Source organism: Bradyrhizobium sp. HKCCYLRH3059 (assembly GCF_051168035.1).
Classification (GTDB): domain Bacteria; phylum Pseudomonadota; class Alphaproteobacteria; order Rhizobiales; family Xanthobacteraceae; genus Bradyrhizobium.
The window spans coordinates 342,888-454,770 of sequence record NZ_JBNPUF010000006.1 but is presented as its reverse complement, the minus strand read 5'-3'; the positions used below and the strand labels follow the sequence as shown (position 1 = coordinate 454,770).

Sequence of the window (111,883 nt, the reverse complement as noted above, 5' to 3'; positions counted from 1 at the left end):
CGCCTACCTTTCCAATGAAGGACGCAGCGATCATGAGCGCGCCGTCCTTGATCACGAGGGGAAGCGCGGCGAGCCGCCGGGGCGCGGGGCCGAACACGACCTGCGCCCCGCGCCTCGGGTCGTACTCGGAATTGTGGCACATGCATTTGAAGACATCGTCGTTGCCCTCGGTCGCCTTGATCCAGGCCGTGACCGGGCATCCCGCATGCGAGCAGATGGCCGAATAGGCGACGATGCCTTCGGCCGCACGCCGACGCGTGTCTTCGTCGAGTTCGTTTGGATCGAGCCTGACGAGCAGCACCTCGTTCAATCGCGACCCGTCACGCACGATCGCATTCGCTGGATCCTTCGGCCACCCATGAACCGGTGGCTCGCCAATCTTCAAGTCATCAGGCGTGACCGTCTGCCCTTCGCGTTCCCCTTCCGAGAACACGATCAGGTCGCCTTTTTGCGGCCGCTTCTCCTTGCGCGGATCGTCGTCATCGGCCGCCGCGCTGGCAACCGTTGCGCATGCGGCAAGCGTGCCGAAAACCACCGAGCGGCGTGTCGGGTGATCATCCATGACAGATCTTTGCGTGTGAAGTTGTGTGCGAGTCGCAGGCGTGCTGTTTTAGGGAGCTCGACTCCCCGCAACGCACCCTGACATAGAATAATTAGAACGACACAACCTTACGAAATCAAGGCGTGTTGCGCGATTTCGCCGCGATGTCTTCAACTATCGTCGCTGCTGCGCGTCATCGCCGGTGCAGCGGTTCGGCGAAAGCTCCTCGTGATCGGAAGCGACGGTGTCGCCAGCTCCGTCTGGAATTGCGACCACGCGAGTTGTGGACCATGGTTCGCGATGAGGGCGGCGCGACAATCCCTCTATGCGCTGCCGTGCCCGATGCCGACCAGTTCGAAACGCGGCTGGGCGGATCGAAATTCCAGCTGGCCGAAGGCCCGGATCGACGACGTCGGCCTTCGCGACGAGAATGGTTGCCTAACCGAGAGATTGCCTATATTGCTCCGCCCACAGGGGCCACGTGGCGGAGTGGTTACGCAGCGGTCTGCAAAACCGTTTACACCAGTTCAATTCTGGTCGTGGCCTCCACTCGATCAAAATCAAGCGGTTGGACTACCCATTGGGGCCGCGAACCGGCGCTAGATGGGCAGATCGTCGATGCCGCCGGGATAGCTGACCTGCGCGCGCGGCCAAGTCAGAATTGCCCCTCGTTCACCGGCCGAGACGCCCGTCCGATCCGAGCCGGATCTGCCGGCCAGCCGGGGCGCGTAATCCCGGAACTGCACCACATTGGACTTTTCTGCTTCCGGCATGGCTCTCATCCTCGTTCCATGCGGCAATGCAAGAAGCGTACCTCCGGTTCCTAAACCCGCCGTTTACGGTTGCGCCAATCCGGCTTGCGGGCCTTTGAGCGGGGCGTGAGCTCCGGCTGCGCTTTTTCCACCTCCCGATACCGCGCCAGCATGCGCTCGAAGCTCGCGTCGAGGGCCGTGGCGATCTCCGGCCGCCGTTCCAGCGCGGCCATCAGCATCCCCGCAGCCTCGATGGTCGACAGCCCGTCGCGGCGCGGTTCGCGCCGCAGCCGGCCGTAGCGCGACGGCTGCCGCGGCCCGAGGATCACGCGCTGGCATTTCAGCATCCACGGATTGCGCCACCACAGCGCCTTGGCCTGGCTCCAGGTGCCGTCGAGCAGGATCACGCCCTCGATCGACTTGAGGATGGCGCGCTGGTTGTCGGCGACCTCACCCTTGCGGGTCACCGCGACCACCTCGCTCTCGGGATCGAGCTCGGCCGCCTTCGCCGAGCCGAGATAGAGAATGGCCCAGCGCGCGGGATCGGCGACCGGCCGTCCCAGTGCCTTGGCGAGGCTTGGCCAGGATAGCCCGACCTTGACCACCGCGTTCTTGAAATGCAGGGCGGCGAGCCGCGCGGTGCCGAGCGCGCGATCCTGCTCCTGCGGATGCTGCAGGATCAGGAGCCCCAGCCGGCTCTCCAGCGGTGTGACGCTGTCGCAGATGCACAACGGCAGCGGTTTCTGGCAACGCGGGCAATCGGGCGGCGCCTCGGTGGCGAGCGGCGGATGGTCGTGTGGTTCTGGCATGCGGCGGCTATACGCGCCCGCGGACAGGGCCACAACGGCTCATTCAGCGGGCGCGGCGAGCGGCTCCGGGGTCGAGCGGCGGCGCAGCCGGTCGATCAGCAGGTAGATCACCGGCGTGGTGTAGAGGGTGAGGATCTGCGACACCAGCAGCCCGCCGATGATGGTGATGCCGAGCGGGCGGCGCAGCTCGGTGCCCGGACCGGTCGCGATCACCAGCGGCAGGCCGGCGAACAGCGCGGCGAGGGTCGTCATCAGGATTGGGCGAAAGCGCACCCGGCAGGCCTCGAAGATCGCATCGGCCGAGGACATGCCGCGCTGGCGCTCGGCCTCGAGCGCGAAATCGACGAGCATGATGCCGTTCTTCTTGACGATGCCGATCAACAGGATGATGCCGACGAAGGCGATCACTGTCAGCGGTGTGTTGGTGACCTGCAAAGCGAGCAGCGCGCCGAGCCCGGCCGACGGCAGGGTCGAGATGATGGTCAGCGGATGCGCCAGGCTCTCATAGAGCACGCCGAGCACGATATACATCGCGGCCAGGGCGAACAGGATCAAGAGCGGCTGGCGGCCGCTGCTCTTGTTGAAGTCCCCGGCATTGCCGTCGAAGCTGCCGCGGATGCCCTCCGGCATGTGCAGCTCGTCGACGGCGCGCTGGATGTTGGCGGTCGCGGTCTGCAAGGGCACGTCCGGCAGCAGGTTGAACGACACGGTGGTCGAAGGGAACGATTGCGAGTGATACACCGCCAGCGGTGACAGGCCACGCTCGGCCTTGACCAGCGCCGACAACGGCACCTGCGCGTCCCCTGCCCCGGCCACATAGATGCGGTCGAGATTGGAGGGATCGGTCTGGAATTTCGGGTCGATCTCCAGCACGACCATGTACTGGTTGCGCTGGCTGTAGACGATCGATATCTGGCGTTGCGCGAAGGCGTTGTTGAGCGCGTTGTCGATATCCTGGACGCGGACGCCGAGGCTCGCCGCCTTTTGTCGGTCGATCCGCAGCGCGAGCTGCAGGCCACCGGGATCGCGGTCGCTGGAAATGTCGGTGATGCCGTCAACCGTCTCCAGGCGCTTGGCGACAATCGGCGCCCATTTCTGCAGAAGGTCGAGATCTGGGCTGCTCAATGTGTACTGATAGTCGGAATCGCTCTGACGGCCGCCGGTGCGCACGTCCTGCGCGGCGAACATGAAGAGCCGAATGCCGGGGACCGTCGCGAGGCTCCGCCTGAGGCGGTTGATCACGAGCTCAGTGGAGACGCCCTCGCGCTCCGCCGGGGGCTTGAGATTGATGAACATGGTGCCGCGGTTGGACGTCGCGCCACCCGGCCCGCCGCCGCCCCCGATCGTCGAGCCGATACCGGCCACGGCGGGATCGGCCATCACGATGTCAGCGAGCCGCTGCTGCAGACCAAGCATGGACTGGAACGAAATGTCGGCCGAGGCGCGCGTCGCACCGATGACGAAGCCGGAATCGTCGGTCGGGAAATAGCCCTTGGGCACCTTGATGTAGAGCGTCACCGTGAGCGCGATGGTGGCGAAGAACACGATCAGGGTGAGAAACGGATAAACCAGCACGCCGCGCAGCGTCCAGGCATAGAAGCGGACCATGCCGGACAGCGCGCCTTCGACGATACGGTCGAACCAGGTGGCACGATCGGACAGCGTCTCCTTGATGTAATGCGCGCAGATCATCGGCGTCACCGTCAGCGACACCAATGTCGACACGACGATTGCGAAGGTCAGCGTCAGCGAGAACTCACGCAGGAGACGGCCAACGACGCCGTCCATGAAGATCAACGGCACGAAGGCCGCAATCAAGGAAAGGCTGATCGACAACACGGTAAAGCCGATCTGGCGGGCGCCATCGAGCGCGGCGCGCATCGGCGACAGGCCATGCTCGAGATTGCGGTACATGTTCTCGATCATGACGATGGCGTCGTCGACGACGAAGCCGACGGAGATCGCGAGCGCCATCAGTGACAGATTGTCGATCGAGAAGCCTGCGAGCCACATCGCCGCGCAGGTACCGGCGAGCGCCAGCGGCACCGAGACGCCGGCCGCGACCGTCGGCACCAAGCGGCGAAGGAACAGGAATACGACGACCATCACCAGCACGGCGGTCGCGAGCAAGGTCCACTGCATGTCGTCGACCGAGGCGCGAATGGTCCCGGTGCGGTCGACCAGAGTGGAGATCTCGATGCCCGCCGGCAGCCATTGCTTGAGCTCCGGGATCAGCGCCTTCACACGGTCGACCGTCTCGATCACGTTGGCATCGCCCTGCTTGGCGATCTGGATCAGCACCGCTGGCTGCTTGTTGAACCAGGCGATCGAACGCACGTTGCGTACGGAATCCTCGACGTCGGCGACATCCGACAGCCGCACGAAGCTGCCATTGCTGCTCTTGATCAGGATGTCGCGGAATTCGGCCGCGCTGCGCATCTGCCGGTTGATGGCGATGGTCTCGCTCTGGCGGCCGCCCTCGAAGATGCCGACAGGCCCGATCGGATTGGCATTGATGATCGCCGTCCGGACATCGTCGGTCGAAATGCCGGCATTGGCGAGCGAGACCGGATTGAGCGCGATGCGCACGGCGGGTTGATCGGCGCCGCTGACAGTGACGTTACCGACGCCGGGCACCTGGAACAGCCGCTGCGCCAGCACGGTGTCGGCGACGTCGTACATCGCGCTCGTCGTCATCGTCTTCGAGGTCAGCGCGAGAACGAATACGGGAGCCGCGGCCGTGTTCGCCTTGCGGAACCGCGGCAGCGCCGGAAGGTCGCTCGGAAGGTCCGACAGCGAGGCATTGATGGCTGCCTGCACGTCGCGCGCCGCCTTGTCGATGTCGCGGCCGATCGAGAATTGGATCTGGATGTTGGTGGTGCCGAGCGAGCTCGTCGAGGTGATCTGGTTGACGCCAGCAATCTCGCCGAGTCGCCGCTCCAGCGGCGCCGCGACCGTCCCCGCCATGACGGACGGGTCCGCACCCGGGCGCGACGCGCTGACGAAGATCGCGGGGAAGTCGACGTTCGGCACCGGTGCGACGGGAAGGAAGATATAGGCGACGATCCCGACCAGGAACAGGCCGATCGAGAGCAGCGTGGTGCCGACCGGCCGGCGAATGAACGGCTCGGAGATCGAGGCCATCACTGGATGCCTTCGGTCGCACCTGCGATCGGCGGCGACGGCAGGTCCGGCGCCGACGGCAGCGCGCGCTCGAAGCGACGATTGATGCGGTCGAGCGCGAGATAGATGACCGGCGTCGTGTACAACGTCAGCAATTGGCTGAGCAGCAGGCCGCCGATGATGGAGATGCCGAGCGGAAAGCGCAGCTCCGAGCCGGTGCCGCTCTCGATCGCCAGCGGCAGCGCGCCGAACAGCGCGGCCAGGGTCGTCATCATGATCGGGCGGAAGCGCAGGAGACACGCCTGCACGATGGCGTCGTAGGGGGTGCGGTTCTCGTGACGCTCCGCCTCGAGCGCGAAGTCGATCATCATGATCGCGTTCTTCTTGACGATGCCCATCAGGAGGATGATGCCGATCAGGCCGATCACCGAGAGATCCTGGCCGAACAGCATCAAGGCCAGGATGGCGCCGACGCCCGCCGACGGCAGCGTCGACAGGATCGTGATCGGATGGATGTAGCTCTCATAGAGCACGCCGAGCACGATGTAGATCGTAACCACGGCCGCGAGCAGCAGCCAGGGTTGGCCGGCCAGCGACTTGGCGAACTCGGCGGCATCGCCCGAATAGACGCCGATGATGCTGCCGGGCATGCCGATGCGGTTCTCGGTCGCATGAAGCGCGTCGACCGCCTCGCTGAGCGCCGCGCCGGGCGCGAGGTTGAAGCTCAGCGACACCGCCGGAAACTGCGCCTGATGCGAGATCGCCAGCGGCGCCGTGGTGCGCTTGAGGCTTGCCACCGCAGAGAGCGGCACCTGGCCGCCGGCGCCGGGCAGATAGAGCTTCGACAGGACCGACGGGTCGCGCTGATACATCGGCAGCGCCTCCAGCACCACGCGGTACTGGTTGGCCTGGCCGTAGATCGTCGAGATCTGCCGCTGCGCGAAGGCGTCATTGAGCGTGTCGGTGACGCCCTGCAGGCTGACGCCGAGCTGGCCGGCGCGCTGGCGGTCGATGGTCAGCTCCGCGCGCAGGCCGCCCTCCTGGGCTTCGGAGGAGACGTCGCGGAATAGAGGGTCGCGGCGCATTTCTCCGACAAGCTGCCTCGCCCATTTCGACACCTCGGCGGCATCGGCACCGGTCAGCGTGTACTGGTACTGCGAGCGGCTCGCCTGGGTCGAGATCTGGACGTCCTGGACCGGCTGGAAGTACACGGTCATGCCGGGCACGCCCGAGGTCTTCTGCTTCAGCCGGTCGATCACCTCGGCGACCCCGTCCTGCCGCTCGCCGAGTGGCTTCAAGGTCATGACGAGACGGCCGACATTGGTGGTCGGATTGACCGATCCGGCGCCGATCACCGAGACGACGCCGACGACGTCGGGGTCAGCCTGGATCGCGGCGGCGACGTCCGCCTGGCGCTTCTTCATTTCGGCGAACGACACGTCAGGGCCGGCTTCGGTCACCGCCGTGATCGAGCCGGTATCCTGCAGCGGCAGGAAGCCCTTGGGCGCGACGACGTAGAGCGCCAAGGTCGCCGCCAAGGTCGCGAAGGTCACGACGAGCGTCTCGGTCTGGCGGTCGAGCACCCAGAGCAGGCTGCGGTGATAGACCGCCACCGTGCGGTCGATGAAGCGGCTGATGGCGTTCAGCCCCGGCAGCACCCATTCCTCGCTGGCATGCTTCAACAGCCGCGAGCACATCATCGGCGTCAGGGTCAGCGAGACCACCGCCGACGTCACGACTGCGATCGTCAAGGTCAACGCGAACTCGCGGAACATGCGACCGACAAGCCCGGACATGAACAGCAGCGGAATGAACACCGCGATCAGCGATACGGTCAGCGAGATCACGGTGAAGCCGATCTCGCGCGCGCCGCGCAGCGAGGCGTTCATCGCACTCTCGCCATTTTCCATGTGGCGCACGATGTTCTCGATCATCACGATGGCGTCGTCGACGACGAAGCCGGTGCCGATGGTGAGTGCCATCAACGAGAGATTGTCGAGACTGAAACCGGCGAAGTACATCACGCCGAAGCTCGTGATCAGCGACAGCGGCAGCGCAACGCCGGCGATGATCGTGGCGCGCAGCGAGCGCAGAAACAGCAGCACAACCAGCGTCACCAGCACCACGCTGAGCACCAGCGTGAACTGCACGTCGTGCACCGAGGCGCGGATGGTCACGGTGCGATCGCTGACGATGGCGAGCTTCACGCCGGCGGGAAGCGTGCGCTGCAGCTTCGGGATCTCGGCACGGATCTGCTTGACGACCTCGATGACGTTGGCACCCGGCTGGCGCTGGATGTCGAGGATGACCGCAGGGACACCCTGGTACCAGCCGCCGGTCCGATCGTTCTCCAGACCATCGATAATCGTTGCGACATCGCCGATCGTGACCGGCGAGCCGTTGCGGTAGGCGATGATGATCGGCTTGTAGGCGTCGGCGGCTCCGATCTGGTCGTTGGCCGTGATCAGATAGGCCTGCTGGGCACCGTCGAGCGATCCCTTGGGACCGGAGACGTTGGCGCCTGCGATGGCGGCGCGCAGGTCCTCCATCGAGATGCCATAGGCGGCGAGCCGCGCCAGGTCGGCCTGCACGCGCACCGCGGGCTTGAGTCCGCCGAGCACCGAGACGCGGCCGACGCCGGAGACCTGGCTCAGCCGCTGCGCCAGGATCGTGTCGGCCATGTCGCTCATCGCGCGCAAAGAGATCGTGTCCGAGGTCAGCGCGAGCGTCATGACCGGTGCGTCGGCCGGATTGACCTTGGCGTAGGTCGGCGGATAGGGCAGCGACTTCGGCAAGACGCCGGCGGCGGCATTGATCGCCGCCTGGACGTCCTGCGTGGCGCCATCGATGTCGCGTCCGAGATCGAACTGCAGCGAGATCTGGCTGACGCCGAACGAGCTCGTCGAGTTCATCGCCGAGAGCGACGGGATCTGGCCAAGCTGGCGCTCCAGCGGCGCCGTGATCAGCGAGGCGATCACATCGGGGCTGGCGCCCGGCAGTTGCGTCGTCACCTGGACGGTCGGGAAGTCGACCTGCGGCAGCGCCGAGACCGGCAGCGCGAGATAGCCGAGCAGGCCGCCGATCAGCAGCGCGACGCCGAGCAGCGAGGTCGCGATAGGACGGCGGATGAAGGGTTCGGAGACGCTCATCGCGACTGCTCGTCACTCTTGCGGTCGCGTCATGGCTGCGCCTTCGCGCCGCGACCTGCTTCACTCCCTCCCTGGGGCGCTGCACCGGCATCGGTCTGGCCCGCGGCCTGAGGCCTGCGACGCGGCTCGCCGTCCTTCGCGCCGTCAGGCGGAGCTCCGCCCTCCTTGGCCTGGTCCTTGCCTTGATCCTTTGCTTGCGGATTGCGGCCGCGTTTGCGTGGCGCCAGATCGGCCTGCGGCGTCTGCTCGGCGCGCCCGACCACCACTTTGACGCCCTCGGCGAGGTTGGCAAAGCCTGTCGTCACCACACGGTCCGAGGGGCTCAAGCCGCTCGCGATCACGGCCTCGCTCTCATTCTGCTGCACGACCGCCACCGGATGCGCAGAGACGATGTCGCCCTCGCCGATCACGTAGCTGAACGTACCTGCCGGCCCGCGCTGCACGGCCGACGTCGGCACCGTGATCGCCTGCGACAGGGTCTCGACCTTGAGGCGGACATTGACGAACTGTCCCGGCCAGAGCTGAAATCTGCCGTTGGGGAATTCTGCTTTCAGCTTCAGCGTGCCCGTCGTCTGATCGACCTGGTTGTCGATGCCCCGCAACGTGCCGGTGTCAATGACGGTGACGCCGTCATTGCCGAACACGTCGACGGCGAGCGGTCCCTTGGCGGCGGCCGCATTGACGCGCATGATCTGCTGCTGGGGCAGGCTGAACTGAACCGCAATCGGCTGCAGCTGCGTGATGACGACGAGGCCGGTCGCGTCAGAGGCATGAACGATGTTGCCCTGGTCGACCTGGCGCAGGCCGGCGCGGCCGGAGAGCGGCGCCACGATCTTGGTGTAGCTCAAGGTCGTCGCCGCATTGTCGATCGCGGCCTGATCCGCCTTGATCAGCGCCTGCTGCTGCGCCACCACCGCGCGCTGCGTGTCGGCCTGCTGCTTGGAGCCGGCATTGCTGGCGGCGAGCTGCTCGTAGCGGGCGAGGTCGAGCTTCTGGTTGGCGAGTTGCGCCTCGTCCTGCGCCTTCTTGGCAACGGCCTGATCGTACTGCGCCTGATAGATCGCCGGATCGATCTCCGCGAGCACGTCGCCCTTCTTGACGTCCTGCCCTTCGACGAAATTGACCGCGATCAGCTTGCCGTCGACCTGCGAGCGCACCGTGACCGTGTTCAGCGCGCGCACCGCGCCGACGCCGTCGAGATAGACCGGCACGTCCTTGATGGCAGGCGAGGCAGCCAGGACCGGAACGGGAAGGTCGGGCCGCGCGAAGCGGTTATTGGCCTGCTGCTTCTGCTGCATCGCCGACCAGCCGATATAGCCGAGGCCGCCGAGGATCAGCAGCGTGATCGCGATCGACACCAGTCGCCGTGCCACGCTGGACCGCGCGCGCTTCACTGCCGCTGCTCCCTTCTCGTCCGGTTTAAAGAGCATCGGCCGACTTCTCCATGCGCGGCTCCCAGCCGCCGCCGAGCGCCTGGTAGAGGCTCACAAACGCCTGCAGGCGCGCCAGTTGCGCCTGCGATAGCGCGTCCTCGGCCTGGAACAGCGTCAATTGCGTATTCAAGACGGTCACGATGTCGGCAGTTCCCGCGCGCAACTGCTGCTCCGACAATTCGAACGCACGCCGCGAGGCGGCGACGACCTGGCGCTGCAATTGCAGTCGGATCGTGGTCTGCTTGATCGAGAACAGCGCATTGTCGACGTCGGTGAAGGCCTGGATCACGGTCTTGCGGTAGGTCTGCAGCAGTTCATCCTGCCGCGCCTTGGCGTTCTCGAAGTTGCCCAGAATCCGGCCGCCGTCGAAGATCGGCTGGGTCAGGCTGCCGGCGAGGCTGAAGAACGCCGCATGCGGCTGAAACAGCGACACCAGTGCCGCGCTCTGGTAGCCGCCGTTGCCCGTGAGCTGGATGCTCGGAAAGAACTGCGCCCGCGCGCTGCCGACATTGGCCGTTGCCGATGCCAATTGGGCCTCCTGCCGGCGGATGTCCGGACGCTGCGTCAGGATCTCCGACGGCAGACCAGGCGTGACCCGCGGAGTCCTGATCTGATCGAGCGAGCCGCCAATGACCCGAATGCCTTCGGGCGATCGCGCGACCAGCACGGCCAGGGCATTGACGTTCTGATCGAGCGTCTGGCGCAGCGGCGGCACCGCCGCCTTCTGATTGGCGAGCACGCTCTCCTGCTGCGCGACGTCGAGATCGTTGCCGGTGCCAGCCTTCTGCCGCTCGCGGATGGCATCGAGCACACGCGTGGCGCTGGCGATGTTGCGCTCAGCCGTCCGAATCCGATCCTGCGCGGCCAGCACCTGGAAATAGGCATTGGCGACGGTGGCAAGCGTCGTCAACTGCGTGACGTCGCGGTCGAAGCGGTTGGCTACCGCGGTTTCCTCGGCCGCCTGCAGCGCGTCGCGATTCTGGCCGAAGAAGTCGAGCTGGTAGCTCGCAGAGAGCGAGGCTTGGTAATTGACGACCTCGCGGCCGCCATTGGTGAGCCCGCTGGAGCTCGACCCGGACGTGCGCGAATAGGTCTCCTGCCCCGTGCTCGACAGGCTTGGCAGCAGCGCCGCGCCGGCCTGCCGCGCCAGCGCATCGGCCTGCCGGAACCTTGCCACAGCAGCGGCAATGTCGAGGTTGACGCTCTGCGCCTCCTCCATCAGCTGGGTCAGCTCGCGTGATCCGAAGCCGCGCCACCAATCCAGCGGCGGCGGCGCCGCCATATCGGAACCGGACGCCGCCTTGTAGCGCTGGGGCAAGTCGAGGGCCGGATCGGGAATATCCTGGGTCAGCAGGCAGCCGGCCGAGTTCGCCGCCAATCCGATCGCCGCCAGCCAGTGGACAAATCGCCGCAGGGTAGCCGGCACACGGCGCTCCCGCATCCCGGCGACGATCCGCGGGTCAGCGGACGCGCGGCAAGGCTCGTCGACGGCGATCGGCACGATGGACACTGGCGTGATGCTTCCCTGTAGTCTTGGGAATCATTCTAGCCGCAGCCCACGGCGGCGGACAGCCCTGCAGCCCCCCCGTCGCCCCAGCAGCGATGGTGCCGATAAAGTCCACCGAATCGACGAATCTCCCGTAAATCAGCGGAGTTTCGTGAAGGCAGAGCCACGGGCCCCCGGCTGCCGCCTTACCAAGATTTCATCTGTCGAATGCCGTTTTGGCCGGGGCGTGACGCGGCGAGCGCGCCCGTGAAACCCTTTGGCTGGGACTCCGTAACTTGCACGTGAACTTCAGGGGGCATTCATGCGAGTTGCGGTGGTCGGAACGGGTATTGCGGGTAACGCCGCGGCCTGGTCCCTGGCGAAACGTTATCCGATCACCGTCTACGAGCGTGATCTCCGTCCGGGCGGCCACAGCCATACCGTGACGATCGACTATGACGGCGCTCCGGTCTCGGTCGACATCGGCTTCATCGTCTACAACGAGCTGAACTATCCTGAGCTCACCGCCTTGTTCGACCATCTGGGGGTCGAGACGGTCGACAGCAGCATGAGCTTTGCCGTCACCGCGGATGCCGGCCGCTTCGAATGGAAAGGTGGCGGAAACACCTGGCTCGACACCGCCAAGGGGCTGTTCGCGCAGCCGAGCAACCTGCTGTCGACATCCTATCTCTGGATGCTCAGGGACATCCTGACCTTCAACGAGCAGAGTACAGCCGACTTCAAGGCCGGCCGCCTGCATGGCCTTACGCTCGGTGATTATTTCCGGCGCAACCATTTCGCCCCGCGACTGCTCACCGACTATCTGGCGCCAATGGGGGCCGCGATCTGGTCAGCCCCGGCGTCCGAGATGCTGGACTTCCCGGCCGAGAACTTCGTCGCGTTCTTCAGCAACCACAGGTTGCTGCAATATGACCGTCCGGTCTGGCGCACCGTCAAGGGCGGCAGCCGGCGCTATGTGGAGAAACTGACGTCGAGCTTCCGCAACCAGATCAGGCTCGGCAGCGCCGTGACCAGCATCGAACGCACCGCCCACGGCGTCGTCGTTCAAGACAGCAGCGGGCGTCGGGACACCTATGATCACGTGGTGATTGCCGCACACAGCGACCAGGCCTTGTCGATGCTCACCGACGCGGACGAGCGGGAGCGCGGCATCCTCGGTGCGATCAAATATTCGCCCAACACGATCTATCTGCACCGTGACAGCAGGCTGATGCCGAAGCGCCGCCGCGCCTGGGCCTCGTGGAATTTCCTGCGCTGGCAGCGTGAGGGCGTTCCCATGAACGACGTCGCCGTCACCTATTGGATGAACAACCTGCAGGACATCGACGACGCCAAGCCGCTGTTCGTCAGCCTCAACCCACCCTTCGCTCCGGCCCCGGAGCTGACCTTTGGCAAATACATCTGTGAGCACCCACAATATACGGCTGCGGCCTTTGCGGCGCAGAAGCGCCTGGCAGCGATTCAGGGGCAGCGCCATACTTGGTTCTGCGGGGCCTGGACCGGCTACGGCTTCCATGAGGACGGGCTGCGCTCGGGTCTCGCCGTGGCGGAGGCGCTCGGCGCGAGCGTGCCATGGCGCGGGTTTCCCACCGAGCTCGCCGAGGCTGCGGAATAGGCGCGATATGGACATGGATCACTCGGGACAGGATGACCGAACGGAAGCGGCCGCGCTCTATGTCGGAGAGGTCATGCATGCCCGCATGCGGCCGACCACGCACCGCTTCCGGTATCGCGTTATGAGCCTGCTGATCGATCTCGGCCGGCTCGACCAGGTGGACCGGCAGGCCTCGCTGTTCGGGGTCAATCGGCGAGCGCTCTACAGCTTCCACGAGGCCGACCACGGTCCGCGCGACGGCTCGTCGCTGCTGGCCTATGCGCAGACCTGCGCGGCGGATCAGGGGATCGATCTCGGCGGCGGACGCGTGCTGTTGCTGTGCTATCCGCGGCTGCTCGGCTACGTGTTCAATCCGCTGTCGGTCTATTTCTGCTATCGCAGCGACGGCACCCTGGCGCTGATGATCTACGAGGTCCGCAACACCTTCGGCGAGATCAAGCCCTATGTGCTGCCGGTCAGATCCAATGAGCTGTCCGCGGCAGGGCTGCGCCAGACGCAGGACAAGACCTTCTACGTCTCGCCGTTCATCGACATGGCGATGCGCTACCATTTCCGGGTCATGCCGCCGGGCGACAAGGTCAAGTTGCGGATTCTGGAAACTGGCCCCGACGGGCCCCTGCTCGCTGCAACCTTCTCTGGCCGCCGTCGCGGGCTGACGTCTGGCTCCCTGCTCGCAGCCTTCGTCTCGCTCCCGCTGGTGACTGTCAAAATCTTCGCCGCGATCCATTGGGAGGCACTGCGGCTGTGGGCCAAAGGCGTCCGCCTCGTCCCGCGTGGCGAAATCAGTGCAAGCCCTGGAACCAATACCGGCTTGGCGGGGAACGGCAGCCACGCTTATATGTCACGACGCTGACCGGAAACGGCCGGCTCGCTCTGCGTCCGTGATCCCTGCCCGCACAGGTGCCGCACCGGCCAGCCGACGGGGACGTGGGCTGGAGCCGTTTGCGTGAGTGGACCTGCCATGCCGGACGTCATCCCAGTCACCCCTGATACCATCGACAAGGTGCTTGCCGATCTTCCCCGCCTGCCCCGCCTTGCCCTCGGCTTCGGCTCGCGGTTGCGAAAAGGCACGCTCGACGTGACCCTGCCGGACGGACGGGTGATCCGGCTTGGCGGCGTTGAGCCCGGGCCGGCCGCCGCAATGATCCTGGCCAATTACGGCTTCGCATCGCGTCTTCTCAATGGCGGCGACATCGGCATCGCCGAGGCCTATCTGAACGGCGACTGGGATACGCCGGACCTGACGCAGTTTCTCTATCTGTTCTGCGTCAACCAGCACCTGCTGCAGTCGATGCTGGAAGACAAGCCGCTGATCCGGTTTGCCCAGCTGGTCCGGCACTGGTTCAACCGCAACACCAAGCGTCAGGCGAAGCGCAACATCTATGCCCATTACGACATCGGAAATTCGTTCTACTCGGCCTGGCTGGATCCGAGCATGACCTATTCCTCGGCCTTGTTCGAGGAGCACACCACCGACCTCACTGCAGCGCAGACCAACAAGTACAAGCGGCTGGCCGAGGCGATCGATCTCAAGCCCGGGCAGAAGCTGCTCGAGATCGGCTGCGGCTGGGGCGGCTTTGCCGAATATGCCGCCAAGACGTTCGGCGCCAAGGTCGTTGGGTTGACGATCAGTCAACAGCAGCGCGACTTCGCGCAGCGCCGCATCCAGGAGGCCGGGCTCGCCGAGAAGGTCGAAATCCGCCTGCAGGATTACCGGGACGAGCGTGACCACTACGATCGCATCGCCTCGATCGAGATGATCGAGGCGGTCGGCGAACAATTCTGGCCGAAATATTTCTCGCAACTGCGAGACCGCCTGCTGCCGGGCGGACTGGCCGGTGTCCAGGCAATCACCATCCAGGACAGCCTGTTCCAGCACTACCGCCGCGAGGTCGACTTCATCCAGCGCTACGTCTTTCCCGGCGGCATGTTGCCGACACCGCAGATTCTGAAGTCGCTCGGCGACCGCTTTGGCATACCCGTCATCCGCGAGCGGATCTTCGGGGAAGATTATGCCAGGACGCTTGCGATCTGGCGAAATAACTTCCGAGAGGCTTGGCCGGACCTCACGCCCGCCGGATTCGACGAGCGCTTCAGGCGGCTCTGGGAATATTATCTGTCCTACTGCGAAGCGGGTTTCCTCTCCGGGAATATCGATGTTCGCCAGGTCGTCTTTGCGAAATCGGGGGGCTGATCCAGCCGGCTTACGCTCCCCTGGATATCAGGCTAGGGTCCTCTTAAGTGTGCTCGAGGAAACTCCTACGGTATCTGCAAAATGACCATTCATAACGACGTCGTCGCGGCGATCGGCAACACACCGCTGATCAAGCTCAAGCGCGCCTCGGAGGCGACGGGCTGCACCATTCTCGGCAAGGCCGAGTTCATGAACCCGGGCCAGTCGGTCAAGGACCGCGCCGGCAAGTGGATGATCCTGGAGGCCGAGAGGCGTGGCGATCTCAAGCCCGGCGGCCTCGTGGTGGAGGCCACTGCCGGCAACACCGGCATCGGTCTGGCCGTGGTCGCCAGCGCGCGCGGCTATCGCACGCTGATCGTGATTCCGGAGACGCAGAGCCAGGAAAAGAAGGACATGCTGCGGCTGTGCGGCGCGGAGCTGGTCGAGGTGCCGGCGTTGCCGTTCAGCAATCCCAACAACTATCAGCATGTCGGCCGCAGGCTCGCCGACGAACTGCGCATGACCGAGCCCAACGGCGTGCTGTTCGCCGACCAGTGGAACAACCTCGACAACGCCAAGGCGCATTATGAGTCCACGGGACCCGAGATCTGGGAGCAGACCGACGGCAAGGTCGACGGCTTCATCTGCGCGGTCGGCACCGGCGGCACGATCGCCGGCACGAGCCGCTATTTGAAGGACAGGAACAAGGACATTGTCACCGCCTGTGCCGACCCGCACGGCTTCGCGATGTACGAATGGTTCAAGAACGGGGTCGTCAAATCGACGCCCGGCGATTCCATCACCGAAGGCATCGGCATCGGTCGTGTGACGCCCGTGATCGAGACCGCCAAGGTCGACGACGCGTTCCTGGTGTCCGACGAGGACGCCGTCAACACGATCTACGACCTCGTGCAGCATGAAGGCCTGTGCCTGGGAGGCTCGACCGGCGTCAACGTCGCTGGCGCGGTGCAACTCGCCAGGAAGCTCGGCCCCGGCCACACCATCGTGACCATCCTGTGCGACTCCGGTGCGCGCTATCAGTCGAAGCTGTACAATCCGGAGTTCATGCGTTCGAAGAACCTGCCGGTGCCGGCCTGGCTGGAGCGGCGCAGCGGGATCAAGCCGCCTTTCGTTTGAGGGCGAGTAGCGAGTAGCGAGTAGAATTTCTCGCCCTATTCGCAAGTCCCGATTCGCTTCCTCATCAATGCCGCAGAATCTGGCTCAGGAACAGCTTGCTGCGCGCATGCTGCGGGTTGGCGAAGAATTCCTGCGGCGTGTTCGATTCGATGATCTGGCCGGCGTCCATGAACACGACGCGGTTGGCGACCTCGCGTGCAAAGCCCATCTCGTGGGTCACGACCAGCATGGTCATGCCCTCCTTGGCGAGATCGACCATGGTGTCGAGCACCTCCTTCACCATCTCGGGATCGAGCGCCGAGGTCGGCTCGTCGAACAGCATGACCTTCGGGTTCATCGCCAGCGCGCGCGCGATGGCAACGCGCTGCTGCTGACCGCCCGACATCTGGCCCGGATATTTCTGCGCCTGATGCGGGATCTTGACCCGCTCCAGGAACTTCATCGCAGTCGCCTCGGCTTCCTTCTGCGGGATGTTGCGCACCCAGATCGGAGCCAGGGTGCAGTTCTCCAGCACGGTCAGATGCGGAAACAGGTTGAAGCTCTGGAACACCATGCCGACCTCACGGCGGACTTCGTCCACCCGCTTGAGATTCGGACCCAGATCGATGCCGTCGACATTGATCTCGCCCTCCTGGAATTCCTCCAGCGCGTTGATGCAGCGGATCAAGGTCGACTTGCCCGAGCCCGAGGGCCCGCAGATCACGATGCGCTCACCCTTTCCGACGGAGAGGTTGATGTCGCGCAGGACGTGGAATTCGCCGTACCATTTGTTGAGGGCGGAAATGCTGACGATCGAATTTGCAGTCATGGATCTCTCGACGATATCTGGGTCAATGGCGCCGGTGCGCGTTGAGGCGGCGCTCGACCAGCATGGAGTAGCGTGACATGCCGAAACAGAAGGCGAAGTAGATCATTCCTGTGAAGGCAAAGCCGGTGAAAGCCGTGGTCGGTGTCGCCCAGACCGGATCGGCCAACGAAGCCTTGAGGCTGCCGAGCAAGTCGAACAGCGCCACGATCGAGACCAGCGAGGTATCCTTGAACAGCGAGATGAAGCTGTTGACGATACCGGGGATGACGTGGCGCAGCGCCTGCGGCAGCACGATGAAGCTCGTCGTCTTCCACCAGGACAGGCCGAGCGCGCTCGACGCCTCCGCCTGGCCGCGCGGAATGGCCTGCAGGCCGCCGCGGATCACCTCGGCCATGTAGGCGCCGGAGAACAGCGCAACGCCGATCAGCGCCCGTACCAGGCCGTCGACCCTGACATTGCCGGGCAGGAACAGCGGCAGCATGTAGGTGGCGAAGAACAGCACCGTGATCAGCGGCACGCCGCGCACCAGCTCGATGAAGGCGATCGAAAAGACGCGGATCAGCGGAATGGTCGAGCGGCGGCCGAGCGCAAGCGCAATGCCGATCGGCATCGACGCGACGATGCCGATCACCGAGACGACCAGCGTCACCAGCATGCCGCCCCACAGCCTTGTGTCGACGATGGGAAGGCCGCCGCGATCGAGGCCCATGATCGCAATGACGATGGCGATGCCGGCGAAGGTCGCGGCCGTGGCGATGACGCTGCGCAGCGCCCTGCTCCCGCCGCCGATGATGAACACCAGCGCGGTGACAATGATCGCGGAGAGCGCGAGATCATTCCACACGGGCTGGTGAGATTGCTGCAGTTCATTGCGGATCCAGACCAGCGGCCAGATCACGAGCGATGCGAGCGTTCCGATCAGCACGACCAGCTTGCCGAGCAGCCACAGCAGCATGCCGACCACCGGCACGTTATCGCCGGCGCGCACCAGCGCGTTACCGGCCGTATCGATGCTCTCGACGAACAGCTGGAGGGTGCCTGTGGTCCAGCTCACGCCGAAGCCCTCCAGCCCACCGCCATAGAGCAGGAAGAACGCGACCACCGGCAGCGCGAAGAAGAACAGACCCGCATTAAGGCCTTTGGCCGGCAGGCGCGGAATCAGCAGCGGCACGAGCAGCACCACCGCCAGCACATAGGTCAGATTGACGCGCCAGCGGTCGGCCTCCGGGTAGAAGCCGTACATGAACTGGCTGAACTTCGCCGAAATGTAGGGCCAACAGGCGCCGACCGGATGGCCGGCGTTCTGCGCCAGGCATGCATCGCGGTCCTTGCCGACCCACACCGCGTCGACCAGCAGGAACTTGACGGCCGGGATCACGGTGAACCAGATCAACAGCGCGCTCACCAGGGTGAGCAGGATATTGGTCGGCGAGTTCAACAGCCTCGTGCGGACGAAGCCGACGAAACCGGTCGTCTTGATGGGCGCCGGGCGTTCTCCGGCCATGTCCTGACGGATGAAGGTTGAGGCCGTGATGTCGGTCATGCGCCAAGTCTCTTCCCAAGCCGCCAGCTATAGAAGCTCATCATCGCGCTCGTAATCAGCGACAGCGCCAGATAGACGCCCATCGTGATTCCGATGATCTCGATGGCCTGCCCCGTCTGGCTCATCGTCGTGCCCGCGAACACCGACACGAGATCGGGATAACCGATAGCGACCGCGAGCGAGGAATTCTTGGTCAGGTTCAAATACTGGTTCGTCAGCGGCGGCAGGATGACGCGGAGCGCCTGTGGCACGACGATCAGGCGCAGCACGGTGCCGCGGCTCAGTCCAAGCGAGAGCCCCGCTTCCATCTGTCCCTTGTGGACCGAGAGGATTCCCGCCCGTACCACCTCGGCGATGAAAGACGCCGTGTACATGGTGAGCGCCAGGGTCAGCGCAACGAGCTCTGGAATGATGCGGGAGCCGCCGGCGAAGTTGAATCCCTTGAGCGCCGGCACCTCGAACGAAATCGGCACGCCGAACACGAGCATTGCAATTAGCGGCAGGCCGATCAGCAGCCCCAGCACGTAGGGCCAAATCCGGATCACATGGCCGCGCAAGAACAGCTCACGCCGCGCGTAATAGTGCAGACCGATCGAGACCACGATCGCCACACCGAGCACGATCGCGAACGGCGTGAAGCCGGGCTCCTCGATCGGGCGCGGAACGATGAAGCCGCGGTTGTTGAGAAAGAAGGTCGAGAAAAGAGAGATGCTCTGCCGCGGTCCGGGCAGAGCCGCCAACACCGCGAGATACCAGAACAGGATCTGGAACAGGAGAGGCAGGTTCCGGATCAGCTCGACATAGGCGCCGGAGACCCGCGAGAGCAATACGTTCGGTGACAAGCGGCCAAGCGCAACCAGAAAGCCAAGGATGGTCGCCAGCACGATACCGATGACGGAGACCAGCAGCGTGTTCAGCACGCCGACGATCAGCACGCGGCTGTAGCTGTCGGAGCCGGAGTAGCTGATCAGGGTCTGGTTGACGTCGAAGCCGGCCGTATTGTTGAGAAAGCCGAAGCCCGACGTGATCCGCTGGGTGGCGAGGTTGCTGCGTGCGTTGGCCACGATCTCGTAGCCAACCCACACCAGCACTGCGACGAACAGGATCTGGAGGATGATGCCGTTCCATCCTGCCTTGCCACCCAGCATACGCTTCAGCCGAAGCCCATATTGCGTAGGCGGTAACCTTGCTTCGATGCTCATTCGCCGCAGCCCCGCTATCGCGCAGTGATCAGCGGATCGGCGGCGCGTATTGCAGGCCGCCCTTGTTCCAGAGCTGGTTCAGACCGCGCGCGATCTGCAGCTTGGAGCCGGCGCCGACGTTGCGATCATACATCTCGCCGTAGTTTCCGACCGCTTTCACGATCCGGTAGAACCAGTCCTTGGTGAGGCCGAGCTGCTCGCCGAGATTGCCGTCGGTGCCGAAGGCGCGCTTGAACTCCGGCTTGTCCGACTTGGCCATTTCATCGACGTTCGCCTGCGTCACGCCGAGCTCCTCGGCCGTCACCAGCCCGAACAAGGTCCACTTGACGATGTCGAACCACTGGTCGTCGCCATGGCGGACCATCGGGCCCAACGGCTCCTTCGAGATCACTTCCGGCAGCACCACGTGATCGGCCGGATTGGCGAGCTTCAGCCGCTCGGCGTAGAGGCCGGAAACGTCGGTCGTGAAGACGTCGCAACGGCCAGATTCGTACGCCTTGATGGTCTCGTCTTGGCCGGCGAATGCGATCACCTCGTACTTCATCTTGTTGGCCTTGAAGTAGTCGGCGAGGTTCTGCTCAGTCGTCGTGCCGGTCTGCACGCAGATCGAGGCGCTGTTGAGCTCGAGCGCCGAATTGACCTTCAGGGCCTTCTTCACCATGAAGCCCTGGCCGTCGTAATAGGTCACGCCGGCGAAATTGGCGCCCAGCGAGGTGTCACGCGACAGGGTCCAAGTGGTGTTGCGCGACAGCACGTCGATCTCGCCCGACTGCAGTGCAGTAAAGCGATCCTTGGCGGACAGTGGAACGAACTTGACCTTGGTCGGATCGTTGAAGATCGCGGCGGCAATGGCGCGGCAAACGTCGACGTCGAGCCCGGTCCAGTTGCCCTTGTCGTCGGGCGCCGAGAAGCCAGGAAGGCCCTGGCTGACGCCGCAGGCGAGCATGCCGCGATCCTTGACGGTCTTGAGCGTTTCGGCCTGGGCGCCGACGCTCGCCAGCACCGGGGCGAGAGCAAGAGTAAGAGCCAGAGTGACGCGTTTCATAAATACAGCCTTTCGCGGGTCGTCCTTGGGGAGCGATGAATCTCAGCGCGTAGGAGGGGCCGACCTGAATCCGCCTCTGCAAACGCCATACCAAGAATATGGCGCGCGCCATGCACGACGGAGCCGTGCATGCGAGATGAAGCGGAAATCGCGGCAAGCCCCTCAACGTGCAGCGATCGAATTGCGCCGGCATCACAGAACGACTGGCGGTCCGGGTCAAGGGGTTGACGGGCCTGTTCTGCATTCTGTTATTAACGACCGCAGTGCGGCCTGATTTCCAGCTATCCCGGCAGGTTTAAAGAGAAAAGACACGCGAATGGCATCATCGAACGACCCCGCTGCGGCGGTGCGACAAAACGTCGAGACACGGCTGGTCACGGCGGGGCGGGACACGAAAGCGCAGCACGGATTCGTGAATCCTCCTGTCGTTCATGGTTCAACGGTCCTGTATCCAACGGCTGAAGATCTGCATGCACACCGCGGTGAATTCCAGTACGGCCGCCACGGCACCCCGACCACGAAGGCGCTGCAGCAAGTGCTGATGGCGCTCGAGGGGCCGCAATGCGCCGGCGTCGGCATCGCGCCGTCAGGCCTCGGCGCCATCTCGACCACCCTGCTGTCGGTGCTCAAGGCCGGCGACCACGTTCTGGTGTGCGATAGCATCTATCGTCCAACCCGAAATTTCTGCAACGGCATGCTGGCACGCTATGGCGTCGAGACGACCTATTTCGACCCCTTGATCGGCGCAGGAATTGAGCAACTGCTCAAACCGAATACACGCGCGGTGGTTGTCGAGGCGCCGGGCTCGCAGTCCTTCGAAATGCCGGACATCCCCGTCATTGCCGCGGTTGCGCATGCGCACGGCGCGCTGGTCATCGACGACAACACCTGGGCGACGCCGCTCTACCATCGCTCCCTCGATCAGGGCGTCGACATCAGCATGCAGGCGGCCACCAAATATATCGGCGGCCACTCCGACATCATGTTCGGGACGATTTCGGCCAATGCGAAGGCGTGGCCGCTGATCTCCGAGGGCATCCGCCTGCTCGGCGTCTGCGCCGGACCGGACGACGTGTTCCTGGCCTTGCGCGGCGTACGGACGCTTGGCGTGCGCCTGGCGCAGCATCACCGGTCAGGCCTGGAGATGGCGCGCTGGCTCGCCGCGCGTCCCGAGGTGATCGAGGTGCTGCATCCCGCGCTGGAAAGCCATCCGGGGCACGCGATCTGGAAGCGCGATTTCACCGGCGCCTCCGGCCTGTTCAGCATCGTGCTGCAACCAAAGGCGCAGGCCGCCGTCGACGCCATGCTCGACACGCTCACGCTGTTCGGCATGGGCTATTCCTGGGGCGGCTTCGAGAGCCTGGCGATCCCGTTCGACTGCGCGAGCTACCGTACGGCGACCACATGGGCACCCGGCGGTCCGACATTGCGGCTGCACATCGGTCTCGAGAATACCGAGGATCTCAAGGCCGATCTCGATCGCGGCTTTGCCGCGTTCAACGCCGCTTGACCACGCCTGCAGGGGCGGAGCGCCGCGCGATCGGGCAACCGGGGCCGCCAAATTGGCGTTGATCCCCGGCCGATTGGGCGTAGCCTTGGTCTGAAGACAAGCGGGAACGAACGGGAATCATGGTTCTGCTCGATCTGATGGGTGGCGTGGCGCTGCTGCTGTGGGGCCTTCACATGGTCCACAGCGGCATCCTGCGCGCCTTCGGCCCGGATCTCAGGCTGCTGCTGTCGCGAGCGCTGCGGAACCGTTTCAGCGCCCTCGCGGCCGGACTCGGCCTCACCGCGCTTCTCCAGAGCAGCACGGCAACGGCGCTCATCACCACCTCCTTTGCTGCGGAAGGCCTCGTCGGCCTGATCCCCGCGATGGCGATCATGCTGGGCGCCAATATCGGCACCACGCTGATCGTCCAGGTGCTGTCGTTCAACGTCGCGGCCGTCGCGCCGATCCTGTTCGTGCTCGGCCTGGTGGCGTTCCGCAGCGGGCCGCGATCGCGCATCAAGGATCTCGGCCGGGTGTCGATCGGCCTCGGCCTGATGCTGCTGTCGCTCCATATCCTGATCGACACGCTCGCGCCGGCCGAGGAGGCGCCGGCGATGCGCGTGTTCATGCAGGCGATCACCGCCGACGTCACGCTGTGCATCATCTTCGGCGCCGCCGTCACCTGGATCGTGCATTCCAGCGTCGCGAGCGTGCTGCTGGTGATGTCGCTGGCCTATGCGCATTTCATCACGGCCGATGCGGCCATGGCACTGGTGCTCGGGGCCAATCTCGGCAGCGCCGTCAACCCGGTGTTCGAGGGCGCCCGGCGCGACAATCCCGCGAGCTATCGCCTGCCCGTCGGCAATCTCCTCAACCGCATCATCGGCGTCGCGCTGATCGCACCCTTCCTGCATCCGCTCGCGGCTCAGCTGCAGCAATGGCAGCCGGATCTGTCGAAGCTGACCGCGCAGTTTCACATGGCATTCAACCTCGGCACGGCGCTGGTCTTCATCGGTCTGCTCGGCAGCATCGAGAAGCTGCTCGTCAGACTGTTCCCCGACCGCCCGGCCGAAGTCGATCCCGCCAAGCCGCGCTACCTCGACGAGACCGCGCTGGAGACACCGTCGCTGGCGCTTGCGGACGCGGCGCGCGAGGCGCTGCGCATGGGCGATCTGGTCGAGACCATGTTGCGCAATGTCATGACCGCGATGATGACCAACGACCGTGGCCTCGTGGATCAGGTGTCACGCGCGGACAATGTCGTCGACCGGCTCGACGAAGCCATCAAGCTTTACATCACCAAGCTGACGCGGGGCAGCCTGGACGATCGCGAGGGCAAGCGGGCGATGGAGATCATCTCCTTCGCGATCAACCTCGAACACATCGGCGACATCATCGACAAGAACCTGAGCGAGCTCGCGACCAAGAAGATCAAGCGCAGGTTCCAGTTCTCCGCGGAGGGCGCCGACGAGTTGCAGGCCTTTCACCGCCAGATCATGGAGGCGCTCCGCGTCGCGTTCGGCATCTTCATGTCCGGCGATGCGCAGCAGGCGCACCAATTGCTCGATCAGAAAGCCGAGCTCCGCAACGCCGAGCTCGGCGCGACCGAGCGGCACCTCGAACGTCTGCGCGACGGCCGCTCGGAGACGCTCGAAACCACCTCACTGCATCTCGACGTGCTGCGTGACCTCAGGCGGATCCACTCGCACATCTGCTCGGTCGCCTATCCCGTGCTGGATGCCGCCGGCGAGATTGCGACGCGCCGCGGCGAGGCAGCTGACAGCGTGGCGACGACCGTGCCCGTGCCCGTGCCCCTGCCCCCGTCCTCGGCCCGGCCGCTGCCGCGCTGAGGCGCAGGACGGCCCCACGAACGGGCGACGGCACATCCGCCTTGTGAACCTGAAGCCCGCTCCGGTCAATTGCTCAGCGTTTGCGACTCGCGCTGACGGTTCTTGAAGATCAGCATCACGTTGCGGACGTAGATGATGTTCGACAGCAACTGGCCGAAGATGATGACCGGCTCGCGCTTGACGAGACCATAGATCAGCGTCATGAGGCCGCCGCCGATCGAGAAGAACCAGAAGGCAAGGGGCACCACGCTCTTGCCCGCGCGCTCGCTGGCGATCCACTGCACAAGGAAGCGCGCGGCGAAGGCCAGTTGGGCGGCGAGGCCGAACACCAGCCAGAAATCAAATTTGGCGATGAAGATGTCGTAGAGATAGTTGCTGAACGCCTGCCCGAATTGAATCAGCATTACTTTACCTCGATCACAACCGGCGTCGGCTTCTTGCGGCGGATCAGCCACCACACGCCGGCGAGATCCATGATCCCGATCCAGAGCCGGTCGAAGAACCCGTAGTTCGAGACACCGGAGTGCCGGGGTCGATCTGTCACGTCGATGTAGGCGATGTCGTAGCCCTCACGCCGCACCAGGGCGGGAAGGAAGCGGTGCAGACCATCGAAATACGGCATCATCAGGAAGACGTCGCGGCGGACCGCCTTGAGGCCGCAGCCGGTATCGCGGGTGCCGTCATGCAGCACCGCATTGCGGATCTTGTTGGCAAGCCGCGATTGCAGTTTCTTGAAGCCGGTGTCCTTGCGACCGACGCGCTGGCCTGCGACGAGGCCGACACCCGCCCCGCCCTTTTCGAGCGCAGCGATGAGGTCGGGCAGGAAAGCGGGATTGTTCTGCCCGTCGCCGTCCAGCGTCGCAACCATCGCGCCGTGGGCCGCGCGGATGCCGCTTCTCACGGCCGCCGATTGCCCGGACGACTTCTCATGGCGCAGCACGCGCAGGTTCGGCCGCCGCGCCATCTCCTCGGCGAGCCGTTGCGCGGTGTCATCGGTCGAGCCGTCGTTGACGTAGATGATCTCATAGGCCCAGAGACCGTCGAGCGCGGCCGCGATCTCGGTGATCAGGGGCGTGATGTTGCCGGCCTCGTTGCGCACGGGAACGACGATGGAGACGGCAACGGGGGTTTCGGTCGACAAGATGAGACTCGCGATGGCGTGACTGGACCGGTTCCTGCCCCGGGCGATGCGGCGGAGGCTTATTATGGGGCTTGGGGCCGCCTATCAACCCCTTTAGCGCGGTACGATTTGGCCGTCCTTGCCCAGGCGGAAGCCCAGCCGTCGTGCTGCGAACCAGTAGCGGACCAGCATGGCGCAGGCCAATCCGACCACGGCGCCGGCGACCACATCGCTTGGATGATGCGCCAGCAGCACCAGCCGACTCAGGGCAATCACGACGGCATAGATGAACATTGGTATCCGCAGCCGCGACCAGACGGCCGCAATGGCGAATGCGAGCGCGAAGGCGGTCACCGCATGCGCCGACGGCATGCTGAAATAGGCCGGCGTGCCGTTGAAGGGTTCGAAATTGAACGCATTGGCCTTGCCGCCGACGAAGGGACGGCCGCGCCCGATGATGTATTTCAACACCTGGGCCGATAGCACGGAGAGCAGAACCGCGAAGAAGAAAAACTGAACATGCGTCGCAAAGTTCAGAAGCCGGCTGCGCGAAGCCTCAGGCCACAACGGCGCGATCAGGATCGTCGCGACGACCCCCACTGCCAGCAGTCCCAGCACGTATTCGTCCTGGCCGAATTCGGTGATGATGCGCACCGGCCACAGGCTCGGTGTTCCACGCGCTGGCATCAGCCCGATTTCGTAGGCATCGAAGGTGAACATCAGCATCAAGACTACACTCAGGCCGATGGCACCGAGCAGGAGAAGCTCGCGTCGCAGGCGTTGCCGGCCCGCAGCGTCCGGCGCGGTCTGCGGCCGCCGAACCAGCCGGCCGAACGAGAATTTGCCGACCAGCGCGAGCTGGGCGAGATAGCCTGACGACAGCGAGGGCGTGTCTGGCGCCGACATCTACTCGGTGCCTTCCGAACGATAGATCGCAATCGAGACCGGGCGGCCTTGCGAGATGTTGTAGCCGTCGATGCGCTTGGCGACGTTGTAGCGCAGCCCGATGGCCTCGGCGCGCTGCACGAACGCCCGTTCGGTGCGCTGCTCGACAAGCGCGAAGCGGCACGTGCCATGGTTGAGGAAGTCGGCCGCCCCCGAGCCGTCGGTGAGCTGTGTCGAGGTTCCTGTCATGAACACGAGGCTAGGTTCGTGGAAACCTGCCGCTGCCGCCTTCGGCCCGACGCAGACCACGTTGCGCAGCGCGCGCGCAATCTCCGCGCTGGGAAACAGCGGTGTCAGCGCCGGCAGCACGGCGCCATACACCACGAACGCCAGGAACATCGCCGCCACGCCGGCATTCAAGAGCGAGCGCTCGGCACGGCCGTCGTCATAGAGCCACCAGGCGAACAGGCCGAAAATCAGCGACGCCGCCACGAACGGCCAGGCCAGGAACACCGGCTGGTGCGTGACGATGATGGCGCCGATCACGGCCACCACCGATGTGATGGCGGGAATCGCGAACCACCAGGCGGCGCCGCGCCGCAGCCAGTTGCGCGCCAGCACCCGCCGCTCCAGCGCGCCCACGGTGAGGATGGCGATTGCCGGATAGAGCGGCAGCACATAATGCGGCAGCTTGGTCAGGACGGCCTCGAACACGACCCAGGACGGCAGCAGCCAGGCCAGCAGGAACTGCGCCCCCGGCTCGCGCCGCGCGCGCCAGACGGCGGGGGCTGCCATGGCGGCCAGCGGCGCGCCGGGCCAGAAGGTGATGAACAACAGCAGCAGATAGAGGCCCGGCGGTGCGCCGTGCGACTCCTGGGCGCCGATCTTGCTCAGCATGTCGCCGCCGACGGAATCGGCGAAGAAGGTGTCGCCGGCGCGCAGGAAGATCAGCACGAACCAGGGCAGCACCAGCACCAGCATCCACATCAGTCCCCATAGAGGGCGCAGACGCGATAGCCAGCCAGCACCGCGATCCATGATCGCCAGCGCCGCGATCGTCAGTCCCGCGAACATCAGGATCAGCGGGCCCTTGATCAGGATGCCGCCGGCGAGCGCCGTCCAGAAGATCGCAGGCGGTCCCCACGGTGGATGCACCGGATCCTCGCCGCGCTGCCACGACAGATAGACGCGGGCCAGCGCACCCATCGCAGCCACCACGGTGAATAGCAGCATCGCGTCGGTCTTGGCGAGCCGGGCTTCCGCCCCGAGCAGCACCGAGCAGCACATCAGCAGGGCGGCGAACACGGCGCCGCGCCGTGTCACGAAGGAGAGCGCGGTCCAATAGGTCAGCAGCACCGCGCCGATCGCACCGATCAGCGAGGGAATGCGGTAGACCCAGATGCGCAGCTGCGCACGCGGCAGACCGATCGCCGACGCCGTCTCGACCGCAGCCGATTGCAACCAGTAGATGCCGACCGGCTTCTTGTAGCGCACGTCGTCCTGGAAGCGGATATCGACGTAATCGCCGCTCTCGACCATCTGTTTGGTCGCCTGGGCGAAGCGCGCCTCGTCGCGATCGATCGGCGGGATGGTGAAGAAGCCCGGCAGGAACAACAGCAGCCCGCAGACGAGCAGGAACGCCACCGCCCTGGTGTGGCTCACGGTGACGACATCGATCATCCGCACCAGCCGATTGCCTGGATTGACCAGGTTCTTCGGCTCGCGCGGCTCTCCAAAACGGGGGCGGGCAAAGGTCTCGACCATGGGGTTCCGAATACGCTGAAACCGCTATGTCGACAACCGCTTAGCGAACCCTCACTGGATTCTGACCACAACTGTGTCCGCAGCGCCCGTGGCATCGATCACGGTGAGGCGGGCAAAGCCCGGCCCGGGCGGATCGATCAGGCGCTGGCGCCGGCTGTCGATCTCGCCGACGGCTAGTCCATTGACCAGCATGGTCAGCGGCAGCACGCCCCCGGACACTTTCACCGGCATCACCGACGCCTCGGGACCGGCGGACCGGTCGACATCGATGCGGGAGCCGTTCAGCGGGAACTGAATGTGCGGCGCCTGCTCCGCGCCGGTCCGCACCAGTTCTCCGACCGGCCGGAACCGGCGCAGGGGCAGCGGCAACTTTGAATTGCTGGCGACAAGCGCACCCTTGGGCGGCTTTGGCAGTGTCACCGGCAGCTTGCCGCTGCGGGCAAAAGCGTCGAACAGGATCGGCGCCGCGGCGACGCGGCCGATCAGGCCGGGCACCGGCGCGCCGTCGGGCCTGCCGACCCAGACACCGATCGTCACGCGGCCGTCGAAACCGACCGACCAGGCGTCGCGATAGCCGTAGCTGGTACCGGTCTTGAAGGCGATCCGGTTGCGGGCTGCGTTTTCCGGCGGCGGGGTCCCCAGCAGCACGTTGCCGACCTGCCAGGCGGCCGCCGAATCCATCAGCCGCAACGGCTCGCGGGCATCGTCGGTGCCCTCCCCGGTCATGATCTCACGCAGCGGCCTGGTGGTGCCCAGGCGCGGGAATCCGGCATAGAGCTGGGCGAGGTCCTGCAGGGTCACGCCGACGCCGCCGAGGCCCATGGCAAGGCCTGGGGCTTCGTCCTTCGGCAGCACCAAATTGCCGCCGGCCTGTTTCAGTCGCGACGACAGCCGGCTGGCGCCGACACGATCGAGCAGCACGATGGCGGGAACGTTCAGGGACAGTTGCAGCGCCTTGCGCACCGGCACCGTGCCCTGGAACGTCATGTCGAAATTTTCCGGCGCGTAGGAGCCGAAGCGCACCGGGCGGTCCTCGATGAGGCTCTCCGGGTGCACGAAGCCGTCCTCGAAGGCGAGCCCATATATGAACGGCTTCAGGGTCGATCCTGGCGAACGCACCGCGCGGGTCATGTCGACCTGCCCTGCCCGCTTCTCGTCGAAATAGTCGGCCGATCCGACATGGGCGAGCACGTCGCCGCTGTCATTGTCGACCACGATGATGCCGACCGAGACGTTCGGTCCCAATGCGATGGCGCGATCGCGCGCCAGCGCCTCCAGCACCTTCTGCAGCGAGGCGTCCAGCGTAAGGCGGATGATCGGCTGATCCTTGACGGTCGCCGAGGCCTGGTCGGCAGCATGCGGCGCCAGGATCGGCATCGGCTGGCGGAAGGCCGGCACGGCTTGCGCCTTCGCCTGCGCCGCGTCCTCGGCGGAGATCACGTTCTCCGACACCATGCGGTCGAGAACGCGGTCGCGGCCGCGTCGAGCGGCCTCGGGATGCCGGTCGAGCCGCCGCGTCTCCGGTGACTGCGGCAGCGCCACCAAGAGTGCCGCTTCCGCCAGTGACAGCCGCTTCGGCTCCTTGCCGAAATACGCGATCGAGGCGGCGCGGATGCCTTCGAGATTGCCGCCATAGGGCGCGAGCGTCAGGTAGAGATCGAGGATCTCGTCCTTGCTCAGCTCATGCTCGAGCTCGAGCGCGCGCACGATCTGCCTGAGCTTGGCGTGCAGCGAGCGCTGCCGCCTGGGCTCGAGCAGCCGCGCCAGCTGCATCGTGATGGTCGAGCCGCCCGACACGATGTGGCCGTGCGCGCCGAGCTGGATCGTGGCGCGCGCCAGCGCGCGGGGGTCGACGCCGTGATGGTCGTAGAAGCGCTGGTCCTCATAGGCGAACAGCAGTTTCAAATAGGTCGGATCGACGTCCTTCTTCGCGCTGACCGGCAGCCGCCAGCGCCCATCCGCCATCGCATAGGCGCGCAGCAGCTTGCCGTGGCGGTCGACGACGGTGGTGGACACGGCTTTGGCCTCGCGCAGCGGCAGGGGGCCGAGGGAGATGGTGTAGGCGGTGAAGGCAAGGACGACTGCGACGAACAAGAACAGCGCGCCCGCAAGCAGCCGTTTGACGCTCCGCCCTCTCCTCGGGTCATGGCCGGGCTTGTCCCGGCCATCCGCGCCTTCGTCGCCGCGAGCGATGGATGCCCGGGTCAAGCCTGGGCATGACGGAGTGTGCGGCTCCGTCCGGCCACCCAACTCACGATCGCTCGTTCCACCCTCGCTCATTTCGCCGCGCGGACCTCCACGGAGCCCGTACCGGTCCGACCATAGCGTGAGGGATTGTACATGTCCTCGACATAGGCCTGCGGCAGCACGTATTTGCCAGGCGACACCGCGCGTACCACGTAGGCGACCGTGAACACGGACTTGGAATCCGCGGCGCGGTCGAGCGCGGCGGTGAAGCGGTCGTCGCGGAACTCGGTATTGACCGGCTCCTGGCCGTCCTCGATCCAGTCCAGCGTGCCGCTGTCGCCCGACGACACCAGATGCGGATTGTCGATCTCCAGCCCCGCCGGTAGATAGTCGGACACCATGATGTGCCCGTATTCCGGCTTGGCCTCGGTGACCTTCAGCACGACAGCGAAACGGTCGTTCTGCTTCGCGGTTCTGATATCGGCCGGCTTGCCGTCGAGCGTGTAGTAGCCACGCTCGATCTTGAAGCCGTTCGATGCCGCCGGCTCCGGCGTCAGCGGCGAGCCGGAGACGGAGACCACCGCCTGCACCGGCGCATCACCGGTGTTGGTGATCTTCAGCGGCTGGCCCGAGAGCTCAGCCGCCTTGTAGCTGCGGTACAGCGCCTGCTTCACCGCCTGCCCGTTGACATCGAGCGTCAGTGTCTCCTTGGCGAGCGCACGCGCCGCCAGCACCATCCACGCATTCTCCTGCGTCGAGGTGTACGACGTCAGGCCACGCGCTGCCTCGACGCGGGTCACCGCCTGCGTCAGCGTCGCGCGCGGCGCATTGCCTTCGCCGGCCAGTGACACCAATGCCGCCGCATCACGCAGGTCGGAGCCGTAATCGGTGCGGCCGAACACCAGCACCGGCTTCGGCGCGAGGCTGTCGGCGGCTGCCGCATAGACCCGCTCGGCGCGGGCGCGGTCGCCGACCAGCGCGAGCGCCGCGGCGAGCTGCGCCTTGGCAATTGGAGTTGCGAGATTGCCGAGCTTGGTGTCGGCGAGATAGCGCAGGTCGCCGATCGGCGCCGCGCCGTTGCGCGCGAGCACGTAGAGGCCGTAGGCGAGATCGCGGCCGCCGCTCTTCTCTGGCTCCTCGGCATTGACCACCGAGTTCCTGACGCGGTCGAGCGCGCTCTTGAACAGCACGTCCGGCACGGCAAAGCCCTTTTCGCGGGCGCGGGTCAGGAAATCCGTCACGTAGGCATCGAGCCAGGGATCGTCGCCGCCGGCCGACCACAGGCCGAACGAGCCGTTGGAGCCCTGACGCGCCAGCAAGCGGTCGATCGAGTCGCGGATGCGCTGGTCGACCTCGGTGTCCATCGCGAGATGCGCGCCGGCTGCGAGCTCGTTGACATAGAGCAGCGGCATCGCGCGGCTGGTGATCTGCTCCGAGCAGCCATGCGGATAGCGGTCGAGCGCCTTGAGGATGGTTGCCGCATCGAGCGCGGTCGACAGTCCCGCCGACAGCGACACCGTACCGGTGCCCGCCACGAGATCATTGAACATGTCCGATGTCAGCGTCAGGCTCTCGCCCTTCGCGAGCGTGCGGATCGAGCGCCGCGCCAGCACCTGGGTCGCCGGCTTGACGTCGAGCTGATAGTGCCGCGCCAGCGCCAGCCCGTTGGGGCCCTTGATATCGACGTCGAGCTGCGCCGTACCGGTGCCGCTGGCATCCAGCGGCAGCGTCGACGACGCCCGCTGCTTGGCGGCGAGCTTCAGCGTGACGTTGGCATTGCCGGAGACCTTGACCGGGCCGCTGGCCTTGACGCCGACGACATAGTCGCCGGGCGCGCCCTCGACGTTATCGAGGTCGAACGACAGCGTGCCGCGGTCGCCGCTCAGCAAAAAGCGCGGCAAGGTCGCGGTCAACACCACCGGATCGCGCACGGTGACGTCGACATTCGCCCGGCCGACTTTCGTGGCGCTCCATGCGACCGCCATCACCCGCGCAGTTCCTGCGAACTCCGGAATATCGAAGCTGACCTCGACGGTGCCATCGGGCCCGACGGTCACGATGCCCGAATACAGCGCCAGCGGCTTCTGCGTCGGCGGCGAGCCTTGCAGCTCGGCTCCGCCACTGTCACCGCCCGAGCGGATCTGGCCGCGCGTGCCCTGCATGCCGTCGATCAGCTGGCCATAGAGGTCGCGGATCTCCGCGGAGAGCTGGCGCTGGCCGAGATAGTAATCGTCGGGCGCCGGCGGCTTGTAGTTGGTGAGGTTGAGAATGCCGACATCGACCGCCGCGATCACGATCTTGGCGTCCTCGCCGGGATTGAGCCCACCGACCTTGACCGGAATCTTCAACGCCGAGCCCGGACGTACCAGCGCAGGCGGCGTCAGAGCCACGTTGAGCGTGCGCGCTGATTTGTCGATGCCGAACCAGGCGACGCCGAGCGCGCGGCCCGGCATGCGCTGCGCGGCCGCATCGAGCGGACGGCGCAGCGTCGTGACGACGTAGGCGCCGGTGCCCCAATCCTTGCCGACCGCAAGCTTGACTTGGTTGGTACCTTCCTTGACCTCGGTGGTCTGCGTCGTCAGTAGCCGGTCGCCGAGCACGTTGACCGTCAGCTTGCCGGCAGTGCGCGCATTGACCGTCACGATCATGCTCTCGCCGGACTGGTATTGCGGCTTGTCGAGCGAGGTCTCCAAGAGATCCGGCGTGTCGGCGCTGCCGTCGGTGTACCAGCCGACATCGAACTGCAGCGACGTCACCGGGCCGTCGGCATCCGCCGACTTGACGTCGAGGCGATAGCGCCCGGCCTCCGGCTGGAAGCTCAGCCGCGCCGGCTTGTTGGCTGATATCGTGACGTCGCCGTCGCCGACGCGCCGCGTCGATTTCACCGGCTCATACTCCCAATAGGAGTTCTGCCGGTACCACTGGTAGCGCGACTCGATCTTCAGCAGCTCATAGCGCAGCCCGCTTCGCGCCAGCGTCTTGCCCTCCGGCGAGACGAACACGACGTCGAACTCGGCCTTGTCGCCCTCGCCGACGCTCTTGCCGGAGAACGACGGCTTGATGCCGATCTGCGCCGCCTTGGGCGCCACGGGGAGCACCAGCTTGCGCTCGACGGCGCGGCCGCCGGTCTCAGCCAGGCGCACATAGATCTGCGCCTCCTGCGGCCGGCTGGAGGACGGCGGCTTGGGCAGGCTCACCGGGAACGTCGCCGCCCCCTTCTCGTCCGTTTCCGGCATGCCTTCGATCGGGGTGCGCTCGTTGGAGGCGCTCTCCTCGTCGGCGACGCCGAACTGGTAGCCCGGGAACCCCGGCCGCTCGGGCGCGGTCGTCACCAGCAGGTCGCCCTCGAGCTGCAGGCCGGAGGCCGGCGCACCGTAGAGGAAATGGCCGTCGACCTTCACCTCCACCGGAGTCTCAGCCTTGATCTGCTTGTCCTTGGAGCTCAAATCGAATTCCAGCCGCTCGGGGACGTAATCCTCGACCATGAAGGTGGTCTCGCCGACCGCCGTCCCCTTTGGGTCGGTGAAGGCGCGCACGCGGTAGGTGCCGGTCGGCACCGCCGAGTTCAGCGCCACGCTGAACGAACGGCCGCCGGCGCCCTGGTCCGGCAGCACCGCGCGGCGAAACTCGACGCCGTCGGGACGCTCGACGACCAGCGTCAGCGGCGTGCCGGTCATGGCATTGCCCTTGCCGTCGCGCAGCAGCGCGGTGAGGTAGACCGTCTCGTTGGAGCGGTAGACGCCGCGCTCGGAATAGACGAAAGCGTCCGGCCCCGTGGGCGCTTCGCGCCCGGCGACGCCGCGATCGGACAGGTCGAAGGCTGACGTCTTCAGGCTGAGGAAGGCATAGTCGGTCTTCTCGCCCGACACGGTCAGCATCGCCGGCGACAGCCCGCCCTCGCCACGCGCCAGGCCCGTCTCGAACAGCACGTGGCCGGCGTCGTCGGTCTTGCGCGTCGCGAGGATCTCGTTGTTGCGCGCCACCAGCCGCACCTCGGCGCGCGCGACCGGATCAGTCGAGGCCAGCGAATTGACGAACACGTGAATGCCGTCATTGCCGGAGAACGCGGCGACTCCGAGATCGGAGACGATGAACCATTGCGTCGCTAGTTGGCCGCCGTCCTCGTCATTGCCGCTCGTCGGCCCCTTCGGCGCCGCCGTCATCACATACACGCCGGGCTGCATGTCGCTCAGCGCCTGATCGACCGGGAAGGCCGTGGTGACGTCCTGGTTCAGGGTCATCGCGGTCGACAGCTCGCCGCTCCACACCTTCATGCCGCGCTCATTGCCGAGATCGGTGAGCTGATAGCTCGACAGCGGCCGCTGGAAGTCGCTGTCGATGACGGTGTTGATCAGGTTGCGGTCGCCGATCCGGAACACGTTGACGGTGACCGCCGGCGTGTTGACGCTGACCAGCGGAATGCCCTTCTGCCCGGTGCGCGGCAGCACATAGGCCTTGCCGGTGAAGCGCACGAACGGCTTGCGGTCGCGAACATAGATGTTGAACTCGGCCGATTTCGGCAGGCTCTCCTTGACGCCCGACGGCAGCCCGGCGCGCAGATTGATGTTGTAGCGCTCGCCGTGCTTGAGACCCTCGACGCAGAGCTGCTTGTCCTCCGAGGTCAGCGCCGGCTTGTCATTGCCGGCCTGGGCCACGAACGGCGAGAAGTCGGTGCGCTTGGCGAGATCCTCGGAGAACTGGAAGCAGGCGCGCGGGCTCGCCGAGTCCGAATCCACGGTGTAGTCGAGCAGCTTGAAGCCGTGCTCGTCGCGCATCCGCTCATACTGCCCACGGACATCGGCCACCTCACGCAGCTCGAGCGACATCCTGAGCGTATCCAGCGCTGGCCGCCACAGCTTGCGCTCGGCCATGGTCTTGCCGAGCACGGCCAGCGCATCCGCCTCCTCGCCGGCATTTCCGGCGCGCTGATAGGCGATGTAGGCCGCCGTCGAGGCCCGCTCCAGGAGGAAGGTCTGCTCCGACGGATTGATCGGCTTGATCTGGTTGAGCACGGTGCGCGCCAGCCGCAGCCAGTTACCGGAATCATCCGGCGCAGCGGTCGCGATCTGCCCGAGGATCTGCAGGCCGGTCCGTAGGTCGTTCCGCCGCAGCGCCGCGTCGGCATCGGTGCGAAGCGTCGCCAGCGGCTTGTTCACCGCCCCCGCCTCGCTCTTGATCTGCGCCTCCAGCTTGATCGCGGCATCGGCGAGGTCGTCGCGCTTGAACGCCTTGTCGGCGGCAAGGGCAGAAGCAAGACCGAGCGCCATGATGGCGCAGAGGACGGCGGCGCGAACCAGACCGATCATGGGGCAGCTCCTTGGACGGCGATTGGGGCGGCTGTTCCGGACACGCGGAGAGATGTCCGTGTTTGGCCGATTCGTGGCGAGAATGGACGCGAAATGGTGACGGACTGATGGCAAAGGTTGCAGCGGACCGGCGAGCGGCCCGTCCCAGGCGCGACCATCGGCACGCACATGCGACAGGAAAATCTGTTCATCAACGGGCAATTCACAGGACATGGCATACAGACAAGCCGCGGCGGCCGTCGATCCGGCGCCGCTGACGCGCAAATGGGGCGATAGACCCACCTCCGCCTCCGCTTGGTCTCGCCGGGCCTCCGTCGGGTTCGGCCGCTCTTGGCGAAACGGAAGATTTTTCATATGACCCGTGCTATGGAAAGCGCGCCGGCCGGGCTTTGCCCTCGGCACCCATCCCATGACGCTCATCCTCCGGACGTTCATCTTGGGATGGTCACCGGGCGATAGTCGTCTCGCGACGCCGGTCCCATAGCTCAACTGGATAGAGTAGCGGATTTCTACTCCGCGGGTTGCAGGTTCGAGTCCTGCTGGGATCGCCAGTCCACTTTCGCAAATTCCCTACGAAAATAGGAACTTTCGCGCGCCTTAGCGCCGACGCCTCGGCGAGGTGCCGCGAAACAAATGGGGATCAAACGGGACATTCCGGGACGGATCGAGACAAGAAATCCCGGAAGAAGTCCCGGACTGAATCAGACCGGGAAGCGGCAGCGCTTGAAAGTTATGATGGCGCTAAGGCACCGGGGCCAAGTGGATGTAAAAGCAGCCTTTTATGGCCTTACCAGCGTTTTACCTCCGGTATCTGAGAAGATGTCATCTGGAGCCCACACGCTTGGCAGTGGGCGAGGGGCGACTACAACTCGTATAGTTCCCGCCGGCACTCTAGAATCGATGCCGGTTTCAGCCCGCCCCGGCGTGGCGTGGAACGCCTTTAAGAGCGCGTCGTACGGGGTGCCCGGTTTAAGGTCATTGTCCTCGTGCACCACCAGCGAAATGCCGGTCTCACGCGCTACCACGGACCAAGTAGCAGGCTTATCCTGATACGGCGAATTAATAGCCGCTGGCGGAATCGGTTTTTCAACTTCGCAGTCCCAGCCCGCATGCATTAGATACCAGAATATTTGTAGTGAAAGCTGATATGAATCTGGGTCCTCTTTCACGTACAAAAGCTCGACCTTGGCCTTGGGGCCATCACGCAGCAACCTTACAAACGTTTCACCATCCAACTTTCTCGGTTCCAATTGCTGGCGCAGTTTGGCGGTTTCGTTGTTGAGTTCCGCGATGCGCTCGTTAGCTCTTGCAGTGCCCTCTTTGGCAATATCCGAATCTGCAATAGCACGGCGGGTTTCCTTCTCATTAGCTAAGATTCGTTCGTCCGCGAACCTCTCCTTGGCTGATCCCATCTTGATTGAACCGTATGTTCCCACGGCGACGGCAAATGCGCCTATGAATAGCAATACGTTGAATGCGTCAAACCAGAAATTGGCGGACTCTGGCGTCACATCGAACATTAGCACCCTCACCGTTGTAGTCTTGGAGCTCGCGGGTGTTCGGTTGATTTGGATCATTGCAGCGTGCCCCCAGGGCGCAGTCTTCACATGCAGTTCGTGAAACGCCCCGTAGTGGTGCAATGCACCGGCGGGCGTGGGGGATATGAGGCTTCCGGAATCGGTGCTGGACCGGGTGGCGGAGGCGCCGCAGCCGAGATGGCATCGGCTGTCTCGTGAGCTGACGCGCGCGTGGTGCGGCATTGCACATAGGCGTCGGTGCCGGGCTGGGCACCGTAGCTCCGGCACTCCTGATCATCCTTGGCCGCGATCTCGGCCTTGATTTCGGCTGACGATCTGAAGCAGCCCGCCAATGGCAGAGCCAGCAGCAAAACCAATAAGTAACGCATCAACCCAGCCCCCCCAGCGCCACTGAACCGCAACCGCGGCGAGAGATCAAGGTATGACTTGCAGGGCGCGTTGTAGGCAAGTCCGGTTCCGGCCACCAGACGTAGCGGCTTCACTTAGCGCGGGGAGATTGGAATCATGTCGCATGAGCACTCTCACCCGTCGTCGCTTTGCCGAAGCCCAGGTCGAGACCTGGCACATCTATTTTGGTGACGTTCAGGCCGGCATCATCGCAAGGCGGACCGGCAATCCAAGCGATACCGCGGCATGGCAATGGTCTTGCGGGTTCTATCCGGGCAGTCGGCCTGGCGAGCAGACCATCGGTACCTCGGACAACTTTGCGGAGGCGCGCGCCGCGTTTGAAGCGGCATGGACGATCTTCCTGACGAACCGCTCGGCCGACGATTTCGCGTGCTGGCGACGGCACCACGCCTTCACCGCCTGGAAATATACGATGTGGGACGCCGGCTGCCGCCTGCCGACCCAAAACACCTCAGGCCGATCGCGCTGCTTCTGCGGTGCAGAGATCGAACTGGCGACGGTCGAAAGCCACATCTATTCCGTTCACATGGCCGCGCTGGAGGCCTGACCATGTCCCCGCGCATCATGCAGATCCCACTGTCCGGAGGCGACCGCAAGGCCCAGGCCAAGCGTGTGCGTAACGACCACGGTCTGCACGACAGCTATCTTTCGAGGTCGCAGGCGATCCGTAGCGCAGCCGACGAGAAGCTGCGCCAAGCTGACCGGCCCGAGTGCGAAGCCTGGAACGCGATCATGTGGGCCGGCGGCCCGGCGATGCCCGCTCCCGGCGAGCCGCAAGCCAATCCTACGATCGATCTTCGCAGCATTACGCCCGGCGATGATCCCCAAGGCCTTGCGGATAAGAACGATCGCCTCGTCCTTCACCGCCCGCTGTTCCGCCGGCGACATCGTGGCGGTCATCAAGGCCACGGAACCGAACCCGCAGCAACGACTCGAATCCCAATGAGGTTCTGCCTGCGTTGCGACGACACCGGCTTCGTGTGTGAAGCCCACCCGGCCCTCCCCTGGATGGATAGCGCGCGCGGCTGCCGCTGCGGCGCGCCCGGCGACCCCTGCCCGGTCTGCGCCGGCGATCTGCTCGAATCCGAACCTCCGGCAATCGATCCGCACGAGCGCGACGACCTCGCCGATGCGCTGACCGAGCTGGCGCTGCGGCGGCGGCGGAGGCACTGATGCCACGGCCGCCGCTCGATCTCCCGCCGAAGGTGGCACGCGCCTTCATGGCGGACCTCAAGGCCTACATCGCGGCAACTACAGCCCTCGCCAAGGAGGAAATCGCCGCACGCCAGCTGCGGGCGCTGCGCGAGTATCTGCGGCCGTCCGACGGCAAGCTGCGGCTGACCGACGTTCGCGCGCTGATGGACTCTATGGCGGAGGCCTCCGGCGGCCGCCCATCAAAGCGATAGCAGATCGCGGACCACGGGCAGCGGCTCGGATGACGGTCCCGTCACCAGGATCTCAGCGACATCCATCCATTTGCCGGAGATCGTGTAGCGCGTCGACACCGGCTCGATGCCAAAGCGCGCGAACGCCTGGCGCGTCTCCGGCACGTCGTTGACCGACAACATGAACCGACCGGCGATCGACGACAGTCGTTGCGCGATGAGCCCGAAATCTGACGGGCCAAAGACCCCTGTGCCGTAGTCGGCCTCCGAGCCCCAATATGGCGGGTCCAGATAGAACAGCGTGCCCGGGCCATCATAGCGATCGATGAAATCCGACCATTGCAGACACTCGATCACGACGCTGGAGAGACGCTCGTGGATAGCCTCGAGCTGCGGACCGAGCTTGGTTACATCGAAGCGCGCGCCGCCTGTCGGTTCGACTCCAAAAGCGCGCCCCGACACCTTGCCACCAAACGCCATGCGCTGCAGGTAGAGAAAACGCGCCGCGCGCTCCAGATCGGTCAACGTTTCGACGTTGCACGCCGCCAGCCGCTCGAACTCCGCCCGTGACGCGATCTGGAATTTCAGCGTCTCCATGAACTGCGGATAGTGCCGCTGCAGGATCCGAAACAAGGTTGCGACGTCTCGGGAGACATCGTTGATCACTTCTCGCCGCGGCGCCCATCGCCGGCGCAGGAACACGCCGCCCATGCCGACGAACGGCTCGGCATAGGTCTCATGAGGCACCGCCTCGATGCGGCGGGCGAGCATCTCGCCCAGCCGCCGCTTGCCGCCGATATAGGCGGCCGCAGGACGCACCGGCGCAACTTCTCGTCTCTCCTCGAACATTCGAAAACAGCTCAACGTTTCTGCAAGCCTTGCCGCGCCATAGTGGCGATCGGCGGGCCGGCGCTGAGCGATTGGTCGTCGGACGGGCCCTGTCGCAAAACCTGGTCCCGTGGTCTGGAGCGCGCCAACGCTCCTGCCCCCGCCACAAAAAAACGCCCGGCGTGATGCGGGCACGCACCGGCCGGGCGAGATGATGAGCAACTCGGTTCGTAAGAGCCCTAGAGGCCTCTACCCCTTACAGGGACTGCGGCCGGGCCAAGGGGAGCATTATTCTCTGGGTACCCACCGGCCCCCGGTGCTACTATGAATAGCGCCGGAGCTTTTCCGCTCGGCGGGGGGGCCCGCCTATGATCAGAATCTCATTGCCTTACGTCTTCAATTTGTGCGCTCAGCTTGAGCCGATCGAATCGCTTACGCCCCAACAGACGCGAAACGACGTCGTCTTCGAAGTATGGAGCGCTCAGATAGCAGTAGAGCAATTGATTTCGAGCAGCGTCTTTTCAGCAAATCTCCGCAGTTGTCGTCAACTAGCGGAGGCTTTAGCAAATTCGCTCAAGCTCATTGTCTCTGCGGAAAAGGATTGGAGCGAGCAGCTCGGCTATTCCGCGGCCGCGCTTAAGACCCAGTATCAGCAATTCAAGATCGCTTTGATGGCGGAGATTGGCACGTTCCCAGCTTATTTTGTCAGCCAAAAAGGAAGCTTTGACACGCTCTCCCTCTTGGATGAGCCATGGAAGCTTTTCCCAATGGAACTATGGATTAAAGTTCCAGAAGCCAGGTTCGATGTGATCGAGGCTGGCAAGGCTCTTTGCTATGAACTACCGACGGCCTGTGGCATGCACGTGTTTAGGGCGCTAGAGACGGTACTGAGGCGCTACTATACGGAAGCAACCGGCGGCAAGCCCCAACCCAAAGTCAGGAATATCGCGGTATACATCAATGCGATGCGTCAAGCAGGAAAAGGCGACCCCAAAGTCCTAGGTGTACTCGACCACTTGAGCAACTTGCATCGCAATCCGCTGATGCATCCCGACGCGGCTCTCACGATTGACGAGGCGATCTCAATCGTCGGAATGGCCCATAGCGCGATGACGGCAATGTTGCGACACTTACCGGAGCCGCCACAAACGACCACTAGCGTACCGAGGGCTTGATGTTGCGCAATGGCTTGGCCGATGTTTCCAAGTCGGCTTCGGCGCAGCGACGTCAGGCCCTGCCGTCGATCTTCTCGGTGAGCCGCTCCAGGCGTTTGTCGATCTTGTCGCCGAGCGTCTCCAGGCTCTTTTCCATTCGGGCGATGACCAGCTCGAAGGAGTTCTTCCGCACGAACTCATCGCGCGCCCATGTCTCGATCTCGTGCACCTTGGTCCTGACGGCGGCGACCGCCTCGCCGATCTCGCGCCTTGCGACGTCGAGATCGACGAGGTTCTGCTTTTCGACGGCGGCGAGCCGACCCGTCAGCGCGGCGATCTTGTCCTCGAGCGCCCGCGTCTCATCGGCGATGCTCTTGCGGATGTTGGTCTCGACGCGGGTGAGGCGCCAGACCACGCCGGCACCTCCGCCCGCGATCATGATGATCAGTGTGATCAGTTGATAGTCGAGCGCCGGCACCTGTCATTCCCATCTGTTGGCCCGCCCATCAGGCGCGCGTTGCCTTCGACGACGCACGACACAACACGCACTCTCAGCCGCCTTCGCCCTTCTGTTTGATCGTCGCCGCCCTCAAGTCGGCCACGATCGAACCCTTGCCGGGGCCGGTGCGGAGGATGATGGGGCCGCCGCCGAGCTGGAAGGCGATCAGCAGATACGCCCATTGCACCAGCTCACCGTTCGACGGATAGACGCCGCCATAGGTCCAGATCAGGAACGGCATCGCCCATTGCGCCCAGGACAGTACGAACACCTGGCTCAGCAGCGTGATCAGCCAGCCTGCTTGCAGGATCTTCGAGGTCCGCATCAGGTCGTAGAAGCTGAGCAGGACCTTCGTCAGCGCGTCGGCGTGCGACACCTCGATGTCGCGCGCCGCCTGCTGCATGGCGGCCAGCAGCTTGTCGACCGCCTCCTCCTTGCTGACCTGCTTGTTGTTGTAGGAGACGAAGATGCTGGCGGCGGTGTCAAAGAACTTGTTGATGAAGGGCAGGCCGATCGCGCCGATGATCGAGGAGAGCATCAGACGTCTCCCCGCTTCTCCGCCAGCGAGCGGAAGTAGTTGAGCAGCAGCAGCAGCAGGACCACGCCGATGCCCCAGTACTTCTCCGGCACGTAGCCCGCGATCACGCTGGTTATCGGCGTGGTGTCGACGCCGACCAGCATCGGCGCCAGCATGTCGTGCATGTAGACGACCCCGACCGCCATGGTCACGACCGCCGCCGTCAGTTTCTGCTTGAGGCCGGCGAGCTTCTCGGACACGGCGGCCAGCATGCCGGCTTCGCGGGTCCACAGCCAGGTCAGTGCCGGCGTGCGCTTCAGCAGGGGCCCGATCCAGACCACATAGACGAATGCGATCACGGCGCCGTTAAGCAGCCAGAACGCCACCCACTTCAAGACATCCTTCTGCATGGTCAGTTCCTTTCAGGAGTCGGGAGCACGGAGATGAATTCGGCGCGGTCGACGACCGCGCGCAGCAGCCAGGCGCCGGCGCCGAGACAGGCGGCGGCGATGCCGACGCACAGCAGCAGGCCGAGCGCGAGCTCGCCGCGGCTCATCGGTCCGGAGCCGCGTCGCCGCGGCGGCGGGGGCGGCAGGCCGAAATGGCGGGGCATGCCGGGGCCCTCCGCGGCGGTCAGAACCAGTTGGCGATGACGGCGGCGCGCTTGCGCGCCAGCAGGATCGCGGCGGCGATCGCCAGCGCGACGGCGAGGCCGGCGACGGCCGCCACGGCCGCCGGCGGCAGCGGCGTCGGCGCGTCCGTGCCCTGCCGCGCGCCCTCGTGGCCGGCGCCGGCGGCGACGGCGGTGCCGGCCGCCCCGGTCGCGACGGTGCGCAGGCGGCGCTCCCTCGCCGTGGCAGCATCGACGACATCCTGCGGCGGCTTCGCGCTCGGCGGCGCGCCCGGCATGCTCTTCGCCACCGGCAGGATGCGATCGACCGAGGCCATGCGGGCGATGACCGGATCGTTGCCGGCCAGCAGGTGCAGCCGGTCGGCCAGGCCGTTGCTACCGCCATTCCAGAGCCTGACGCAGCCCTTGAAGTCGCCGGCGTCCGCCTTGGCGTTGAGGCCCTTCCAATCCCAGAACGCGGCGCAGATCTCCGGCTGCCGCTCGAGCTGCGACACCGCCTCGGGAATATTGACCGCCGGCACGCCGGTGCGCGCCTCGCATTCCCGGTAGCCGTCGCGGCCGGTCCATTGCGGACCACCGCGGCCGATATAGGTCGAGCCGTCATGGGTGCCGGGCCGGTTGCCCATGCGGCCGCCGTAGATCTCGTCGAACGCCTTGAGCTGCCAGCCCGGCGCGGTGCCGAACCGCGCCCGCACCGCCGCGGCGCCACTCGGGAAGCGGTTGGGCCAGACCTGCGCCATCCGCTCCGGCGTGTACGCCAGGCTCTCGGTGAGGCCCTTCAGCGCGAAGCCTGCGCATTCGTGCTCGATGTTGGCGAAGAAGTACGACAGCCGCGTCCGCGTCGCATTGACGCCGACCCGGGTCAGCACCTCCTGCCTGGCGACGAACGCCTCGATCACGGCCTCAGGCGCGCGCGGGAACACCGCGCGCAGGCTCTCGCGCGTCAGCTCGATCATGTCGGGGGCTCCGATGTTGCGAAAACGAGGTAGGTCGCCGGTTCCAATCCAGGATCGGTCGACTTCCCAGGGGTTGTGGTGTTAAGAGAGATCGCCTACCCGGCGATTGCCGGAGGCCGGGGCAAGGGGGCATCCGAGGTGCACGGGACGGACAAACACTCCGGCATCGATGGCCGGATCATCGATCACGCAACTCACTATCGTGCTGATATCGACGGGCTCCGCGCTATCGCGGTGCTGTCCGTCGTCACGTTCCACGCCTTTCCAAATCTGCTCCGCAGCGGCTTCGTCGGCGTCGACATCTTCTTCGTGATCTCAGGCTACCTGATCACGTCCATCATCCTCACCGACCTCGCCGCCAAACGCTTCACGCTGACGAACTTCTATGCGCGGCGCGTGCGCCGCATCTTCCCGTCGCTGATCGTCGTGCTGACCTGCTGCCTGGTCGCCGGCGGCCTCCTGTTCTGGGCGGATGATTTCGCCCGGCTCGGAAAGCACACCGCCGCAGGTGCGGGATTCGTTGCCAACCTCGCCCTCTGGCAAGAGGCCAACTATTTCGACGTCGCATCTGACACCAAGGTCCTGCTGCATCTGTGGTCGCTCGGTGTCGAGGAGCAGTTCTATCTGGTCTGGCCGGCTCTCATGTTGCTCGCCTGGCGCAGCCGTCTCAATCGCTTCGTCCTGATCGCGGCCATTCTGGCGTTGTCCCTGGCCTACGGCATCAAGGCGACGTCGACGGACCCGGTCGCCGCGTTCTACTCGCCGGCATCGCGCCTCTGGGAGCTCGCGGCCGGCGCAAGCCTCGCGAACCTGACCCTTTTCCCGTCCAGAGCCGCGACCTGGATCGAGCGCACGATCGGCATCGCGCTGACAACGATCTTCTTCGAACGCGACGCCAACACCGACCCCGATCGCGCCTACCGTCATGTCATTTCAACGCTGGGCATGGCTCTCGTTCTGTCGTCGGTCGTCGTGATCACACGGCGACATGAGTTCCCCGGCTGGTGGGCTCTGCTGCCGGTGACCGGCGCCTATCTTCTCATTCTCGCCGGCCCCGAGGCGTGGCTCAATCGCTGGGTGCTCTCCAGCAGGATCCTGGTCTGGTTCGGGCTGATCAGTTACCCGCTCTATCTCTGGCATTGGCCGCTGCTGACCTTCGCACGAATACAGTTCGGCAGCGTTGCGCCACCGCCGCAGGTTCTGGCCGCCCTGGTCGCTGGCTCGATTGCCCTGGCCTGGCTCACCTATCGATACGTCGAAAGGCCGATCCGTTTTGGCAAGAGCAAGGCAAGGTTTGTCCCTGCCCTCGTAACCGCGATGGTCGCAATCGGCGCGTTCGGAGCCGCGGATGTTGCGTCCAAGGGCTTTCCAGGCCGCCTGCAGCAAGACAAAGCCGCTTATGCGGCCTATTTCGATGTCGGCTCGCCGAGGCTGCAGGCAGAATACATCAACTACATTTCCCAGAACCAATGCAACTTCTACGCCTGGGACTCCGCCATTCCGACGATCGCGCCTCGTAGCGCGATCGATCCAAGCTGCTACACTCGGCACTCCGAGCAGAGCGTCATGATCATCGGAGACTCCAATGCCTCCGACCTCTACCATGGTCTTCATGAGGTTCTGCCGAAGACCGCATCGCTGCTCCTGATCTGGAGCTCGGGATGCCAGGTCAGCGAGGTGATCGAGCGCATCATCGATACCAATCACTGCCACATGGCGAACTACTTCGCGATGCAGCGCATCAAGGCCGATCCACCCAAGGTCCTGCTGCTATCATCGAACAACTCGTTCGATATCGCCTATATTCGGCAGTTTGCGAGGATCGTGAAGAGCTACGGCGTCAAGCATGTGCTTGTGCTGGGACAGCGGCCACATTGGAAGCCATTCCTCTATAAGGTGGTCCTCGACAACTATTGGCCCAACGTTCCCCGCTACATCCAAGGCCACCTCGACGATGAGTTGATGTCCTTCACAAAGACGTTTCAGTCGCACTTGCAGCCTGACGAGCCATTCGAGTTCGTCGATGAGATGAAACCGTTCTGCAACGCGGAGGGTTGCTTAACCTATCTCGGAAGCGACCCAAAAGAAGGTCTGATCACCGCGGACACAGTCCACCTCAGGCCGTTCGCATCCGTCTGGCTCGCTCGCCAGCAACTTGCTCCGTTGATCATGGAGCGTATCGACAGGTGAACCGATCTAATAGGCATACGCGCCATGAGCGCCCGTCGCCGTGATACCAGCCGGCAATGCTGTTCCGTTATACTTGAAGGTATGACCGTCATCGACCAGGATATTGCCAGGTGTACCCCAGGCCGCTGCATTGCCTGTGATTGCTGTTCCGACTGTCGTGAGGCCCGGGCCATACAACTCCATGAAATTCGTGATGGCCATTGCGCCGGTCGGCTGTATGCCTGGGCCAAGCGAGATCTGACCGCCACGATCCGCCCGGATGATGTTTTTGAACGTATTGTTGAACGTCATGATGTTGAAGATAGCGAAGATGCAGGCGCCGTTATCGAGGTATACGCCGACATCGTTTGCTCCGCCGCCGCCATTGATGCGAACATTGGCAAAAACATCGACGACGCCATTTCCGTGCAGTTTGATGGCGGCCTTACCGAAGACGTTGTTCTGCGAATTCAGCGTGATGTCCTGCATGATCAGCTCGGCATTGTCGCCGACCGACACAAGGTCCACGCCACTGCTCGGCGATTGGATCGTAGCAGTACCGCCATTTCCCTTCAGGTTGATGACGTTTGATCCAAGGCCCTGGCCGCCGAGGCTAAGCGTCTGCAGGAAGGTCTGGCCCGCCGTCAGCGCGATGGTGGATGACGACCCCTGCATGTCCGAATCGTAGTAGATGACCGAAGCCGCGTCCTGAATATTGACGAAGGCGCTCGCGCCCGACGCCAGGCCATCCACCGTTCCGCGTACACCAGTGCTACCAGTGTCGCAGCAGAATGTGACGTTCCCCTGTGCCCACTTCTGCTTTTTCGGAAACCAATCCCAGGCCGGTCCGCTCCCATCGTCGACCGCGAACACCATCACGTTTTGGCCGGGATAAAGGATAAATGTCGTGCCGTTCAAATTGATGCGCTTGCCGCGCCCCGTGCCGATTCCAGAATAGGAATCGGTGTTTCGGATCAAAACAGAAAAGTCCGGCGGATAGCTCGACGCGGTGCCGAATGTCAGTTCGAAAAAGGCGTTGTTGCCGGCGTGCAGGGTCTGCCCGGCGTCACCGGTGACAACCGGATATGTGGTCGTCTTCGCCGCAGACTGCTTGTTGCGCCATCCGGCCATTGGACTTAGGGCGGCGACATCGACCGAAATCACCCGCCATACCCCGTCGCCGAGCGGTAGCGCCCAGCAGGAATCTCCAGGCGAGAAGGTGTAGTTCCGCCCACCGGGCATCAGCAGCTTCGAGGAGCTCACGAAGGTCAGGCTGCCGACGAGATAAAGATGGATCGGAGGTCCCTTGGGCCAGCCCGGCAGGCCGAACACAGTGCCGGCGCCCTCGACCCAATAGGCATCGCCGAGCGCATGAATCGCAAGTTCCGACGACGATGCCAGCTTGCCGCCATAGCGGTGCAGCGGTGGGATCTGCGGCGTCGCCGGAAACGAGCAGGCGTGATTGGTCATGTTAGAGATCTCCGCCCTGGGCGAACACCTTGAAGGCCTCACCGTTGTGGGTGGCAGCCATCAGCGACCAACCGGTCGGCAGCACCAGCCCGTTGGCGAAGCTGACATCGTCCTCGAACACGGCGATCGTCGCCGACGGCGTAATCGCGGTCACCAGCCGCTCCTTGAGGAGATACTTGTTAGTGCCATCGTTCAGGAAATACCGGATGACGCCGGCCGTCGTGGTGCTCGAAGCGACGGCGCGCAGGCTGTCGATGCGCGAGCCCGAGGTGCCGGCGCTGACCACCGTCACCAGCGGGCCGGTACCGTCGCGATTGGTGTTGGCGGCCGAGAGCGCGGCCTGCCAGGTCTTGGGGGTACCGACGAAGACGGGAGCCGATGCCATGGTGGGAGTGTCCTTGATGAGTGATGGATGGCCGGATCAAGCCCGGCCATGACGGCGGAGGAGGATTTGGACGCAGCTACGTGCACGTAGACCATTGCAGATAGGCGTTGGCGCCAGCGCTGACGCTGGCGATGGCGGCGGTGACGAACGCTTCGCTGGCCATCGCGACCTTGTTGCCAGCTCCGGTGCCGAGCATCACGACAACCCGCTGATTGTCGGTGTCGTAGACTGGCTCGAACTGCAAGCCGTTGTAGGCGCCGATCTGCGCCGCCGTGCCATAACCGAAACCGAATTGCGTATGCGTCGTCATGCGATGGGTCCACAGCTGAAGGTTGCGATCACGGCGTCGGCGACCGAGCCCATGCTCAGGACCGGAACGCTGGCGCCGATCGGCGTCGGCCCGGCCCAGTCGGCCGAGGTATTGGTGGCCTTCACCCAGAACCGAAACGGCGCGACATCGGTCTGCAGGAAGGCAAAGCCGGTGGTCTGGCCGTCATAGGCGGCCCGCTCTGCCAGCGTCCCGGATGCATCGTAGCTAAGCCCCTGCCCCTGCGGTCCCTGGATGCCCTGGGTGCCCTGCGCCCCCTGCGGGATGCCGAAGGCGAGGCTGGCCGCCGAGGACGTGCCGAGATTGGTGACGGTCGCGTTCGAGCCGGCCGGCAGGGTCGTGGTCGAGCTGATCGTGATCGTGGCGGCCGTGCCTGGCAGGCCCTGGGGCCCCTGGCTGCCTGGGTCGCCCTTGGCAGCGACCAGGTCCCAGAACGACGGGTTGCTCTCCGGCGGCTTGTTGGTACTCGGCGCTTTGGCGATGTAGCTCGAGCCGAGGCGCGAGACCATGTCGGAGGCGATGTAGTCAGTGACGCTGTCCCAGGCTCCACGGTTGGTCGACGTACCCGCGGGATTGCCCTGGGCCACCCAGACGCCCGCCACCTTCAGCCACAGCTTCCACAGGCCGGTGTTGGTCTTCAGCGCATACTGCCCATCCTCGCCGATCGACGGATCCGGCGCGTTGCCCGACACCGCGTAGATCGTGCCCATCTGGTTGAGGATCGCGACTAGGCTGGAGACGTCGGCCATGGCCTGGCCGCCGACGAAGCGCAATGGCGAGCGCTGCACGATCTTGTAGGCCGTGCCGGCCGTGACCGTGGTGTACGGCCAGGCGTCGATTGCCAGATGCGTCTCGTCGGTGACGTCCTGGACGATGACGGTGTGGCCGGCGATGACGATGTCGTCGCCAGGGCGCACATTGACGCCGCTCCAGATCGTGCCGGTGCCGTCGATGACGGTCGCGCCGTTGGCGACCGCCACCGTGCCGGTCGCGTAGCTCGGAAATGCCATGCTGATCTACCTGCGGAAATCGGTGATGTAGACCTGGCCGCCGGCCAGCGAGAACCGCGCGCCGGTCGAGACCACCCGCATCCGGAAATTATGCGCGCCGTTGGCAAGGCTCTCGACAGACCAGCGGATCCCGACCGGGGCATACAGCTCGAACACCGGCGAGCCGCCGCCGAATGGGTTGAGCATGTGGATCCAGCTCCACGACTTCACGACGACATTGTCGACCAGCAGGTCGATCTGCGAGAACGGCCGCGAGCCGCCATAGTTGAACGAGCCGTTCGCCCATTGCGACTCATAGGCCACGGTCGCCTTGCCCGACTTGATGACCGTGGTGATATTGAGGAAGTCGGAGAAGTCGTCGGTCTTGGCCGGCGTCGCGAACACCTGGGTCGAGGACACCGCGCCGTCGATGATGTTCGGCAGGTCGACGCCGTTGACGGCCAGTTGCGTCGTCGAGATCGAGCCAGCCTGGATGTGCACGGCCTGGACGGCGCCGGCCTGGATCATCGGCGCCGTGATCGTGCCGTTGGCCAACAGGTTGCCGTTGATGACGACCGAGGGCGTCGCGCCGACCACGCCGGTCGTGAACAGGCTGTAGGGCACGCCGCCATTGACCGAGGGCAGCGAGATCTGGACGCGGTCGGCGAGGAAGTTGAGGACACTGCCCGAGTTGCTGCCGTTGACCAGCCGGATGCCGGAGATGGCGCCGTTGACGGTGAGCGTCACGCCCCACGACGCCGCGGCGTAGCCGTCGAGCTGCGCGATCGCCGTCGACACCGTGCTCGCGGACGAGAATGCCGGGCCGAACGTCGCCGAGACCTCCGCCTGATAGCTGGCAAACGCCAGCTCCTGATCGACCATCGCCTGCTGCAAGGTCTCGATCTGGGCCTTGGCGTCGCCGGCCATCGCGAACAGCTGGGTGCGGATCTGCTTCTTGTCGACCCAGTTGCGCGCATCCTGGTTGGAGCTGATCGCCGCGATCCGCTGCGTCACGTCGTCGACCGCCGCCTTGATCTCGTCCTGCAGGGTCGTGACCTGGAATTGCAGGCCCGCGATCAGCGAGGTCAGCGCCACCGATTGCGGGATCGCCGCGATGGTCGGCGCCACCACGTCGACGGTCGAGTACGGCCCGCGCACAGCGGTATTGACCGCCTGCACCCGCAGCTTCACCGCGGCGAGCGAGACCACCGCCGAGAACTGGTTGTCCTGGCCCTCATAGACCTGCTGCCAGTGCACGCCGTCGTCATAGGAGACGTCGGCGATGTAGTAGAGCGCGCCGGCCGCCGGAAACCACGACGCCGACAGCTTCGGCTCGATCGCGCCCTGGCCGAAATTGGCATTGAGGCCGACGATCAGCGGCACCTTGTCGTTGGCCGGGAACTGCCCGACCGGCAGCAGCGGCGGGCTGCCGAGGTCGGTCGCATGCACGCGCTCGTCGTCCACGACCAGCGAGAGCGTGGCATATTCGCCCGAGGGCGTGCCGTTGAGCACAACGCAGAGCTTCGACGACGACGTGCCGTTGCCGAACTCGAACGACGGATCCTCGGCCCCATCGGCGCGCGCCAGCACGGCCGACAAGGTCGTCGACTGCGCCGTCTCCGCGCTCGCCAGGCTCGCCGCGTCGAGCACGGCAAGGCTCGCGTCCGCGCCCTGCGTCGCCACCACCGGGCCGAACCATGTGCCGTTCGGACGGCGCAGGCGGATATAGTACGGCCCGGTGCCCCAGACGGGCGCCGGGTCGAGCGTCAAGGTGCGGACCGCGACCGAGGTCACGGCGCCGCCCTGGCCGTAGGCCTCCGGCAGCTCGGACTGCAGCCGCAGCACCGAGCCGAGCGTGATCGCGCGGCCCTCATACTCGACACGGACGCTCGGCGTCTCCCGCCGATAGATCGAGGCGAGGTAGTAGAACGCGGCCTCGCGAAACGCCTGCGCGCGGGTCACGATGCCGTCGATGCGGCGCACCTCCGGAAACGTCGCCGTGAAGGTGAGATCGTCCGGCGGATACTGCACCGAGGCCGGCAGCCAGGTCTGCTCGTCGACATACTCGATGGTGACAGCGTCGGGATCCTCGTCGCCGAGCATCTGGAAGCCGATCGAGGTGGAATCCCGGACCACCTCCCGGTCGGTCAGGAGCAGCGACGGCACGTCGCGCCATTCGTCGCGCACGATCGAGACGGTGTCGCCGAGCCAGAAATGGCGGGCGCGCGCCGGCGTCAGGATCTTGTCGAGCGCCTCGGGCACCGCGACCGCGGTGTCGAAGCGGTAGTCGAACTGGTCGCCGCGGCTGGCGCAGCCGGCGGCAAAGGCGACCACGGCGTTGAAGTCGACCTTGGAGATTGATAGCCCCGAGCCGTAGGTCGCGTTGACGACAGCGTCGAGGAACGCCCAGCCGGGGTTGCGCGTCGCCTGGGTGGCGAAGGTAGCGCCCGTCCACACCGGGAGCTTGCGCGTGCCGAGCACGCCGAACTTGTAGCTGCCTTGCGTCGACTGCGAGGCCTTGATGCGCAGCGCCACCGTCGAGACGTCGGCGAAGGAATTGGCGCCGGCGAGGAAGGTGCGCAGGCCGGCCCAGATCACGGCATTGTTGCCGTCCTGGCCGGAGAGCTCGGCATCCTCGCGGCGGAAGCGGACGAGATAGCGGCCGGGCGTGACGTTGACCTTGACGCTGTCGCGGATCGGCGACTGCGCGGCATAGGAGCGCTCGATCGCGAACAGCGTGACGTAAGGACCGGTCGCGATGCCCAGATCGTCGCAGGGGGCATATTCAGCGGTGAGGCCCACGGTCGAATAGCCGATGTTGCCGTCGTCCTTGTTGTAGGTGTAGCAGCCGGACGGAAACACGAAGTCGATCGCGATCGCCTGTGCGTCCGTGCCGGCCGGGTTGGCCGCGAAGCCGCCGAGCCAGGCGCCGGGCGAGCGGCCGAACGGCGGGAAATGGACGCCGGCCGGGCCGTAGAAGCCGCCTGACGTGCCCGAGCCCGATGGGAGCTGCTGGCCGGAGACCTCCGCCGACTGGTCGACATTGACCGGAAACAAGGTGACGGTCTGGCCGGGCTCATAGAACGCGAGCTGGCAGTCGAAGCCGGGCTCGATGCCGGTGCCGGCATGCCAGAGCAGCGTGTCGTCGATATAGAGCGCTTCCGGCTCGAGGCTGCCCATCGTCGTCGCCAGCAGCACATTCAAATATTGATCGTTGGCGACGAACTCGCCCCAGGGCGTCGCGGCGAACTCCGGATAGCGCTTGAGCCGGCCGTACCACACCGGCAGCGGCTGGCCGAGCCGGGCGGTGTTGCCCTGCGCGGCGACCGAATAGATCTGGTCCTGCGTCGCCTGTGGCGTGTTGGTGGCGCCGGCCTTCGGCGCCGTCAGCGCGTTGATCAGCAGCGAGCCGCCGAGGCCGATCGCAGCCCCCAGCGCCGCCGCACCAAACGTCCCGGCGCCGAACGAGGCGCCAAGCAGCGCCGCGGCGCCGCCGCCGGTGATGAAGGTCGCGAACGCCGCGACCGCGATCAGCGCGACCAGGCCGATGACGCTCTTGCCCTGATTGCGGCCGCCGCCGCCACCGCCGCGCGGGAACGACAGGAAGCGCACGGCATCGGCCGCGCCGATGCGGCGCCGGCGCCAATCGGCGCGCAGCACCGCCTCGCCATTGACCTCGAGGATGGTCGGCAGGCCGCGCGCGAACTGCCAGCCGTGCCGGCTGTCGCGGCGCGCCCAGCCGGTGCGGCGCAGGAAGGCCGCCACGGTCTCACGCGGGCGCGGCACGGCGCTGGCGACCTCGAGGCCCGGCATCACCAAATGCACGACGGGTCGCATCACTGCCGCCGGCGCGCGCGACCGCCTATCGCGTGACCGCGCGCGGCCGCGCGCCGGCCCGCGGCTGACGTCGCGAACATAGGCGGCGCAGGCTGCGCCTTCGCTGATCTTCGTGCGCCTTGCCATCAGCCTTTCGGTTCCCAGAACGAGATGCTGATCCAGCCCTGAGACCTCAGTGACTGGACGTCCTCGCAGCACACGCCGTTGCGGCGGTCGCAGTGGATCACCTTGCGCTCGGCCGCGAGCCAGACGCCGATGTGCCCGGCGCCGGCGAACCGCCCCATCAGCACCAACGCGCCGTCGGCGGCCGTGATCAGGCCATGCGGCCCCTGCTCCATTTCGCGCCACCTGGCGCGCTCCGGATTGCGGCCGATCTCGGCAATCATCCAGCGCCATTTCGGCTCGTCCGGGACAGCGACGCTGGGCAGCGCACGGCCGAACAGCTCGCGCTGGACATGCGCCGCGAATTCCCAGCAGTTGCGGGTCTGCCAGGACCAGGGCTCGCCAATCAGGGGGCTGAGGAATTCAGCGCGGCGTGCGGCTGAGCTCATGGCAGCAGGCTCGGAAACTGCTGATAGTCGTAGTTCTTGTCGCGCTTCGGAAAGCGCCTGTTCATCAGGTTCTTGACCATGACCGTGCCGGTCAGCTTGGTCCCGGTCATCTCGACGGTGCGCAGCTCGAACTCGACAGGGCCATAGGCCGGCTCGGTCAGGTCGGAACCGAGATACTCGCGATAGATCACCGTGATGTACTCGCGCACGGCCTGCGCGGCGCGGATCTTCGGCGCCAGCTCGCGCGCGACGTTGTCGATCGTGATCTGACTCGACGGCGGCTGTCCTTCGCGCTGCTCGGGATATTCAGCCGTGAACGGACAGGCGATGAAGGCCACGGTCTCCCCGGCATTGTGTGCCGCGCCAGGCTCGATACCGAACGTCATGTCGTCAGCGACATTGGCGACAACGCGCGCCGGCGCGTCGAACGACGATTGCCAGATCTCCAAGGTAATGTAGACGCGCGCCGACGGCGGACACGACGCATAGGCCTCGAGCAGCGCTTCGCTGTGGGTCGGCATTGATCAAAGACCGTAGATGCGCAGGGACATGGTGACGGCGACGGAGCGCGTGCCGGTCGGCTTCTCGGTCAGCCCCCCCTTGGTGAATTGGCAGACTTTCACCTCAAAGCCGTTTCCCAACCAGACCGGCATGGAGAAGCGCGACGTGCCGTTGTTGAGTGTGGTTTTCACCCAATCGACGAAGATCGCGAACTCGGCACGCGGCATGACGATGGTCTGTGAGATCGCGCCGACATTGTCGCCGGGGCGCGCCCGCCGGCGTGTGTTGCCGCCGCCCATCTCCGTCTCCAGCGGCGGCAGAAACCTGCTGATCTCTGGGACGGAGTTGAGGTCGGGTGCATACCGCACGCCGTCAGGCCACGCGGGAACGGTCATGCCTATTGTCCAGTGAACGGCTTCACGCCGTAATTGCCGGCCAGCACACGCCGGCCAGACCCCGATGCCAGGGACTCGCCGATGGCCTGGTCGACCACCTTGCGGATCGTGATCGTGGTATCGCCACCCGGCTCCTGCCGCGCTGAAACTCGCGCTTCCGAGTAGTTGTTGATGGTGATGCCGCCGCTGGTGCCAGATCCCGCGCGCATGCCCACGTTCGGGATCACCTGCGATCCCTTGGGCAGGTTGACCAGCTCCGGTCCGTTCTCGCCCACCATCGCAAGGCCACCCGGCGCATCGTCGGTGCCGCTGGCAAAGCCAGGAATGATGCCCTTCAGCAGCGAAGCGAACGGAGATAATCCGCCGGATGCCGGAGCGTTGAACATCGAGCTGAACGTCGAATTGATGATGGACTTCTCCAAGGTCTTGATCAGGCTCGACAACACATCGTTCAAGCTCTTGCCCTCGACGATCGCATCGGCAAAGGCACTCGATAGAGCCGAGCCGACCTGCGACGACGCGCTGTTCATCGCGCGGAGCTTCTCGGCAGCGGCATCATACGCGCTGGTTGCACCTGCGATGGCCTGCGACGAGGCCAGGAACGCGTCCTTGTGTTCCTTCGTCAGCATGATGCCGGAGGCCTCCAGCGCCTGCTGCGCCGACATCGACCCGCGCAGCGCCTCATACTTGTCGATCTGCTCCTGCGTGACCTCACCGTGGTCGCGCATGATCGCGGTCAGCTCCTGAAACTCCGCCCGGAACTGCGCCTGGGCAGCATTGTTCTGGAACACCGCGGCCGTATCCGCTTTCAGCGTGGCCGTGCGCTTGGTGATCTGGTCGACCGTGATATCGAACTGATCGCGGCCGGTGCTTTCCGTCTTGCGCGATGGAATGACGCCTGTCCCGGTCTTCTCGTTCGCTGCGGCAGGCCGCGCCTGCGGCGTCGGGACGCCTTCGGGGAAGGCTGCCGCCGACTTCAGCAACTCGACGCCGCGCAGTGCGTTGGCCGCCTGCTGCGCCTTGTCGCGCATCTCCTCAAGGCCGGCGAGCAGGGCAGGATCCTGCTTTTCGGCGCTCAACGACTTGTAGTGCTCGATCACGCGGTTGAGCTGCTCGAAGTCCTGCGGCAGGCCTGCGGCATCCTTGCGCAGGATGTCGAGGGAATCCGCGACCGCGTCGAAGGTGCCCTGTCCCGACCCGGGCTGGATGTTGCTGGCGCGATTGATGCCGTCCATCAGCTTGGCCGCACGGTCGACGAGATCGTCCAGCCAGGACGCGACGTCGGCTGTCACCGCCTTGAACTGCAGGCCGAGCTGATCGGCCGACTTCTTCCAGGCCTCGTCGAAATTTCGTGCCTTGGCGATGGTCTGGCCGTCGATGACGACGCCGGCCGCGTTAGCGCTCGACGCGATGGCCTCGAACGCCGCCGGCCCCCCCTTCAGCGCATCAACCCACCCCGCGGACAGGCCGAGCATCTGGGCTGCCTTGGTCTTGTCGGGGATGGAATCGAAGCGGCCGATCAGCTCGCCTGCGGCCTTGAGAAAACCGTTCATGTCCATGATCGCACCGTTGCGATCGCGATACCTGATGTTGTTGGCGTCAAGGATCTTGGTCAGCGAGTTTTCGTTGTTCTTCGCATCGGCCAAGAGGTCGGCAACGTGCTTGAGGTCGGTGCTCGCATCCGACGACGACACGCCGCCTTGCGTGGCGCCGAACTTGATCTGCTGGAAACGCTCGGTCGTCTGCCCGACGTAGTCGGCTTCCTTGCCGATGTTGGCGAGCTCGGAATTGACCGCCTTCAGCCCGGCCAGCATGGCGCCGAGAGAGCCCGTTGCGCCGGCAATCACCGTGCCGAGCGAAGCCAGCCCGCCGAGCCCGGGATTGAGGCTCGAGAACGCGCCTTCGATGCGGCTGATGGCACCGTCGGCTAGGTCGCCGGCCTTGTTCATGTCGGCCGCGAACTGGTCGAGCCTGGCGCCGAGCTGGACGACGAGATCGGTCATGCGCTTTCCAGGAGAGCGTCGAATTCGGCGTCGGTCGGAGGCTCGATCTTGTCCTCGCCGCCATTCGCCTTGTTGAAGCCGTCGACACACACGCCGAGCTGCCAGAACGAGCAGCGGTCGACCTGATCGGGCGCGAAGCCTAGGGCTGCGCCGGTGCCGTAGATGCGTCCGAAGTCGATGGCGGCGCCGGGGTCGCCGTCGTCATCCCCTCCGCGCTTTTTTTTTGCGCATCGTCACTCTTGGCCTCGATCGGACCCGTAAACCCGGCCGTGAGGATCAGGAACGCCGGCCGCATATGTGTCAGCGGCGGATAGCGGTCGACGTCGTCGAAGTAGATCCTGAGCAGCCGATGCGCATCCTTCGGCGCCATGCCGCCGCCGACCAGGCCGAGCCGGAGGATGTCGCGGACATCATCCGGCCAGGCGTCGGAGGTGCGCAAGGCATTGAGCAGGCTCATCGGCCCGACGATGCCGGCGCCGATCTTGAGCCGGCGCAAGTTGATGCATTCCTGCAGCTCCCGGAATTCGCCGATCGCGAGCCGGAAACGATGCTCGTCGTCGCCCCAGAACAGGGTGATGCCACCATCTGCGCTCATGTGACCTGCCTGCCCTCGTACGTCGTCTGCACCTTGGCAGCGCCGCGGTGCCCGACCGAAACAACGACCTCGTTGTGCCGGCCGGGGCTCATGATGTAGTTGTTGTTCTGCATCGTCCGGCGCACGATCTCGTTTTCCTTGATCGTCTCTTCCAGCGTCTCGCGGTACTGCGGCAGGCCGCCCATGCGGTAGAACCGGGCGGTGTGATAGAAGAACGGCTTCGGCGCCTGCCGGGTGGTGCCGAACTCCTCCGCCAGCGCGTAGTCGAAACCGTCCTTCATCGTGGTCGGGCCGCCGGCCATCACCAGCACGGTCACGCGGCTGCCATCAGCATTGGTCCGGTCCTCGAACCGCACGCTGGCCTGCAGCGTGCCGGTCACATTGTGCTCGATCGCGCCCCGGATGTCGCCGACGAGCTCCGCCCCCTGCGCAAGCGCCAGCTCATGGAAGTTCTTGCGCACGTTCTTGACCAGATCGGCATTGGCAGCCTTGAAGTTGCGCAAGGATGCGTTGTTGGAGCCCATAGCCGTCGTCCTCTCCATTCGTCATGCCCGGGCTTGACCCGGGCATCCATCCGTCGCGAAGATGATGGATCGCCGGGTCAAGCCCGGCGATGAGGGCCAATGCTACGGCGTTGCCAGCGGCGCGATCTCGCCGTCGCTGTCGAGAGTGACGTCGAAGGTCGTGCGGCTGCCGCGCTGTCCAGTGATGTTGAGCTTGGTGCACTTGTAGGGCCCGACAGACACCCGGGTGCCGAGCTGCACCTTGATGTTCTTGGTCGCCCCCGAATTGAACCACAATTCCCAGGTGTCGAAGTCCTCGTCGGCGACGACGCCGGCGCCGGAGATCGCAGCCGACATCGAGACGATGTCGCGATCGAGCCAAGACGGCGCGTCGGGATCGTCGCAATCCGGGACGTTGGTCTCGTTGGTCGCCGCAGTGCGGTTGTAGCTGCGCGAGTTCAGCCCGCACGGCGCCGAGAATACCTCCGGCGAGTTGCCATCGCCGAGCGAGACCAGAAACTTGGAGAACGGAAGCGTTTGAGCCTTGGCCATGGACGATAGCTCCGAAGTGAAAGGGAGTCAGGAACGGCGACGGCGCCCGATCAGGACGACGACATCACCAGCGTGATGCGATAGACGGCGGAGCCCTGCGCGCCGCAGGCGACCTTGAGGATGTCCCCGGTCGCCGCCGTTACCGGCCAGCCGGTACGGCTCACGAACACAGCGCGGTCACCAGGCTTGATGTCGATCGACGACGTGGCGCCAGAGAACGGACCGTTGAAGGTATTGGTCGCCGCGGCGCCGACGGTCAGCGTGCCCGACGATGCCTCCTGATTGTCGATCAGGATCGCCTTGACCTTGCCGGCATTGATGGTCTGACCGAAGGCGTCGAGCAACGCGCCGTAGAGATCGAGATTCTCGGAGGTCGAGACCGACAGCGCGCGATCGTCCGAGAACGACATATCAGCCTTGCCGTAGCCGGCCCCATAGGACAGCACGATGTCGGCCAGGTCCGGAATGCGATCGACGGCGTCGCGGCCATCGAGCGCCTTCTTGCTGACGACGTTGATCGAGGCCTTGATGACGGAGGTCATGGTCGTCGACATGGTCGAGGAGTCCTTCTGCAGCGTGAGGGGAGATCAGTCGGTGAGGAGTTGAAACGTCAGGACCGCATGGGCGGTCTTGCCGTCGGGATCGTCGAGATGGAGCGCGTTTTCGAACATGCAGCTGTTGAGCTGGAGATCCGGCCCCGTGAGCACGCCTTCGGCGCCATCGAGCGCAGCGACGATCTGCGCTGCCAGGGTCCGGGCCTCGACGCGGCTTTCGCTGCGCGACCAGGCGTGCAGCGTGAGATGGATCAACGCGCCTTCGAGCCCTTCAAAACGCTCGTTGATCACCTGGATCTGCCCGATCGAGACATAAGGAAACTCCGCTCCCATCGGCACCGGGCAGAAGATGCTGCTACCTGCCGCTGTCGCGGCGCTTCGCAGCACGCGCACCACGGCTGCCTGGACCGCAAGCGTCGGATCGGCCATCGTCGTCATGGCGCCTTGCCGGTCTGCATGAGGAATTCCAGATAGCGGTTCTTGCCCTCGATATCGATCGGGCCGGACAGGATCGCGAACACGGTCTGCGCATCGGGATCTGCGGCGCTGCGGACATCGCGGGCGCGCCAATCGGTGCCAACGGCGCGCGTGTCGCGGCACGAGCGCACCACGACGGTGAAGGTCGACTGCCCTTGCAGCCGCGCCTGCTGCACGGCTTCGCCGGCAAAGCGCGGCTGCAGCTCCGCCTGTATCTGGAACTGCTCGACGAACTCGCTTTCGACCGCGCCGGCCCCATCGTCGACGCCGCGGCGGCGGTCGAAAGCCAGGAGATAGCGCAGCGCACCGCCGGACATCCGCCCTACTCCCAGGTCTCGCTCAACAGCAGCGCCTGCGCGCCTTGCGGCAGCTCGATTGCGGCTGCACGGGCCGAGGCGACGACGCTCTCGCGGTTCTCGTAGAGATGGCCAACAATCATCTTGATGGCGGCCTTGACGTTGGCCGCGACCTTGTCGACCGCCTCGCCTGCCCGAAATTCGATGACGATCGGCTCTGCCGCGCGTGGATTGACGATCGGCCAGATCACGCCGAGCGGCGGGACGATACGGACCGTCGGCCCCTTGGTCTGCACCACGTACTGATCGGCCGCGAGCGTTGCCGCGACGTTGTCGAGGCCGGTATAGGTGATGCTGATGACATCACCCTTGGCCACGGGCGCGATCGGCAGGCCGTCGACCAGGCGGTGCCAGGACAGCACCGGCCATTCCAGCGTCTGCATCACGAAACGCCGCTGCACCACGCTTTGCGCCATCAGGGTGGCGGCGGCGATGAAGCCCGTGATCAGGTCGTTGTCATCCTCGAAGTCGACGCGCAGATGCGCCTTCGCTTCCTCAAGCGAGACCGGATCGGATTGTGGTGCTGCCGTGATGCGGAGCATGAGCGTCTATCGCCCTTCAATCTCTTGCTCGGCGGGCTGACCCGCCGAGCTGGCCTGTCAGGTCTCAGACGTTCTGCACCACGGTCGCCAAATCGTTGTCCGTTCCGAAGCCGAACCGCGGATCGAAGCCAAGCACGGTCGCATCGACCAGCGACGCTGCGGTACCGACCGTTACCGACACGCGAAACCACTTGAAGCCGTTGTTGAAGTCGGTGTCTTCCTGCTTAAGGTCGATCGTCAGCTGATTGTTGTCGTTCGACGCCTTCACCAGCTGCGTGATCGCCTTGCCGGTGATGTCCTTGGCGCCGGTGCCGGCATTGTCGGTTGCCTGTTGCAGCTTGGCATCGACGGTCGCCGCCGCGCCGAGTACGCCGGATTTGAGAATGACCATGTAATTGTGGAAGGTCGTGACATCCATCCACGCCGAGGTGACGGTGCCCGCGGCTTGCGACACTGGGCTGATGAATCCGACGATGCCGGCACGCTGCGACGGCTTCAATGCGGGTCCGGACATTGCGGTCTGCTCCTGGTTTCAGTGTGAGAGGGATTTTCGGCCGTTGGCCGGCGCCGGATATTGATCTGAGCGCCGGCCACGAACTAGCGGCTGGCGAGCGCCACGAAGTGCGACTTGGTGTTGTTGCCCTTGGCCGGCGCGACCGGCGCCGACAGATACGGTTGGCCGCCGGCGCGAATGATCCAGCGGAACGCGGTCAGGTTCTGGTCGAAGAACAGATGGATCGAAGCCGCAAAGTCGATGCCGCCGCCTTGCTTCGTCGCCAGCGCGTAGCCGGAGAGATCGGCCAGCACGATGTCGCCGGTGGTGCCGACGGTCTGGCAGTGCTCGTTGAACAGCAACGGATCGCCGGCCAGGATGTTCTTGAACGGCGAGCCGGTCAGCGCCTGGTTGATCGGCAGATAGGCTGCATTGTTTCCGATCGTCATGGTGCCGAGCTGGGGGATGGTGTCGCGGTTGGCCAGCCACATCGGGTTGCCGCCGGGCATTTCGAACAGACGCGCCATCATCTTGAGGATGTTGGCGGTCACGATCGTTCCCGCCGACTGGCCGCCTTCCGCCGCCACGGTCACCAGCGCGTTCGACTTCATGAAGCCGAGCGGCTTGCCGTTGCCGTCACCGAAGCACACGGCTTCGAACAGCTTCCAGCGCAGCGCGCGTGCGGCCTGCACGGTGATGCGGTTCTGCAGCCGCGGCGCGTCGTCGAGCACCTCGTTGGTCGCGAGCACGAACGCATACAGCTCGTGCAGCTGCAGGATGGTGGGCGTCAGCGCAGCCTTGCTGGCGATCATCTGCGTGCCTTCCGAGCGCCAGGCCGCCTGGACGCCGGCCGCCCCCCAGGGCGTGGTCTCATCCTTGACGATGCCGACCGTGTTGCCCTGCGTCGGCTCCGGATTGCAGAAGCCGAGCAGGTCGTTGTCGGCAAACACCAGCGCCCAGATCTGCTCGCGCCATTCGGTCGGGACCAGGACACCCTCACCCGACGATCCCTGGTTCTGCTGATAGCCGGAAGCAGCGCCCGTGATGCGCGGATCGGCAACGCCCGAGACTTGGAAATTGCGCACGGCCACCGCAAACTCAGCGAGGTTCCGGAAACCGCCGGTTCGCGCCGGATCGCTGTCGTTGACGACCGTCGCGAGCGCGGGTCCGCCGGCCGCCTGGGCACCGAACAGACGAGCGCGCTGGGCCTTCTTTTCCTCGGCCGCGATCTCGGCATCGAGCTGCTTGACCTCGATTTCCAGCGCGTCGACCTCGCCCTCAAGCTTGGTCAGCTCGGCCTGCTCGGCCTCGGTCAGATCGGACTTGTCGAGCAGAACATTGAGGCGATCGACCTTGCCTTTTCCGAGCTTTGCCTTGTCGGCACGGGACGCGCGCAGTTTCTTGAGATCCTTCATGGGACCGCAACTCCTGTTGTGAGGGATGTAAGAGCGCCCGGACAGAGACAGAGGCCCTTGGTCCCGCTGTCCGGGCGGACGCGGGCGGAGCAACCAAACTGGGGGAAAGAGCAGGACTCGAACCTGCTCACCTGATGCTGGCTGGACGCAGACCTGCTATTATCGACCGTCTCGCCTTACCACCGAGGCAGCGGAGGCTCGTTTGGTCGCGCCGGTGAGCGGTCATTTTGATGACAGTCAGTCGCCCGACGACGTTTGGACCGTCGCCGGGTATGTCGGCTATGCGAACCAGTGGGATTTTTTCAACGAGCTTTGGACGGATGCGCTGGTACGGCACAAGGTTCCGTATTTCCACATGAAGGAGATGGCGAGCCCAACCGGGCCGTTTGCGAAATGGTTGCCCGCCAACGAGCACGAAGAAGAGCGAGCGGCCTTCTTCAAGGACCTTGTCGCCGCGATCCGAAGGGCTGGACTGTACAAGGTCTCGTCCACCGTCTGGTTGAAGGATCTTGAGCGATTCAACGAGGAGACAGGCGCAGGCTTGGAGCCGTACCCGCTTGCCGCCCACGCATGCCTGGCGAATGTTGCTCTGAAATACGACACCGTGCCAATCACGGTGGTTTTCGACCGGATCGAAAAGGTCGAATCCAAACTGGCCGTGGCCCGCTCGTATTTGCAGGGGCATACCATTGCGGAACTCGGTTTGTGCGATCGCATCACAGCAACTTGGCTACCCCCTCCAGCCACCTCGCGAGACGTGCCTGCGCTTCAGGCCGCGGACTTGGCGGCGTGGGAAGTCCGAAAAGCAATCCTTCGGATGAAGCCGTGGCAAAATGCTCGTGGCAACGACCACAGCGACCGATGGTCTCAATGGCAAGATTACGTCGCCTTCACGCGCGAGGAGACTGGAGAAGACCCAAAGGTCAGAAAATCCTTGGCCGGCCTGATTGAAGGCGATCCAGGCAACATGATCTCAATCGTTTGGGACTACATCCAATTGATGGACCAGCACAAGTTCAGGCAGGCGGCGTGGAGAAAGGGCTAGCCCCCGCACTCCGCGCCAGAGCTATCATGAACCATCAGTCAAAAACGAGCGCCGAGCGGCGCCGCGATGCCGACCTCACTGGAACGCGCGAGACCATGCCGGTGATGACCTGGTCGAGCGTGGCGACACGATCGGCCATGCCTCGCGCCACGGCATCGCGCGCGCCGAACATGCGGCCCTGGCCGAACTCATCCTTCACCTTAGCCTGCGTCACCCGTCGCCCTGATGCGACGGATCGGATGAACTCGGCGCCGGCATCGTTGACGCGCGACTGCAGATTCGCCCGCGCCTCATCCGACAACGGTCCGAACGGATGGGCCTCGTTTTTCTTCGGGGACTGTTCCGACCGGATCATCGTCACCGTGATGCCGGCCTCCTCCAGCGCCTTTGAGTAGTCGACATGCATCACCATCGCCCCGATCGAGCCGACGTCGGCCGAAGGCATCATCACGATCTCGGAGGCTTGCGAGGCGATCCAATAGGCCGCCGAGGCCGCCAGCGTGTTGACGCAGGCAATGCACGGCTTCTTTTGCGCGGCCTCGGCAACCGCTGCCGCCGCCTCCGCCGTACCGGCAACCGTGCCGCCTGGGCTGTCGACGTCGAGGATAATGCCCGCGACGTCGGAATCGGCAGCTGCGCGCGAGACCTGCGCCGCGATCTGCGCCAGCGAGGAGCCGTACCAGCTGCCACGCGGCGTCAGCGGACCAGAAACGGAAATCAACGCGATCTTGCTCGGCTGTGTCGGGACGCTCGCGGTGGCTGCCGCACGCTGCTCCTCACGGGCAACGGCCCGCGCGAGGCAGCCGGTCAGCGCCTCCAGGTCGAGCGCCACGACCGGGTCGATCGCCGAGATCTGCGCAATGACCTTCTGCAGGTGCTTGTCCTTGGCCATGGGGCTCAATCCTTGCTGGGCTTCTCTTCGTTGTCGGAGCCGTCGCCGTCGTTGCCATCGGCCCCGTCGCCCTCGCCGGGCTTGCCACTCTTGGTCATCGGATTCTTGTAGTCGTCTCCGCCCTCGTCGGCTCGCGGCGACATGTTCTCGAAACGGCGGATGTCGTTGGCGGACAGCCATTCTCCCTGGCGGCCGATCAGATAGGCGCGATAGCGATTCAGTAGGTCGCCGCGCAGTAGTCCGGCGAAGTTGAATTCGATGAACAGCTCATCGTTCGAGTTCGCGTCGAGAAAGTCGCGTTCGGCGCCCTGCTCGATCGCGATAGCCAGCGGGGCCAGGCAGTAGACGACGAAATTGAGCGACTGCTGCTCAATGTTCGAGAAGGTCGCGCGATCGAGGCGGCCGCCAAGATGCGGAGGATAGGACCACAGCCCGAACACGTCGATGTCGCTGGCCTTCTCGGTCTCGAGAAGTTGCGCCTCGGCATTGGTGACCTTGATCGGCGTGTAATCGACGCCATGGGTCAGCAGCCGGTCGCGATGCCGGTTACGGCCGGTGCCCATCGAGCGCCAATTGTCGAGGAACTGATCGCGATCGGCCTTGTCCTTGAAGGTGCCCGGGTGCTTGATCAGGCCGCCCGACTGGCCGTTATTGGCGAACCAGATGTCGCCATACTCATGCACCGCGATGGCGCGGGCGAACACCTGCCTGGCTGTTGCCCAGATCGGTTCACCGAGCAGCCCTTCCTCCTGCAGCGGATTGCCTCTGATGTGCCAGATCTCGTCATCGCGATAGGTCTCGGTCGCGATCTGGGCTCCCTGCACGATCGTGCGCGGCGGATTGAACGTGTAGTAGAGGTGCCCGTCGGCTCCGCGCTCCAGCTTGGCGAAGCGGCGCGGATGCAGGATCTCCAGCGCGCCGGCTGCATAGTCATCGCCGCCGGGATCTCCAGGGATGATCCGGCAATAGCCGTTGCGGTAGTAGGACACATGCCAGGCCAGTTCGCCGATGAATTCGGCCGGCGTTTGCCGGGCATTCGGCCGGCAACCGAGCAGCCTGGAGATAGGATGCTGCGGAAGTGCCTCTCGCGCACCGTTCGCACCCTTGCGGAACACCGACACCGGCAGCGATGACATTGCCGAGGACAGCCCCTGCCGCACGGACTGCACGGAAGCGAGCTGCGATACACGCTCATCGTTGACGATGACGCCTGCGATCGTCGGATAGCCGCCGCCCCACCAATTCTCACCCCAGACATCGCGATGATCCATCGCGCCATCGACAGCACTGGCCATGCCGCGCAGCGCCCACCCGAGGCCGGACAAAATCCCCACTACACCATCTCCGCGACGTCGGAGCCAGTCACCAGCAGACCGGCTTGAGGATTCCAGCTCATCAGGATCGTGGCCTGCAGCAACGCGATCAGCGGATCGATCTTGGCCCGGCCAGCAACCTGCTTGGTGATCATGTCGGCGTTGCCGCGCTGCTCGACCTTGGCATTGCCCACCACCCACGTCATGAGCGCCTGGTCGGCATGAAAATAGGTCGCATCGGAGAGCTTCAGGTCGAGGCCGTAGACCGCAGGCGCCAATGCTGGCCCCTGCAGCAGCCGGCGGACCATGTCCTCAGTGATGCCGCCGGCAAACAGCGCTTCGAACAGCGCCGCGGCGCGGTTCGGATCGATGCCAACGGCGTTCTTCTGCGGCAGCAGGCCGGACGCCTGGACGCGCGCGACCAGACTGGTCAGCTCGGCAAGCGCCTCGGCGACCGCGACGATCTGGAACGAGCCTTCCTTCACGAAGTCGTCGAGATACGCGGCGATATCCTTGCGCCGCTCCAGCACGATCGGATCCGCCCAGCCGTAGCACCACGATAGCCAGTGGCGCGTACCGGTCTCGCGGCCGAGCACCGCCAGGCCGAGCAGATCGTCACGGCCGCCACCGTCGACGCCAATGGTGACCACCTCGCAGCGCGCCAGCAGCGCCTCGAGGTCGAGCGTCTCGTCGCCCTGCGCGTCCCAGAGATCGGCACCGCTCCAGCCGTCGTCGTTGGTGCCCGTGCCGATCTCGATATTGAGATGCTGCGAGGCCCAGACGCTGACGGCGTCCGGGCCCTTCTCGCGCTCGCTGGCGAAATCAGCCAGCATCGACGCCACCGTGATCGGGCGATTGATGTTCGGCATCACCATCGGCCAGACGGCGGGGTCCATCCAGCGCGGCACGACGCCGTGCTTGCGCTCCTCGCGCGTCAATGTCGCGATGTCGCGGGGCAGCTCGTAGAGCAGCGGCAGTGTCGGACGGATGATCTTGCCTCGGTAAAGACCGTCGCGGACGTTCCGAACGAATTTCAGCTCGCTCTTAAATGCGCCGGCGGGCGCCTCGTCGCTCTGAGTCGTGGTGATGACCAAAACGCCCTCCTCCGTCTTGTCGAGGCCGCCGCGGATCTGGCGCAGCACACGCGAGGTGTGGGCTCGCTTGCCAAGCAGATGCAGCTCATCGAGTAACACGAAGATCAGCGCCATCGCGCCGGTGAGGATCTTCAGGTCGAAGCTCGCAATCATGATCTCGGACTTGGTGACGAGATCCTCGATCGTTTTGTCGTAGTCGCGCGGCTTGAAGCGGCGCCGCAGGTCCGGCGATTCCTCGATCATGCCGACCGCCTGCTCATAGGCGCGATCGGCAACGGCCTGTGTCTCGCCAAGAAACAGCGCGGTCCCGCGGGGCCGGAAGTTCATCAGCATCGCGACCAGCATCAGCGCCGCCGAATAAGTCGTCTTCGACGAACCTTTCGGGACGAGCGCGAAGAAGTCGCGGATCATGCGGACCCGGTTGACGGGATCCCAGGAGCCGAACACAGCGCGGACCAGATCGCGAAACCACTGCCCCGCCGCATCGCCGAGCCGCGGATTGCCCTTCACGTCCGGCAGCCGCAGTTCATCGAAGAACGCCAAGCCCATTGCCGCCTCGTCGGCGAATAGCGGCAGACTCGGCATCAGAGAACGGCCGTTCCGGATACGATCTTCCCAGTCCGGGCAGGATGTGTCCCACATGGCGGAGTTCTGTTACTCTGGCAGCTTACATTTGGGGAGATTGAAACGAAATGGCGCTGACGATCATTTGCCTATGCGGGCCCGCAAACACCGGCAAGAGCACCTCGATCCGAGAGTTTACAGCTCGACACCTCGAATACCGAAGAGAACCGGAAGCCCGCGATGTTTTGGGCATCTTTCGATTGCCCATTCGCAAATACGCTGTGGGCGTGTCCAGTCGCGGCGACACCCCCGAGCAGATCAAGCAAGGCGGAGATTTCCTGTTGAAATACGCTGGACTCAGAGTGATGATCGTTGCTTGCCATCCGAGCGGCGCCACTCGGCGCGCGATAGATCGGCTTGCCACTAGGCAAGGGGTATCGCCGACCTTTATCGAAACGAAGAAGCTTGGGATTGAGCGAGATCGGGACCGCGCTATTGAAGCAAACATCGCGGAGATGTGGGACCTCATGCCTCGCTCTCGAAGTTAGTTCATGCTCTGCTGGCGACGGGCCATCAGTTCGCCCATGGGCGTGCCGACGTCCGGCTGCTGCGCGGCCAGCAGAGCTTCCTCTTTCTTGCCGAGTTTGGCCGGCTTGGACGATTTCTCCGACTTTTCGACCCGCGCTGGCCGCAGCGACTGGCCGAACTGCATCAGGTCGTTCCGCTCAACCAAGTGCAGGAAGAGCCGGATTGCGGTCGCATTGCCCTTCTGCACGCCCTCGAAGCCCTTCATCAGCAACACGGCGTTCAGCCGGTCGCGCGCGACCTCACGGCTCTTGAGCTCCGAAAAATAATGCTTCCGCAGCGTCGGCTCCGTAATGCGCATCGCGCCGGCAATCCGTTCATTGCTCCAACCGCACGCGAGCAACATGTTGACCCGATTCCGGTTTTCCGTCGTCGGGATATGAGGCGGCCTCCCCTTTCCACCGTGATTGGCCGGGATGGGATCACCAAATAGGTCGAAATTATCGGCCACGACGAAAAAAAACCTGCGGATGAGAGAACGGCCGGTCCGGGACGGGAGAGGGTTTAGAGATTGCACCCCCCCCTTCTGTTCGGCTCGCACTGGTGGTCAGTGCCAGATGCCGCGCGTGTGGAGGGATGATTGCTCGGCCTGCTGCTTGCGCTTGTCGTGGCAGGGCTTGAGCAGCGTCTGCAGGTTAGTCTCATCCCAGAACAGGCGCTCGTCACCACGGTGCGGGATCTTGTGGTCGCACACGAGGAGCGAGGTGTTGCCTTTGATCCGGCCGCAGCCGCACTGGCAGGTGTAGTGATCACGCAGGAACGTCTGCAGGCGCAGGCGCTGCCAGCGTGCGGTCTTGTACCAGGACTTCCAGGGTGGTTGCGGTGACATCTGCCTAAAGACAAATCGGCCGGCTGCATCACTGCAGCCGGCGGAACCGATTGCTCTTTGCCTTCCTCCGCAGACTACCGACTAGGCGGAAGATCGAGTTCTTCCCGCAGGATTTCGGCAGCCGACTGATCGACCTGCAGCGACAAGCCGCGGGTCTCTGCTACGGCGGCGAACTGGATAAGCGTTCTCTGCCCAGCCTCTTGCAGATACGCGACTTGTTCCAAATTGACGTGGTACTTGACGGCGCCCTGAGAGACCTGTCTCCAAGCCATCGCTACACCCTCCGAGTTGGACGGCTGCATCCTAATGCAGACCGTTCGCGAAAGGAACGGGCAGGCTGAGGCCCACGGGGCGGCGATCTGCGTGAATTCCAACCGCGCGGCGAAACTACCCATCAATTGAAAAGCCCAGCGCTTCGGCTGGGCTCATGACATAGTCCACCTTTTTACCGCGAACCAGCTTTTCTGGTGGCGGATGCGCCGGAGCGGTTTAGCTCCGTTCGAAGCGTCCTGATGACCTTGGCCATCTGGCACCAAGCGCGCTCAGATCATGCGCACTCAGCTTCAACCGCTTCGATGTCACTTTCCTCGATCTCCAAGGGAGTGATGCGCCTGAATATTTCGACACCGACACTGAGTCGGCCCCTTGAGTCAATTCTCTCAACCCGCGCCGAGAAGCCGCGGAACGGTCCGTTCAGGACCCTGACAAGCTGACCAACCTCGAAAGCGCGCTGCCGCTTGCTTTTCGGCGTGTTGGCGATGTCCTCGATATTCCTGATGTCCTGAAACAGCTTAGGCGTCAGGTGAGGCGTCCACTCGCCGAACCGCAGAAGGCCGATAGCGCCATCGATGCCACGCCAGCATTCCCAGCGCTCCTCGAAATCCGGGATCAGCACGGCACCGAGGATCAAGGGCGATACGACGTTCCGACGCTCGATCCATTCGAAGCCGCGCCTGATGCGCTGGAATTCCTTCATCACCGTCATGACCGGCAGATAGGCGCTGATGTTGCGCAGCCGGAAGGCCTTCATCACCTTCGCCTCGCAGTTCGGATGGGTGCGCAGGATGTACCAGCACTGCGGCACTGGCGCGGCCTCCGGCGCGTGCAACTTGGCGAGGTCGACGTAGCCCGCGAAGTCCCCAATCTGATAACCCATGTTCATGCCCTCTCCCCTGCTGCTGGTGACCACGTGCCGTCGCGGCGCGGCGGAAAGGACCGCGGGACGCGAAAGCCGTTGATGGATTTGCGGACACGGAAATTCGGGTGCATCGGCGAGAGGCCATGCACCGATGGATCGTGCGGCTCGAGCCAGATGCGTTCGGCCTTCGGCTCGGCGCCAAGCCACAGCTTGAGCCGGGCGCGCCAAGCCGCGAAGCGCTCCGAGCCCTCGGCGACGATCTCCCAGCTGTCCCGCCCGGCGTCGTCGACGAAGGCCGCGAGCGCCAGCAGATCCGGCTGCACGGGCATCGTGCGCCAGACGCCGCGGCCGAGCTGCTGATCGGCCACCAGCACGGGATCGCGCCGCTCGGCGATGCGCAAGGCGACCGTGAAGCCGGCGAGCTCTTCGCCCTGGATCAGCCGCCGTTCCGGAGGTGGCGGCCGCTCGCCGGGTAGCTTCGCGTTCGGGAATTCCCGAAAACCGCCGGAGCGAACCCAGAGGTGGAACGCCCGCGGCTTCCATTTCAGCTTGCGGATCTGCGCCGCGTAGTCCGGCACGGCCGCCCTGCAGAGCTTCTGGTCGTCAGCCGCGAGCACCTGGAATTCGGCGAGCGCGAGATCGCGCCGCATCGCCTCGTGCTCCGGATAGCACGCCCATGCTGGCCCGAAATGCTCCGGCTCAGCTTCGCCTTCCTGCAAAGCGACAGCAGCCTCCCGCCCCCCGGAGGGGGGTAAGGGGGGAGATTCAGGTTCAGGTTCAGAGTTTAGGTGGTCGCAGCACTGCGAGGGCTGGCCGAGGGCTACGCCAGGGCTAACGGTTTCGGCCGGCGAATTTAGCCCTTGCTGCCTGCCAGGGCTAATCGTCGTTGATTTATCGTCGGTTTCGACACGGCCGAGCGCATGGGCCTCGATCATATCCGGATCGGCCTCGACATGCAGGCGGATCAGGTCGGTGGTGCGCTTGCCGCGGCCATCGCCGTTGCGCACGCCCTTCTCGTCGATCCACTGCGCGATGCGCGAGATCGCGCCAATCTCCTCGAGCCACACCAGCCGCCGCCTGACGGTGTCGACCGACAGATCGGTGTCCTTCGCGAGCTGGTCGAGCCCGACGAAGCAGCAGGCCTCGCCGTTGACGTAGAGCGCCGCCGAGCGCAGCACGCTCTTGGCCGGCGGGTTTCTGAGGTCGAGCGAGCGCGCCCATGCGTGCGCCTCATCGGAGGCGACGTGTCTGGCTCGGCGCTTCTCGCGAAACGCAGTCATGTTGGCAGTCTCACATTCGAAGGGCAGGGAAAGCAGTTCACGCAACACACGGCAGGGTCACCCCTGCAGAAGGATCATCACGACGCGCTCCGGCCCCATCCGGTCCAGCGCACCGCGCTCGATCGCCACGCGAGGCCGAGCGCGGCGATCGCTCGCGCGAGCCCCGTCGAGGTACCGCCGGCGCCGCAGAATAGGTCAGCGACCAGAAGCTTCATGCTACCACCACTCGACAAAGGTCTCTGTTCCAGGCACGCTGGCTCCCATGAGACAAAGAGCATCTACGAACGCAGCTATCTTGATCGCCGTTTTCTGCGCGGGCACATCCGTCTCGTTCTTCACACTTCCGCTGTGGGTTACCTTCGCGATCGCGGTGGCGCGCGAAGGTCAACGTTCGGACTGGATCGGGCTGTTTGGGACGATGGCCGGTAGCGTAGTGACGGGGGTGGTAGCAGCCGCTGCGATCTACTTCGCGACGCGCGGCATACGGGATCAGATCTCTGCCGCCCTTTACAGCAGGGAGGAGGATCGACTTGAGGCGGAATTGCCAGGGCTCTTGCAGGTTCAAAGTCTCCTCATTCCCTATCTTTGGGAGCACAAGGAATTGCGAAGGTCGCTTGAGAGCGGGCGCGGATTGTCGCAGCGATACCTGCAGCTCGAAAGCCTTGACGCCATCGCGGCACGGCTCCCGAACGTGAAGGACGAAACCCGACGGACCGTTGCGCACCTGCTGTTCCAAGCTATCGACAATGCGCGGGTTCTGGAACAGGCAGTCGGAATCTACGTAAAAGCAAAAGCCACTGCTCGTTCGCGCAGCGAATTCGAGATAGATGAGCGAACCGTTGACACTGCCGAAGAATGTTTCGAAACATCTTCTCAGATGCTCGAACGCTACACGCTTAGCGTAAATCGACGTATCCAAGAGATTGAGGATCTTCGACTCGCTTACCGCAAAGCTATCTCGCGTCTTTTGCCGGATCACGACTGACCTTCCTATTCATCGCTAAACCACGACGCATGATGGCGTCCGACGATCGCAAGTGTCGATCCGCTCCTCGTCGCGCCAAAACTCGATCCAATAGAGATCGTGGCCGCCCTGCCGCTCGCGCCTGGAGACCTTCACCATCTCGCAGCGGCTGCACTGCTGCTCGGTCTTGTTGACGAAGCGGACCTTGTCACCCCAGCGATGGCGCGTGGAGATCATCGGCGCGCCCGGGTCTTGATGTCGGGGGTCTGGCCGCTGCCGTTACACTTGACCTCGAACATCATCTCATTGTCGTAGCGGTCACGCTCCCAGATCGAGAAGGTCTCGCCAGGCTTGGCATCTGACGGCATGAGCCAGTCGCCGAGCGCCTTCCTTGCGCTCCGCTCGTTGTTGAGCGCCTCAGTTCCCTCATGACGTGCTCGCGTCTCGCGATCGACGGCGTCCTGCCAAACCTTGATGAGGTCCCTTCCCTTCCGCGTCGCCCCGGTCTCGCTCATGATCCCTCCAGAAGATCAGCCTGCTGCTCGACATTATGAGGACCCGCGTACCCCATCGCGACCAGCGCCTGGGCAACGAGGTGCCAGACGTGCACGCGCAGCCGCGGATACTTCGTGACCTCGGCGGTCCGATGTCGCACGAGGCGCGCCAGCTGCTGCGCCGAACGGCCGCGGAAGGTCTCGGCGCGATAGTCGCCATGCTCGCGCGTCCCGCCGATGTTGCAGATCCGCATGCGGGCGATCTCGGTAACCTGGCGCGTAACAGCGGAATGGAGCTCGACGCGGATGATGATCATTGGCCACCTCGCGCGCGAGCCTCGAAGCCCTCCGCCCAATCGCGCCGAAGCTGTTCAAGCTCCGGAGCTGCCAACAGCCCATCGCATTGGATGAACGTCTCGCCGCCAACGCAGCGCACGGCCCAGCGGCTGCTCGGCGAATACCCGCGATGCCGCCAACCGAGCCAATAGCCCAGGAACCAGCAGAGGCAGCAGGCGGCGAAGAATCCGGCGAGAACGGCTTGATTGATCATCGGCGATACCCCGCGAGGTAGTCCGCGCCGCCGACCTGATAGGTGATGCCGCTGCGATACTCGATCGGCACGCCGTTGAATCGGGCCATGCTGATGCCGGCTTCCATCCCGCGCGAGACGCCGCGATCGGTACACACGACGATCGCATCGGCCAGGTGCATCCAGGCGTGTCCAGCATTGATTCCGTGTGCGCGCTCGCGCTCATTGTCATCGTCAAGGATGCCCGGCTGCGTATAGAGCAGGTGTGACACCAACGGCGCCTCGCCGCGCAGCAGCGCGTCTTTCACGCAGGCGCGCGCATAGGCGACGTTGGCGACGATGTCGCCGGCATAGGGCGACTCCAGGATGACTCGCCGCATTTGCCGCGGCGTCAGCGTCCGACAGCTGAGGATCTCAGCCATTGCCCGTCCCCCCCTTGATGCGCGCCTCGTTGGCCTGCAGCCATTCCAGCGTCGCGGCGGCCGCTTCGAGCCGCGAGATGTGGTATTCCGCCTGCGACCGGCTCATCCCCGGCTTGACCTTGCGCTCGCGGATCTCGACGTTGATGGCGCCGATTTGCTGGCGCAGGGGGATCTTGTCGCTCATGGCCGCAACTCAGCAGTTGGCGCGAGCGCGGGACGCACGAGCTGCGCGAGGAAAGCGCGGCCGTCGTCGGTCACCATGATCCGCTTCGTCGTCGCATGCGCGAAGCCGGCGCCGATCAGGTGCCGCACCATCCCGCCGTCGATCGCCTCGCCCGCGTCGATCGCGCGCAGCGCCGCCTGCAACTCCAGCTCATCCGACGTCAGCGGCAGCCGCGTCTGCAGATGCCCGTCGACGACCTCGCCGGGCAGCCGGTCGCTGCGCGCAAGATCCATCTCGGCTTGCTCAACCGCAATCGCTGACGACGTCCGGCGCAGGAACGGCGGGATCTCGAGATCAGGAAAGCCAGGGCCAGGTCTGCCCGCCGGCGGAACGGCGGTTTCGGCTCCGTTGTCCTGGTCGACTGGAGCCGGTTCGACTATCCCATCTTCCGACGCTGGAGGTAGCGCGGGCGGGGCTGGCAGATCTGCGGCACGCAGTGACTCGCCGCTGTCCGCAAACTGAACGTTTTCGTCGGGCGCATCAAAGCCCCAGGCTTCCCAGCCAGGCCGGCGACTACGCGCGTTGAATTCCACCTTCGGCACGTTGGGCCAGTGGAATTCGATCATCCTGTGAATGTTGTCCGGCTTCTCGCTATGCGCGCCGACCGGCTCGGTGAACACGCTGCGGAAATGCGCCGTCGCCGGAGGCACGACCTTGCCACGCACACCGACCAGCACGATCTCATGCTCGCCGGTGAACCAGTAGCCCATCCCGCGCGCCTCACCCATCCGCCGCTTGTCCCAGACCAGATGCGTGACGTAGGTGAAGCCCTGCAGCTCCATCACCTTGATGGCGACCGAGAGGTGCGGAATCGTCGTCCACTTGAACAGGATGCAGTCGTCGGCGAGGCAAGCGAACCGCTCGGCACAACGCGCTACAATTTCCTCAGGCGTTCGCGCCTCCGCGGCCGTCTCATAGTGCATCGACGGATGCCGCTCGGTGCCGGTCGCGGCAGACCATGTCTCATGGTCCCATTCGAAATCCTCGATCGCGACGCCGAACATTTTGTCGGGCAGCGCCTGGATCTTGCGACCGAACTCCGCCTCGCGCTCCTCGCGCCGTTCCTTCTTCGCCGCGATCTTGTCCCTGCGGATTTCCTTGATGACCGGCGCCAGCATCTTCTTGGCATCGGCGGTCAGCTTCCCCTCGGCGTCGCGCGGCAGCGAAGCCACGATCTGGGCCTGGCGCTCGATCGGCTGGGCTGCGATCTCGGCTGCAGCAGCAACCGAGATCTTGCCGCGGCTGGCCGCCTCGACGATCTCCGGCGCGGCATGCGCAATGACCGACCTGGCGCGGTCGATGCCGGCAACGTCAGCCTGCGTGATCTTGGCCGCCTGCTCGCGGCTAATGTTCGCAGATTGCGAAGTTTGTTCGGGGCGCCCCTGCCTCAGCGTGACCAGCCGCGCGCCGACCATGCGCCGCTCGTCGGCGGACATCTGGCGCCGATGTAGGTTGCGCGATAGCACGAAATCGAGCGGGTCCCCGTCGACCGCCTGCGCGAATTGCCGGAACAGGAAGCGATTACCGACGTCGAGAATATCGGCGGCCTGCAGCTTGTCGCCCTCATGCACCCCCGCATGGGACCAACCGGGACCCACACCCTCGCCCGTCGACATGATCCAGACGAGCGCGCGGTAGCGGTTGCGGCCGTCGAGGATCTGCGCGGTGGCGTCACCCTGCCCGATCAGGATGATCCGGTCTTTCAGGCCGTTGATGCGGATGTCCTCGGCCAGATCGTAGAAGTCCGCTCCCTCGATCAGCGGAAACAGCTCGGCATAGGGATGAAAAGCAAAGCTCATCAGAACGGCACCTCCGCAAGCTCCGGCTGATGACCGAGATCGGCCAGGAGCCGCAGGACGATGGAATCGAGTGACGGGATCTGCTCGCGCGGCGTGCGGTTGCCGCAGTTCTGGCGGTGCGTCAGCCAGCGCAGATTGCAACGGCGGTTGTCGAGCGTCTGACCGTTGATATGGTCGACGACGTGCGTCCGCATGAAGCGGTCCGAGCGCGGCTCCGCCTTGATCATGATCTCGCGATGCATGCGCAGCGTCGCGCGGTCAGGCCCGACATTGCGCTTGGCGTATTTTTGCCACGGCGTGCGCGAGCCCCAGGAGACGTTCCAAGTCGTCTCCGACAGCCACTCGTAATCCTCGGCGTCGACCAGGCACGAGATGTCGTCGCGGACCGACAACCAGATCCGGCGCCACGGCGTGCCGCTGAGGTCGATCAGGTCGAAGGCATGGAGATCGACCGGTCGCCGGGCAAGGTCGAAGGTTTCGCGGATCATCACGACGCCTTCCGCTTGTTCATGAAGTCCTGAAACGGCGGCGGCACGTACTCCTCGGCAAACGACTTGCCGTCCGCCGTCCGCCAGAGCCGCATCGGGTGGCCGCCGACGCTGGCGATGATCTCGCCATTGACCGGGATCAGCAGCTGCAGCGCCTCGATTACCTGCTCGCGTCCGATGCCGTCAGCCGTCAGGCGCTTGACCTGGGCGTGCAGCGGATGCTCCGACGTCATGCCGATCGCATGCATGTAGATGCCGTCGATCGACTCCTGCTCGGTAACCTCGCCTTGGTCCTTCTGCCGCCGCTTGATGATCCGGCGCATCGCCTTGGTGTCGAAGCCCTTTGCCTTCGCCTCGGCGAACAGCACCCTCTGATCATCCTTGAGCGCCACGATCTCCTCGACGATGCGCTCGATCCGTTCGATATAGGAGCTGAGCAGCTCGCGGCCTTCGGTGGTGGCGACGCTCATCGGCCAAACTCCAGGATCTGCGCATCGGCCAAAAGCGACGGATCGGCGCGCTCAGCGGCCAGCTTGAACAAGCCGGCGGCGCGCAGCGCGCGCTTCGCCGTCATCGCGACGTCGACCAGCAGCTGCCCGTCGATGCCGCGGATACGAACGCGGACCGCGCGATCCCCACGCACCGACAGCTCCATCACGTGCGGCATCGAGACGACCTGCTCGGCGCCGACGACGGTCTCAGCATCCTTGGAGAAGCCAGCCGCATCCACGCGCGCCACAGACATCGGCGCAGGCGCCAGGCCGAGCTGCCGCTCACGCGCCATGCGCAGCGCCGCCGTGACGGCCGCCTCTGGCACGATCAGCCGCGCCGCCATCTCACGGGTGTCGAGGCCCGCCGCGAACATGTCGCCGGCGGCCGATATCAGCGCCTCGTCGGCCACAGCCTGCACGGCCGTCATCCGGTCATTGCGCTTGCGCGGGCCGATGGAGCCATCCGGTCTCATGCCAGCACCCCACGATTGCTGTGGATTGCCGCTTGCAACCGGGCCCCATCGGCTACAATCCCAAGCAGGGCCCTCACCGGCCTGCCTCCGCTGCCGGCCAATCGGCCAGGCTCACATGCTCGACGGCGCGTGTCCGCGCGCCGGAGCCCGCGGGCTTCCACCCGCGACCAGCGAAGGAGTCCGCCATGACAGACATGGCGAAGCCGCAGCTCGTGTACGTACGAGCGTACGACCGGCGCCGGCTGGGACGGAAAGAGCACGTCTGTGCTCACACCCGTTCCTGGCCGACCCAGTTGAGCTTCGATTTCTGAGGCGGCGTCATAACCCGCCCCAGCCGGTGAGGGCCCACCCCGGGAGCCCGTTGCGCAAACGCCTTGAAATACAGGCGCGGCGTGACTTTTCCACAGCCGTGCACAGCCGCGCGGCGAGGTCGCAAAAACGGATATCCACAGGCCGAAATAATTGCCTTGCGCGCCCTGCCCGCCGGATCGACCGGCGCCGCCCTGGCCCGATACGGTGCCAATCATGGCAGCACCTCATCACCAGCAGCGGACGGCAGGCGCTGCACGACGCCAGCAAGCGCGACAGGGTCCGGCTCGATCATTTGCCAGAGGCTGTCAGGCGCATCGGCGCCGATGGCAGACAGAGCGGCCTTCAGGACTACGTAGGTCTTCGGCGGGAATTTGCCGGACGATTTGTAGCAGTGGACCGCCGGGTACTTCCCGCCGGTCAGTGTCATGATCGCTTCGATGCCGAGAGCGTCGAAGATCTGTTCGGTGGTTTCAAGGCGTCGGGGGATGTCCATAACCCCGACCGCTATCAAAATTATTTTGAAACTCAACAACCAAGTTTCTTTAATGGGATTTTAGCGATGCCTGCGCCATCCTTCGCGGCGATGAAAAAGCCGCCTGCGAAGCAACCCGAAACGCCGCCAGATCGTGAACGCACTCAAAGGCTTAAACGACTGCGCGAGATCACGAGCGGCAGCAGCCAGACGGCCTTCGCAAAAAAGTTGGATATATCCCCTGCCCGCTGGAACAATTTCGAGCGCGGCGCCCCGCTCAGCATCGAAATCGCGCAAAAGCTAGTGCGAATCATCCCCGGACTGTCCCTCGACTGGCTCTACAACGGAGAGCGGAGGGGCCTCAGCGTCGACCTTGATCGGCGTCTGCACGAGCCGGAGGCTGGCGACGATTCCGCGCGCGCTTGAGAGCGACGCAGGCTCACGGTCCGGCACAAGGAAGTTCTCAACAACGTCCCGCATGTAGGCGATGACGAGCAGCGCGTCGTCTACGTCCTCAGGCAACTGACCCACGAGCGACAGCGCATGTCGCCGGTGCCAGGTCTCCCCCTTCTTCCCCATTCCCAACCCCGCCTTGCGGCATGCCGTCCGAGCGAGCCCCATCCGCTTTCAAAAATATTTTGAGCGATCGGATTGAGTTTCAAAAATATTTTGATAAGAATGCATGTCATCGCAGACGGCCAGGTCGATCCTTCCCAATTGTCTTAACTGTGCTCGCCTACCTCCGGTGGCGCAAGCCGTGGCTAACAAAAGGTTAGTTCCGATGGTTAACAGACAGAAACAAACACCTCGCTGGCCGCGCGAGCAGCTGCTGCGGCGCGGCCCGCGGGAGACCCATTCCCCGCTGGCGGCCGCGCTCGTCGTCATCGTGTTGGCTGCGATGGTGCCGCTTGCCGGCGCCGGACTGATTGCACGCCTCGCATCGTCGGAGCGTCCGGCCTGCTCCGACAGGTCTATTCTCGCCGTCCTGACCGACTGCGCGGTGGCGCGATGATCATCAGACGGTCTGCCCTCCTCGCCCGCATCGAGGCCGCGTCGTGAAGCTGAAACATCCAGTGCAGCGGGTCACCTATATCACCAAGCGTGGCGAGCGCCGCATCTACGAATATCACCGCAAGCCGTGGCCGAGCACGGTCGATCAGTGCATCGCCGTGCTGGCGCGGGGGCCGCTGCACCGGGAAGGCAACGCTCTGTGGCGCGCCGCCGGCCGCGGACGCCGCTTCAGAAACGCCACCGTCGAGAAAGCGATCGCGCGCGGCCTGGCCGAGCGCAGGGGCGATAAGATCTTCCTGGTCATTCGCGAGGCGGCAGAATGAGCGTGATCACTGTCATGGCCGCGCACCTCGACGAGGAGCTAAAGGCGCGCGGCGTGTTCGGCATCGGCCGTACGGACTGCGCCCAGATCTTGCGCGCCGTCATCGAGCGTACGTCCGAGGTTGCCGAGAAGGCCGTCGCCTCCGTCCCTGGCCTGCCCGCGCGCGATCCACCGAAGGCCTGACGCGCCATGCCCCTGCCAGCCCTTCCCGCCGCCCTGGAGGCCCATTTCGCCATCCAGGCGACAATCGGGCTGCCGGAGCTCTGCCGCCTGCTCCCCATGGACCGCAAGACGCTGGCGCGGCATATTGAGGCCGGGCGGCTCACCGGCCGGATCAAGGGATGCGGTCGGAAGAAGCCCCGCCGCGTGTTCATGCCACGCGACGTGGTCGCCTTCCTCGAGGCCCTGGCCGTCCCGGAGCCAGCCCAGCCGAAAGCGCGCTCATGTCCATCTACCAGACCCGGAAGAGCCCCTACTGGCAGTACGACTTCGAGATCGAACATTTTCGCTTTTACGGCTCCACAAAGCTCCGGGATGAACGTCAGGCTCAGGCCTTCGAGGACGCGCGCAAGATCGAAGCCCGCGCCCTCGTCGAGCGACTGAAGGCCGAAGGCTCCGCTCCGCTCACCCTCAAGGCCGCCTGCGACCGCTGGTGGACCGAGCACGGCTCGACCCTGGCCGACCAGCGCATCCGCAGCGTGCTCGACCGCCTGGTCGAGATCATGGGCGCACGAACCTATCTGCACACCATCAACGACGACGCCGTTTCGCGCATGGTCGCCGAGCGGCGGAAGGATACCAGGCGCGATCGCACCGTGGTCGACAACGGCCGCAAGGTCATCCTGCGCCGGCCGATCACTCCGCGCACGGTCAATCGCACCATCGACCTCTTGCGCCAAGTCATGTACCGCGCCGCCGACAACTGGAACGCGGCGATCGTCAAGATGCCGAAGTGGCGCAAGCACCGACTCAAGCAGGTGAAGCGCCACATCCGCGAGATCTCGGCCGCCGAGGAAGCGACGCTCGACGCCGCTGAGGATCGCGATTACGCCGACGTCCGACGCTTCGCCATCATCACCGGCCTGCGCAAGGGCAACTTGTTCTTGACCTGGCCGCAGGTCGACTTCGACCTTGCCGTAATCCGCGTCATCACCAAGGGCGGCCAGCCGCGGGTCATTCCCCTGACCAAGGAAGCCTATCAGATGCTGTGGCGCCGGCGGGGCGACCATCCGGTCCACGTCTTCACGTTCGTTGCTCAGCGGACGTGGAAGAAACACCCCAAGAACGGCCAGGAGCGGATCAAGGGCCAGCGTTATCCGATCACCTATTACGGCTTCACCACCTATTGCCGCAGATGGAAGACGCACGGCGTCACCGCCCGCATTCACGACCTCCGCCACACAACGGGCATGCGAACCTTGCGCCGAACGCGAAATTTAAAGGTGGTCCAAACTCTGCTGGGCCACACAGATATCAAGACGACCGCGACATTCTACACCGACGCGCTTGTGGAGGATCTGCGTGAGGCTATGGAGGAAACCAGCAGGGCGGGAAGCACGTCGACCGCGCGTGCTGCCAACACACAGGAGGGCTCCGGCTGAGTGAGCTGCCGGAGTGCGAATCTCATGACCGCTGACAACAATCAGGAACGCAACCCCGATGAGGATCGGAGATCTCTCGAGCCTGGACAGGTGTTCGTGTCCTGGCGGCTGTTGCGGTCCATCGGAAATTCCAGAGCGGCAAAATTAACAGTTCTCATTCCGCTGATTGGGTACCTCATCCTGCTCAACGATTCGGTTGTTCGACGCCTGGCACTTTCAACAGAGATATTTGGCCCCCCGACGGATGCGGCACTGACAAAACTGTTGCTGATCTATTGCGGGCTCGTCAGTGTCGCGGTCGCCTCCACCATATTTGCGATTTGGTGTTATCCGGAAGTGAAGCGTTACGGCTCACCCGAGGAGTACGTCGCGGGCGAAGAGCCGTTTCTAAGTTCAAGGACGATCGGCATCATTCAACACCGCCTCAGAACTGGCGATGAGATCGCCCGTACATATCAAGCCGGGTATCGCCAACTCCACGAATCTCGGCCCTCGACCGACGACAGAGAAGTCCGTCTAAGGCGCATCGCAGAGGCAACTCGCATCGATCTAAATTTGTATTTCGAGATGTTGGATCGATCTCGCCCCGTCGCGCGATGGACCGCCGCCATCCTCTACTTGGCTGGTCTCGCCCTCCTCCTCATCCCATCGGCGACGGTGTTTCTCAAGGTACTGACTGTTCTTTTCCATAAGCTGGCGGGTGCCTAACCTGCTGAACAGCCATCCCAAGCTCCGAAACCATTGCAAGCTGATCTTCAGCCCAACCTTTGCCCCGGAAATTTCCCCTTACTGGGCGATAGGTATCAGTTAAATAGCTGCGAACGTTCGATGTTTCGTGCTCTAACCTATGGATTTCTACTCCGCGGGTTGCAGGTTCGAGTCCTGCTGGGATCGCCAGTCGCCACGCCAGCGCCATCTTGGCGCCCCGCCACTCGTCCATTTTGAAACATTGCCGTGAACGACAGGGCGTGCGCACCCGAGCTCGCCCTCGTTTGGCGGGCGCGTAGCCATGGCGTTGGGGGGCTCGGTTGGCGAAACATGAGGCATCCCGGTTTCTGGTCAGAATCCTGCGGTCCCGATTCCGCGACCACAAGACGGAGCTGTCCGAGTTGCAGCGTCACATCCGGCGCGGCGACATCGTCTGCGACATCGGCGCCAACAAGGGCAGTTTTCTCTACTGGCTGGCACGGTGGTCGGCGCCGGGGCGGGTCGTCGCCTTCGAGCCCCAGCCGGATCTTGCCGAACGATTGGCACGGCTCTGCTCCCGGTTCTCGCTCGACAATGTCGTCGTCGAACCGCGCGCCGTCTATTCGTGCTCCAGCAGGAAAACCCTGTTCGTTCCCGAAGGGCATCAGCCCGGAGCTTCGCTGCTCCGGCCCGCCGAGACCTCGAAGGCGATCCAGGTGCAGACGACGTCGCTGGACGACTATCTCCCTGACACCGCAAACGTCTCTGCGATCAAGATCGACGTCGAGGGTGCCGAACTCGACGTACTGCGCGGCGCCGAGCGCACCTTGCGCCGATGCCGGCCGTTGATCGTGGTCGAGTGCGACCGCCGCCTAGCGACGCTCGACAGGGTGAAGGAGACATTCTTGCTCCTGCGGGGTCTCGGCTATCGGGGCCAATTCCTGAGCCGCGGGAGATTGCTTCCGTTGTCTGCCTTCGACCCGGAAATCCATCAGCGCGCCGATGGCGAATGGTTCTGGAAGCGGAAGGACTATTGCAACAACTTCATCTTCAGGAGCGTGCGCGCGCCGACGTCCTGTGACCACGAAGCTTTCCTGGCACCGATCGAAACCACTTCGCCGGGCGCACGAAGTCGTCCTGAAACAGTCCCCCGGCACGTTGCCAAGCATCACATCGACTGATGGGGGTTACCGATGTCCACGTTGCTGAGCTTTATTTTCGAATCCTATTGCCTGAGCTGCCGGGCGATGTTTCCGGAGCTTGATACCGGTCAGTCGACCGTCGCTGAGTAGCGCGCGCCGAGCGGCCGGACTCTCGACCCGAGGTTCAGCCGCGCGGACCCAGCGGTTCTGCTTTGGCTGTTCGCCTGCAACGCAGGATGCCTCGCGTGCATTAAGCTTTCCTCTTCAGCTTAACGCCAGCTTCCATTTGACGCCGACGCCCTTCATCCGCCACGTGCTGGGCGATGGAGTTGAACCATGTTCGAACTAGCCATTTTGACTGCAATCTGTTTCATCGCCGCCGTCGCCCTCAGGATCATTTACCAGCGGCGCCAGGATGTCCTGTACGGCCCCTACATTATCGATGTCTCGTGGCCGACGGCGCTCCCCGACGACCGCGTCGAAACGTCGTCATCCTGAGCCTGGACGCACTCCCGGAATGCTCTCGCACAAGCCGTCGCGATCACGCCAGGGAAGAGTGGCGGTGCGCCCGACGCCCGATTTCAGAAGCCGATGCGCCCGCCAGAATCGTTGAGCAGCGCATCGAGCCGGTCCGGGCTCATGCTTTGTCCGCCCGGCATCTCGATGCTGACGCAGGCGGCGCCGAGACGCAGATAGGCATTGGCCGTCAGCAGCGCGTCCTGCGCGCTGCGGCACCTGATGGTGGCGATCGCGCTGGCGCTTTCGGCCCGTACGGTGAAGGACGCTGCGGCCATGAAGAACTGGCTCATCTGTAAGCGGCGGCTGAAATGAAGCCGAAGCTTATTCAGAGGAGCCCGACGGTATCATTGAGGTGGATCAAAGCAGCCAGCCGAAGACTTCGCTAAGCGCCCCCCTCAGCTTCGGTTCAGCGACAGGCTGATGCGGGTGACGATGCCGTCCCAAGCGCGCTCCCAGACCCGGGGGTAGTTGATCAGCACGCAATGCACGTAGCCGCCAACGAAGTTGCAGCGATTGTACCAGACATAGTCGCCCTTGTAGCTCGACACCGCGAAGAATCGCGAGGTGACGCGCTTGTATTGAATATTCGGCGGAGGGTTCTTCCTGGCAAGGAACCGCGCAGGTGACTCCCGCGCGTTATTCGATACCGACTGCACGGTCAGATTGGCGCGGCCGTCGGCAGTCTGGAAGCGTTGGCCGTAGCCCTCGGGTTGGCCCGCCGTGTCGCTGAAGATCGAGACCGGAATGTCGACCGATGTGCCGGTCTCCGGGATCCTATAGGTGTTCCAGCGAACCGATTGGGCCGTCGCGGCGGTGCTCCAGCAGGCGGCGCACGCAAGCACTGCCATCGCCTTGATGATCGGATTCATGTGTGTCGTCCCGAACGGCTTGAGAACGCGATGACGTTGGATCACTTTCGCGGCCGCGCGAAGGCAATGTCCGACATCAACGGCAGGCGAACGCACGACACCCGCCGAAGTTCATGGCTCCCGCAGGTCCCGTGCTCGATCGCTTCCATCATTGAACGCGGGAGGGGGTGAGGTTCCGGGTTGCCGCCGGACCGTCACCAGCCATGAGCTCGTTCGTTCCGGTCTCGGAGGGCTGCTCCAGCCTTCGCAAGAAGGCATCCAGTTGCGGCGCGAGTTGCGAGACGACGAACCTCGAGCCTTCCGGGGTGAAATGGATGGTATCCCAGACGATCGGGGTTTCCGCGTCAATCGTCAGCGGACAACGCCTCTTGCTGCAAATCGTGTCGAGAATCGAAACGTATTGAACGAGCGGATACGCGCGGGCGATCTCTCTCAGACGATCGTCCGCCTCGAACGACGCATCTTTCGGCACCAGCGAATTGCCGATCGGGACGTGCGTCTGCTCATGGTTGAACAACGTCGAAGCCAAGGGAACTGGAAACTCGATCGAGGGACCGAGCAGCAGAACGGGAACGCCCGTTTCCTGAGCGACCGCCAGCAGCGCGTTCAAATAACCGTCGACGCGCCGTGCGGGAGGCCGGCCATAGGTTTCGAGATAGGCGCGCCAATTGCCGGAAAGAATGATGGCGTCAAAGCGGTGCGCCTTGATCTGATCGCGCAGCAGCTGATTGACGTCGTTACAGTTTCGCGAGCTGCTCAGCTTGAGCTCGACGAACGGCGGGCAGCCCCCTGACGTGAGCTGCAGAAGATGGTAGGCATCGGACGACAGGTAGCTGCGCAACGCCCAGGCATAATGCGCGGCAAGGCTGTCGCCGGCGAGCAGAATGTTGCGCTTGTTCGCAGCCGGTTTCAGGCACGCCTCGAAATCGTAGGCCGATGCCGGCTCATCGGGCTGCAAGAAGCAGCTGTGCGCACGATAGAACGGCTCCATCGTCCGGGAATCGTACCGGAGCATTCGTGCCTGTGATTGCGGGAAGCGATCGGCGTAGCCGTCATGCGCGACGCCGTGAACTCCGACCGCGACCATGACGGCGGCAATGCCCGCGATCACCGGGGAGCCACGCACGCCACCCCATACCGTTCGTGCGCGCGCAGGCCGCTCGACGATGACGTAGGACAGATAGGCCAGCAGCAGCGAGCACAGCAGGAGTCCAACCGTAGCTGCCGCCGAGGTCGCCACATCCAGCGGCAGCGCGGCCCTGCCGAGGACGAAAACCGGCCAGTGCCAAAGATAGAGCGAGTAGGACAAACGGCCGAGGAATGCTCCGAGCTCACTGAATGGCAGCCCGGGTCTGCCCTTCTCCTGATTGAACGCGACGATGTAGACCGCAGCACCGACACAGGGGACCAGCGCGTGCAATCCCGGGAAGCGGGTCTCTGCGCGGAAGATGACCACGGCAAGCAGCATGGAGACCATGCCCGCGGCCGCGAAGGCCAGGCGCGTCACGCTTCCAACCGGCGACCATCGATGCAGGAAAAACGCAATGCTTCCGATCAGGAACTCCCAGGCCCGCAGCGGGGCGATGTAGAAGGCGGTCGAGGGCGATTGCTTGATCCAAAGCTCGTCGAGCACACACAGCGCGATCGTTCCGAGGATGACCAGCCCGAGCGACGGCTTCGACGTTGGATCGGGAAACAGCCGGCTCCAGAGCCAAGTCACGACCGGAAACAGGAAGTAGAACTGCTCCTCCACCGACAATGACCAGGTGTGGATGAGAACCTTCCCGATCGTTGGTAGATCGAAATAGCCGGTCTGCGACCAGAAGAAGACGTTCGACGAAAACAGCACCGTGGAGATCGCGCTTCCGAAGAACATTCGGTAGTCGCCTGGAGGCGCCAAGAACCACGCGACCATCCCGGTGACGACGATCATCAAATAGAGCGCCGGAAGCAGCCGCCTCGCCCTCCGTTCGTAGAACTCAATGAAGGAAAACGAATCGGATTGAATGCCCGTCCAAATGAGCCGGGAGATCACATAACCGGAGATGACGAAGAAGAGGTCGACGCCGACAAACCCACCGCCAAAGCCCGGCAGCTCGTAATGAAATCCAATGACCGAAACCACGGCTACGGCGCGCAGCCAATCGATGTCCGGCCGGTATTCCAAAACCTTTGTGCGCGTCATGCTGGCAGCCTGGGCGGGCCGTTCGCCCTAACAGGTTACCTGCTGACATGTTCCAAAATGAATTGCAACGTTCAGAAACACACGGAAATACCGTTGTTGGTTGGTGTATCCGAATTGCCGCACCGCCTCAGGAGCCCATCACGCGGGGATGCTGGAGGATAGCGGGCACGCCCGGCGCCCATTCCGCCTGCGGCGTCATCCGCTTCGCATCGGCAGGATTGGCGATCGGTCGCGACATCCCGGTACTGACATGGGGACGGTGATCGAGAGCTCGACAGAGCAGCGAGAACGCGCAGCATCCGTCCAGGCCCACCTTGCGAGCAAGCCAGATCCATGCGCCGCGCTCGCGCGCGCTGCCCAACGCAGCCTTCGACCCGACGGCCGCTCGGGTGTCGGTAACTGCTCAACCTTGGGCCTTCTCTTCTTGCTCAAGCCTAGCAACGCGCCTTCATCACCGAGGGCGGGCATGCCACGCGCGCTTCCTCCATCATGATTCATGAACTGCCCATCATGCTGGCGCCTCAACTGGGCTCGACACGAGACGCCCGTGCGATCCCCGCTCGATGATGGTGGGGCTGTTGTATGATCAGCACACCCGCCAGCGAGATTTCAGCGACCCGCTTCCGTCGTCACCACCCACATGATACCAGTCATGCCAAAGAACCCGGCGAGCGAGTGGCGACATCGCCATAGCCGTTAACACCTCGCCACAAATTGGCCGAGGTCGAGGTGAGCTGCCTCTATACTTCGAGTTGCTTTTGCAACCGCATTGGCGCCGTGGCCCGGACGGTGCTCATCGGCACCGGGCCGCACAGGCTGAGCACGTTCAAACCGCCTCCCTGAAGGAATTAAGCTTAAAAACGTGCGGCGCCGCTTCTCCGCAACCTGGCAACTTCTTTCAACAGCCGAGACGTGCAACAATACTGCACGCAACTAATATCAACCTCAGATTTAATTTACTGATCATTTACTTTCCGCAACTTTGCCCCAAAAACTGCACGATGCTGGGTTCCTCTTTCACAATTAGAACTCTTCTGGGACTCTACAAAAACCACCTCCCAGAAACGGGATCTAACAACCTCGGATATACTTTTCATAACTCACTCTCCGTCTTCGTTTCGCGTACAGAGGTCCCACAATGACAACACTCATCAAGGCTCTCCCGACCCATCTCGAAGAGACCCGTATCGACTCCGAGAAGCTGCGCACGATCCTGATGCTCTGCGGCGCCACGGCGTTTGGCTTCATTCTCCACGCCACCTACGGTCTCGATCTCAGCTACGCCTTCTTCTGATTTGATTAGTCCACTGGTCGCGGGCTGGCGACTCTTCATTGCCGGACGCGATCGGCGTCGGTCCCGACTCGCGGGGTTATTGAACAGCCCCGCGCGTCGCCTTTTCGAAGCGCTACGCCCCACGCGAAGAATATGGCAGATGCCGTCAATCACAGGCTTGATCGTGCTTTTGCACAGCCTCGCCGCGCCGCTCCCACAATTCCGCCGCGACGACGCGACACGCTGAGGGTGTTGAGAATTGCGGTTGCTTGAGGACGAGTAGCGTCATGCGTTCACCAGTATATGATCTCTATCAGATGAAGCAGGATCGCCTGCCGAAGGGAGCCCGTTCGGCATGGCTGAGGACAAGGCCGAATGAGCCGCCCCCCACCGCCGATGACTGGGTCTTCGTCGGCAAGGAACGGCATCCGAGCCGGTGGACGGTCGCAGAGATGAATGAAAAAGGCACCTGCTACCGCGAGATTCCGATCTGGCTATCGAGCCGCCGCAGCATGATGGCTGGATCGGCGGCCGAAAACGGCGCTCAGCCGCCGGCCGCCTGAGATTTCATCGGGGGTCGCGGACAAGGCCGCGATACGCGACGTTCGTCGGCATCCTCGCCAGCGCAATGAACGAGGGCGGCGGTCCTAAGCGAGTTGGACGCCGTAATAGTCGTCGACCTTGCGCCCCGCCCCGGCATCCCCCCAGTCCCACTCGCGCTCGTCGGAATATTTCGGCGCGCCCCGCAGCTGGTTCTCGGTCACGCCGGTAACGTAGCCGCCGAGTCGCGTGTCGTACTTCAGGGATTGCCAGGGCAACGGGTAGTGATCATTGCCAAGCCCGAGGAAACCGCCGAAGCCCAGGACGGCATACGAGACCCGCCCGCTGAGCTTGTCGATCATCACGCGTTCGATGGTGCCGATCTTGGTGTCGTCGGCGCCATAGACGGCCGTGCCTTCGACCTTGTCGCTTCCAATCAGGTTGCCATATTCGCGTTCATCGAGCATCGATGTCACGTGATCCTCCCGGTGCTAATGGATCGATAACGTTCGGCCGTCACCGGCCGTTCCCAAGGGCCTGAAGGGCTCTCAGTCACTCGCCGACGGGTTACTGTCCTGCTCGGGATGACGTGTCGCCTCGCGGGACGGAGCATCGGGAGATGTGGTCCTATGAACCTGCTGCGCACGCTCCTTGTCGGCGGGCTGATCCTCCCCGCGTCCTGTCCTGACGATGCCTTGGCCTTGCTGCGCCATCGGATGGCTCTCCTTGGTTGGTGATCCACGAAGGGCGTCGGATTGGATAGTGCCGACGCCACTCCGATTCGATCGAAAACGACGCCGGCCGCGCCTGTTCGTTCCTCCCTGAGCCAACAGGCCGCAGAGCCGACCAGTGCATCTGGCGCGCGACACGGTGCTTTCAGCGATCCAAATGAAACGTTGGTGGTCTCAGGCCGTTGACCACGTCCCTCGAGAGGAGACACCGCATGGCAGGCGATCGCACAACGTCGATGTCCCGCCGCGAGATGGTCGGAGGCACCGCAACACTTGCGGCCGCATCGCTGACCTCGGCAACAGCGAAAGGACGCGAGACGATGGCCGCAAATTCAATCCCGCCCGAACCGCTCGTCGACCCCAAGGACAAATATCCGAAGCCGCCGTTCGAACACCAGTCGCAGCCCTGGCCGGGTCTTGCGAGCAAGATGTCGCCGCGGCCGGATCACGGTGAAACCAGCTACAAGGGTTCCGGGCGTCTCGCCGGGCGCAAGGCGCTGATCACTGGAGGCGATTCCGGCATGGGACGCGCGGCCGCCATCGCCTATGCGCGGGAAGGGGCCGACGTCGCGATCAACTACTACCCGACCGAGGAGCCGGATGCGCAGGAGGTCATCGCGTTGATCGAGGCCGAGGGGCGGAAGGCCGTCGCCATCCCCGGCGATCTGCGCGACGAGGAGTTCTGCCGGCGGCTGGTGCAACAGGCCGTCGAAGCGCTGGGCGGACTCGACATCGTCGTCAACAACGCCGCGCGGCAGCAGGCACGCCAGTCGATCCTGGACGTCTCGTCCGAAGATTTCGACGCGACGATGAAAACCAATATCTATGCCCCGTTCTGGATCATCAAGGCCGCCCTGCCCCATCTGAAGCCGGGATCGGTCATCATCGGCACTTCATCCGAGCAGGCCTACGATCCCTCTCCCGACCTCTATGACTACGCGCAGACCAAGGCGGCGACCATGAACTACGTGAAGTCCCTGGCCAAACAGCTCGGGCCGAAGGGCATTCGCGTGAACGCCGTCGCTCCCGGGCCGATCTGGACGCCCCTTCAGGTCTCAGGCGGGGCCACTATGGAGAAACTCGAAAAATTTGGTGGTCAGACTCCACTCGGTCGTCCTGGCCAGCCGGTGGAGCTTGGATCGATCTACGTCCAGTTGGCCGCTGCGGACGCGAGCTACGCCAACGGGCAGGTCTATGGATCTTCGGGAGGGTCCGGGCAGCCCTGAAGCCGCCCGCCTCGCTCAAATGCGGGTGACAGGCTGCGGAAGCGAATACGCTTCCGTATGCACCTGACGGATCGTTGTGAACGCAGCGACAGCCGACGCCAAGCTGAACGCAGTCAGTAGCGCAATGAGAATCGTTCGTGGGGTCATCGGACGCTCCTGCATTCTAATTGGTTACTCGTGCCGCGCAGCCTTCGGCTCGCCGAGCGGCGCAATCTCGCCGTCGAGCCAGTCCTGCTGGAGGGCGAGCGCATTCCAGCCCTGGGCCATGCGCCGATAGCGCCGGAAGGCCGGCTCTTCCTGCGTGCGCTCCGCAAGCTGGAGGCAGTTGTCCGCGTTCTCTCTGAAAAGATCTGATTGTTTCATACAAATTTAGCTGGTGGGCGCCGCGCGCCGATGCAATCGTGTTACACGATATTAATGATCATGGAACTGTCGGCAGTTCTCTATCGAAAGCGGGGAGCAGTACGTTCTGTTCCAAGTTGCAAGATGGTCGTGAGACCGAGCATCACAACGCTCTGCCGTGGTTTGCTGACTCTCTGACCTCTTCCCCTTCGGGATCGCGGCGCAGCCCTGGACTGCATTGTCATCCCGCGCTCCGAACAACGAGGTCCCCGCTGCACCCGCTACTTGCTGCGCTGCGGTCGGAGCGTTGCGGAACTGGCGGGCGCATCGCCCGTCGCTCCCGGGCCGCGGGACTTGGCGGTGGACGACCATGAAGGCGGCCACGACACTGAGTTGAGAATCGTGCTTCTCGTAACCCCTCGGCACGACCAGCGAAGGCTAATCTCTGGCTTGGTTCCGGAAAGGAATGGCTCATCCTCGCAAGAGAGAAAAAGAATTCTGGAACGTTCCGCCTGGAGTGGAGTTGAGCCATTTGTGCCGGCAAATGCCGGTTCCATCAGCCGGAGAAATCGGCCTCCCGACTTGATTTGATTAGTTGCCGCGGCTTCTATGCCGCCCGTCATAAGTGTCTCAGATTCTTGATGGTAGACGATTCTGACTTGGGGGAACTTGATGAGCGATGATGCTGCTGCCGGTGCGATGCCCATGCGCCAGGGGTTCGGTCGCCACGGCAACGGAGTCGAGGCGGCCGATGCCAGCCAGGATCTGCTCCGCGTCCTCCAGGCCATGCGTTCCGGAGATTTCTCCGTGCGCATGAGCGGCGACTATCTCGGCATCGACGGCAAAATCGCTGACACGTTCAACGAGATCATTGCAGCCAACGAGCGGATGGCGCAGCAGCTCGAGCGCGTCGGCCAGGTCGTGGGACGCGAGGGAAAGACGCGCCAGCGCGTGCGGTTCGGCATCGCCAGCGGCTCCTGGGCGGATATGGAGAGCTCGATCAACACGTTGATCGACGATCTTCTATGGCCCACGCGCGAGGTGACTCGCGCGGTCGCCGCCGTGGCCCAAGGCGACCTCCTGCAGACCGTGAAGCTGGATGTCGATGGCCGGCCTCTGGGCGGCGAGTTCCTGCAGTCGGCGACCATCGTCAATACGATGATCAAGCAGCTCAGCGTCTTCACGTCCGAAGTGACCCGCGTGGCGCGCGAGGTCGGCACCGAGGGCAAGCTCGGCGGACAGGCCCAGGTTCCCGAAGTCACGGGCGTCTGGAAGGACCTGACCGAGAGCGTCAACTCGATGGCCAACAACCTCACCGGCCAGGTCCGCAATATCGCGGAGGTGACGATCGCGGTTGCCAATGGCGACCTGTCGAAGAAGATCACGGTCGACGTGCGTGGTGAAATTCTGCAGTTGAAGGAGGCGATCAACACGATGGTCGACCAGCTGCGCTCGTTCGCGTCGGAGGTGACGCGCGTGGCCCGCGAGGTCGGCACCGACGGCAAGCTCGGCGGTCAGGCCATCGTTCCCGGCGTTGCCGGCACCTGGAAGGACCTCACCGACTCCGTCAACGCGATGTGCGGCAACCTCACCGCTCAGGTCCGCAACATCGCCAACGTCACCACTGCGGTCGCCCGCGGTGACCTGTCACGCAAGATCACGGTCGATGTGCGCGGTGAGATCCTGGAGCTGAAGGACACCATCAACACGATGGTCGACCAGCTCAACGCCTTCGCATCCGAGGTGACGCGCGTGGCGCGCGAGGTCGGCACCGAGGGCAAGCTCGGCGGCCAGGCGCAGGTGCCGGGCGTTGCCGGCACCTGGAAGGATCTCACCGACAACGTGAACTTCATGGCGTCGAACCTGACGGCACAGGTCCGCAACATCGCCGACGTCGCGACCGCCATCGCCAGCGGCGATCTATCAAAGAAGATCACGGTCAACGTCTCCGGCGAGATCCTTCAATTGAAGGAGACGCTGAACACGATGGTCGACCAGCTCAATGCGTTCGCCGGCGAGGTCACGCGCGTGGCGCGCGAGGTGGGCACCGACGGTCGGCTCGGCGGCCAAGCCAACGTGCTCGGCGTTGCCGGCACCTGGAAGGATCTCACCGAGAGCGTCAACTCGATGGCGTCGAACCTGACGGCGCAGGTCCGCAACATCGCCGAGGTGACGACCGCCGTCGCCAACGGCGACCTGTCGAAGAAGATCACCGTCGACGTGCGCGGCGAGATCCTGGAGCTGAAGGACACCATCAACACGATGGTCGACCAGCTCAACGCGTTCGCCGGCGAGGTGACCCGCGTCGCCCGCGAGGTCGGCACCGAGGGCAAGCTCGGCGGGCAGGCCATGGTGCGCGGAGTCGCGGGCACCTGGAAGGACCTGACCGACAGCGTCAACTCGATGGCCTCGAACCTGACCGGACAGGTCCGCAACATCGCGGAGGTCGCCACCGCCGTCGCCAAGGGCGACCTGTCGAAGAAGATCACGGTCAACGTCTCCGGCGAGATCCTTCAGCTGAAGGAGACGCTGAACACGATGGTCGACCAGCTCAACGCCTTCGCCGGTGAGGTGACGCGCGTGGCGCGCGAGGTCGGCACCGACGGCAAGCTCGGCGGCCAGGCCGAGGTGCCCGGTGTGGCCGGCACATGGAAGGACCTCACCGACAGCGTCAACTCGATGGCCGGCAATCTGACGGCGCAGGTGCGCAACATCGCCGAGGTGGCGACGGCCATCGCCGGCGGCGACCTGTCGCGCAAGATCACGGTCGACGTGCGCGGCGAGATCCTGAGTCTCAAAGAGACGCTGAACACGATGGTCGATCAGCTCAACCGCTTCGCGGGCGAGGTGACGCGCGTCGCCCGCGAGGTCGGCACCGAGGGCCGGCTCGGCGGCCAGGCCAACGTGCCCGGCGTCGCCGGCACCTGGAAGGATCTCACCGACAGCGTCAACTCGATGGCCGGCAATCTGACGGCGCAGGTCCGCAACATCGCCGAGGTGACCACGGCGGTGGCGCGCGGCGACCTGTCGCGCAAGATCACCGTCGATGTGAAGGGCGAGATCCTGGAGCTGAAGAACACCATCAACACCATGGTCGATCAGCTCAACGCCTTCGCATCGGAGGTGACGCGCGTGGCACGCGAGGTCGGCACCGAAGGCAAGCTGGGCGGCCAAGCCGAGGTGCCCGAAGTCGCAGGTACCTGGAAGGACCTCACCGACAGCGTCAACTTCATGGCCTCGAACCTGACCGCGCAGGTCCGCAACATCGCCGAGGTCGCGACCGCGATCGCCGGGGGCGACCTGTCGAAGAAGATCACGGTCGACGTGCGCGGCGAGATCCTGCTGCTCAAGGACACCCTGAACACGATGGTGGAGCAGTTGCGCTCGTTCGCGGCCGAAGTGACGCGGGTCGCGCGCGAGGTCGGCACCGAGGGCCGGTTGGGCGGTCAGGCCGTTGTGCCCGGCGTCGGCGGCACCTGGAAGGATTTGACCGACAACGTCAACCTGCTCGCGGCCAATCTGACCACGCAGGTCCGCAACATCGCCGAGGTGACCACGGCAGTGGCGCGCGGCGACCTGTCGCGCAAGATCACCGTCGACGTGAAGGGCGAGATCCTGGAGCTGAAGAACACCATCAACACCATGGTCGATCAGCTCAACGCCTTCGCCGGCGAGGTGACGCGCGTGGCACGCGAGGTCGGCACCGAAGGCAAGCTCGGCGGACAGGCGCAGGTGCCGGGCGTTGCCGGCACCTGGAAAGACCTCACCGATACCGTCAACTTCATGGCCGCGAACCTGACCGAGCAGGTCCGCGGCATCGTCAAGGTCGTGACCGCCGTCGCCAACGGCGATCTCAAGCAGAATCTCACGGTCAAATCGAAGGGCGAGGTCGCAGCGCTCGCCGACACCATCAACAACATGACGGAGACGCTGGCGACCTTCGCCGACCAAGTGACGAGCGTGGCCCGCGAGGTCGGCGTCGAGGGCCGGCTCGGCGGCCAGGCCAACGTGCCCGGCGCGGCCGGCACGTGGAAGGACCTGACCGGCAACGTCAACCTGCTCGCGGCCAACCTGACGTCCCAGGTGCGCGCCATTGCCGAGGTCGCGACCGCCGTGACCAAGGGCGATCTCACCCGCTCCATCCAGGTCGATGCCCGCGGCGAGGTGGCCGAGCTCAAAGACAACATCAATACGATGATCACCAATCTGAGGCTCACCACCGACCTCAACACCGAGCAGGACTGGCTCAAGACGAACCTCGCCAAGTTCACCAACATGCTGCAGGGCCAGCGCGACCTGACCACCGTCGGCCGCCTGCTGCTGACCGAGCTGACGCCACTGGTGAACGCTCACCGCGGTGTGATCTACCAGGTCGAGACCGAGTCCGCGCCACAGCTGCGCCTGCTCGCCTCATACGCCGATGACGGCATCTATCCTCACCGGACGCACGTCCAGTTCGGTGAGGGGCTGATCGGGCAATGCGCGATCGACAAACGCCAGCGGCTGGTCTCGGAGATACCATCCGACGTCATCCCCGTGGGCTCCGCCCTGCTCCGCGCCGTCCCTAAGAACCTCGTGGTGCTGCCGGTGTTGTTCGAGAACCAGGTCAAGGCGGTGATCGAGCTGGCGTCGCTCAGTCCGTTCACGACGTCGCAGATGACGTTCCTCGAGCAGCTCACCGACTCCATCGGCATCGTGCTCAATTCGATCGAAGCCACGATGCAGACCGAGGGACTGCTGAAGCAGTCGCAGCAGCTCGCCGCGGAGCTTCAGACCCAGCAGCGCGAGCTGCAACAGACCAACGAGCAGCTCGAGCAGAAGGCGCAACAGCTCGCCGAGCGCAACGTCGAGGTCGAGCGCAAGAACCAGGAGATCGAGCAGGCCCGCCGCGCGCTCGAGGAAAAGGCGACCGAGCTCGCGCTGACGTCCAAGTACAAGTCCGAGTTCCTCGCCAACATGTCGCACGAGCTGCGCACGCCGCTCAACAGTATCCTGATCCTCGGCCAGCAGCTGACCGAGAATCCGGACGGCAATCTCACCCTCAAGCAGGTCGAGTTCGCCCGCACCATCCATGGCGCCGGCACCGATCTGCTCAATCTGATCAGCGACATCCTCGATCTCTCGAAGATCGAGTCCGGCACCGTGACGGTCGATGCCGAGGAGATCCTCACCACCAACCTCCTGGAGACCGTGGGGCGTCCGTTCCGCCACGAGGCGGAAAATCGCCTGCTCGCCTTCAACATCGACGTCGACCCGAACCTTGCGCGTAGCATCGTCACGGATTCCAAGCGCTTGCAGCAGGTGCTGAAGAATCTGCTCTCGAACGCCTTCAAGTTCACCGCCGAAGGAGGGGTGCGCTTGAAGGTGTCTGCGGCGCTCGGCGGATGGAGCGCAGAACATCCGGTGCTCAACACGGCACCGGCCGTGATCGCGTTCGAAGTCTCGGACACCGGCATCGGCATTCCGCAAGACAAGCAGAAGCTGATCTTCGAGGCGTTCCAGCAGGCGGATGCCGGCACGAGCCGCAAATATGGTGGCACTGGTCTCGGGCTCGCGATCAGCCGCGAGCTCGCCAACCTCCTGGGCGGCGAGATCCACCTCAAGAGCGCCCCCGGCAAGGGCAGCACCTTCACGCTGTATCTGCCGCTCAAATATTCAGGTCCCGCAACGGCGCCGCGCGTCAGTCCGGCATCGCCCGTTCCCTACGTTCAACCTCCAGCCCTACAGCAAGCGGCCGCGCCAGAGCGCGGTATCGAGCCCCCGCCGGACGATCGTCTCGATCTCGAACCCGGCGATACGATCCTGCTCGTGGTCGAGGACGATCCACACTACGCGCGCGTCCTGATCGACCTCGCGCGCGACAGGGGCTTCAAGGTCCTGACCGCCAGCCGCGGCGCCGAGGCGCTGGATCTCGCCAAACAGTATCAACCGGCCGCGATCTCTCTCGACGTCTTCCTGCCGGACATGCTCGGCTGGACCGTTCTGAGCCAGCTCAAGCATAATCCGCTGACGCGGCACATCCCGGTGCAGATCATCACGCTCGACGAAGACCGCCAGCACGCTTTGGCGCGTGGGGCCTTCTCCTTCGTCAGCAAGCCCACGACAACGGAAGGCGTCAGCGCGGCCCTGTCGCAGATCAAGGAATACGCGAAGCCGCGACGCAAGCGGCTGCTGATCGTGGAGGACAACGCGGCCGAGCAGCTCAGCATCCGCCAGCTGTTGGATCACGACGACATCGAGATCATCGCGGCGGATACGGGAGCTGCGGCGCTCGAGATGCTGCGCAGCGCACCGTGCGACTGCGTGGTTCTCGATCTGCGGCTGCCCGACATGAGCGGGTTCGACGTGCTCGATCAATTGCGCTCAGACGAGTTCTTGTCGAGCGTTCCGGTGGTCGTCTTCACCGGACGGGAATTGTCGGCCGAAGAGGATGCGGAACTGCATACGATGGCGCGGAGCATCGTCGTCAAGGGCGTGGAATCGCCGGAGCGGCTGCTCGACGAGACGTCGTTGTTCCTTCACCGCGTGATCACGGAACTGCCGCTCGAGAAGCAGCGCATGCTCGAGAAGCTGAACAGTTCCGACGAGGATCTGATCGGCAAGACGGTGCTGCTGGTCGACGACGACGCCCGCAACATCTTTGCTCTCTCCAGTGTGCTGGAACGCCGCGGCATGAAAGTGCTGACGGCCACCACCGGCAGCGAAGCGATCGACCTGGTGCAGAGCAATCCCGCGATCGCGATCGTCCTCATGGACATCATGATGCCGCAGATGGATGGTTATCAGACGATCGGCGTCATTAGGCAAAACCCCGCCTTCGTCCGGCTCCCCATCATCGCGTTGACCGCGAAAGCCATGAAGGGAGACCGCGAAAAGTGTCTCGAAGCTGGCGCCTCCGATTATCTGGCAAAACCCGTCAACACCGAGCAGCTGCTTCTTGCGATCCGCATGTGGCTGCACCGCTGAACGGCTCATCATGATGGAACATGCGAAGGTCAACATCCTCTTGGTCGACGATCAGCCGGCGAAGCTGCTGGCCTACGAGGTCATCCTGAAGGAACTCGGCGAAAACCTCGTAGTCGCCACGTCTGGTCGCGAGGCGCTCGAAATTCTGCTGAAGAACGAGATCGCGGTGATTCTCGTCGACGTCTGCATGCCTGAGCTCGACGGCTTCGAGCTGGCGCAAATGATCCGTGAGCATCCGAGGTTCCAGAAGATTGCGATCATCTTTATCTCCGCCATCCAGGTGAGCGACTTCGATCGCCTTCGTGGCTATGAGATGGGCGCCGTCGACTACGTGCCGGTTCCTGTCGTGCCGGAGGTGCTGCGCGCCAAAATCAAGGTTTTTGCCGAGCTCTATCGCAAGACACGCGAGCTGGAACATCTGAACCTTGAGCTGGAGGACCGGGTACGGGCCCGCACCGCCGAGCTTGAGCGATCGACAGCAAAGCTCGTCGAGAGCGAGCAGCGTCGGAGCATGGCGATCGCGGCCGGCAGGATGGGCTCGTGGGACTGGGACGGTGTCAATGGCGACTGGATGTGGGACGAGGGGCAGTACCGCATCTTCGGCGTCACGCCGCAGAACTTCGAGCTGAACACCGTGAACATCATGGCGCTGCTGCACCGGGAGGATGCCGAGCGCGCCCGCCAGGTGGTCGCGGAATTCAGCCGTGGCGCGACGTCGTATGAGGCTGAGTTCCGGATCCACCGGCCCGATGGCGAAGAGCGGTGGTGCGTGGGAACGGCCGCGGCGACCACCGACAGGACCGGCCGCGTGGTCCGCGTCAGCGGGGTCACGATCGACATCACCGAGCGCAAGCGCGCCGAGGAACGCCAGAACCTGCTGACCCGCGAGGTCGATCATCGTGCCAAGAATGCGCTGACCTTGGCTCAGTCGATCGTTCGCCTGACCAAAGCCGACAGCGTGAAGACCTATGTCAACGCGGTAGAGGGGCGCATCAGCGCACTGGCCCGCGTTCACACCATCCTCTCGCTATCAAGCTGGGAAGGTGCGAAAATAGGTAGGTTGGTGGCCGAAGAGCTCGCGCCCTATGCAACCGGCGGCCAAGTCGCCTTTGACGGCGTCGATCTGCAGCTTGAGCCTGCGACCGCGCAGACGCTGGCGCTGGCGCTGCACGAGCTGGTGACAAACTCGGCCAAATACGGCGCGCTGTCGGTCCGCTCCGGGCATCTCTCGGTCAAATGGAGCATCGAGGATGAGCGCCTGGATCTGATCTGGATTGAAACCGGCGGTCCCTTGGTGCGCGCGCCGACCTCGCGCGGCTTCGGCACGCGCAGCCTGATGGCCAGTGTGGAAAGCCAGCTCGGTGGGCGCGCCTCGTTCGACTGGCGTCCCGAGGGATTGGTGTGCCGGCTGGTCGTCCCGCTCCGCCCCGGCGCGACCCCGCCGGAGATCACGAGCCCTTGCGCAACGGCGGCGCCGGGCGACGCACGACAACGGGCTGCTGGCTGACCGCTCCGGATAGCTCAGGCCATGTCGCGCGAGATCCGGACCGGGATCGACTTGGCGGCGGGCACCTTGCTCCCTTCCGCGTAGTGCCATAGCGGAATCAATCCGTTGCATTCGGGGTAGTAGGCCGCAACGCTGTAGCGCGGAATGTCGAACGCCACTGCCTGGAGCCCGCCCAGCGAGCGCTCCACGCCGTCATCGGCCTCGGTCGAGAGCCGAACCGGCTCGCCCTGCTTGATGCCCAGATCAGCCATGTCGCTCGCGTTCATGAAGACGATCTGACGGCCACCGGTGACGCCGCGAAACCGGTCGTCCTCGTTGTAGATGGTGGTGTTGAACTGGCCGTCGGCGCGCAAGGTCATCAGCTGGTAAACGCCATTGCCTTCCTCCGGCGGATTGAGCGCCGCCTTGGGCACGGTGAAGTTCGCCTTGCCGGTCGGCGTCTTCCATTTGCGTTCGCGGGCACCAAGCGGCCGCGGAAAGCCGCCGGGCTCAAACAGGCGCTTGTTGAAGTCTTTGAACTGCTCGGGATAGGTCCGCTCGATCGCGTCTCTGACGCGCGCGTAGTCGCCCACCCAGGCATCCCAATCGACGCGCGGATTTGGCTTCAGGGTGGCCTTGGCGAGACCGGCGACAATGGCTGGTTCCGACAACAGGGTCTCTGCGACGGGTTGGCGCTGCCCGCGCGAGCCGTGAATGCAGGTGGTGGAGTCCTCCATCGAGACCGCCTGATCTCCGCCTGCCTGCCGGTCGATTTCGATGCGGCCGAGGCACGGCAGCAGATAGGTCACCTCGCCTGGGACGATGTGGCTGCGATTGAGCTTGGTTGCGATCTGCACCGACAGCCGCAGCTTCGACCACGCCGGCTCCATCAGCGAGCGTTCAGGGACGGCGCGCAGGAAGTTACCGCCGAGACTGACGAAGCCCTTGACGTCCCCCTTGATGATGCCTTGGCAGGCATCGACCGTGCTGAGACCGTCCCAACGCGGCGGCTCGAACGAATAGAGCTCGGCAAGCTTGTCGAGCGGCACCAACTTGGTCTTCTCGGAGATGCCGACGGTGCGTTGCCCCTGAACGTTGGAATGGCCACGAACCGGCGAGATGCCGGCCCCCGGCTTTCCGATGTTGCCGCGTAACAGCAGCAGGTTGACAATCATCTTCGCGGTTTCGACGCCATGCCGATGCTGGGTTATTCCCATCCCATAATTGGCGATCACGGCGTGCGAGCCTGCGTAGACCTTGGCAGCCTCCAGAATGGCGCCGCGCGTGAGGCCGGAGGAGCGTTCGATATCGCTCCACGACGCCTGCCGGCAGCAGGTTGCGAAAGCTTCGAAGCCGGACGTGTGCCGCTCGATGAAGGCGACATCGAGCACGGGCGGGCTCTTGGTCGCGACCGCGGCATCATCCGCCTCGATCACGGCCTTGCACAATCCGAGTAGTGCCGCACCATCGCCGCCAATGCGCAGCTGATGATACTGCGTGCTGATCCGCGTTCCCCCCGTCAGCACCATTTGAATGGGATTTTGCGGATTGGTGAAGCGCTCCAGCCCACGCTCCCGCAGCGGATTGAACGTGATGATGGGCACGCCGCGTTGTGCCGCCTTCTGCAACGGATGCAGCATGCGCGGCGAGTTGGTGGTCGTGTTCTGGCCGAAGAAGAAGAAGCAATCCGCCTTGTCGAAATCCTCAAGGAGCACCGTACCGACGGGGACGCCAATCACCTCCGGCAGAGCAACTGATGTGGATTCGTGGCACATGTTGGAGCTGTCGGGAAAATTGTTGGTGCCGTACATGCGGCCGAAAAGCTGATACATGTAGCTCGTCTCGAGCGAGGCCCGGCCCGACGTGTACATGACGACCGAGCGTGGATCGAGCCTGTTCAACTCCGCCCCGATGTCGCGAAGGGCCTCGTCCCAGCTCACGGCAACATAGCGATCCGCCGCAGCGTCATAGCGCATCGGATGAGCAAGACGCCCCTGCTCTTCGAGCTGATGATCCGACCAGGATCGCAATTCTGTCAGACTGTGCCGAGCAAAGAACTCCGGTCCGACTGTCTTGCCGGTGATTTCCCACGCGGTCGCCTTGGCGCCATTCTCGCAGAATTCGAACGGGTGCGGCTTTGCCGGCTTGGCCCAGGAGCAGCTGACGCACATGAAGCCGCCTGGCTTGTTCTGTTTCAACAGGATCTCGCTGCCAAGCAGGGTCACCTCCTCCTGCGTCAGGATGCTGGCGACCGCGTGCACCGAACCCCATCCGCCGGCCGGAGCCCTGTAGTCCTGGATTTTTGCTTTCTCGCTCACGACGCTCTCCGCGGCCTGTTCAAAAGCGGCAAACCCGGGATGAGCAGCGAAGTTCCGATTCCTCACTGAACGTTGCGAGGCTATCGTCGAAGTCCCGCGGGCGAAGGTCCGCGCTAGGAATTGGGAACGACCCGGCCCGCCGCGAGTCATTTCCATGCCTCTGGCGGCGTTCCCCCATCTCGCTGGAGGCACTCCGTGTGGACTGCGGCCCAGCGTTCGACCCCTCGGGCGCTGGGCCCGTCCCACTGAGGTAGCCGGGTTTTCTCCCGGCTTCCGATCTCAGCATCAAGCCGCGCTGCGCTTGAGATGGCGGCCTTCCTTGACCTCTTCGATGATCTTGGCGCTGAAGGCTTCCAGATCTCCGGGATTGCGCGAAGTGATCACGCCCTGATCGACCACGACCTCCGCGTCCTGCCAATGCGCGCCGGCATTGGCAACGTCCGTCTTGATCGATTTGTAGGACGTCATCTTTCGCCCCTTGGCAATTCCGGTCTCGATCAGGAGCCACGGCGCATGACAGACCGCCGCAACGATCTTCTTGGCTTCAAAGATCTCCTTGATGAACCGCAGCGCCTTCGGCTCGAGCCGCAGCAGATCCGGATTGATCTGACCGCCCGGCAGCACGACGGCGTCGTAGTCCGAAGCAGACGCCTGGTCCAACGTCTTGTCGACCTTGACGGTCCGTCCCCAGTCCTTCTCATCCCAGCCCTTGATCTCGCCCGGCGCGAGCGAGATGATCTCGACGGTCGCGCCCGCCTGCTTGAGCCGATCGCGCGGCACTTCGAGCTCGGATTGCTCGAACCCGTTGGTTGCGAGGATCGCGATCTTCTTTCCCTTGATATCCATTGGACTCTCCTGGCCATTCGACACCGCCGGCAACCTCGCGCTGGTCTCCATGTTCCGCCTGGCAGGCCGGGCGGATCGTCACAACTGGTCGATCGAGTCAGCGCTCGCCTGGGTGGAACCAGCCTGCCTATGGCGCCGTTTGTTTGGACGTCCCTGCCTTGAATGGATGGGCGGCGTCGAGCGGCACGGCATCGCTGCATCGGCGGATCGCAATCTGGAGGCGCTCGTGCCCTACGCATTGTTTGAGAATGACGAACAGATGACCCGCCCGTTTCGCACCGAGCGCGAGGTCTGGGAGGCCGCGGAACAGGCCGATCTCATCACGCTCGGCACGCATGGCGAGAAAATCCTCGACAACAATTTCGAGATCAAATCATGCGAGGCCACACCGGAAGAGCTTACCGCCGCGCCGCCGGACATCGTATTGCCCGAAGCTCACACGCCCGATGCTGATCGAGGGAGCCGGACTACCGACCAATCTTTCTCCTCACCGGCCAAATTGAAGATGCGGACGTCCTCATGACCCGGCGCAGGTTGGCCTTTGCGGCTCAGGTGATCGTCGGCCATGTCGGTTCCAGGCCTGATCATCGGACTACGGACGAGCGGCGGATCACTCGGCCTTACCGCCAGCGTCTCATGCGCGCCGGGCGCCGCGCTGCTTGCGAGGCAGTCGGCTCGCTTCCTCCAGCTTGAGCCGCTCTCGCTGTTGCCGCAGCCGGTCAAGCGTCTCCAGCATGTGGTGCAAAAGCACTTCGGCGGCCGCCGTCGAGGCCCGAGCTCGCCGTAGCTGCACGATTTCACGGCGCTGCCGCCCGACCCGGAGACGCATACGGTCGATTTCGGCTCGAACCACACATAGATCGCGCATGAAGCACCCGAGCAAGAGTAGGATCGCGCAATAGAACAAAATAGGAACACTTTGCAAGCTTTCCCGTTGAAGCCGGGCAACAACGGGAGATCCCCATGGCCGAACAGCTGCAGAAAGATCCCGAGGACTGGGTGTCCGGAGCCGATCCGATGACGGATACCCAAGCTTCCTACTTGAGAACGCTCAGCGAGCAGGCTGGCCGATCCGATCCCACGCGAGCGGAGATGACGAAGGCTGAAGCGTTCGAACTGATTGATGAGATGAGACGCGCCGCAGGGTTGGATTGAACCGGCATATTCGACTCACCAGGACGATGGGTCGGCAGATCGGTATTCCAATGTTGGCGATGCCGGTCCGAAGCTGTCGCGAATCAGAAATCGGTCGTTTAGTCTCCGCGGCATTTCGCGGGAGTCCACCATGGTTGCGGACAGTGACAGCAAGGTTGCCTGGCATCGCGCCCAGCTCAAAAAGAATCGCGCGACCTTGAAACAGATCGAGACGGCGCGGTTCACGGTGGGCGAGAGCGCCGATGCGAAGGCGCTTGAACAGACCAAGCGGCAGGTTGCGGAACTCCAGGTCAAGATCCGCGAATCCGAGCACCTCATCGCTCAGCACGACAAGCAGACGCGACGCCCGCTGGCGACCGACCTGCGAAGCCTCTCGAATGTCGCTTGGCGCAACTGGACCGGCAATGGCCCGCGCTGAGGGCTCGCTGCCATTCAGTCCACGATCTTCTGATGCACGCCTCCAGGCTGTTGCATAACCGTAGACACATTCGACGGCTGTGATTTGCCAACCGTCGGCGCCCAGCGCTTCAGTCGCTCATCGCTCCTGCTGATTGCATCGAGGTCGATGCGTCCTTCCGCCAGAGCCTCCTTGGCGCAGGCGAGCGCGCGGTGGAACTGGGTGCCGTCATAGGCCACCAGCAACAGATCGGCGCCGCCGTTGAGAGCCTCCACGACAGCTTTGCAGAGATCGCGGCCGTAGATCGCCCCCATCACGATATCATCCGTCACGATCACGCCCGGATAGTTCCAGCGGCCGCGAATGAGTCCCTCGAGCACGGCTTTGGAATGTGAGGCAGGCCGCTCTGGATCGATCGCATCGACCGTCACGTGACCGACCATCATTGCCGCGTGCGAGCCCTGCAGCACCTGTCGGAACGGCCGCCAATCCGACCGTTCCAAGACATCTGCCGGCGTGCCGAGCTGTGCCGAGAAATGATGCGTATCGGCTGCGACGCGCCCCAGACCAGGGAAATGCTTGACGGCCGCGCGGACACCGCTTGCTTCCAGGCCACGGACGTAACCGAGCGCAATGTCGCCAACCACCGCGGGATCGTTGGAGATCGCGCGGCGGCCGATCAAGGTGTGAAAGTCCAGTCGGTTGCGTGTCCAGCTCGGGCGAAGGTCGACGACCGGAGCCAAATTGAAGGTGATGCCGGCAGCCGCGAGAGCCTCACCCTGGGCGCGCCCCATCGCGAACGCATCCTGCGCGCGCCGCGAGGCCGGCAGATCGGCCAGCGTTGCGAGGCCGGGCATGTTCGGCAGGGTCGGAGACAGGTGTGCGACGGCGCCTCCCTCCTGATCCGCCGCAACCAGCAGAGGCGGCAGCCCGGCACTCCGGCGCGCGTCCTGCAATCGCGCCATCTCGGCGCGCAGCTGAGGCTCGGTCCGGCCGCGGATGTTGTGGTGTGTCACATAGACGCCCGCGATCAACCCCTGCCGGGCCAACGCGGCTGCGTCATCGACGGCCGTGTAACCGACGATGAAATGCCGGCCGAGCAGATGCGCCACGTCGGGGGGCGTCCGGAACGTCTCGTACTTGCGCCAGGCAAACATGAACTGCGTCGACGTCAGCATGATCAGCGGAACGCACCATGCTACGACCAGAGCGCGTCCGGCGGGCCCCCGCCGCCACCGACCGCCGAGCATCAGCAGCAGCGGAACGGCAAGCCCGATGAGGAGCAGGGCTGCGTGGCCGCTGCCCCGCAGCCGAACCAGATAGGGCTCGTTGCTGTTCAGCGTGACGAAAATGAAGAGCAGAGCAAGGATCCAGAGAACCGCGGTCCTGATACGTCCGAGCATGTGTGCAGCCGATCATCCGAGGGGAAAGACGGCCATTGCCGTAACAATCACGTTTTCCCTGCGCCAGATGTGGAATCGCGTCTGCACGAAATCTGCAAACAAATCCTGAAATGCTGCAGATCCCCTCGTGAGCTGCTGCATGGGCAGGCGTCATGCTTGGCTCATCGGCTTGTGCCTCCCGGCCCGAACGATGACCCAAACCAAGGATTCTTCCATGACGACTCTCGCCGAGCCGACGGCTGCGCCCGTCGCGCCCGATTCGATGTGGCTCAAATTCGCCATCACTGCCGGTCTCGTCGGCCTCGCCGACACGCTGCTCTACAACGGCCGGCCGATCGGCCTGGCATTCCCGCTGTTTTTCGCCGCGCTCGCCGCAGCGAGCATTCTCGCCAATCTTGCCAAGACCGATCGAAACCGTCTGGTCGGAGCTGCAGTTCTCTTCGTTGCCGGCCTGGCTCCCGCCATCGAGGAGCTGAACCTGCTTTCTTTTCCTGTCCTGCTGCTCACGACGCTGTCGGCTATCACGCTGGCGACCAACCGATCCGCGCGCGGCTTCCGGCTTCCGCTGACCGCCGCGCGGCAGTTGCTCCTGATCGGGCCGTTTCGACTGATACCTGATGCGATCGTGACGCTGCGCGCGAACATGATCACGCGAACTCTCGTTGTCTGGAGCATTCCGCTGGCACTCGGCTGCGTGTTCTTGGCTCTGTTCGCAGCAGCCAATCCGGTCATTGAGCGGTGGTTCGCCGTCCTCAGTCCCGAGCGCGTCGCCTCCCAACTCACGATGGGGCACGCGATCTTCTGGCTCGTGACGTTGTCCATGGTCTGGCCATTCGTCAACCTTCGCTGGCGCGAGCGGACCACGACCTCGAGCCCGCCGATCGAAAGCGAGCCCGATCAGCCGTCAATCCTGACGACCGTGCTCGGCCCTGAAACCGTGATCCGGGCGCTGATCCTGTTCAACATCCTGTTTGCCCTCCAGACGGCGCTCGACGGCGCATATCTGTGGGGACATGCTGCGCTTCCGGACGGCATGACCTATGCGACCTATGCGCACCGAGGCGCCTACCCCTTGATCGTCACGGCGCTGCTCGCGGCTGCCTTCGTCATCGTCGCCGTCCGCTCCGAGACCACGGCAAACGAGTCGCGACTGGTCCGGCCGCTGGTCTATCTCTGGGTGGCTCAGAACGTGATGCTGGTCGTGTCCTCGATTCAACGGCTTCACATGTATATCGAGACTTATGCTCTGACCTATTGGCGAATCGCGGCCCTGATATGGATGATCCTGGTCGCGATCGGCCTGATCCTCATCGTGCTCAGGATCGCTCTCGACAAGTCCAACGCATGGCTCATCCGTATGAACCTGCTGGTGCTCTCGGCGACCATCTACGGCTGTGCGCTGATCAATTTCGACCGGCCGATCGCAGACTTCAATGTCTCCCATAGTCGTGAGGCGGGACAGAGCGGCCCTCTCATCGACGGCTCCTATCTCGTCTGGCTCGGACCCGAGGCACTGCCGGCCATCGAGCGGGCGATGCTGTTGCGACCGACGGACCGAGGGCTGGCCAGCGACCGTGATCGGCTCCTTGAGCAACAGGAAAGCAGCATGGCGTCCTGGCGATCCTGGAGTTTTCGCGGCTGGCGCCTGCAGCGCTATCTCGATACACATCCTGTGTCGCAGAAACCAAGCTGATGCCTCGCCGCGGAGTAGAGCTCGTGTCTCCCCGAATCCTCATCGTCGACGATGACCCGCATATCCGCGAAGTCCTGCGCGTGGCCTTGAGCAAGGCCGGCATGGCGGTGAGGGAAGCCGCCGACGGCCGCGCTGCGCTGACCAGGGTCACCGAAGACCGTCCGGACCTGATCGTGCTCGACGTCGGCATGCCGGAGTTCGACGGCCTCGAGGTCTGCCGGCGCATTCGCCGGACCTCGCAAGTGCCGATCCTGTTCCTGTCGGCCCGCGACGAGGAGATCGACCGCATTCTCGGGCTCGAGATCGGCGGCGACGACTACGTGACAAAGCCGTTCAGTCCGCGCGAGCTGGTTGCCCGCGTCAACGTCATTCTCCGCCGGGTCGCGAACGGCGGAGGTGATCGCTCGGCCGAGCCGGAGAAGCTCGTCCATGGCCGGCTCCGGCTCGACCCGCAGCAGCACCTGGCCCGTTTCGATGACATGCCGCTGACGCTCACCGCGCTGGAGTTCAGCATCCTGCGCACGCTGATGACGCGTCCTGCGGTCGTGTTCAGCCGCGAGCAGATCATGGCCGCCGCCTATCAGCTCAACATTCAGGTCTCCGACCGAACGATCGACAGCCACATCCGCAACATCAGAGCGAAGCTCGCAGCCGCGCATTGCGAGGACGCGATCGAGACGGTCCATGGCGTGGGCTTCCGGCTCGGCCGCTGCGGCACCCCATGATCGCGCCCAAGCCCAAGGCAAAATGGCGGCCGTCGCTGGGACAGATCGTCTTTGGCGTGCTGGCGCTGGTCGGCACCTTGCCGCTCGTCGGGCTGTTCTTCTTTCGCATCTATGACAACCAGCTGATCCGCCAGACACAGGCGGAGCTGATCGCGCAGAGCCGTGTCCTCGCGGCGGTCTTTGCCGAGGAGGTTTCCGCGCGCCTTGCCGCTGGCCTTCCGCTCGGCGCCGAGATCCCGCCCGAGTCGCGTCCGGATGCGTCCGACGAGGTGACGCCCATTCGCCCCCTGCTCGATCTCCTGGCCAACGATCTGTTCGTCCGCCGCCCCGACGCCCGCGACGCGGCCCATCCTGCGGATCCGGCCTACGTCGCGATCGGCGCGCGGCTCCTGCCGATCGTCAGGGAGACGCAGAAGGTCACCTTGGCCGGGTTTCGCGTGCTCGATCCTCAAGGGGTCGTGATCGCCGGCCGCGACGAAATGGGCAAATCACTCGCTCATATCGACGAGGTGGCCGCCGCCCTGAAGGGACGCTACAGCGCCGCGCTCCGCATTCGCATTCCGGACAAGGCCCCGCCACCGATCTATTCGATCAGCCGCGGCGTCGGCGTCCATGTGTTCTCGGCCATGCCCGTGATCGTCGATGATCACGTCGCCGGGGTCATCTATACCTCGCGCACGCCCCGCAACATCTTCGAGCATCTCTATCAGGAGCGCGGCAAGTTCATCGCCGCCGGCTCCACCATTGTCCTCATGACGCTGCTGGTCGGCCTCATCGTGGCGCGGACGATCACACGGCCGATGCGCGAGCTGGTCGATCGCGCCGGCAGGATCGGACGCAACGATCCCGCCGGTTTCCGTCCGCTCGCCCATTACGGCACCCGCGACTTCGCGGAGCTCGCCGAGCACTTCTTCGCCATGGCCGAGCAACTGGCGCAACGCTCCAACTACATCAGGAGCTTTTCCGCGCATCTGACGCACGAACTCAAGTCGCCGCTGACCTCAATCAAGGGCGCAGCCGAGCTGCTGCTCGACTCTCTGGCCAGCCCTTCCGAGACCTTGACACGCGCCGAGCAGGAGAAATTCCTCACCAACATCCTTGGCGACGCCGACCGCCTCGCAGCGCTGGCCCAGCGCTTGCGCGAGCTGGCACGGGCGGAGACGGTCTCGACGGTCGAGGCCGGTACCATAGCCGAGGCCGTCGGCACGCTGCGAGTGCGTTTCCCGTCGACCGTCATCGAGACGACCGGCCCGGTCGAGCGCCGCACCACGCTCCCGAACGAGACCGTGCTGATCGTGCTCACGCATCTCGTCGACAACGCCGTCCGGCATGGCGCCCGGCGCATCCGCCTCGAGGCCGAGGAGAGCAAGGAGATGCTGATCGTCATCGCCAGCAATGACGGCGATCCGATCTCACCGGAGAACCGCGACCGCATCTTCGATGCCTTCTTCACGACCCGGCGCGACAGCGGCGGTACCGGTATGGGGCTATCGATCGTGCGCGCCATCATGGCAAGCCATGGCGGCGAGATCTCTCTGCGGCCGGGCGACAACGGTGTTGCGTTCGAGCTGCGGCTGCCGATCGAAGGTATCCCCTGACGTCGATCTGAGATAGCGCGATCTATTGGCGCCACGTCAAAGTTGCCTCCGGCCGCTCCGTGACAGCCGGCAATCCCCACCTCATTCAGGTCCTTGCCGGCGAGGACCTTCTCCCATTCGTTCGTATACGAGCAATCTATGCCACGGTGCCGCCGGCTGCATGGGGCGCCCGAGAATGCCGCACATCTGCATCGCAATTCGCAAATGACTTGGACCCGCGATCCGCGTTAGTCTTCGCCGCGATTGCACCATCGGCCAGCGTCCCGCTTGGCCTTCGGGAGACCTTGATGAATTCGAGCCGTTTCGAGATCAGCCGCCGGACCGCCCTCCTGACCTCCGCTGCCATCGCCGCGAATGTGGTCAATCCACTCCGCGCCTTCGCCGAGGAGACGCCGCGCAAGGGTGGCGTGTTCAACGTTCACTACGGCGCCGAGCAACGCCAGCTCAACCCAAGCCTCCAGGCTTCAACCGGCGTCTACATCATCGGCGGCAAGATCCAGGAGAACCTCGTCGACCTCGATGCCAACGGCCAGCCGGTCGGCGTACTTGCCGAGAGCTGGGAGGCGACGCCGGACGGCAAGACCGTCACTTTCAAGCTGCGCAAGGGCATCACCTGGCATGACGGCAAGCCGTTCACGTCGGAGGACGTTGCCTTCACCGCGATGAACATGTGGAAGAAGATCCTGAACTACGGATCGACCCTGCAGTTGTTCCTGACTGCGGTTGACACGCCGGATCCGCAAACCGCGATCTTCCGCTACGAGCGGCCGATGCCGCTCAACCTGCTGCTGCGCGCCCTGCCCGATCTCGGCTACGTCTCGGCCAAGCACATCTACGAGAGCGGCGACATCAGGCAGAACCCCGCGAACCTCGCCCCCATTGGCACTGGTCCGTTCAAATTCGTGAAGTACGAACGCGGCCAGTATATCATCGCCGAGCGCAATGCCGACTACTGGCGGCCGAACGCGCCCTATCTCGACCGCATCGTGTGGAAGGTGATCACTGACCGTGCGGCTGCGGCGGCGCAAATGGAGGCAGGCGAGCTGCACTACAGCCCGTTCTCGGGCCTGACCATCTCCGACATGGCGCGGCTCGGCAAGGATAAGCGCTTCATCGTCTCGACCAAAGGCAATGAGGGCAACGCGCGCACCAATACGCTCGAGTTCAACGTCCGCCGCAAGGAGCTGGCGGACGTGAAGGTCCGCCGCGCCATCGCGCATGCGATTAACGTTCCCTTCTTCATCGAGAACTTCCTCGGCGATTTCGCCAAGCTGGGCACCGGTCCGATCCCGTCGACCTCGACCGACTTCTACCCCGGCGCTAATACGCCGCAATATCCCTACGACAAGGCCAAGGCGGCGGCGCTCCTGGACGAGGCCGGCTACAAGCCCGGCGCCGGCGGCACCCGCTTCTCGCTGCGGCTGCTGCCCGCGCCATGGGGCGAGGACATCTCGCTGTGGTCGACCTTCCTCCAGCAATCGCTGGGCGAGGTCGGCATCGCGATCGAGATCGTACGCAACGACGGCGGCGGCTTCCTCAAGCAGGTCTATGACGAGCACGCCTTCGACCTCGCGACCGGCTGGCACCAGTATCGCAACGATCCGGCCGTCTCCACCACGGTCTGGTACCGCTCCGGCCAGCCCAAGGGCGCGCCGTGGACCAATCAGTGGGGTTGGGACGATGCCAAGATCGACAAGATCATCGATGATGCGGCGACCGAGGTCGATCCGGCCAAGCGCAAGGCGCTCTATGCCGACTTCGTGCGCGAGGCCAATACCGAGCTGCCGGTGTGGATGCCGATCGAGCAGATCTTCGTCACCGTGATCACGGCAAAGGCGCGCAACCACTCGAACACGCCGCGCTGGGGATCGTCGAGCTGGCACGATCTGTGGCTTTCCGCCTGAGCCGGAATCCGTCAGGATAAGGCCATGCGCATCTTGAGCCTTGCGGGGCGGCGGCTCGCCGCCTCGATCCCAACCCTGTTCCTGATCCTGATCGGCGTCTTTCTCCTGCTGCAGCTCGCGCCGGGCGATACGGTCGACGCGATGATGGCCCAGATGGGCGGCGGCGACGCGGCGACTGCCCGCGAGCTGCGCCGCTTCTATGGGTTGGATCTGTCGGTCCCGATGCAGCTCGCCAATTACCTGTGGCGGCTGGTGCGCCTCGATCTCGGGTTCTCCGCGATCTACGGCAAGCCAGTCGCCGCCGTGATCCTGGAGCGGCTGCCGACGACCCTGCTGCTGATGACCTCCGCTCTCTCCTTTGCGTTCTTCTTCGGCCTCGTGTTCGGCGTGATCGCGGCGCGCGGCGTCAATCGCTGGCCGGATACGCTGATCTCGACGGTCGGCCTGATCTTCTACGCCACGCCCTCGTTCTGGTTCGGCCTGATGGCCATCGTGGTGTTCTCGATCTATCTGCAATGGCTGCCCGCGGGCGGCTTCGAGGACATCGGCGCCGTCAGCACCGGGATCTGGCGCGTGCTCGACATTGCGAGCCATCTGGTGCTGCCGTCGCTGACGCTCGGCCTGATCTTCCTGGCCATCTATCTGCGCATCATGCGCGCATCCATGCTCGAGGTCCTGAACCTCGATTTCGTCCGCACCGCGCGTGCCAAGGGCCTCGACGAAACCCGCATCATCACCCGCCACGTGTTGCGCAACGCGCTGCTGCCAATGGTGACGCTGATCGGACTCCAGGCCGGAACGATGCTCGGCGGCTCGGTCGTGGTGGAGACCGTATTCTCGCTGCCCGGCCTTGGGCGCCTCGCCTATGAATCGGTGGTCCAGCGCGATCTCAACACGCTGCTCGGAATCGTCTTCGTCTCCGCGCTGCTGGTGATCCTGGTCAACTTCGTCACCGACCTGCTCTACGCGCGGCTCGATCCGCGCATCACGGCGGAGGGCTGAACATGGACGCCGCGAAGCGCTACTTCCGCAGTCCGGCTGCGGTGCTGGGCCTGATCCTGCTGCTGATCGTCGTAGGCATGGCGATCAGCGCCGGCTATCTGTATCCGCGCGATCCGCTCGCCCTCGCCGGCCGGCCGCTGATCTGGCCGTTCGCCAATCCACGTTTTCTGCTCGGCACCGACAATTCCGGCCGCGATATCGCCGCCCAGATCTTTCACGGCGCCCGCATCTCGCTCCTGATCGGCGGCGTCGCCACGTTCATTGCCGTGGCGATCGGAATCATGGTCGGCGCGCTCGCCGGCTACTACGGCGGGTGGGTCGACAACATCCTGATGCGCATCACCGAGGCCTTCCAGACACTGCCGAATTTCGTGCTGCTGCTGGTGCTGGTCGCGGTGTTCGGCTCGACCTTGACGACGGTCACGATCGCCGTCGGCATCGTCTCATGGCCGGCGCCGGCGCGGTTGACGCGGGCTGAGTTCCTCTCGCTGCGCAGCCGCGAATTCGTCCAGGCCGGCCGCACCCTCGGCATGCGCGACACCCAGCTGATGCTGGGCGAGATCCTGCCCAACGCGCTGCCGCCGGTGATCGTCTATGCCGGCGTCGTGATGGCGGTTGCGATCCTCCTGGAAAGCGCGCTTGCCTTCCTGCGGCTGTCCGACGCCAACGTCGCCTCCTGGGGCAACCTGATCGGCCTGGGACGCGACGTGCTGCGCGTGCAGTGGTACGTGTCGGCGATCCCCGGCGTTGCCATCCTCATCACCGTGCTTGCGGTGTCGCTGGTCGGCCAGGGCCTCAACGATGCACTGAACCCGCGGCTGAAGCAGCGATGAGTCCAGCCAAGCCCGTTTTGACCGTCGATCGCCTCAGCGTACGTCTGCCGAAAGGCGCCGACCGCATGCATGCGATCTCGGAGGTCTCGCTTGCGATCGCCGAAAACGAGATCGTCTGCATCGTCGGCGAGTCCGGCTCCGGCAAGTCGATGATGGCCAACACGATCATGCGGCTGCTGCCGGACGGCGTGACCACCGACGGCGGCCGCATCCTGTTCGCCGGCCACGACCTC

General features: G+C 64.4%; 104 protein-coding genes, 2 tRNA genes and 1 pseudogene (2 of these 107 only partly in view). 39 read left to right on the top strand and 68 right to left on the bottom strand.

Features of this window, described 5'->3' with window-relative positions; all coding sequences use genetic code 11:
* On the bottom strand, window positions 1-562 hold the 5' portion of the coding sequence (locus tag ACQR13_RS21255) for a ubiquinol-cytochrome c reductase iron-sulfur subunit (protein WP_315751106.1). It extends 14 nt beyond the left edge of the window; the window shows 562 of its 576 coding nt (coding positions 1-562); the start codon lies at window positions 560-562; its stop codon lies off the left edge, out of view.
* Window positions 563-1,016: 454 nt separating this feature from the next.
* On the opposite strand from ACQR13_RS21255, the gene ACQR13_RS21250 reads away from it, so the two are divergent.
* Window positions 1,017-1,090: transfer RNA gene (locus ACQR13_RS21250), tRNA-Cys, on the top strand.
* Window positions 1,091-1,140: 50 nt separating this feature from the next.
* Here ACQR13_RS21250 and ACQR13_RS21245 read toward each other — a convergent pair.
* The 6 genes from ACQR13_RS21245 to ACQR13_RS21220 are packed head-to-tail and all read right to left on the bottom strand — an operon-like array spanning window position 1,141 to window position 11,248.
* Complete coding sequence (locus tag ACQR13_RS21245) at window positions 1,141-1,314, bottom strand: hypothetical protein (protein ID WP_315711864.1); 174 nt, start codon at window positions 1,312-1,314, stop codon at window positions 1,141-1,143.
* A gap of 50 nt (window positions 1,315-1,364) precedes the next feature.
* Window positions 1,365-2,102, bottom strand: coding sequence for a tRNA-uridine aminocarboxypropyltransferase (locus ACQR13_RS21240; RefSeq protein WP_434863203.1), 738 nt, complete (start codon window positions 2,100-2,102; stop codon window positions 1,365-1,367).
* 39 nt (window positions 2,103-2,141) lie between these two features.
* Window positions 2,142-5,246, bottom strand: a complete 3,105-nt coding sequence (locus ACQR13_RS21235) for an efflux RND transporter permease subunit (protein ID WP_315711860.1) — start codon at window positions 5,244-5,246, stop codon at window positions 2,142-2,144.
* Window positions 5,246-8,374: an efflux RND transporter permease subunit gene (locus ACQR13_RS21230; RefSeq protein ID WP_316202359.1), complete on the bottom strand. Its 3,129-nt coding sequence runs from the start codon at window positions 8,372-8,374 to the stop codon at window positions 5,246-5,248. Before ACQR13_RS21230 ends, ACQR13_RS21235 begins: the two co-directional genes overlap by 1 nt.
* A gap of 29 nt (window positions 8,375-8,403) precedes the next feature.
* Complete coding sequence (locus ACQR13_RS21225; RefSeq protein WP_315711857.1) at window positions 8,404-9,804, bottom strand: efflux RND transporter periplasmic adaptor subunit; 1,401 nt, start codon at window positions 9,802-9,804, stop codon at window positions 8,404-8,406.
* Window positions 9,794-11,248: an efflux transporter outer membrane subunit gene (locus tag ACQR13_RS21220; protein ID WP_315712618.1), complete on the bottom strand. Its 1,455-nt coding sequence runs from the start codon at window positions 11,246-11,248 to the stop codon at window positions 9,794-9,796. Before ACQR13_RS21220 ends, ACQR13_RS21225 begins: the two co-directional genes overlap by 11 nt.
* A gap of 367 nt (window positions 11,249-11,615) precedes the next feature.
* Here ACQR13_RS21220 and ACQR13_RS21215 point away from each other — a divergent pair, with 367 nt between their 5' ends.
* The 4 genes from ACQR13_RS21215 (at window position 11,616) to ACQR13_RS21200 (ending at window position 16,239) form a co-directional block, all read left to right on the top strand.
* Window positions 11,616-12,929, top strand: coding sequence for an NAD(P)/FAD-dependent oxidoreductase (locus ACQR13_RS21215; protein ID WP_315711856.1), 1,314 nt, complete (start codon window positions 11,616-11,618; stop codon window positions 12,927-12,929).
* Between the two features lie 7 nt (window positions 12,930-12,936).
* On the top strand, window positions 12,937-13,782 hold the full coding sequence (locus tag ACQR13_RS21210; RefSeq protein ID WP_315751102.1) for a DUF1365 domain-containing protein: 846 nt from the start codon (window positions 12,937-12,939) through the stop codon (window positions 13,780-13,782).
* A 108-nt stretch (window positions 13,783-13,890) separates the two neighbouring features.
* The gene (locus ACQR13_RS21205) at window positions 13,891-15,123 is read left to right on the top strand and encodes a cyclopropane-fatty-acyl-phospholipid synthase family protein (protein ID WP_315712616.1); all 1,233 of its coding nucleotides are present in this window, start codon (window positions 13,891-13,893) and stop codon (window positions 15,121-15,123) included.
* 81 nt (window positions 15,124-15,204) lie between these two features.
* Window positions 15,205-16,239: a cysteine synthase A gene (locus ACQR13_RS21200; RefSeq protein WP_315751100.1), complete on the top strand. Its 1,035-nt coding sequence runs from the start codon at window positions 15,205-15,207 to the stop codon at window positions 16,237-16,239.
* Between the two features lie 64 nt (window positions 16,240-16,303).
* Here the strand turns inward: ACQR13_RS21200 and ACQR13_RS21195 are convergent, their stop codons facing one another.
* The 4 genes from ACQR13_RS21195 to ACQR13_RS21180 are packed head-to-tail and all read right to left on the bottom strand — an operon-like array spanning window position 16,304 to window position 20,837.
* Complete coding sequence (locus ACQR13_RS21195) at window positions 16,304-17,047, bottom strand: amino acid ABC transporter ATP-binding protein (protein WP_315711850.1); 744 nt, start codon at window positions 17,045-17,047, stop codon at window positions 16,304-16,306.
* 22 nt (window positions 17,048-17,069) lie between these two features.
* Window positions 17,070-18,590: an amino acid ABC transporter permease gene (locus tag ACQR13_RS21190; RefSeq protein ID WP_315751098.1), complete on the bottom strand. Its 1,521-nt coding sequence runs from the start codon at window positions 18,588-18,590 to the stop codon at window positions 17,070-17,072.
* Window positions 18,587-19,792, bottom strand: a complete 1,206-nt coding sequence (locus tag ACQR13_RS21185) for an amino acid ABC transporter permease (RefSeq protein ID WP_315751097.1) — start codon at window positions 19,790-19,792, stop codon at window positions 18,587-18,589. The genes ACQR13_RS21190 and ACQR13_RS21185 overlap by 4 nt, the downstream gene beginning before the upstream one ends.
* Window positions 19,793-19,820: 28 nt before the next feature.
* Window positions 19,821-20,837: an amino acid ABC transporter substrate-binding protein gene (locus ACQR13_RS21180; RefSeq protein WP_315711846.1), complete on the bottom strand. Its 1,017-nt coding sequence runs from the start codon at window positions 20,835-20,837 to the stop codon at window positions 19,821-19,823.
* Window positions 20,838-21,153: 316 nt separating this feature from the next.
* On the opposite strand from ACQR13_RS21180, the gene metC reads away from it, so the two are divergent.
* Both metC and ACQR13_RS21170 read left to right on the top strand, forming a co-directional pair.
* Window positions 21,154-22,347: a cystathionine beta-lyase gene (gene metC, locus ACQR13_RS21175; protein WP_315711845.1), complete on the top strand. Its 1,194-nt coding sequence runs from the start codon at window positions 21,154-21,156 to the stop codon at window positions 22,345-22,347.
* A 119-nt stretch (window positions 22,348-22,466) separates the two neighbouring features.
* Window positions 22,467-24,176 carry a Na/Pi cotransporter family protein gene (locus ACQR13_RS21170; protein WP_315751096.1) on the top strand — a complete coding sequence of 570 codons (1,710 nt, stop codon included), beginning with the start codon at window positions 22,467-22,469 and terminating at the stop codon, window positions 24,174-24,176.
* A 65-nt stretch (window positions 24,177-24,241) separates the two neighbouring features.
* Here ACQR13_RS21170 and ACQR13_RS21165 read toward each other — a convergent pair whose 3' ends face one another.
* From ACQR13_RS21165 to ACQR13_RS21140, 6 genes are all read right to left on the bottom strand, one after another.
* Window positions 24,242-24,580, bottom strand: a complete 339-nt coding sequence (locus ACQR13_RS21165) for a lipid-A-disaccharide synthase N-terminal domain-containing protein (RefSeq protein WP_172109779.1) — start codon at window positions 24,578-24,580, stop codon at window positions 24,242-24,244.
* A complete protein-coding gene (locus ACQR13_RS21160; protein WP_315711843.1) occupies window positions 24,580-25,317 on the bottom strand; it encodes a glycosyltransferase family 2 protein in 738 nt (245 codons plus the stop codon). The genes ACQR13_RS21165 and ACQR13_RS21160 overlap by 1 nt, the downstream gene beginning before the upstream one ends.
* A gap of 93 nt (window positions 25,318-25,410) precedes the next feature.
* Window positions 25,411-26,202, bottom strand: coding sequence for a phosphatase PAP2 family protein (locus ACQR13_RS21155; RefSeq protein WP_315751095.1), 792 nt, complete (start codon window positions 26,200-26,202; stop codon window positions 25,411-25,413).
* Window positions 26,203-27,945, bottom strand: coding sequence for an ArnT family glycosyltransferase (locus tag ACQR13_RS21150; RefSeq protein WP_315751093.1), 1,743 nt, complete (start codon window positions 27,943-27,945; stop codon window positions 26,203-26,205).
* 51 nt (window positions 27,946-27,996) lie between these two features.
* Window positions 27,997-30,225, bottom strand: coding sequence for a penicillin-binding protein 1C (pbpC, locus tag ACQR13_RS21145; protein ID WP_434863202.1), 2,229 nt, complete (start codon window positions 30,223-30,225; stop codon window positions 27,997-27,999).
* The gene (locus tag ACQR13_RS21140) at window positions 30,222-35,438 is read right to left on the bottom strand and encodes an alpha-2-macroglobulin family protein (RefSeq protein ID WP_434863201.1); all 5,217 of its coding nucleotides are present in this window, start codon (window positions 35,436-35,438) and stop codon (window positions 30,222-30,224) included. Before ACQR13_RS21140 ends, pbpC begins: the two co-directional genes overlap by 4 nt.
* A gap of 474 nt (window positions 35,439-35,912) precedes the next feature.
* Here ACQR13_RS21140 and ACQR13_RS21135 point away from each other — a divergent pair.
* Window positions 35,913-35,989, top strand: a tRNA-Arg gene (locus tag ACQR13_RS21135).
* 228 nt (window positions 35,990-36,217) lie between these two features.
* Here the strand turns inward: ACQR13_RS21135 and ACQR13_RS21130 are convergent.
* Window positions 36,218-36,958: a hypothetical protein gene (locus ACQR13_RS21130; protein ID WP_434863200.1), complete on the bottom strand. Its 741-nt coding sequence runs from the start codon at window positions 36,956-36,958 to the stop codon at window positions 36,218-36,220.
* Window positions 36,959-37,487: 529 nt separating this feature from the next.
* On the opposite strand from ACQR13_RS21130, the gene ACQR13_RS21125 reads away from it, so the two are divergent.
* From ACQR13_RS21125 to ACQR13_RS21115, 3 genes are read left to right on the top strand one after another with little or no spacing between them, the layout of a single operon-like run.
* Window positions 37,488-37,931 carry a hypothetical protein gene (locus ACQR13_RS21125; RefSeq protein ID WP_434863199.1) on the top strand — a complete coding sequence of 148 codons (444 nt, stop codon included), beginning with the start codon at window positions 37,488-37,490 and terminating at the stop codon, window positions 37,929-37,931.
* Window positions 37,932-37,933: 2 nt separating this feature from the next.
* Window positions 37,934-38,557: a hypothetical protein gene (locus tag ACQR13_RS21120; RefSeq protein ID WP_434863198.1), complete on the top strand. Its 624-nt coding sequence runs from the start codon at window positions 37,934-37,936 to the stop codon at window positions 38,555-38,557.
* Complete coding sequence (locus ACQR13_RS21115) at window positions 38,557-38,790, top strand: hypothetical protein (protein ID WP_434863197.1); 234 nt, start codon at window positions 38,557-38,559, stop codon at window positions 38,788-38,790. The genes ACQR13_RS21120 and ACQR13_RS21115 overlap by 1 nt, the downstream gene beginning before the upstream one ends.
* Here ACQR13_RS21115 and ACQR13_RS21110 read toward each other — a convergent pair.
* Entirely contained in the window at window positions 38,779-39,618 is an 840-nt protein-coding gene (locus tag ACQR13_RS21110; RefSeq protein WP_434863196.1) for a DNA adenine methylase, read from the bottom strand. The two genes, ACQR13_RS21115 and ACQR13_RS21110, sit on opposite strands and share 12 nt — an antisense overlap.
* A gap of 347 nt (window positions 39,619-39,965) precedes the next feature.
* Between ACQR13_RS21110 and ACQR13_RS21105 the strand changes: the two genes are divergently transcribed.
* On the top strand, window positions 39,966-40,772 hold the full coding sequence (locus ACQR13_RS21105; protein ID WP_434863195.1) for a hypothetical protein: 807 nt from the start codon (window positions 39,966-39,968) through the stop codon (window positions 40,770-40,772).
* A gap of 52 nt (window positions 40,773-40,824) precedes the next feature.
* Here ACQR13_RS21105 and ACQR13_RS21100 read toward each other — a convergent pair whose 3' ends face one another.
* From ACQR13_RS21100 to ACQR13_RS21080, 5 genes are all read right to left on the bottom strand, one after another.
* Complete coding sequence (locus ACQR13_RS21100) at window positions 40,825-41,229, bottom strand: hypothetical protein (RefSeq protein ID WP_434863194.1); 405 nt, start codon at window positions 41,227-41,229, stop codon at window positions 40,825-40,827.
* Between the two features lie 73 nt (window positions 41,230-41,302).
* A complete protein-coding gene (locus ACQR13_RS21095; RefSeq protein WP_434863193.1) occupies window positions 41,303-41,788 on the bottom strand; it encodes a hypothetical protein in 486 nt (161 codons plus the stop codon).
* On the bottom strand, window positions 41,788-42,177 hold the full coding sequence (locus ACQR13_RS21090) for a hypothetical protein (protein ID WP_434863192.1): 390 nt from the start codon (window positions 42,175-42,177) through the stop codon (window positions 41,788-41,790). The genes ACQR13_RS21095 and ACQR13_RS21090 overlap by 1 nt, the downstream gene beginning before the upstream one ends.
* Before the next feature lie 2 nt (window positions 42,178-42,179).
* On the bottom strand, window positions 42,180-42,380 hold the full coding sequence (locus ACQR13_RS21085) for a hypothetical protein (protein ID WP_434863191.1): 201 nt from the start codon (window positions 42,378-42,380) through the stop codon (window positions 42,180-42,182).
* A 20-nt stretch (window positions 42,381-42,400) separates the two neighbouring features.
* On the bottom strand, window positions 42,401-43,354 hold the full coding sequence (locus ACQR13_RS21080; RefSeq protein ID WP_434863190.1) for a glycoside hydrolase family 19 protein: 954 nt from the start codon (window positions 43,352-43,354) through the stop codon (window positions 42,401-42,403).
* Window positions 43,355-43,432: 78 nt separating this feature from the next.
* Here ACQR13_RS21080 and ACQR13_RS21075 point away from each other — a divergent pair, with 78 nt between their 5' ends.
* Entirely contained in the window at window positions 43,433-45,544 is a 2,112-nt protein-coding gene (locus tag ACQR13_RS21075; RefSeq protein ID WP_434863189.1) for an acyltransferase family protein, read from the top strand.
* 6 nt (window positions 45,545-45,550) lie between these two features.
* On the opposite strand, the gene ACQR13_RS21070 is transcribed toward ACQR13_RS21075, so the two are convergent.
* From ACQR13_RS21070 to ACQR13_RS20985, 18 genes are all read right to left on the bottom strand, one after another.
* A complete protein-coding gene (locus ACQR13_RS21070) occupies window positions 45,551-46,993 on the bottom strand; it encodes a hypothetical protein (RefSeq protein WP_434863188.1) in 1,443 nt (480 codons plus the stop codon).
* Between the two features lies 1 nt (window position 46,994).
* Window positions 46,995-47,378 (bottom strand): hypothetical protein, encoded by a 384-nt coding sequence (locus ACQR13_RS21065; protein ID WP_434863187.1) that lies wholly within the window; start codon window positions 47,376-47,378, stop codon window positions 46,995-46,997.
* A 76-nt stretch (window positions 47,379-47,454) separates the two neighbouring features.
* Complete coding sequence (locus ACQR13_RS21060) at window positions 47,455-47,688, bottom strand: hypothetical protein (protein ID WP_434863186.1); 234 nt, start codon at window positions 47,686-47,688, stop codon at window positions 47,455-47,457.
* Window positions 47,685-48,716 (bottom strand): hypothetical protein, encoded by a 1,032-nt coding sequence (locus ACQR13_RS21055; RefSeq protein ID WP_434863185.1) that lies wholly within the window; start codon window positions 48,714-48,716, stop codon window positions 47,685-47,687. Before ACQR13_RS21055 ends, ACQR13_RS21060 begins: the two co-directional genes overlap by 4 nt.
* A 6-nt stretch (window positions 48,717-48,722) precedes the next feature.
* The gene (locus ACQR13_RS21050) at window positions 48,723-52,658 is read right to left on the bottom strand and encodes a host specificity factor TipJ family phage tail protein (RefSeq protein ID WP_434863184.1); all 3,936 of its coding nucleotides are present in this window, start codon (window positions 52,656-52,658) and stop codon (window positions 48,723-48,725) included.
* Window positions 52,658-53,083: a hypothetical protein gene (locus tag ACQR13_RS21045; protein WP_434863183.1), complete on the bottom strand. Its 426-nt coding sequence runs from the start codon at window positions 53,081-53,083 to the stop codon at window positions 52,658-52,660. The genes ACQR13_RS21050 and ACQR13_RS21045 overlap by 1 nt, the downstream gene beginning before the upstream one ends.
* Window positions 53,080-53,604, bottom strand: coding sequence for a DUF1833 family protein (locus ACQR13_RS21040; protein ID WP_434863182.1), 525 nt, complete (start codon window positions 53,602-53,604; stop codon window positions 53,080-53,082). The genes ACQR13_RS21045 and ACQR13_RS21040 overlap by 4 nt, the downstream gene beginning before the upstream one ends.
* A 3-nt stretch (window positions 53,605-53,607) precedes the next feature.
* Window positions 53,608-53,979 (bottom strand): hypothetical protein, encoded by a 372-nt coding sequence (locus ACQR13_RS21035; RefSeq protein WP_434863181.1) that lies wholly within the window; start codon window positions 53,977-53,979, stop codon window positions 53,608-53,610.
* 2 nt (window positions 53,980-53,981) lie between these two features.
* Window positions 53,982-55,982, bottom strand: a complete 2,001-nt coding sequence (locus tag ACQR13_RS21030) for a hypothetical protein (protein ID WP_434863180.1) — start codon at window positions 55,980-55,982, stop codon at window positions 53,982-53,984.
* A gap of 139 nt (window positions 55,983-56,121) precedes the next feature.
* Window positions 56,122-56,577 (bottom strand): gene transfer agent family protein, encoded by a 456-nt coding sequence (locus ACQR13_RS21025; RefSeq protein WP_434863179.1) that lies wholly within the window; start codon window positions 56,575-56,577, stop codon window positions 56,122-56,124.
* Window positions 56,574-57,101, bottom strand: a complete 528-nt coding sequence (locus ACQR13_RS21020; RefSeq protein WP_434863178.1) for an HK97-gp10 family putative phage morphogenesis protein — start codon at window positions 57,099-57,101, stop codon at window positions 56,574-56,576. The genes ACQR13_RS21025 and ACQR13_RS21020 overlap by 4 nt, the downstream gene beginning before the upstream one ends.
* A 102-nt stretch (window positions 57,102-57,203) precedes the next feature.
* On the bottom strand, window positions 57,204-57,632 hold the full coding sequence (locus ACQR13_RS21015; RefSeq protein WP_434863177.1) for a phage tail tube protein: 429 nt from the start codon (window positions 57,630-57,632) through the stop codon (window positions 57,204-57,206).
* 50 nt (window positions 57,633-57,682) lie between these two features.
* The gene (locus tag ACQR13_RS21010; protein WP_434863176.1) at window positions 57,683-58,186 is read right to left on the bottom strand and encodes a hypothetical protein; all 504 of its coding nucleotides are present in this window, start codon (window positions 58,184-58,186) and stop codon (window positions 57,683-57,685) included.
* Between the two features lie 33 nt (window positions 58,187-58,219).
* A complete protein-coding gene (locus ACQR13_RS21005; RefSeq protein WP_434863175.1) occupies window positions 58,220-58,624 on the bottom strand; it encodes a DUF3168 domain-containing protein in 405 nt (134 codons plus the stop codon).
* Entirely contained in the window at window positions 58,621-58,980 is a 360-nt protein-coding gene (locus tag ACQR13_RS21000) for a phage head completion protein (protein WP_434863174.1), read from the bottom strand. Before ACQR13_RS21000 ends, ACQR13_RS21005 begins: the two co-directional genes overlap by 4 nt.
* A 5-nt stretch (window positions 58,981-58,985) precedes the next feature.
* Entirely contained in the window at window positions 58,986-59,561 is a 576-nt protein-coding gene (locus ACQR13_RS20995; RefSeq protein ID WP_434863173.1) for a head-tail connector protein, read from the bottom strand.
* A gap of 64 nt (window positions 59,562-59,625) precedes the next feature.
* Window positions 59,626-60,075, bottom strand: a complete 450-nt coding sequence (locus tag ACQR13_RS20990) for a hypothetical protein (protein ID WP_434863172.1) — start codon at window positions 60,073-60,075, stop codon at window positions 59,626-59,628.
* Between the two features lie 83 nt (window positions 60,076-60,158).
* On the bottom strand, window positions 60,159-61,469 hold the full coding sequence (locus ACQR13_RS20985; protein WP_434863171.1) for a phage major capsid protein: 1,311 nt from the start codon (window positions 61,467-61,469) through the stop codon (window positions 60,159-60,161).
* A 202-nt stretch (window positions 61,470-61,671) separates the two neighbouring features.
* Between ACQR13_RS20985 and ACQR13_RS20980 the strand changes: the two genes are divergently transcribed.
* A complete protein-coding gene (locus tag ACQR13_RS20980; RefSeq protein WP_434863170.1) occupies window positions 61,672-62,514 on the top strand; it encodes a hypothetical protein in 843 nt (280 codons plus the stop codon).
* A 34-nt stretch (window positions 62,515-62,548) separates the two neighbouring features.
* Here the strand turns inward: ACQR13_RS20980 and ACQR13_RS20975 are convergent, their stop codons facing one another.
* The 3 genes from ACQR13_RS20975 to ACQR13_RS20965 are packed head-to-tail and all read right to left on the bottom strand — an operon-like array spanning window position 62,549 to window position 66,398.
* Window positions 62,549-63,406, bottom strand: a complete 858-nt coding sequence (locus ACQR13_RS20975; protein ID WP_434863169.1) for a S49 family peptidase — start codon at window positions 63,404-63,406, stop codon at window positions 62,549-62,551.
* Window positions 63,407-63,411: 5 nt separating this feature from the next.
* Window positions 63,412-64,740 carry a phage portal protein gene (locus tag ACQR13_RS20970; protein WP_434863168.1) on the bottom strand — a complete coding sequence of 443 codons (1,329 nt, stop codon included), beginning with the start codon at window positions 64,738-64,740 and terminating at the stop codon, window positions 63,412-63,414.
* Window positions 64,740-66,398 (bottom strand): terminase large subunit, encoded by a 1,659-nt coding sequence (locus tag ACQR13_RS20965; protein WP_434863167.1) that lies wholly within the window; start codon window positions 66,396-66,398, stop codon window positions 64,740-64,742. Before ACQR13_RS20965 ends, ACQR13_RS20970 begins: the two co-directional genes overlap by 1 nt.
* A gap of 107 nt (window positions 66,399-66,505) precedes the next feature.
* Between ACQR13_RS20965 and ACQR13_RS20960 the strand changes: the two genes are divergently transcribed.
* Window positions 66,506-66,925, top strand: a complete 420-nt coding sequence (locus ACQR13_RS20960; RefSeq protein ID WP_434863166.1) for a hypothetical protein — start codon at window positions 66,506-66,508, stop codon at window positions 66,923-66,925.
* Here the strand turns inward: ACQR13_RS20960 and ACQR13_RS20955 are convergent.
* The 5 genes from ACQR13_RS20955 to ACQR13_RS20935 form a co-directional block, all read right to left on the bottom strand.
* Window positions 66,922-67,413, bottom strand: a complete 492-nt coding sequence (locus ACQR13_RS20955; protein WP_434863165.1) for a hypothetical protein — start codon at window positions 67,411-67,413, stop codon at window positions 66,922-66,924. The two genes, ACQR13_RS20960 and ACQR13_RS20955, sit on opposite strands and share 4 nt — an antisense overlap.
* Window positions 67,414-67,509: 96 nt before the next feature.
* Window positions 67,510-67,791 (bottom strand): HNH endonuclease, encoded by a 282-nt coding sequence (locus tag ACQR13_RS20950; RefSeq protein ID WP_434863164.1) that lies wholly within the window; start codon window positions 67,789-67,791, stop codon window positions 67,510-67,512.
* 547 nt (window positions 67,792-68,338) lie between these two features.
* Complete coding sequence (gene nusG, locus ACQR13_RS20945) at window positions 68,339-68,953, bottom strand: transcription termination/antitermination protein NusG (RefSeq protein ID WP_316158763.1); 615 nt, start codon at window positions 68,951-68,953, stop codon at window positions 68,339-68,341.
* Window positions 68,950-70,257 (bottom strand): hypothetical protein, encoded by a 1,308-nt coding sequence (locus ACQR13_RS20940; RefSeq protein ID WP_434863163.1) that lies wholly within the window; start codon window positions 70,255-70,257, stop codon window positions 68,950-68,952. Before ACQR13_RS20940 ends, nusG begins: the two co-directional genes overlap by 4 nt.
* A 29-nt stretch (window positions 70,258-70,286) precedes the next feature.
* Window positions 70,287-70,424, bottom strand: coding sequence for a hypothetical protein (locus ACQR13_RS20935; protein WP_434863162.1), 138 nt, complete (start codon window positions 70,422-70,424; stop codon window positions 70,287-70,289).
* 80 nt (window positions 70,425-70,504) lie between these two features.
* On the opposite strand from ACQR13_RS20935, the gene ACQR13_RS20930 reads away from it, so the two are divergent.
* Window positions 70,505-71,194 (top strand): hypothetical protein, encoded by a 690-nt coding sequence (locus ACQR13_RS20930; RefSeq protein ID WP_434863161.1) that lies wholly within the window; start codon window positions 70,505-70,507, stop codon window positions 71,192-71,194.
* Between the two features lie 15 nt (window positions 71,195-71,209).
* On the opposite strand, the gene ACQR13_RS20925 is transcribed toward ACQR13_RS20930, so the two are convergent.
* The 10 genes from ACQR13_RS20925 to ACQR13_RS20880 form a co-directional block, all read right to left on the bottom strand.
* Entirely contained in the window at window positions 71,210-71,410 is a 201-nt protein-coding gene (locus tag ACQR13_RS20925; RefSeq protein ID WP_434863160.1) for a hypothetical protein, read from the bottom strand.
* Entirely contained in the window at window positions 71,407-71,688 is a 282-nt protein-coding gene (locus tag ACQR13_RS20920) for a hypothetical protein (RefSeq protein WP_434863159.1), read from the bottom strand. The genes ACQR13_RS20925 and ACQR13_RS20920 overlap by 4 nt, the downstream gene beginning before the upstream one ends.
* Window positions 71,685-71,984 (bottom strand): hypothetical protein, encoded by a 300-nt coding sequence (locus ACQR13_RS20915; protein ID WP_434863158.1) that lies wholly within the window; start codon window positions 71,982-71,984, stop codon window positions 71,685-71,687. The genes ACQR13_RS20920 and ACQR13_RS20915 overlap by 4 nt, the downstream gene beginning before the upstream one ends.
* Before the next feature lie 229 nt (window positions 71,985-72,213).
* On the bottom strand, window positions 72,214-72,618 hold the full coding sequence (locus tag ACQR13_RS20910; RefSeq protein WP_316188305.1) for a DUF7768 domain-containing protein: 405 nt from the start codon (window positions 72,616-72,618) through the stop codon (window positions 72,214-72,216).
* Entirely contained in the window at window positions 72,611-72,802 is a 192-nt protein-coding gene (locus tag ACQR13_RS20905) for a hypothetical protein (protein ID WP_316188304.1), read from the bottom strand. Before ACQR13_RS20905 ends, ACQR13_RS20910 begins: the two co-directional genes overlap by 8 nt.
* On the bottom strand, window positions 72,799-74,640 hold the full coding sequence (locus ACQR13_RS20900) for an MT-A70 family methyltransferase (RefSeq protein WP_434863157.1): 1,842 nt from the start codon (window positions 74,638-74,640) through the stop codon (window positions 72,799-72,801). Before ACQR13_RS20900 ends, ACQR13_RS20905 begins: the two co-directional genes overlap by 4 nt.
* Entirely contained in the window at window positions 74,640-75,128 is a 489-nt protein-coding gene (locus ACQR13_RS20895) for an HNH endonuclease (protein ID WP_316188302.1), read from the bottom strand. The genes ACQR13_RS20900 and ACQR13_RS20895 overlap by 1 nt, the downstream gene beginning before the upstream one ends.
* Window positions 75,128-75,598: a DUF2312 domain-containing protein gene (locus ACQR13_RS20890; RefSeq protein ID WP_434863156.1), complete on the bottom strand. Its 471-nt coding sequence runs from the start codon at window positions 75,596-75,598 to the stop codon at window positions 75,128-75,130. The genes ACQR13_RS20895 and ACQR13_RS20890 overlap by 1 nt, the downstream gene beginning before the upstream one ends.
* Window positions 75,595-76,092, bottom strand: coding sequence for a hypothetical protein (locus tag ACQR13_RS20885; RefSeq protein ID WP_434863155.1), 498 nt, complete (start codon window positions 76,090-76,092; stop codon window positions 75,595-75,597). Before ACQR13_RS20885 ends, ACQR13_RS20890 begins: the two co-directional genes overlap by 4 nt.
* A 523-nt stretch (window positions 76,093-76,615) precedes the next feature.
* Window positions 76,616-76,936 carry a hypothetical protein gene (locus ACQR13_RS20880; protein WP_315774888.1) on the bottom strand — a complete coding sequence of 107 codons (321 nt, stop codon included), beginning with the start codon at window positions 76,934-76,936 and terminating at the stop codon, window positions 76,616-76,618.
* Between the two features lie 27 nt (window positions 76,937-76,963).
* Between ACQR13_RS20880 and ACQR13_RS20875 the strand changes: the two genes are divergently transcribed.
* The 8 genes and pseudogenes from ACQR13_RS20875 to ACQR13_RS20840 all read left to right on the top strand — a co-directional run bounded on the left by ACQR13_RS20875 (window position 76,964) and on the right by ACQR13_RS20840 (window position 82,137).
* Complete coding sequence (locus tag ACQR13_RS20875) at window positions 76,964-77,302, top strand: helix-turn-helix domain-containing protein (protein ID WP_315774890.1); 339 nt, start codon at window positions 76,964-76,966, stop codon at window positions 77,300-77,302.
* A 355-nt stretch (window positions 77,303-77,657) separates the two neighbouring features.
* Window positions 77,658-77,888 carry a hypothetical protein gene (locus ACQR13_RS20870; protein WP_434863154.1) on the top strand — a complete coding sequence of 77 codons (231 nt, stop codon included), beginning with the start codon at window positions 77,658-77,660 and terminating at the stop codon, window positions 77,886-77,888.
* 43 nt (window positions 77,889-77,931) lie between these two features.
* Window positions 77,932-78,210 carry a hypothetical protein gene (locus tag ACQR13_RS20865; RefSeq protein ID WP_434863153.1) on the top strand — a complete coding sequence of 93 codons (279 nt, stop codon included), beginning with the start codon at window positions 77,932-77,934 and terminating at the stop codon, window positions 78,208-78,210.
* Window positions 78,207-78,392, top strand: a complete 186-nt coding sequence (locus ACQR13_RS20860; protein WP_434863152.1) for a hypothetical protein — start codon at window positions 78,207-78,209, stop codon at window positions 78,390-78,392. Before ACQR13_RS20865 ends, ACQR13_RS20860 begins: the two co-directional genes overlap by 4 nt.
* 260 nt (window positions 78,393-78,652) lie before the next feature.
* On the top strand, window positions 78,653-79,810 hold the full coding sequence (locus tag ACQR13_RS20855) for a tyrosine-type recombinase/integrase (RefSeq protein WP_434863151.1): 1,158 nt from the start codon (window positions 78,653-78,655) through the stop codon (window positions 79,808-79,810).
* 24 nt (window positions 79,811-79,834) lie between these two features.
* Complete coding sequence (locus ACQR13_RS20850) at window positions 79,835-80,518, top strand: hypothetical protein (protein ID WP_434863150.1); 684 nt, start codon at window positions 79,835-79,837, stop codon at window positions 80,516-80,518.
* Between the two features lie 320 nt (window positions 80,519-80,838).
* Window positions 80,839-81,573, top strand: a pseudogene (locus ACQR13_RS20845) (FkbM family methyltransferase); the annotation flags it as partial.
* 402 nt (window positions 81,574-81,975) lie between these two features.
* Window positions 81,976-82,137, top strand: coding sequence for a hypothetical protein (locus ACQR13_RS20840; protein WP_316225497.1), 162 nt, complete (start codon window positions 81,976-81,978; stop codon window positions 82,135-82,137).
* Window positions 82,138-82,220: 83 nt separating this feature from the next.
* Here ACQR13_RS20840 and ACQR13_RS20835 read toward each other — a convergent pair whose 3' ends face one another.
* From ACQR13_RS20835 to ACQR13_RS20825, 3 genes are all read right to left on the bottom strand, one after another.
* Window positions 82,221-82,433, bottom strand: a complete 213-nt coding sequence (locus ACQR13_RS20835; protein ID WP_315711835.1) for a hypothetical protein — start codon at window positions 82,431-82,433, stop codon at window positions 82,221-82,223.
* A gap of 120 nt (window positions 82,434-82,553) precedes the next feature.
* On the bottom strand, window positions 82,554-83,027 hold the full coding sequence (locus ACQR13_RS20830) for a hypothetical protein (RefSeq protein WP_315827573.1): 474 nt from the start codon (window positions 83,025-83,027) through the stop codon (window positions 82,554-82,556).
* 148 nt (window positions 83,028-83,175) lie between these two features.
* The gene (locus tag ACQR13_RS20825) at window positions 83,176-85,212 is read right to left on the bottom strand and encodes an acyltransferase family protein (RefSeq protein WP_434863149.1); all 2,037 of its coding nucleotides are present in this window, start codon (window positions 85,210-85,212) and stop codon (window positions 83,176-83,178) included.
* A gap of 1,138 nt (window positions 85,213-86,350) precedes the next feature.
* Here ACQR13_RS20825 and ACQR13_RS20820 point away from each other — a divergent pair.
* Complete coding sequence (locus tag ACQR13_RS20820; protein WP_315738062.1) at window positions 86,351-86,506, top strand: hypothetical protein; 156 nt, start codon at window positions 86,351-86,353, stop codon at window positions 86,504-86,506.
* A 266-nt stretch (window positions 86,507-86,772) separates the two neighbouring features.
* Window positions 86,773-87,048, top strand: coding sequence for a hypothetical protein (locus tag ACQR13_RS20815; protein WP_315751081.1), 276 nt, complete (start codon window positions 86,773-86,775; stop codon window positions 87,046-87,048).
* A gap of 84 nt (window positions 87,049-87,132) precedes the next feature.
* Here the strand turns inward: ACQR13_RS20815 and ACQR13_RS20810 are convergent, their stop codons facing one another.
* A complete protein-coding gene (locus ACQR13_RS20810; RefSeq protein WP_315827632.1) occupies window positions 87,133-87,492 on the bottom strand; it encodes a PRC-barrel domain-containing protein in 360 nt (119 codons plus the stop codon).
* A gap of 476 nt (window positions 87,493-87,968) precedes the next feature.
* Between ACQR13_RS20810 and ACQR13_RS20805 the strand changes: the two genes are divergently transcribed.
* Window positions 87,969-88,982: an SDR family oxidoreductase gene (locus tag ACQR13_RS20805; RefSeq protein WP_316225501.1), complete on the top strand. Its 1,014-nt coding sequence runs from the start codon at window positions 87,969-87,971 to the stop codon at window positions 88,980-88,982.
* A gap of 171 nt (window positions 88,983-89,153) precedes the next feature.
* On the opposite strand, the gene ACQR13_RS20800 is transcribed toward ACQR13_RS20805, so the two are convergent.
* Window positions 89,154-89,345, bottom strand: coding sequence for a hypothetical protein (locus ACQR13_RS20800; protein WP_315711826.1), 192 nt, complete (start codon window positions 89,343-89,345; stop codon window positions 89,154-89,156).
* 684 nt (window positions 89,346-90,029) lie between these two features.
* Between ACQR13_RS20800 and ACQR13_RS20795 the strand changes: the two genes are divergently transcribed.
* Window positions 90,030-96,290 carry a HAMP domain-containing protein gene (locus tag ACQR13_RS20795; RefSeq protein ID WP_434841211.1) on the top strand — a complete coding sequence of 2,087 codons (6,261 nt, stop codon included), beginning with the start codon at window positions 90,030-90,032 and terminating at the stop codon, window positions 96,288-96,290.
* A gap of 13 nt (window positions 96,291-96,303) precedes the next feature.
* Complete coding sequence (locus tag ACQR13_RS20790; RefSeq protein WP_315712612.1) at window positions 96,304-97,797, top strand: HWE histidine kinase domain-containing protein; 1,494 nt, start codon at window positions 96,304-96,306, stop codon at window positions 97,795-97,797.
* Window positions 97,798-97,811: 14 nt separating this feature from the next.
* Here the strand turns inward: ACQR13_RS20790 and ACQR13_RS20785 are convergent, their stop codons facing one another.
* Together ACQR13_RS20785 and ACQR13_RS20780 are read right to left on the bottom strand one after the other, a co-directional pair.
* Window positions 97,812-100,094, bottom strand: a complete 2,283-nt coding sequence (locus tag ACQR13_RS20785; RefSeq protein ID WP_315711825.1) for an FdhF/YdeP family oxidoreductase — start codon at window positions 100,092-100,094, stop codon at window positions 97,812-97,814.
* 285 nt (window positions 100,095-100,379) lie between these two features.
* Window positions 100,380-100,940 carry a type 1 glutamine amidotransferase domain-containing protein gene (locus ACQR13_RS20780; protein WP_315711823.1) on the bottom strand — a complete coding sequence of 187 codons (561 nt, stop codon included), beginning with the start codon at window positions 100,938-100,940 and terminating at the stop codon, window positions 100,380-100,382.
* Here ACQR13_RS20780 and ACQR13_RS20775 point away from each other — a divergent pair.
* From ACQR13_RS20775 to ACQR13_RS20765, 3 genes are all read left to right on the top strand, one after another.
* Complete coding sequence (locus ACQR13_RS20775; protein WP_434841144.1) at window positions 100,930-101,463, top strand: hypothetical protein; 534 nt, start codon at window positions 100,930-100,932, stop codon at window positions 101,461-101,463. The genes ACQR13_RS20780 and ACQR13_RS20775 overlap by 11 nt on opposite strands.
* A gap of 440 nt (window positions 101,464-101,903) precedes the next feature.
* Window positions 101,904-102,095: a DUF3072 domain-containing protein gene (locus ACQR13_RS20770; protein WP_316175373.1), complete on the top strand. Its 192-nt coding sequence runs from the start codon at window positions 101,904-101,906 to the stop codon at window positions 102,093-102,095.
* Between the two features lie 130 nt (window positions 102,096-102,225).
* A complete protein-coding gene (locus ACQR13_RS20765) occupies window positions 102,226-102,513 on the top strand; it encodes a hypothetical protein (protein WP_315711818.1) in 288 nt (95 codons plus the stop codon).
* Window positions 102,514-102,527: 14 nt separating this feature from the next.
* Here the strand turns inward: ACQR13_RS20765 and ACQR13_RS20760 are convergent, their stop codons facing one another.
* Window positions 102,528-103,895: a glycoside hydrolase family 3 N-terminal domain-containing protein gene (locus tag ACQR13_RS20760; protein WP_316170200.1), complete on the bottom strand. Its 1,368-nt coding sequence runs from the start codon at window positions 103,893-103,895 to the stop codon at window positions 102,528-102,530.
* Window positions 103,896-104,109: 214 nt separating this feature from the next.
* Here ACQR13_RS20760 and ACQR13_RS20755 point away from each other — a divergent pair, with 214 nt between their 5' ends.
* From ACQR13_RS20755 to ACQR13_RS20725, 7 genes are all read left to right on the top strand, one after another.
* Window positions 104,110-105,588, top strand: coding sequence for a DUF4153 domain-containing protein (locus ACQR13_RS20755; RefSeq protein WP_316202370.1), 1,479 nt, complete (start codon window positions 104,110-104,112; stop codon window positions 105,586-105,588).
* A 23-nt stretch (window positions 105,589-105,611) separates the two neighbouring features.
* On the top strand, window positions 105,612-106,313 hold the full coding sequence (locus ACQR13_RS20750) for a response regulator transcription factor (protein WP_316202371.1): 702 nt from the start codon (window positions 105,612-105,614) through the stop codon (window positions 106,311-106,313).
* A complete protein-coding gene (locus tag ACQR13_RS20745) occupies window positions 106,310-107,911 on the top strand; it encodes a sensor histidine kinase (RefSeq protein ID WP_316202372.1) in 1,602 nt (533 codons plus the stop codon). Before ACQR13_RS20750 ends, ACQR13_RS20745 begins: the two co-directional genes overlap by 4 nt.
* A gap of 287 nt (window positions 107,912-108,198) precedes the next feature.
* Window positions 108,199-109,815 carry an ABC transporter substrate-binding protein gene (locus ACQR13_RS20740; protein WP_316202373.1) on the top strand — a complete coding sequence of 539 codons (1,617 nt, stop codon included), beginning with the start codon at window positions 108,199-108,201 and terminating at the stop codon, window positions 109,813-109,815.
* Between the two features lie 24 nt (window positions 109,816-109,839).
* Entirely contained in the window at window positions 109,840-110,817 is a 978-nt protein-coding gene (locus ACQR13_RS20735; protein WP_316202374.1) for an ABC transporter permease, read from the top strand.
* A 2-nt stretch (window positions 110,818-110,819) separates the two neighbouring features.
* Complete coding sequence (locus ACQR13_RS20730; protein WP_315711810.1) at window positions 110,820-111,650, top strand: ABC transporter permease; 831 nt, start codon at window positions 110,820-110,822, stop codon at window positions 111,648-111,650.
* Window positions 111,647-111,883: the beginning of an ABC transporter ATP-binding protein gene (locus ACQR13_RS20725; protein WP_316202375.1), read on the top strand. 1,392 nt of this gene lie beyond the right edge of the window; 237 of the gene's 1,629 nt are visible here — the first part of the coding sequence; the start codon lies at window positions 111,647-111,649; its stop codon lies beyond the right edge, outside the window. The genes ACQR13_RS20730 and ACQR13_RS20725 overlap by 4 nt, the downstream gene beginning before the upstream one ends.

Excerpts from the sequence above, each read along its gene's own strand:
- ACQR13_RS20835 (WP_315711835.1), bottom strand. The coding sequence starts at position 82,433 with ATGGCCGCAGCGTCCTTCACCGTACGGGCCGAAAGCGCCAGCGCGATC.
- ACQR13_RS21230 (WP_316202359.1), bottom strand. The coding sequence starts at position 8,374 with ATGAGCGTCTCCGAACCCTTCATCCGCCGTCCTATCGCGACCTCGCTG.
- ACQR13_RS21080 (WP_434863190.1), bottom strand. The coding sequence starts at position 43,354 with ATGATCGAGCTGACGCGCGAGAGCCTGCGCGCGGTGTTCCCGCGCGCG.
- ACQR13_RS20990 (WP_434863172.1), bottom strand. The coding sequence starts at position 60,075 with ATGTCCGGACCCGCATTGAAGCCGTCGCAGCGTGCCGGCATCGTCGGA.
- ACQR13_RS20890 (WP_434863156.1), bottom strand. The coding sequence starts at position 75,598 with ATGAGCGTCGCCACCACCGAAGGCCGCGAGCTGCTCAGCTCCTATATC.
- ACQR13_RS20860 (WP_434863152.1), top strand. The coding sequence starts at position 78,207 with ATGAGCGTGATCACTGTCATGGCCGCGCACCTCGACGAGGAGCTAAAG.
- ACQR13_RS20730 (WP_315711810.1), top strand. The coding sequence starts at position 110,820 with ATGGACGCCGCGAAGCGCTACTTCCGCAGTCCGGCTGCGGTGCTGGGC.
- ACQR13_RS21215 (WP_315711856.1), top strand. The coding sequence starts at position 11,616 with ATGCGAGTTGCGGTGGTCGGAACGGGTATTGCGGGTAACGCCGCGGCC.
- ACQR13_RS20920 (WP_434863159.1), bottom strand. The coding sequence starts at position 71,688 with ATGAGCGAGACCGGGGCGACGCGGAAGGGAAGGGACCTCATCAAGGTT.
- nusG (WP_316158763.1), bottom strand. The coding sequence starts at position 68,953 with ATGAACATGGGTTATCAGATTGGGGACTTCGCGGGCTACGTCGACCTC.
- ACQR13_RS21000 (WP_434863174.1), bottom strand. The coding sequence starts at position 58,980 with ATGTCCGGCGGTGCGCTGCGCTATCTCCTGGCTTTCGACCGCCGCCGC.
- ACQR13_RS20965 (WP_434863167.1), bottom strand. The coding sequence starts at position 66,398 with ATGCCGAGTCTGCCGCTATTCGCCGACGAGGCGGCAATGGGCTTGGCG.
- ACQR13_RS21110 (WP_434863196.1), bottom strand. The coding sequence starts at position 39,618 with ATGTTCGAGGAGAGACGAGAAGTTGCGCCGGTGCGTCCTGCGGCCGCC.
- ACQR13_RS20830 (WP_315827573.1), bottom strand. The coding sequence starts at position 83,027 with ATGAATCCGATCATCAAGGCGATGGCAGTGCTTGCGTGCGCCGCCTGC.
- ACQR13_RS20985 (WP_434863171.1), bottom strand. The coding sequence starts at position 61,469 with ATGAAGGATCTCAAGAAACTGCGCGCGTCCCGTGCCGACAAGGCAAAG.
- ACQR13_RS21115 (WP_434863197.1), top strand. The coding sequence starts at position 38,557 with ATGCCACGGCCGCCGCTCGATCTCCCGCCGAAGGTGGCACGCGCCTTC.
- ACQR13_RS20840 (WP_316225497.1), top strand. The coding sequence starts at position 81,976 with ATGTTCGAACTAGCCATTTTGACTGCAATCTGTTTCATCGCCGCCGTC.
- ACQR13_RS20815 (WP_315751081.1), top strand. The coding sequence starts at position 86,773 with ATGCGTTCACCAGTATATGATCTCTATCAGATGAAGCAGGATCGCCTG.
- ACQR13_RS20950 (WP_434863164.1), bottom strand. The coding sequence starts at position 67,791 with ATGTCACCGCAACCACCCTGGAAGTCCTGGTACAAGACCGCACGCTGG.
- ACQR13_RS21095 (WP_434863193.1), bottom strand. The coding sequence starts at position 41,788 with ATGCTCTCCTCGATCATCGGCGCGATCGGCCTGCCCTTCATCAACAAG.
- ACQR13_RS20870 (WP_434863154.1), top strand. The coding sequence starts at position 77,658 with ATGGTTAACAGACAGAAACAAACACCTCGCTGGCCGCGCGAGCAGCTG.
- ACQR13_RS21200 (WP_315751100.1), top strand. The coding sequence starts at position 15,205 with ATGACCATTCATAACGACGTCGTCGCGGCGATCGGCAACACACCGCTG.
- ACQR13_RS20780 (WP_315711823.1), bottom strand. The coding sequence starts at position 100,940 with ATGGATATCAAGGGAAAGAAGATCGCGATCCTCGCAACCAACGGGTTC.
- ACQR13_RS21025 (WP_434863179.1), bottom strand. The coding sequence starts at position 56,577 with ATGAGCGCAGATGGTGGCATCACCCTGTTCTGGGGCGACGACGAGCAT.
- ACQR13_RS21065 (WP_434863187.1), bottom strand. The coding sequence starts at position 47,378 with ATGGCATCGGCTCCCGTCTTCGTCGGTACCCCCAAGACCTGGCAGGCC.
- ACQR13_RS20755 (WP_316202370.1), top strand. The coding sequence starts at position 104,110 with ATGACGACTCTCGCCGAGCCGACGGCTGCGCCCGTCGCGCCCGATTCG.
- ACQR13_RS20805 (WP_316225501.1), top strand. The coding sequence starts at position 87,969 with ATGGCAGGCGATCGCACAACGTCGATGTCCCGCCGCGAGATGGTCGGA.
- ACQR13_RS21220 (WP_315712618.1), bottom strand. The coding sequence starts at position 11,248 with ATGCGGGAGCGCCGTGTGCCGGCTACCCTGCGGCGATTTGTCCACTGG.
- ACQR13_RS21030 (WP_434863180.1), bottom strand. The coding sequence starts at position 55,982 with ATGACCGATCTCGTCGTCCAGCTCGGCGCCAGGCTCGACCAGTTCGCG.
- ACQR13_RS20975 (WP_434863169.1), bottom strand. The coding sequence starts at position 63,406 with ATGGCCAAGGACAAGCACCTGCAGAAGGTCATTGCGCAGATCTCGGCG.
- ACQR13_RS21060 (WP_434863186.1), bottom strand. The coding sequence starts at position 47,688 with ATGACGACGCATACGCAATTCGGTTTCGGTTATGGCACGGCGGCGCAG.
- ACQR13_RS20855 (WP_434863151.1), top strand. The coding sequence starts at position 78,653 with ATGTCCATCTACCAGACCCGGAAGAGCCCCTACTGGCAGTACGACTTC.
- ACQR13_RS21085 (WP_434863191.1), bottom strand. The coding sequence starts at position 42,380 with ATGCCCCGCCATTTCGGCCTGCCGCCCCCGCCGCCGCGGCGACGCGGC.
- ACQR13_RS21170 (WP_315751096.1), top strand. The coding sequence starts at position 22,467 with ATGGTTCTGCTCGATCTGATGGGTGGCGTGGCGCTGCTGCTGTGGGGC.
- ACQR13_RS21070 (WP_434863188.1), bottom strand. The coding sequence starts at position 46,993 with ATGACCAATCACGCCTGCTCGTTTCCGGCGACGCCGCAGATCCCACCG.
- ACQR13_RS20960 (WP_434863166.1), top strand. The coding sequence starts at position 66,506 with ATGGCGCTGACGATCATTTGCCTATGCGGGCCCGCAAACACCGGCAAG.
- ACQR13_RS21210 (WP_315751102.1), top strand. The coding sequence starts at position 12,937 with ATGGACATGGATCACTCGGGACAGGATGACCGAACGGAAGCGGCCGCG.
- ACQR13_RS21190 (WP_315751098.1), bottom strand. The coding sequence starts at position 18,590 with ATGACCGACATCACGGCCTCAACCTTCATCCGTCAGGACATGGCCGGA.
- ACQR13_RS21180 (WP_315711846.1), bottom strand. The coding sequence starts at position 20,837 with ATGAAACGCGTCACTCTGGCTCTTACTCTTGCTCTCGCCCCGGTGCTG.
- ACQR13_RS21105 (WP_434863195.1), top strand. The coding sequence starts at position 39,966 with ATGATCAGAATCTCATTGCCTTACGTCTTCAATTTGTGCGCTCAGCTT.
- ACQR13_RS21155 (WP_315751095.1), bottom strand. The coding sequence starts at position 26,202 with ATGTCGGCGCCAGACACGCCCTCGCTGTCGTCAGGCTATCTCGCCCAG.
- ACQR13_RS21050 (WP_434863184.1), bottom strand. The coding sequence starts at position 52,658 with ATGGCAAGGCGCACGAAGATCAGCGAAGGCGCAGCCTGCGCCGCCTAT.
- ACQR13_RS20900 (WP_434863157.1), bottom strand. The coding sequence starts at position 74,640 with ATGAGCTTTGCTTTTCATCCCTATGCCGAGCTGTTTCCGCTGATCGAG.
- ACQR13_RS21120 (WP_434863198.1), top strand. The coding sequence starts at position 37,934 with ATGTCCCCGCGCATCATGCAGATCCCACTGTCCGGAGGCGACCGCAAG.
- ACQR13_RS21150 (WP_315751093.1), bottom strand. The coding sequence starts at position 27,945 with ATGGTCGAGACCTTTGCCCGCCCCCGTTTTGGAGAGCCGCGCGAGCCG.
- ACQR13_RS21015 (WP_434863177.1), bottom strand. The coding sequence starts at position 57,632 with ATGGCCAAGGCTCAAACGCTTCCGTTCTCCAAGTTTCTGGTCTCGCTC.
- ACQR13_RS21140 (WP_434863201.1), bottom strand. The coding sequence starts at position 35,438 with ATGATCGGTCTGGTTCGCGCCGCCGTCCTCTGCGCCATCATGGCGCTC.
- ACQR13_RS21205 (WP_315712616.1), top strand. The coding sequence starts at position 13,891 with ATGCCGGACGTCATCCCAGTCACCCCTGATACCATCGACAAGGTGCTT.
- ACQR13_RS21130 (WP_434863200.1), bottom strand. The coding sequence starts at position 36,958 with ATGTTCGATGTGACGCCAGAGTCCGCCAATTTCTGGTTTGACGCATTC.
- metC (WP_315711845.1), top strand. The coding sequence starts at position 21,154 with ATGGCATCATCGAACGACCCCGCTGCGGCGGTGCGACAAAACGTCGAG.
- ACQR13_RS21045 (WP_434863183.1), bottom strand. The coding sequence starts at position 53,083 with ATGAGCTCAGCCGCACGCCGCGCTGAATTCCTCAGCCCCCTGATTGGC.
- ACQR13_RS20745 (WP_316202372.1), top strand. The coding sequence starts at position 106,310 with ATGATCGCGCCCAAGCCCAAGGCAAAATGGCGGCCGTCGCTGGGACAG.
- ACQR13_RS20760 (WP_316170200.1), bottom strand. The coding sequence starts at position 103,895 with ATGCTCGGACGTATCAGGACCGCGGTTCTCTGGATCCTTGCTCTGCTC.
- ACQR13_RS21035 (WP_434863181.1), bottom strand. The coding sequence starts at position 53,979 with ATGACCGTTCCCGCGTGGCCTGACGGCGTGCGGTATGCACCCGACCTC.
- ACQR13_RS20810 (WP_315827632.1), bottom strand. The coding sequence starts at position 87,492 with ATGCTCGATGAACGCGAATATGGCAACCTGATTGGAAGCGACAAGGTC.
- ACQR13_RS20995 (WP_434863173.1), bottom strand. The coding sequence starts at position 59,561 with ATGCTCCGCATCACGGCAGCACCACAATCCGATCCGGTCTCGCTTGAG.
- ACQR13_RS21090 (WP_434863192.1), bottom strand. The coding sequence starts at position 42,177 with ATGCAGAAGGATGTCTTGAAGTGGGTGGCGTTCTGGCTGCTTAACGGC.
- ACQR13_RS21245 (WP_315711864.1), bottom strand. The coding sequence starts at position 1,314 with ATGCCGGAAGCAGAAAAGTCCAATGTGGTGCAGTTCCGGGATTACGCG.
- ACQR13_RS21235 (WP_315711860.1), bottom strand. The coding sequence starts at position 5,246 with ATGGCCTCGATCTCCGAGCCGTTCATTCGCCGGCCGGTCGGCACCACG.
- ACQR13_RS21005 (WP_434863175.1), bottom strand. The coding sequence starts at position 58,624 with ATGACGACGATGGCCGATCCGACGCTTGCGGTCCAGGCAGCCGTGGTG.
- ACQR13_RS20800 (WP_315711826.1), bottom strand. The coding sequence starts at position 89,345 with ATGAAACAATCAGATCTTTTCAGAGAGAACGCGGACAACTGCCTCCAG.
- ACQR13_RS20770 (WP_316175373.1), top strand. The coding sequence starts at position 101,904 with ATGGCCGAACAGCTGCAGAAAGATCCCGAGGACTGGGTGTCCGGAGCC.
- ACQR13_RS20895 (WP_316188302.1), bottom strand. The coding sequence starts at position 75,128 with ATGATCCGCGAAACCTTCGACCTTGCCCGGCGACCGGTCGATCTCCAT.
- ACQR13_RS21010 (WP_434863176.1), bottom strand. The coding sequence starts at position 58,186 with ATGTCGACGACCATGACCTCCGTCATCAAGGCCTCGATCAACGTCGTC.
- ACQR13_RS21125 (WP_434863199.1), top strand. The coding sequence starts at position 37,488 with ATGAGCACTCTCACCCGTCGTCGCTTTGCCGAAGCCCAGGTCGAGACC.
- ACQR13_RS20885 (WP_434863155.1), bottom strand. The coding sequence starts at position 76,092 with ATGAGACCGGATGGCTCCATCGGCCCGCGCAAGCGCAATGACCGGATG.
- ACQR13_RS20795 (WP_434841211.1), top strand. The coding sequence starts at position 90,030 with ATGCGCCAGGGGTTCGGTCGCCACGGCAACGGAGTCGAGGCGGCCGAT.
- ACQR13_RS20740 (WP_316202373.1), top strand. The coding sequence starts at position 108,199 with ATGAATTCGAGCCGTTTCGAGATCAGCCGCCGGACCGCCCTCCTGACC.
- ACQR13_RS20735 (WP_316202374.1), top strand. The coding sequence starts at position 109,840 with ATGCGCATCTTGAGCCTTGCGGGGCGGCGGCTCGCCGCCTCGATCCCA.
- ACQR13_RS20765 (WP_315711818.1), top strand. The coding sequence starts at position 102,226 with ATGGTTGCGGACAGTGACAGCAAGGTTGCCTGGCATCGCGCCCAGCTC.
- ACQR13_RS21185 (WP_315751097.1), bottom strand. The coding sequence starts at position 19,792 with ATGAGCATCGAAGCAAGGTTACCGCCTACGCAATATGGGCTTCGGCTG.
- ACQR13_RS21165 (WP_172109779.1), bottom strand. The coding sequence starts at position 24,580 with ATGCTGATTCAATTCGGGCAGGCGTTCAGCAACTATCTCTACGACATC.
- ACQR13_RS21195 (WP_315711850.1), bottom strand. The coding sequence starts at position 17,047 with ATGACTGCAAATTCGATCGTCAGCATTTCCGCCCTCAACAAATGGTAC.
- ACQR13_RS21040 (WP_434863182.1), bottom strand. The coding sequence starts at position 53,604 with ATGCCGACCCACAGCGAAGCGCTGCTCGAGGCCTATGCGTCGTGTCCG.
- ACQR13_RS20935 (WP_434863162.1), bottom strand. The coding sequence starts at position 70,424 with ATGAAGCTTCTGGTCGCTGACCTATTCTGCGGCGCCGGCGGTACCTCG.
- ACQR13_RS20820 (WP_315738062.1), top strand. The coding sequence starts at position 86,351 with ATGACAACACTCATCAAGGCTCTCCCGACCCATCTCGAAGAGACCCGT.
- ACQR13_RS20825 (WP_434863149.1), bottom strand. The coding sequence starts at position 85,212 with ATGACGCGCACAAAGGTTTTGGAATACCGGCCGGACATCGATTGGCTG.
- ACQR13_RS20850 (WP_434863150.1), top strand. The coding sequence starts at position 79,835 with ATGACCGCTGACAACAATCAGGAACGCAACCCCGATGAGGATCGGAGA.
- ACQR13_RS20875 (WP_315774890.1), top strand. The coding sequence starts at position 76,964 with ATGCCTGCGCCATCCTTCGCGGCGATGAAAAAGCCGCCTGCGAAGCAA.
- pbpC (WP_434863202.1), bottom strand. The coding sequence starts at position 30,225 with ATGAGCGAGGGTGGAACGAGCGATCGTGAGTTGGGTGGCCGGACGGAG.
- ACQR13_RS21240 (WP_434863203.1), bottom strand. The coding sequence starts at position 2,102 with ATGCCAGAACCACACGACCATCCGCCGCTCGCCACCGAGGCGCCGCCC.
- ACQR13_RS20910 (WP_316188305.1), bottom strand. The coding sequence starts at position 72,618 with ATGGCTGAGATCCTCAGCTGTCGGACGCTGACGCCGCGGCAAATGCGG.
- ACQR13_RS21020 (WP_434863178.1), bottom strand. The coding sequence starts at position 57,101 with ATGGGCTCCAACAACGCATCCTTGCGCAACTTCAAGGCTGCCAATGCC.
- ACQR13_RS21055 (WP_434863185.1), bottom strand. The coding sequence starts at position 48,716 with ATGGCATTTCCGAGCTACGCGACCGGCACGGTGGCGGTCGCCAACGGC.
- ACQR13_RS20790 (WP_315712612.1), top strand. The coding sequence starts at position 96,304 with ATGGAACATGCGAAGGTCAACATCCTCTTGGTCGACGATCAGCCGGCG.
- ACQR13_RS20905 (WP_316188304.1), bottom strand. The coding sequence starts at position 72,802 with ATGAGCGACAAGATCCCCCTGCGCCAGCAAATCGGCGCCATCAACGTC.
- ACQR13_RS21225 (WP_315711857.1), bottom strand. The coding sequence starts at position 9,804 with ATGCTCTTTAAACCGGACGAGAAGGGAGCAGCGGCAGTGAAGCGCGCG.
- ACQR13_RS20915 (WP_434863158.1), bottom strand. The coding sequence starts at position 71,984 with ATGATCATCATCCGCGTCGAGCTCCATTCCGCTGTTACGCGCCAGGTT.
- ACQR13_RS20925 (WP_434863160.1), bottom strand. The coding sequence starts at position 71,410 with ATGATCTCCACGCGCCATCGCTGGGGTGACAAGGTCCGCTTCGTCAAC.